Source organism: Streptomyces sp. NPDC034086 (assembly GCF_055575515.1).
This window is the reverse complement of record NZ_JBVISM010000006.1, coordinates 1-114,036: the sequence shown is the minus strand read 5'-3', so window position 1 is coordinate 114,036 and position 114,036 is coordinate 1. Positions and strand designations below refer to the sequence as shown.

General features: G+C 74.0%; 99 protein-coding genes, 1 pseudogene and 1 riboswitch (1 of these 101 only partly in view). Of the genes and pseudogenes, 66 read left to right on the top strand and 34 right to left on the bottom strand.

The window, feature by feature from the left end; all coding sequences use genetic code 11:
- The 24 genes from ACZ514_RS16960 to ACZ514_RS16845 all read left to right on the top strand — a co-directional run.
- On the top strand, window positions 1-310 hold the 3' portion of the coding sequence (locus ACZ514_RS16960; RefSeq protein WP_468168953.1) for a nuclear transport factor 2 family protein. The gene continues 122 nt to the left of window position 1, outside the view; 310 of the gene's 432 nt are visible here — the last part of the coding sequence; its start codon lies off the left edge, out of view; the stop codon is at window positions 308-310.
- A gap of 13 nt (window positions 311-323) precedes the next feature.
- On the top strand, window positions 324-779 hold the full coding sequence (locus ACZ514_RS16955) for a nuclear transport factor 2 family protein (RefSeq protein WP_469125054.1): 456 nt from the start codon (window positions 324-326) through the stop codon (window positions 777-779).
- 16 nt (window positions 780-795) lie between these two features.
- The gene (locus ACZ514_RS16950) at window positions 796-1,167 is read left to right on the top strand and encodes a nuclear transport factor 2 family protein (protein ID WP_468168947.1); all 372 of its coding nucleotides are present in this window, start codon (window positions 796-798) and stop codon (window positions 1,165-1,167) included.
- 13 nt (window positions 1,168-1,180) lie between these two features.
- Entirely contained in the window at window positions 1,181-2,800 is a 1,620-nt protein-coding gene (locus ACZ514_RS16945) for a GMC family oxidoreductase (RefSeq protein ID WP_469125053.1), read from the top strand.
- Window positions 2,793-3,404, top strand: a complete 612-nt coding sequence (locus tag ACZ514_RS16940; protein WP_468168941.1) for a DJ-1/PfpI family protein — start codon at window positions 2,793-2,795, stop codon at window positions 3,402-3,404. Before ACZ514_RS16945 ends, ACZ514_RS16940 begins: the two co-directional genes overlap by 8 nt.
- Entirely contained in the window at window positions 3,404-3,850 is a 447-nt protein-coding gene (locus ACZ514_RS16935; RefSeq protein ID WP_469125052.1) for a VOC family protein, read from the top strand. The genes ACZ514_RS16940 and ACZ514_RS16935 overlap by 1 nt, the downstream gene beginning before the upstream one ends.
- A 1-nt stretch (window position 3,851) precedes the next feature.
- A complete protein-coding gene (locus ACZ514_RS16930; protein WP_468169420.1) occupies window positions 3,852-5,675 on the top strand; it encodes an AGE family epimerase/isomerase in 1,824 nt (607 codons plus the stop codon).
- A 41-nt stretch (window positions 5,676-5,716) separates the two neighbouring features.
- Entirely contained in the window at window positions 5,717-6,055 is a 339-nt protein-coding gene (locus ACZ514_RS16925; RefSeq protein WP_467892684.1) for an STAS domain-containing protein, read from the top strand.
- Window positions 6,052-8,205 (top strand): glycogen debranching protein GlgX, encoded by a 2,154-nt coding sequence (gene glgX, locus ACZ514_RS16920; RefSeq protein WP_469125051.1) that lies wholly within the window; start codon window positions 6,052-6,054, stop codon window positions 8,203-8,205. Before ACZ514_RS16925 ends, glgX begins: the two co-directional genes overlap by 4 nt.
- A 16-nt stretch (window positions 8,206-8,221) precedes the next feature.
- Complete coding sequence (locus tag ACZ514_RS16915; protein WP_468168932.1) at window positions 8,222-8,533, top strand: STAS domain-containing protein; 312 nt, start codon at window positions 8,222-8,224, stop codon at window positions 8,531-8,533.
- A gap of 26 nt (window positions 8,534-8,559) precedes the next feature.
- Entirely contained in the window at window positions 8,560-9,018 is a 459-nt protein-coding gene (locus tag ACZ514_RS16910; RefSeq protein WP_468169417.1) for an ATP-binding protein, read from the top strand.
- Entirely contained in the window at window positions 9,000-10,259 is a 1,260-nt protein-coding gene (locus ACZ514_RS16905) for a PP2C family protein-serine/threonine phosphatase (RefSeq protein WP_468168929.1), read from the top strand. Before ACZ514_RS16910 ends, ACZ514_RS16905 begins: the two co-directional genes overlap by 19 nt.
- Window positions 10,259-11,005 (top strand): MinD/ParA family ATP-binding protein, encoded by a 747-nt coding sequence (locus ACZ514_RS16900; protein WP_468168926.1) that lies wholly within the window; start codon window positions 10,259-10,261, stop codon window positions 11,003-11,005. The genes ACZ514_RS16905 and ACZ514_RS16900 overlap by 1 nt, the downstream gene beginning before the upstream one ends.
- Window positions 11,006-11,074: 69 nt before the next feature.
- Window positions 11,075-11,815, top strand: coding sequence for a type 1 glutamine amidotransferase domain-containing protein (locus tag ACZ514_RS16895; protein ID WP_468168923.1), 741 nt, complete (start codon window positions 11,075-11,077; stop codon window positions 11,813-11,815).
- Between the two features lie 29 nt (window positions 11,816-11,844).
- Complete coding sequence (locus tag ACZ514_RS16890) at window positions 11,845-13,329, top strand: aldehyde dehydrogenase family protein (RefSeq protein ID WP_468168920.1); 1,485 nt, start codon at window positions 11,845-11,847, stop codon at window positions 13,327-13,329.
- A gap of 25 nt (window positions 13,330-13,354) precedes the next feature.
- On the top strand, window positions 13,355-13,975 hold the full coding sequence (locus ACZ514_RS16885; RefSeq protein ID WP_469125050.1) for an NADPH-dependent F420 reductase: 621 nt from the start codon (window positions 13,355-13,357) through the stop codon (window positions 13,973-13,975).
- Complete coding sequence (locus ACZ514_RS16880; RefSeq protein WP_468168914.1) at window positions 13,966-14,472, top strand: (2Fe-2S)-binding protein; 507 nt, start codon at window positions 13,966-13,968, stop codon at window positions 14,470-14,472. Before ACZ514_RS16885 ends, ACZ514_RS16880 begins: the two co-directional genes overlap by 10 nt.
- Window positions 14,473-14,477: 5 nt before the next feature.
- On the top strand, window positions 14,478-16,886 hold the full coding sequence (locus tag ACZ514_RS16875; protein WP_469125049.1) for a xanthine dehydrogenase family protein molybdopterin-binding subunit: 2,409 nt from the start codon (window positions 14,478-14,480) through the stop codon (window positions 16,884-16,886).
- On the top strand, window positions 16,883-17,704 hold the full coding sequence (locus tag ACZ514_RS16870) for an FAD binding domain-containing protein (protein ID WP_468168909.1): 822 nt from the start codon (window positions 16,883-16,885) through the stop codon (window positions 17,702-17,704). The genes ACZ514_RS16875 and ACZ514_RS16870 overlap by 4 nt, the downstream gene beginning before the upstream one ends.
- A gap of 40 nt (window positions 17,705-17,744) precedes the next feature.
- A complete protein-coding gene (locus ACZ514_RS16865; RefSeq protein ID WP_469125048.1) occupies window positions 17,745-18,998 on the top strand; it encodes an MFS transporter in 1,254 nt (417 codons plus the stop codon).
- A complete protein-coding gene (locus ACZ514_RS16860) occupies window positions 18,995-20,515 on the top strand; it encodes an ATP-binding protein (protein WP_468168907.1) in 1,521 nt (506 codons plus the stop codon). The genes ACZ514_RS16865 and ACZ514_RS16860 overlap by 4 nt, the downstream gene beginning before the upstream one ends.
- Window positions 20,516-20,528: 13 nt before the next feature.
- Window positions 20,529-20,870: a nuclear transport factor 2 family protein gene (locus ACZ514_RS16855; protein WP_266578305.1), complete on the top strand. Its 342-nt coding sequence runs from the start codon at window positions 20,529-20,531 to the stop codon at window positions 20,868-20,870.
- A gap of 83 nt (window positions 20,871-20,953) precedes the next feature.
- Entirely contained in the window at window positions 20,954-21,598 is a 645-nt protein-coding gene (locus tag ACZ514_RS16850) for a TMEM175 family protein (RefSeq protein WP_468168904.1), read from the top strand.
- Window positions 21,599-21,671: 73 nt separating this feature from the next.
- The gene (locus ACZ514_RS16845) at window positions 21,672-22,961 is read left to right on the top strand and encodes an IS701 family transposase (RefSeq protein ID WP_469125047.1); all 1,290 of its coding nucleotides are present in this window, start codon (window positions 21,672-21,674) and stop codon (window positions 22,959-22,961) included.
- 87 nt (window positions 22,962-23,048) lie between these two features.
- Here the strand turns inward: ACZ514_RS16845 and ACZ514_RS16840 are convergent, their stop codons facing one another.
- A complete protein-coding gene (locus tag ACZ514_RS16840) occupies window positions 23,049-23,414 on the bottom strand; it encodes a cupin domain-containing protein (RefSeq protein WP_469125046.1) in 366 nt (121 codons plus the stop codon).
- Between the two features lie 238 nt (window positions 23,415-23,652).
- On the opposite strand from ACZ514_RS16840, the gene ACZ514_RS16835 reads away from it, so the two are divergent.
- Window positions 23,653-25,095, top strand: coding sequence for a GuaB1 family IMP dehydrogenase-related protein (locus ACZ514_RS16835; RefSeq protein WP_468168895.1), 1,443 nt, complete (start codon window positions 23,653-23,655; stop codon window positions 25,093-25,095).
- 81 nt (window positions 25,096-25,176) lie between these two features.
- On the opposite strand, the gene ACZ514_RS16830 is transcribed toward ACZ514_RS16835, so the two are convergent.
- The 6 genes from ACZ514_RS16830 to ACZ514_RS16805 form a co-directional block, all read right to left on the bottom strand.
- Window positions 25,177-26,433: a sensor histidine kinase gene (locus ACZ514_RS16830; RefSeq protein ID WP_468699946.1), complete on the bottom strand. Its 1,257-nt coding sequence runs from the start codon at window positions 26,431-26,433 to the stop codon at window positions 25,177-25,179.
- Window positions 26,430-28,169, bottom strand: coding sequence for a sodium/solute symporter (locus ACZ514_RS16825; protein WP_469125045.1), 1,740 nt, complete (start codon window positions 28,167-28,169; stop codon window positions 26,430-26,432). The genes ACZ514_RS16830 and ACZ514_RS16825 overlap by 4 nt, the downstream gene beginning before the upstream one ends.
- A 117-nt stretch (window positions 28,170-28,286) precedes the next feature.
- The gene (locus ACZ514_RS16820) at window positions 28,287-28,562 is read right to left on the bottom strand and encodes a hypothetical protein (RefSeq protein ID WP_468168886.1); all 276 of its coding nucleotides are present in this window, start codon (window positions 28,560-28,562) and stop codon (window positions 28,287-28,289) included.
- A gap of 200 nt (window positions 28,563-28,762) precedes the next feature.
- Entirely contained in the window at window positions 28,763-29,572 is an 810-nt protein-coding gene (locus ACZ514_RS16815) for a LytR/AlgR family response regulator transcription factor (protein ID WP_469125044.1), read from the bottom strand.
- Between the two features lie 101 nt (window positions 29,573-29,673).
- Window positions 29,674-30,612 carry an SCO0930 family lipoprotein gene (locus tag ACZ514_RS16810; protein ID WP_469125117.1) on the bottom strand — a complete coding sequence of 313 codons (939 nt, stop codon included), beginning with the start codon at window positions 30,610-30,612 and terminating at the stop codon, window positions 29,674-29,676.
- Between the two features lie 144 nt (window positions 30,613-30,756).
- Window positions 30,757-31,773, bottom strand: coding sequence for a GDSL-type esterase/lipase family protein (locus tag ACZ514_RS16805; protein ID WP_469125043.1), 1,017 nt, complete (start codon window positions 31,771-31,773; stop codon window positions 30,757-30,759).
- Window positions 31,774-32,215: 442 nt separating this feature from the next.
- Here ACZ514_RS16805 and ACZ514_RS16800 point away from each other — a divergent pair, with 442 nt between their 5' ends.
- From ACZ514_RS16800 to ACZ514_RS16785, 4 genes are all read left to right on the top strand, one after another.
- Window positions 32,216-33,685, top strand: a complete 1,470-nt coding sequence (locus ACZ514_RS16800; protein WP_468168873.1) for an amino acid transporter — start codon at window positions 32,216-32,218, stop codon at window positions 33,683-33,685.
- A 10-nt stretch (window positions 33,686-33,695) separates the two neighbouring features.
- Window positions 33,696-34,151, top strand: coding sequence for an Lrp/AsnC family transcriptional regulator (locus ACZ514_RS16795; protein ID WP_007262967.1), 456 nt, complete (start codon window positions 33,696-33,698; stop codon window positions 34,149-34,151).
- 47 nt (window positions 34,152-34,198) lie between these two features.
- On the top strand, window positions 34,199-34,441 hold the full coding sequence (locus ACZ514_RS16790) for a hypothetical protein (protein WP_469125042.1): 243 nt from the start codon (window positions 34,199-34,201) through the stop codon (window positions 34,439-34,441).
- A 101-nt stretch (window positions 34,442-34,542) separates the two neighbouring features.
- Window positions 34,543-38,820 (top strand): hypothetical protein, encoded by a 4,278-nt coding sequence (locus ACZ514_RS16785; protein WP_469125041.1) that lies wholly within the window; start codon window positions 34,543-34,545, stop codon window positions 38,818-38,820.
- Here the strand turns inward: ACZ514_RS16785 and ACZ514_RS16780 are convergent.
- On the bottom strand, window positions 38,810-39,106 hold the full coding sequence (locus ACZ514_RS16780; RefSeq protein WP_468168867.1) for a WhiB family transcriptional regulator: 297 nt from the start codon (window positions 39,104-39,106) through the stop codon (window positions 38,810-38,812). The two genes, ACZ514_RS16785 and ACZ514_RS16780, sit on opposite strands and share 11 nt — an antisense overlap.
- A 717-nt stretch (window positions 39,107-39,823) precedes the next feature.
- Between ACZ514_RS16780 and ACZ514_RS16775 the strand changes: the two genes are divergently transcribed.
- Together ACZ514_RS16775 and ACZ514_RS16770 are read left to right on the top strand one after the other, a co-directional pair.
- Entirely contained in the window at window positions 39,824-40,624 is an 801-nt protein-coding gene (locus ACZ514_RS16775; RefSeq protein WP_468168864.1) for a carbon-nitrogen hydrolase family protein, read from the top strand.
- Window positions 40,625-40,684: 60 nt separating this feature from the next.
- The gene (locus tag ACZ514_RS16770; protein WP_468168861.1) at window positions 40,685-42,382 is read left to right on the top strand and encodes a flavin monoamine oxidase family protein; all 1,698 of its coding nucleotides are present in this window, start codon (window positions 40,685-40,687) and stop codon (window positions 42,380-42,382) included.
- 134 nt (window positions 42,383-42,516) lie between these two features.
- On the opposite strand, the pseudogene ACZ514_RS16765 reads toward ACZ514_RS16770, so the two are convergent.
- The 3 genes and pseudogenes from ACZ514_RS16765 to ACZ514_RS16755 all read right to left on the bottom strand — a co-directional run.
- Window positions 42,517-43,149, bottom strand: a pseudogene (locus ACZ514_RS16765) (DUF5995 family protein); the annotation flags it as partial.
- A 76-nt stretch (window positions 43,150-43,225) separates the two neighbouring features.
- Window positions 43,226-44,614, bottom strand: a complete 1,389-nt coding sequence (locus ACZ514_RS16760; protein WP_468168858.1) for a uracil-xanthine permease family protein — start codon at window positions 44,612-44,614, stop codon at window positions 43,226-43,228.
- 81 nt (window positions 44,615-44,695) lie between these two features.
- Window positions 44,696-45,910, bottom strand: coding sequence for an MFS transporter (locus ACZ514_RS16755; protein ID WP_469125040.1), 1,215 nt, complete (start codon window positions 45,908-45,910; stop codon window positions 44,696-44,698).
- Window positions 45,911-45,965: 55 nt separating this feature from the next.
- Between ACZ514_RS16755 and ACZ514_RS16750 the strand changes: the two genes are divergently transcribed.
- Complete coding sequence (locus tag ACZ514_RS16750) at window positions 45,966-47,135, top strand: ROK family transcriptional regulator (protein ID WP_469125039.1); 1,170 nt, start codon at window positions 45,966-45,968, stop codon at window positions 47,133-47,135.
- A 127-nt stretch (window positions 47,136-47,262) separates the two neighbouring features.
- On the opposite strand, the gene ACZ514_RS16745 is transcribed toward ACZ514_RS16750, so the two are convergent.
- The gene (locus ACZ514_RS16745; RefSeq protein ID WP_468168849.1) at window positions 47,263-49,614 is read right to left on the bottom strand and encodes a chitinase C-terminal domain-containing protein; all 2,352 of its coding nucleotides are present in this window, start codon (window positions 49,612-49,614) and stop codon (window positions 47,263-47,265) included.
- A 300-nt stretch (window positions 49,615-49,914) separates the two neighbouring features.
- A riboswitch (FMN riboswitch) is annotated at window positions 49,915-50,044 on the top strand.
- 216 nt (window positions 50,045-50,260) lie between these two features.
- On the opposite strand from ACZ514_RS16745, the gene ribD reads away from it, so the two are divergent.
- The 10 genes from ribD (at window position 50,261) to ACZ514_RS16695 (ending at window position 58,887) form a co-directional block, all read left to right on the top strand.
- The gene (gene ribD, locus ACZ514_RS16740) at window positions 50,261-51,325 is read left to right on the top strand and encodes a bifunctional diaminohydroxyphosphoribosylaminopyrimidine deaminase/5-amino-6-(5-phosphoribosylamino)uracil reductase RibD (protein WP_469125116.1); all 1,065 of its coding nucleotides are present in this window, start codon (window positions 50,261-50,263) and stop codon (window positions 51,323-51,325) included.
- Entirely contained in the window at window positions 51,326-51,949 is a 624-nt protein-coding gene (locus ACZ514_RS16735; protein WP_469125038.1) for a riboflavin synthase, read from the top strand.
- Window positions 51,946-52,599, top strand: coding sequence for a nicotinamide mononucleotide transporter family protein (locus ACZ514_RS16730; RefSeq protein WP_468168840.1), 654 nt, complete (start codon window positions 51,946-51,948; stop codon window positions 52,597-52,599). The genes ACZ514_RS16735 and ACZ514_RS16730 overlap by 4 nt, the downstream gene beginning before the upstream one ends.
- Window positions 52,596-53,894: a bifunctional 3,4-dihydroxy-2-butanone-4-phosphate synthase/GTP cyclohydrolase II gene (locus ACZ514_RS16725; protein WP_468168837.1), complete on the top strand. Its 1,299-nt coding sequence runs from the start codon at window positions 52,596-52,598 to the stop codon at window positions 53,892-53,894. The genes ACZ514_RS16730 and ACZ514_RS16725 overlap by 4 nt, the downstream gene beginning before the upstream one ends.
- A gap of 70 nt (window positions 53,895-53,964) precedes the next feature.
- The gene (ribH, locus tag ACZ514_RS16720; RefSeq protein WP_007262951.1) at window positions 53,965-54,450 is read left to right on the top strand and encodes a 6,7-dimethyl-8-ribityllumazine synthase; all 486 of its coding nucleotides are present in this window, start codon (window positions 53,965-53,967) and stop codon (window positions 54,448-54,450) included.
- 58 nt (window positions 54,451-54,508) lie between these two features.
- Entirely contained in the window at window positions 54,509-54,790 is a 282-nt protein-coding gene (locus ACZ514_RS16715) for a phosphoribosyl-ATP diphosphatase (RefSeq protein ID WP_388943709.1), read from the top strand.
- Window positions 54,791-54,858: 68 nt separating this feature from the next.
- Window positions 54,859-55,707, top strand: coding sequence for an ATP phosphoribosyltransferase (gene hisG / locus ACZ514_RS16710; protein WP_468168834.1), 849 nt, complete (start codon window positions 54,859-54,861; stop codon window positions 55,705-55,707).
- A gap of 111 nt (window positions 55,708-55,818) precedes the next feature.
- Window positions 55,819-56,283, top strand: coding sequence for a PH domain-containing protein (locus ACZ514_RS16705; protein WP_468168831.1), 465 nt, complete (start codon window positions 55,819-55,821; stop codon window positions 56,281-56,283).
- Window positions 56,284-56,482: 199 nt separating this feature from the next.
- On the top strand, window positions 56,483-57,850 hold the full coding sequence (locus ACZ514_RS16700; protein ID WP_468168828.1) for a hemolysin family protein: 1,368 nt from the start codon (window positions 56,483-56,485) through the stop codon (window positions 57,848-57,850).
- Window positions 57,847-58,887, top strand: a complete 1,041-nt coding sequence (locus ACZ514_RS16695; protein WP_468168825.1) for a hemolysin family protein — start codon at window positions 57,847-57,849, stop codon at window positions 58,885-58,887. Before ACZ514_RS16700 ends, ACZ514_RS16695 begins: the two co-directional genes overlap by 4 nt.
- 38 nt (window positions 58,888-58,925) lie before the next feature.
- Here the strand turns inward: ACZ514_RS16695 and ACZ514_RS16690 are convergent, their stop codons facing one another.
- The 3 genes from ACZ514_RS16690 to ACZ514_RS16680 all read right to left on the bottom strand — a co-directional run bounded on the left by ACZ514_RS16690 (window position 58,926) and on the right by ACZ514_RS16680 (window position 63,345).
- Window positions 58,926-60,299, bottom strand: a complete 1,374-nt coding sequence (locus tag ACZ514_RS16690; RefSeq protein WP_468168822.1) for an FAD-dependent oxidoreductase — start codon at window positions 60,297-60,299, stop codon at window positions 58,926-58,928.
- 130 nt (window positions 60,300-60,429) lie between these two features.
- A complete protein-coding gene (locus ACZ514_RS16685) occupies window positions 60,430-62,343 on the bottom strand; it encodes an AAA family ATPase (RefSeq protein WP_468699966.1) in 1,914 nt (637 codons plus the stop codon).
- 366 nt (window positions 62,344-62,709) lie between these two features.
- Window positions 62,710-63,345, bottom strand: coding sequence for a uridine kinase family protein (locus tag ACZ514_RS16680; RefSeq protein WP_468168815.1), 636 nt, complete (start codon window positions 63,343-63,345; stop codon window positions 62,710-62,712).
- Between the two features lie 111 nt (window positions 63,346-63,456).
- Between ACZ514_RS16680 and ACZ514_RS16675 the strand changes: the two genes are divergently transcribed.
- From ACZ514_RS16675 to ACZ514_RS16655, 5 genes are all read left to right on the top strand, one after another.
- Window positions 63,457-64,890, top strand: coding sequence for a peptidase C39 family protein (locus tag ACZ514_RS16675; protein WP_469125037.1), 1,434 nt, complete (start codon window positions 63,457-63,459; stop codon window positions 64,888-64,890).
- A 98-nt stretch (window positions 64,891-64,988) separates the two neighbouring features.
- A complete protein-coding gene (locus tag ACZ514_RS16670) occupies window positions 64,989-65,453 on the top strand; it encodes an SPW repeat protein (protein ID WP_468168809.1) in 465 nt (154 codons plus the stop codon).
- Between the two features lie 138 nt (window positions 65,454-65,591).
- Window positions 65,592-65,744 carry an SCO1431 family membrane protein gene (locus tag ACZ514_RS16665; RefSeq protein WP_468168806.1) on the top strand — a complete coding sequence of 51 codons (153 nt, stop codon included), beginning with the start codon at window positions 65,592-65,594 and terminating at the stop codon, window positions 65,742-65,744.
- 306 nt (window positions 65,745-66,050) lie between these two features.
- Window positions 66,051-67,223 (top strand): acyl-CoA dehydrogenase family protein, encoded by a 1,173-nt coding sequence (locus ACZ514_RS16660; RefSeq protein WP_468168803.1) that lies wholly within the window; start codon window positions 66,051-66,053, stop codon window positions 67,221-67,223.
- Window positions 67,224-67,322: 99 nt separating this feature from the next.
- Window positions 67,323-69,821, top strand: a complete 2,499-nt coding sequence (locus ACZ514_RS16655) for a DUF6185 family protein (protein ID WP_469125036.1) — start codon at window positions 67,323-67,325, stop codon at window positions 69,819-69,821.
- 20 nt (window positions 69,822-69,841) lie between these two features.
- Here the strand turns inward: ACZ514_RS16655 and ACZ514_RS16650 are convergent, their stop codons facing one another.
- On the bottom strand, window positions 69,842-70,105 hold the full coding sequence (locus ACZ514_RS16650; RefSeq protein WP_468168797.1) for a hypothetical protein: 264 nt from the start codon (window positions 70,103-70,105) through the stop codon (window positions 69,842-69,844).
- Window positions 70,106-70,338: 233 nt separating this feature from the next.
- Between ACZ514_RS16650 and ACZ514_RS16645 the strand changes: the two genes are divergently transcribed.
- Entirely contained in the window at window positions 70,339-71,472 is a 1,134-nt protein-coding gene (locus ACZ514_RS16645; protein WP_468168794.1) for an Rv3169 family protein, read from the top strand.
- 26 nt (window positions 71,473-71,498) lie between these two features.
- Window positions 71,499-72,590, top strand: a complete 1,092-nt coding sequence (locus ACZ514_RS16640; protein WP_469125035.1) for a phosphotransferase family protein — start codon at window positions 71,499-71,501, stop codon at window positions 72,588-72,590.
- A gap of 25 nt (window positions 72,591-72,615) precedes the next feature.
- On the opposite strand, the gene ACZ514_RS16635 is transcribed toward ACZ514_RS16640, so the two are convergent.
- Window positions 72,616-73,065 carry a hypothetical protein gene (locus ACZ514_RS16635; RefSeq protein ID WP_468168788.1) on the bottom strand — a complete coding sequence of 150 codons (450 nt, stop codon included), beginning with the start codon at window positions 73,063-73,065 and terminating at the stop codon, window positions 72,616-72,618.
- A gap of 217 nt (window positions 73,066-73,282) precedes the next feature.
- On the opposite strand from ACZ514_RS16635, the gene ACZ514_RS16630 reads away from it, so the two are divergent.
- The 4 genes from ACZ514_RS16630 (at window position 73,283) to fxsA (ending at window position 77,293) form a co-directional block, all read left to right on the top strand.
- A complete protein-coding gene (locus tag ACZ514_RS16630; protein WP_164721043.1) occupies window positions 73,283-73,723 on the top strand; it encodes an Lrp/AsnC family transcriptional regulator in 441 nt (146 codons plus the stop codon).
- Between the two features lie 136 nt (window positions 73,724-73,859).
- Window positions 73,860-75,503 (top strand): amidohydrolase, encoded by a 1,644-nt coding sequence (locus tag ACZ514_RS16625; RefSeq protein ID WP_468168785.1) that lies wholly within the window; start codon window positions 73,860-73,862, stop codon window positions 75,501-75,503.
- A 325-nt stretch (window positions 75,504-75,828) separates the two neighbouring features.
- On the top strand, window positions 75,829-76,596 hold the full coding sequence (locus tag ACZ514_RS16620) for a polyprenol monophosphomannose synthase (protein WP_469125034.1): 768 nt from the start codon (window positions 75,829-75,831) through the stop codon (window positions 76,594-76,596).
- A gap of 85 nt (window positions 76,597-76,681) precedes the next feature.
- Window positions 76,682-77,293, top strand: coding sequence for an FxsA family membrane protein (fxsA, locus tag ACZ514_RS16615; RefSeq protein ID WP_468699984.1), 612 nt, complete (start codon window positions 76,682-76,684; stop codon window positions 77,291-77,293).
- A 106-nt stretch (window positions 77,294-77,399) separates the two neighbouring features.
- Here the strand turns inward: fxsA and ACZ514_RS16610 are convergent, their stop codons facing one another.
- The 3 genes from ACZ514_RS16610 to ACZ514_RS16600 form a co-directional block, all read right to left on the bottom strand.
- A complete protein-coding gene (locus ACZ514_RS16610; protein WP_007262928.1) occupies window positions 77,400-77,774 on the bottom strand; it encodes an RNA polymerase-binding protein RbpA in 375 nt (124 codons plus the stop codon).
- Window positions 77,775-78,120: 346 nt separating this feature from the next.
- A complete protein-coding gene (locus tag ACZ514_RS16605) occupies window positions 78,121-79,506 on the bottom strand; it encodes an MFS transporter (RefSeq protein WP_468699986.1) in 1,386 nt (461 codons plus the stop codon).
- Between the two features lie 67 nt (window positions 79,507-79,573).
- Window positions 79,574-80,344 (bottom strand): glycerophosphodiester phosphodiesterase family protein, encoded by a 771-nt coding sequence (locus ACZ514_RS16600; protein ID WP_468168772.1) that lies wholly within the window; start codon window positions 80,342-80,344, stop codon window positions 79,574-79,576.
- A gap of 172 nt (window positions 80,345-80,516) precedes the next feature.
- On the opposite strand from ACZ514_RS16600, the gene ACZ514_RS16595 reads away from it, so the two are divergent.
- Window positions 80,517-82,019: an SCO1417 family PLP biosynthesis transcription factor gene (locus ACZ514_RS16595; protein WP_468168769.1), complete on the top strand. Its 1,503-nt coding sequence runs from the start codon at window positions 80,517-80,519 to the stop codon at window positions 82,017-82,019.
- Window positions 82,020-82,056: 37 nt separating this feature from the next.
- Here the strand turns inward: ACZ514_RS16595 and ACZ514_RS16590 are convergent, their stop codons facing one another.
- Window positions 82,057-83,682 carry a hypothetical protein gene (locus ACZ514_RS16590; RefSeq protein ID WP_469125033.1) on the bottom strand — a complete coding sequence of 542 codons (1,626 nt, stop codon included), beginning with the start codon at window positions 83,680-83,682 and terminating at the stop codon, window positions 82,057-82,059.
- Between the two features lie 203 nt (window positions 83,683-83,885).
- The gene (locus tag ACZ514_RS16585; RefSeq protein ID WP_125605336.1) at window positions 83,886-84,080 is read right to left on the bottom strand and encodes a hypothetical protein; all 195 of its coding nucleotides are present in this window, start codon (window positions 84,078-84,080) and stop codon (window positions 83,886-83,888) included.
- A 409-nt stretch (window positions 84,081-84,489) separates the two neighbouring features.
- Here ACZ514_RS16585 and ACZ514_RS16580 point away from each other — a divergent pair, with 409 nt between their 5' ends.
- Together ACZ514_RS16580 and ACZ514_RS16575 are read left to right on the top strand one after the other, a co-directional pair.
- Entirely contained in the window at window positions 84,490-84,891 is a 402-nt protein-coding gene (locus tag ACZ514_RS16580) for an ankyrin repeat domain-containing protein (protein ID WP_468168764.1), read from the top strand.
- Window positions 84,892-85,233: 342 nt separating this feature from the next.
- The gene (locus ACZ514_RS16575; RefSeq protein ID WP_468168761.1) at window positions 85,234-86,631 is read left to right on the top strand and encodes a HEAT repeat domain-containing protein; all 1,398 of its coding nucleotides are present in this window, start codon (window positions 85,234-85,236) and stop codon (window positions 86,629-86,631) included.
- Window positions 86,632-86,693: 62 nt separating this feature from the next.
- Here ACZ514_RS16575 and ACZ514_RS16570 read toward each other — a convergent pair whose 3' ends face one another.
- Genes ACZ514_RS16570 through ACZ514_RS16560 form a run of 3 tightly spaced genes read right to left on the bottom strand, consistent with a single transcriptional unit; the run spans window position 86,694 to window position 88,974 of the window.
- Window positions 86,694-87,593, bottom strand: a complete 900-nt coding sequence (locus ACZ514_RS16570) for a 5-oxoprolinase subunit C family protein (RefSeq protein WP_469125032.1) — start codon at window positions 87,591-87,593, stop codon at window positions 86,694-86,696.
- A complete protein-coding gene (locus ACZ514_RS16565; RefSeq protein ID WP_468699996.1) occupies window positions 87,590-88,219 on the bottom strand; it encodes a 5-oxoprolinase subunit B family protein in 630 nt (209 codons plus the stop codon). Before ACZ514_RS16565 ends, ACZ514_RS16570 begins: the two co-directional genes overlap by 4 nt.
- Window positions 88,216-88,974 carry a LamB/YcsF family protein gene (locus ACZ514_RS16560; protein ID WP_468169411.1) on the bottom strand — a complete coding sequence of 253 codons (759 nt, stop codon included), beginning with the start codon at window positions 88,972-88,974 and terminating at the stop codon, window positions 88,216-88,218. Before ACZ514_RS16560 ends, ACZ514_RS16565 begins: the two co-directional genes overlap by 4 nt.
- An 86-nt stretch (window positions 88,975-89,060) precedes the next feature.
- Here ACZ514_RS16560 and ACZ514_RS16555 point away from each other — a divergent pair, with 86 nt between their 5' ends.
- The 3 genes from ACZ514_RS16555 (at window position 89,061) to ACZ514_RS16545 (ending at window position 96,547) form a co-directional block, all read left to right on the top strand.
- Window positions 89,061-90,611, top strand: a complete 1,551-nt coding sequence (locus ACZ514_RS16555; RefSeq protein ID WP_468168752.1) for a hypothetical protein — start codon at window positions 89,061-89,063, stop codon at window positions 90,609-90,611.
- A gap of 211 nt (window positions 90,612-90,822) precedes the next feature.
- Window positions 90,823-91,728: a hypothetical protein gene (locus tag ACZ514_RS16550; protein ID WP_468168749.1), complete on the top strand. Its 906-nt coding sequence runs from the start codon at window positions 90,823-90,825 to the stop codon at window positions 91,726-91,728.
- 64 nt (window positions 91,729-91,792) lie between these two features.
- Window positions 91,793-96,547, top strand: a complete 4,755-nt coding sequence (locus tag ACZ514_RS16545) for a hypothetical protein (RefSeq protein ID WP_469125031.1) — start codon at window positions 91,793-91,795, stop codon at window positions 96,545-96,547.
- Window positions 96,548-96,565: 18 nt separating this feature from the next.
- Here the strand turns inward: ACZ514_RS16545 and ACZ514_RS16540 are convergent, their stop codons facing one another.
- Window positions 96,566-96,952, bottom strand: coding sequence for a hypothetical protein (locus ACZ514_RS16540; RefSeq protein WP_468168743.1), 387 nt, complete (start codon window positions 96,950-96,952; stop codon window positions 96,566-96,568).
- A gap of 377 nt (window positions 96,953-97,329) precedes the next feature.
- On the opposite strand from ACZ514_RS16540, the gene ACZ514_RS16535 reads away from it, so the two are divergent.
- The 4 genes from ACZ514_RS16535 to ACZ514_RS16520 are packed head-to-tail and all read left to right on the top strand — an operon-like array spanning window position 97,330 to window position 101,635.
- Entirely contained in the window at window positions 97,330-100,152 is a 2,823-nt protein-coding gene (locus tag ACZ514_RS16535) for a sensor histidine kinase (protein WP_469125030.1), read from the top strand.
- Window positions 100,149-100,586, top strand: a complete 438-nt coding sequence (locus tag ACZ514_RS16530) for a roadblock/LC7 domain-containing protein (protein WP_388943788.1) — start codon at window positions 100,149-100,151, stop codon at window positions 100,584-100,586. The genes ACZ514_RS16535 and ACZ514_RS16530 overlap by 4 nt, the downstream gene beginning before the upstream one ends.
- A 10-nt stretch (window positions 100,587-100,596) precedes the next feature.
- On the top strand, window positions 100,597-101,028 hold the full coding sequence (locus ACZ514_RS16525; RefSeq protein ID WP_468168737.1) for a DUF742 domain-containing protein: 432 nt from the start codon (window positions 100,597-100,599) through the stop codon (window positions 101,026-101,028).
- Window positions 101,009-101,635 (top strand): GTP-binding protein, encoded by a 627-nt coding sequence (locus tag ACZ514_RS16520; RefSeq protein WP_468168734.1) that lies wholly within the window; start codon window positions 101,009-101,011, stop codon window positions 101,633-101,635. The genes ACZ514_RS16525 and ACZ514_RS16520 overlap by 20 nt, the downstream gene beginning before the upstream one ends.
- Window positions 101,636-101,828: 193 nt before the next feature.
- Here ACZ514_RS16520 and ACZ514_RS16515 read toward each other — a convergent pair whose 3' ends face one another.
- Genes ACZ514_RS16515 through ACZ514_RS16505 form a run of 3 tightly spaced genes read right to left on the bottom strand, consistent with a single transcriptional unit; the run spans window position 101,829 to window position 104,218 of the window.
- Window positions 101,829-103,019, bottom strand: coding sequence for a lipid-transfer protein (locus ACZ514_RS16515; RefSeq protein WP_469125029.1), 1,191 nt, complete (start codon window positions 103,017-103,019; stop codon window positions 101,829-101,831).
- Window positions 103,016-103,450, bottom strand: a complete 435-nt coding sequence (locus ACZ514_RS16510; RefSeq protein WP_468169408.1) for a Zn-ribbon domain-containing OB-fold protein — start codon at window positions 103,448-103,450, stop codon at window positions 103,016-103,018. Before ACZ514_RS16510 ends, ACZ514_RS16515 begins: the two co-directional genes overlap by 4 nt.
- 54 nt (window positions 103,451-103,504) lie before the next feature.
- Window positions 103,505-104,218, bottom strand: coding sequence for a M15 family metallopeptidase (locus tag ACZ514_RS16505; RefSeq protein WP_469125028.1), 714 nt, complete (start codon window positions 104,216-104,218; stop codon window positions 103,505-103,507).
- Window positions 104,219-104,241: 23 nt separating this feature from the next.
- Between ACZ514_RS16505 and ACZ514_RS16500 the strand changes: the two genes are divergently transcribed.
- A complete protein-coding gene (locus ACZ514_RS16500; protein ID WP_469125027.1) occupies window positions 104,242-104,766 on the top strand; it encodes an NUDIX domain-containing protein in 525 nt (174 codons plus the stop codon).
- 178 nt (window positions 104,767-104,944) lie between these two features.
- Here ACZ514_RS16500 and ACZ514_RS16495 read toward each other — a convergent pair whose 3' ends face one another.
- Both ACZ514_RS16495 and ACZ514_RS16490 read right to left on the bottom strand, forming a co-directional pair.
- A complete protein-coding gene (locus ACZ514_RS16495) occupies window positions 104,945-105,523 on the bottom strand; it encodes a hypothetical protein (RefSeq protein WP_469125026.1) in 579 nt (192 codons plus the stop codon).
- Between the two features lie 106 nt (window positions 105,524-105,629).
- Window positions 105,630-108,005 (bottom strand): glycoside hydrolase family 31 protein, encoded by a 2,376-nt coding sequence (locus ACZ514_RS16490; protein ID WP_469125025.1) that lies wholly within the window; start codon window positions 108,003-108,005, stop codon window positions 105,630-105,632.
- Between the two features lie 211 nt (window positions 108,006-108,216).
- Here ACZ514_RS16490 and ACZ514_RS16485 point away from each other — a divergent pair, with 211 nt between their 5' ends.
- Window positions 108,217-110,193, top strand: coding sequence for an acetoacetate--CoA ligase (locus ACZ514_RS16485; RefSeq protein ID WP_468700010.1), 1,977 nt, complete (start codon window positions 108,217-108,219; stop codon window positions 110,191-110,193).
- A 58-nt stretch (window positions 110,194-110,251) separates the two neighbouring features.
- Complete coding sequence (locus ACZ514_RS16480; RefSeq protein WP_469125024.1) at window positions 110,252-111,178, top strand: hypothetical protein; 927 nt, start codon at window positions 110,252-110,254, stop codon at window positions 111,176-111,178.
- A gap of 82 nt (window positions 111,179-111,260) precedes the next feature.
- Here the strand turns inward: ACZ514_RS16480 and ptsP are convergent, their stop codons facing one another.
- The 3 genes from ptsP to ACZ514_RS16465 form a co-directional block, all read right to left on the bottom strand.
- Window positions 111,261-112,931, bottom strand: a complete 1,671-nt coding sequence (ptsP, locus tag ACZ514_RS16475; RefSeq protein ID WP_468700015.1) for a phosphoenolpyruvate--protein phosphotransferase — start codon at window positions 112,929-112,931, stop codon at window positions 111,261-111,263.
- Window positions 112,932-113,011: 80 nt separating this feature from the next.
- Window positions 113,012-113,461 (bottom strand): PTS sugar transporter subunit IIA, encoded by a 450-nt coding sequence (locus tag ACZ514_RS16470; protein ID WP_388943818.1) that lies wholly within the window; start codon window positions 113,459-113,461, stop codon window positions 113,012-113,014.
- 278 nt (window positions 113,462-113,739) lie between these two features.
- The coding region (locus ACZ514_RS16465; RefSeq protein WP_469125023.1) for a hypothetical protein at window positions 113,740-114,036 on the bottom strand (297 nt) is incomplete at its 5' end.

The window sequence follows — 114,036 nt, the reverse complement described above, 5'->3', positions numbered from 1 at the left end:
CAAGGTCCCCGAGGACACCTTCCTCGGGCACGAGGGCTTCGGCCGCTGGTACGACGCCGTCACCCACCGGTTCTTCGACGAGGTGCACACGGTGACCAAGGTGGAGCCGGTCATCGAGGGCGGCCGGGCCGTCGTCCGGGTCCTCGTCAACTGGCAGGCCAAGGTCTGGGACCCGCCGGCCGCCCGCAGCCGGTGGCTGGGCTTCGACGCCGACCAGACCTGGACGCTCGTCGCGGGCGGCGACGGACCGCTGATCAAGCAGTACACCGTCAACGAGCTCGCGCCGATGCCCGGTTCGGGCTCGCTCTGAGGAGGCGGCGGCGATGACCCACGTGACACGCGAACGCGTCGAGGCCGCCTACCGGGCCCTGGGCTCCGGCGACCGCGCGCGGATCCTCGAGTACTACGCGGAGGACCTGCGCTGGCTCGTGCCGGGCAACCACCCGCTCGCCGGCCGGTACGAGGGCCTCGACGCCTTCCTGGAGCTGATGGGCCGGACCCACAAGCTCACCGGAGGCACCTTCCGGATGGACCTGGAGGCGGTCCTCGTCGGGGAGGACTGCAGCGCCGACGTGTGCCGCAACTCCGCGCTCCGCGACGGCGCCGACCCGGCGAGCACCTCCCCGTACGAGCGGATGGACTACGAGGTCTTCCACTTCATGCGGTGGCACGACGGCCGGATCACCGAGGGCCGCGACGGCCTCTTCGGGGACGCGGCGGCCGCCTTCAGCCAGTTCTGGGCACCGTTCGCGCCGGACGGGACCCGCAGGGACCGATAGGGGGATGAGAGACGCGATGGACGCCCGAGAGATCCTGACCAAGTACTACCAGTACGCCAACGCCGGGGACTGGGACCGCTGGTGCGACCTGTTCGCCGACGACCAGGTCATGGACGAACAGCTCGCCGGACACATCGAGGGCCTGGAGACCCTGCGCTCGATGATGAAGGGCATGGGGACCCTGTACCGGGTCTTCCGCAACGAGCCCGTGCACTTCCTGGTCGACGGGACCAAGGCCGCGGCCGTCTCCCGGCTCAGCGCCGTCAGCGCGTCCGGCGAGGCCATCGAGGCCGACGTGATGAACTTCTTCGAGATCGTGGACGGACGGATCGCCTACATGGCGAACTACCACGACACCGTCCCCTTCCAGGTCCTGGACCAGGGCTGAGGGGACCGGACCCGTGGCCACAGAGCAGTACGACTACGTGATCGTCGGCTCCGGCACCGCCGGGAGCGTCCTCGCCCGCCGCCTCTCCGAGGACCCGGACGTCTCCGTCCTCGTCCTGGAGGCCGGCGGCCCCCGCGTCCCGCCCGAGGTGGACGACCCGTCCTCCTGGTACAAGCTGCTCGGCGGACCCGTCGACTGGGGCTACACCAGCGTGCCGCAGCCGGGCCTCGGCGGGCGCCGCACCTACGAACCGCGCGGCAAGGCCCCCGGCGGCAGCAGCAACCTCTACATCATGATGCACGTCCGCGGCCACGCCTCCGACTTCGACAACTGGGCCTACCAGGGCGCGGCCGGCTGGGCGTACGAGGACGTCCTGCCGTACTTCGCCCTGCTGGAGGACCAGGAGGACGTCACCGCCGCCACCACCGGCACGGCCGGACCGCAGCGGATCACCAACGCGGGCCTGCACGGCCCCAGCCCGGTCTCCCGCGCCTTCATCGACGCCGCCGTCGAGCTGGGCCACCAGGAGATCGCCGACTTCAACACCGACGGCCCCCGGCGCGGGCTCTTCGGCACCGGCTGGCACCACATCGACGTCGCCGACGGCCGCCGCCAGGGCGCGCTGGCGGCCTACCTGGAACCGGCCCTCGTCCGCCCCAACCTGACGCTGCGCACCAGCGCCCCGTCCACCCGGCTGCTCTTCGAAGGGGACACCTGCACGGGCGTCGAGTACGTCCAGCTCCGGCCCCCCGCCACGGCTCCGGGCGGGGACGCCCCCGGCCGCACCGTCCGGGACCGCCACAGCACCGCGGCGGCCCCCGGCACGCACACCGTACGGGCCCGGCGCGAGGTGATCGTGGCGGCCGGGGCCATCGAGTCCCCGAAGCTGCTGCTGCTCTCCGGCATCGGACACCCCGCACGGCTGCGCGAGCACGGCATCGAGGTCACCGCCGCCCTGCCCGGGGTCGGCGAGAACTTCCACAACCACGTGCTGACCGGGCTGATGGCCGAGGTCACCCAGGAACTCCCGCCGCCCGCGCAGAACCTGTCGGAGAGCGCCCTGTTCCTGTCCTCCCGGCCCGGACTGCCCGCCCCGGACCTCCAGATCGCCTTCGTCCACGTCCCGTTCGACGTGATCGTCGGCAAGGACCACCCGAACACCGTCTCCATCCTGCCCGGCGTCGTGCGCCCGGTCTCGCGCGGCTGGATCAGGCTCGCGAGCGCCGACCCGCTGGCCCACCCGCTGATCCACCCGAACTACCTGGGCGACCGCTGGGACCTGGAGCGGATGGTGCAGGGCGTCAGGCTCGCCCGGGAGCTCTTCGCGACCTCCGCCTTCTCGCCCTGGTACAAGCAGGAGCTCCAGCCCGGCCCGGGCACCGCCTCGGACGAGGAGCTGCGGACCTTCGTACGGCGGAAGTCGGAGAGCTACCACCACCAGGCCGGCTCCTGCCGCATGGGCATCGACGACCTCGCGGTCGTCGACCCCGAGCTGCGGGTCCACGGCGTACGGAACCTGCGCGTCGTCGACGCCAGCGTGATGCCCGCCGTCCCGTCGGGCAACTGCCACACCGCCGTCGCGATGATCGCCGAGCGCGCGGCGGACTTCCTGAGGGGGATCTCCCGTGCCTGACGTGGTCCTGCGCGAGGGGGCGCTGACCGGGACCAGGATCGCCGTCCTGGTCGAGAGCGACTTCTACGAACCCGAGATCTTCTACTACCAGCGGCGCTTCGCCGAGGAGGGCGCCGAGGTCGACTTCCTGACCCGGCTGTGGGGCAACGACTCCCTCACCTTCACCGGACACGAGTACCGGGCCCCCTTCACCGCCGCGAAGTCCGTGGAGGGCCTGGACGACGAGGAGCTGCGCCGCTACGCCGCCCTCGTCGTGCCCTCGGGCATGGTCGCCGACCGGCTGCGCTACACCGACGACGTGGACGTCCTCGCGCCGGCGACGGACCTGCTGCGGCGGGCCTTCGAGGAGCCGGCCGTGCTCAAGGGGATCATCTGCCACGGCATGTGGCTGGCCTCCTCGATCCCGGACAAGGTCCGCGGCCGCAAGGTGGTCTGCCACAACAACCTCGTCGGGGACGTCCGCAACATGGGCGCCCAGTACGTGGACGAGGACGTGGTGGTCGACGGGGACCTGGTCACCGGCCGCACCGGCGCCCACCACCACCTCTTCGCCCGGCGGATCATCGAACTGGTCGCGGCCGGGCGGGGCCGGGGGGCCGGCTGATGCCCGGCGGCGGGGACCGTCCCCTGGTCTGGTCGCACGTGGGCCTCAACTGCGCCGACCAGAAGAGCACCGAGGAGTTCTACACCCGGTACTTCGGCTTCACCCGGGCCCGGGTCGTCGACCTCGGGGAGTCGCGGATCGTGTTCCTGCGCAAGGGGGACGCGTACCTGGAGCTCTTCGCGGCCACGGCCGGCCCGGCCCGGCCCGCGCACGAGGACGGTCCGCCGGCCCCGGGCCGCGTACGGCACCTGGCCTTCCGGACCGACAGCGTCGACGCGTTCCTCGCGGACCTCGGCGACGCGGCCGACGTGACCCTGGGGCCGCTGGACTTCGACGACTTCATCTGCGGCTGGCGGACCGTCTGGCTGCGCGACCCCGACGGCGTGATCGTCGAGGTCAGCCAGGGATACGAGGACGACCGCTCATACGACAAGGACGGTGCATGACATGGCGGGCTCGCTGGGCTTCTCCTTCTCCGACACGATCGCGGGCCACGTCGTCCGCTTCGACTCCTCGTCCCGGCTGCTGCGGCTGAAGACCGTCGACGAACGCGAGTTCGAGCTGTCGCTCGCCTCCGGCCCCAGCGCCGAGCTGGTGCGCAACCTGGACGAGCCGTACGTCGACGCCTCCGGCCACATCGACGAGATGCTCTCCCCGGGCCGGTTCCTCTTCGCCTACGGGGTCCACTACCCCGAGGGGGGCGTGCGCTTCGACGCCAAGCGGCTGGTGTTCCTGGGCCGCGGCGCCGACGACTTCCGCTTCGAGGAGGCCGGCTGGTGGATCCGGCAGATCGAGTCGCTGGCCGACTTCTACAAGCGGGCCCAGTTCGGCGACGGGCCGGTGGACTTCACCGAGTACCGCACCGAGATCCGCCTCGGCGGCGACAAGACCGCCAGCCACGTCCAGGAGACCGACACCATCTCCCGGCTGGTCTACGGCATGGCCTCGGCCTACCTGCTCACCGGCAAGGACGAGTACCTGGAGATCGCCGAACGCGGCACCGAGTACCTGCGCAAGCACATGCGGGTCGTGGACGGCGAGGAGGACGTGGTCTTCTGGTACCACGGCATCAGCGTCGACGGCGACAGCGAGCGCAAGCTCTTCACCTCGGAGTTCTCCGACGACTACGACGCGATCCCGATGTACGAGCAGATCTACGCCCTGGCCGGCCCCGTCCAGACCTACCGCGTCACCGGCGACTCGCGGATCCGCGACGACGCCGACGCCACCATCCGCCTGTTCGACAAGTTCTTCAAGGATCCGGAGCAGGGCGGCTACTTCTCGCACATCGACCCGATCCTGTTCAGCGCCGACCACGAGTCGCTGGGCGAGAACGCCGAGCGCAAGAACTGGAACTCGGTCGGCGACCACGCGCCCGCCTACCTCATCAACCTGTACCTGGCGACCGGCGAGCAGAAGTACGCCGATTTCCTCGAGTACACCTTCGACACCATCGCGGAGCGGTTCCCCGACTACGAGAACAGCCCGTTCGTCCAGGAACGTTTCTTCCGGGACTGGTCGCACGACACCGCGCACAGCTGGCAGCAGAACCGCGCGGTCGTCGGCCACAACCTGAAGATCGCCTGGAACCTGATGCGGATGAACTCGCTCAAGCCCAAGCCCGCCTACCAGGAGCTGGCCCGGAAGATCGGCGAGATCATGCCGGCCGTCGGCAGCGACCGGCAGCGCGGCGGCTGGTACGACGTCGTGGAGCGGGTGAGGGAGGGGGACCAGGAGGCCTACCGGTTCGCCTGGCACGACCGCAAGGCCTGGTGGCAGCAGGAACAGGCGATCCTCGCCTACCTGATCCTGAACGGCACGGTCGGCGGGGAGGCGAACCGGCGCGAGGCCCGGTGGGCCCAGGCCTTCTACAACACCTTCTTCCTCGACCACGACGAGGGAGCGGTCTACTTCAACGTGCTCGCCAGCGGTACGCCGTACCTGCTCGGCACGGAGCGGCTCAAGGGCAGCCACTCGATGTCCATGTACCACTCGGCGGAGCTCTGCTACCTGGCCGCCGTCTACAACAACCTCCTCGTCAACGGGCGGGAGATGGACTTCCACTTCCAGCCCGACCCGGCCGACCTGCCCGGCCGGATCCTGCGCGTCTCGCCCGACCTGCTGCCCGCGGGATCCGTGCGGATCGCGTCCGTGGAGATCGACGAGAAGCCGTACGGGGAGTTCGACGCGGACGGGCTGACCGTCCGCCTCCCCGACGTCCAGGGGCGGGTGAAGGTCAAGGTCCGGCTCCGGCCGGTGAACGAGCAGTAGTGCCCAACGGGGGGCGCCCCAACAAGAGGGGAAAGCAGTCCATGAGTCTGACCGTGAAGGAACGCCGGAACAAGACGGCCACCGTGCTCGTCGCCACCGGCGAGATCAACAGCGAGACCTCCGGCACCCTGCTGGAGTCCCTGCTGCCGCTGGTCCGCGAGGGCCGGCCGCTGCGCATCGACCTGACCGCCGTCACCTACGTCTCCAGCGCCGGGCTGCGCACGCTGCTCGTCGTCTACCGCGAGGCGCAGCACGCCGGGGTGGCCGTCACCCTGTACGGGGTCAGCGAGGAAGTCCGGTTCGTCATGTCGGCCACCGGATTCCTCGACTTCTTCGAGACCGGCGAGGCCGCCGCCACCCGGGCCAGGGCCGCGCGATGAGCGACTCCCGCTCCGAGCAGGTGCTGCGCGTGGACGCCTATCCGACCCACGAGGTGGGCGGGTACCGCGTCCGCGCGGGCAAGCCGTTCCCCTTCGGGGCCAACGTGGTCCCCGGCGGGGTCAGCTTCTCCGTCTTCTCCGACCGGGCGACCTCCATGTCGCTGGTCATCTACAAGCGCGGAGAGCCCGAGCCGATGGCCGAGCTGCGGTTCCCCGAGGAGTTCCGCACCGGCAGCGTCTTCGCCATGACGGTCTTCGGCCTCGACCACGAGAACATCGAGTACGGCTACCGGGCGGACGGCCCCTACGATCCGGCCGTCGGCCACCGCTTCGACGCCCGCCAGGTCCTCTCCGACCCCTATGCCCGGCTGATCGCCGGCCGCGACGTGTGGGGCGTGGAGCCGGACCGCAGCCGCGGTTACCAGTACCGCTCACGGGTCTGTCTCCAGGACTTCGACTGGGGGGACGACAGCCCGCTGCGGATCCCCGCCGAGGACCTCGTCGTGTACGAGGCCCACGTGCGCGGCTTCACCCGGCACCCCTCCTCGCAGGTCACCGCCCCCGGCACCTTCGCGGGCCTGCGGGAGAAGATCCCGTACCTGAAGGAACTCGGGATCAACTGCGTCGAGCTGCTGCCCGTCTTCGAGTTCGACGAGAGCGACAACCCGCGCAGCAACCCCGAGACCGGCGAGAAGCTCTACGACTACTGGGGCTACAACACCGTCTCCTTCTTCGCCCCGAAGGCCGGCTACGCGGCCACCGGCCGCTACGGGATGCAGGGCGACGAGTTCCGCACCCTGATCAAGGACCTGCACGCCGCCGGCATCGAGGTCATCCTCGACGTCGTCTTCAACCACACCGCCGAGGGCAACGAGCAGGGCCCGACCATCTCCTTCAAGGGCCTCGACAACGCCACGTACTACATGCTCACGCCCGAGGGGTACTACTTCAACTTCAGCGGCACCGGCAACACGGTCAACTGCAACCACCCCGTGGTCCGCAACTACGTCCTGGACTGCCTGCGCCACTGGGTCGCCGACTACCACATCGACGGCTTCCGCTTCGACCTCGCGGCCATCCTCGGCCGGGACCTGGACGGCACCCCGCTGCCCAACCCGCCGCTGCTGGAGATGCTCGCCTTCGACCCGGTCCTGCGGCACACCAAGCTCATCGCCGAGGCCTGGGACGCGGGCGGCCTCTACGAGGTCGGCAACTTCCCGGCCTACGGGCGCTGGGCCGAGTGGAACGGGAAGTACCGCGACACCGTCCGCCGCTTCCTCAAGGGCGACCCCGGGGTCACGGGGGAACTGGCGACCCGGGTCGCCGGCTCGCCCGACCTCTACTCCGGCCGGGGGACCTCGGCCTCCGTCAACTTCCTGACGGCGCACGACGGTTTCACCCTCGCCGACCTCGTCTCGTACAACGACAAGCACAACGAGGCCAACGGCGAGGGCAACAACGACGGCGCCAACGACAACAACAGCTGGAACTGCGGGGCCGAGGGACCCACCGACGACCCCGGGGTCAACGCGCTGCGGCTGCGCCAGATGAAGAACGCCCTGGCGATCCTCCTCACCAGCCAGGGCATCCCGATGCTGCTGTCCGGGGACGAGGTCGCACGGACCCAGCAGGGCAACAACAACACGTACTGCCAGGACAACGAGCTGTCCTGGTTCGACTGGGACCAGGTCGACGAGAACGCCGAACTGCTGCGGTTCACCCGCCAGATGATCGCCTTCCGGGGACACCACCGCGAACTGCGGTCCACCGCCCACCCCACCGGACGGCTCCGGGAGGGCCTCGGCCTGCCCGACATCAGCTGGCACGGGGAGCGGGCCTGGCAGCCCGACTGGTCGGCGGAGAGCCGGCTGCTGGCGGTGGCCCGCTGCGGCGCCGGCGACCAGGACGTGGTGTACGTGGCCATGAACTCCCACTGGGAGGCGCACGACCTGGAACTGCCCGCCCTGCCCGGCGGCCGCAGCTGGCACCTGTTCGCCGACACCGGCGCCGAGGCACCGTACGACATCCGCACCCCGGGGGCGGAGCAGGCGCTCGACCACGCCGGCACGTACCTGATCGGCCCGCGCTCGGTCGTGATCCTGGTCGGCCGCGCCGACGCACCCGGCCCCGAGACGACCGACACGCCCTGACCGAAGGAGACCTGACATGCCGCTTTCCGTGTCCCTGAGCATCGAGGGCGACACCACCGTGATCGAACTGACGGGCGAGCTGGACGCGAAGACCGCGCCCGAGTTCCACCAGACGATCGAGAAGGCCGCCGGGCACGGCACCGGCACCGTCGAGATCCGGATGGCCGGAGTCGGCTACATGGCCAGCGCCGGCCTGCGCTCCCTGGTCTTCGCCCAGCAGAAGGTCGGGGGCGCGGTCACCATCAAGGTGACCGGCGCCATCGAGCCGGTCGCCCGGACCATCCGCACGGCCGGCCTCGACCGCAGCATCGTCCTCTCCGATGACTGAGCACGACGCCCGGAGCGGTGACTGAGATGGTGGAACTGGCGAGGAAGCCCGCCGTACTGGAGGTGCCCGCGACGGTGGGGGCACTGGGCGAGATCGCCGCCTTCGTCCTGCGGCTGGCCGGCCGGGCGGGCCTCGGCGCGGGGGCCGCGTACCGGATCCGGCTCGCCGTGGACGAGCTGGCCACCAACATCGTGATGCACGGGTACCGGGGCGGCGACGGACGGATCACCGTCCGCGGCCGCTCCGGTCCCGACGGGGTGCGGATCGTCATCGAGGACACCGCCCCCGCGTTCGACCCCGTCGCGGGCCGCCTGCCCCCCGCCCCCGGGGTCCCCCCGGAACGGCGCCGGGTCGGCGGCCTCGGCATCCACCTGGCCCTGACCAGCGTGGACTCGTACGCCTACGCCCGCAGGGACGGCCGGAACATCAGCACGCTGACCGTGAAGGCCGACGAGGGGACGGACGCATGCCCTCCACGACCGTGATCATCCTGGACGTGTACCCGCCGCCGCCCGCCGAACTGCTGGACGCGCTGCGGCGGATGGACGCCGAACTCGTCACCCGTACCCCGGGCGACCTGCTGCGCGGCCGTCTCGAGCTGCTGCCCGTCGCGGACGTGCTGCTCGCCCCCGTCGAAGCCGACGGGGAGACCGTACGCAGCGCCGTGCGCCGGCTGCGGCGCCGGGCCGGCGCACCCACCGTGGTCGTCTGGACGGCCCGGGAGTTCGCCGCCCTGGAAGGGCACGTCCGCCTCGGCCACGACTACCTCGTCCCGCCCTTCCTGCCGGCCCTGGTCGGGGCCCGGCTGCTCAGGTGCGCCGAACGCGCGGGCCTCGGCCGCACCCTGCGCGAGGCCGACGCCCGCGCCGAACTCATGGGCTACGAGAAGGAGCTGGAGATCGGCCGCGAGATCCAGGCCGGCTTCCTGCCCGAAGCGCTGCCCGTCCCCGAGGGCTGGGAGATCGACGTGCGCTTCCGGCCCGCCCGGCAGGTCGCGGGGGACTTCTACGACGTCTTCGAGATCTCCCGGGGCCGGCGCCTCGCGGTGGTCGTCGCCGACGTCTGCGACAAGGGGGTCGGCGCGGCCCTGTTCATGGCCCTCATCCGCTCCCTGCTGCGCCACACCGCCGAGAACAGCGGCCTCCAGCACCTGATGGCCGCCGGCCGCACCGGAGGCAGCCGGCGCACCCCGGTCGTCGGCGCCACCCCGCTGCTCAACGCGGTCACCGCCACCAACGGCTACCTCACCCGCAACCACCTGCGGCAGGGCTACTTCGCCACCCTGTTCTTCGGCGTCCTGGACCCCCTGACCGGCAGCCTCGTCTACATCAACGGCGGCCACAACCCGCCCCTGCTGCTCCCCGCCGACGGCTCCGCGCCCCGGGCCCTGGAGGTGACGGGACCGGCCGTCGGGGTACTGCCCGACTGCGTCTACACCCTCGGCTACGCCCAGCTGAACCCGGGCGACACCCTCTTCGTGTTCACCGACGGGGTGCCCGAGGCCCGCTGCCCCGACGGCAGCTTCCTCGGGGACGACAGGATGCTGGAGCTGCTCGCCGGCCCCCCGGCGAGCGGCCGGGACGCGGTCGACCTGATGGACCGGGCGGTGCGCGAGCACACCGGCACCGCCGAACAGCACGACGACGTCACCATGCTGGCCGTCCACCGTCCGCGTGCGGCGCGGGGGCCGCACGCGGACGGTCCCGGCTACCGGGAGGTGGCGTGATGACCCGGACCATCGTGGTGCACTCGCACCGCGGCGGCACCGGGAAGACCTCGGTGCTGGCGAACCTCGCGCTGCTGCTGGCGGCCGGGGGACGCCGGGTCGGGGTGGTCGACACCGACCTGCAGTCGCCCGCCCTGGACCTGCTCTTCCGTCTCGGGCCGGGTACCGGCTCGCTGGCCGACTACCTGCTCGGCCGCTGCGAGATCGAGGCCGCGGCCCGCGGCACCGCCGTGCCCGGGCTGTACGTCGTACCCGCCCGGACCGGCACGGCGGCCCTGCGGGAGCTGATGACCACCGGGTACGACGTGGGACTGCTCCCGGAGGGCTTCGACCGGCTGGCCCGCAGCCACGCGCTCGACGTCCTGCTGCTGGACACGCACGCCGGGCTCAACAACGAGTCCGTCACCGCCATGGGCAGTGCCGACGCCGTACTGATCATGGCGCGGGCCGACCGCGTCGACCTGTCCGGAGCGGAGGAGACCATCGCCCTGGCCGGGCGGCTGGCCTGCCGGCGGGCCCTGGTGCTGAGCATGGCACCCGAGGGCGTGGACCGGGAGGCGGTGGCCCGCAGGGCCGAGGAAGTCTACGGCGCACCCCTGGCCGGAATCCTCCCGTACGTTCCGGAAATGGCGGCCCTCTACGGAGAACGCATATTCGCGGAAGCCCTTCCCGGCCACCCCCTGGTCGGTGAATTCCGCGCGATCCTCACGGCGCTGGGCGCACGTGACGAAGTATCACGCGCCTGACGCCGCCCCCTTACGCCCCTCGCGAGCGGCCGTGTTGAATCGGCAGCGATCCAGACCAAGGAGAGAATCATGAGGATTCTCGTCGTCTTGACGGCGAAGGCCACCCTCCATCTGCTGGACGGGGAACAGCACCCTTCGGGATTCTGGGCCGAGGAATTCGTCGTTCCCTTCACCCTCTTCAAGGCGGCGGGCCACACCGTCGACGTGGCGACGATCGGGGGCCGCGCCCCCACGGTCGACCGGACCAGCGTCGACCCCGGTTTCCTGCGGTGGGTGCGTCCCGAGGGCTCCCCGGACGAGGACGCGGCCAACGCCGCCGAGTACGTCCGCGTGATCGAGGGGACCCCCCAGCTCAAGCAGCCCCTCGCCGTGGAATCCCTCGACGAGAAGGACGTCGCCGGGTACGACGGCATTTACATCAGCGGCGGCCACGGCGCCATCGGCGACCTGCCCAAGTCCGACGAGCTGGCGCAGGTGCTGCGCTGGGCCATCGCCCGGGACAAGCCGATCGCCACCGTCTGCCACGGCCACACCGCACTCCTGGCCCTGCGGGACGGCGAGGGCCGCTGGCCCTTCGAGGGCTACCGGATGACCGCGTTCTCGCACAGCGAGGAACTCGTCACCAACATGGCCGGCCGGCTCCCGCTGATCCTGGAGGCCGAGCTGACCCGGCTCGGCGCCCGCTACGAGAAGGCCGACGCGATCTGGGACTCGCACGTCGTCGTGGACCGCGGGCTCACCACGGGCCAGAACCCGTACTCCTCCAAGGCCCTCGCCGAGACCTTCCTGCGGCAGCTCGGCGACGGCTAGCCCCGAGACACCGGAAGGTGCATGCAGCCATGACCAAGCGCGTGCTCAGCGACCACCCCCTGGCCAACCCCGGGAAACTCTTCATCGGCGGCCAGTGGGTCCCCGCCCGGGACGGCCGTACCGAACCGGACATCAGCCCGATCGACGGCCAGGAGATCGTGCCGGTGGCCCAGGCCGCCGCGACCGACGCGGACGCCGCCGTGGCGGCCGCCCGCGCGGCGTACGAGGAAGGGCCGTGGAGCCGGCTGTCCGCCCAGGAACGGGCGCTGCGGCTGAACCGCGTCGGCGAACTGATCGAACGGGACCTGGAGGAGATCGCCCTGCTGGAAACGGTGGACATGGGCAAGCCGTTCGCCTTCTCGAGCACCGTCGACGCCCCCATGGCCGCCCAGCTGATGCACTACTACGCGGGCGCGGTCACCCGGGTCGACGGTTCCTCCCGGGCCCCGGCCGGCGGACAGCTCGCCTACACCCTGCGCGAGCCCCTGGGCGTCGTCTGCGCCATCACGCCCTTCAACTTCCCGCTCCTGCTCTCCATGACCAAGATCGCCCCGGCCCTCGCGGCCGGGAACACGGTCGTCCACAAACCCTCCCCGGCCACCCCGCTCACCGCCCTCAAGATCGCCGAGCTCTTCCAGGAGGCGGAGATCCCCGACGGGGTGCTCAACGTGGTCACCGGCCCCGGCGTGGAACTGGGGGAGACCCTCACCGGGCACCCCGACATCGACAAGATCGCCTTCACCGGCTCCACCGCCGTCGGCCAGTCGATCATCCGCAAGTCCGCCGGCACCCTGAAGAAGGTGACGATGGAACTCGGCGGGAAGTCCGCCAACATCGTCTTCGCCGACGCCGACCTCGACGCCGCCGAGGAACTCGCCTTCTTCGGCATCTACTACAACAAGGGCGAGATCTGCACCGCGGGCTCCCGGCTGCTGCTGCACCGCCCCGTCCACGACGAGATGGTCGAACGCCTCGTCCGCCGGGCCGCCGCCCTCAAGCCCGGAGACCCCCGCGACCCCGCCACCCTCTTCGGCCCGCTCGCCCACCGCGCCCAGTTCGACAAGGTCAGCTCCTACATCGAGGTCGGCGAGAAGGAAGGCGCCCTGCTGCGCACCGGAGGCACCGGCTGGACCCCCGAAGGAGCCTCCAGCCAGGGCCTGTACTTCCTGCCCACCGTCTTCACCGGCGTCGACAACGGCATGCGCATCGCCCAGGAGGAGATCTTCGGCCCCGTCCTGTCGGTCATTCCCTTCGACACGGAGGAGGAGGCCGTACGCATCGCGAACGACAGCGCGTACGGCCTCGCCGCCGGCGTCCACACCAAGGACCTGCGGCGGGCCCACCGGGTCGCCTCCCAGATCAAGGCCGGGACGGTCTGGGTCAACTGCTACAACCAGTACGACCCCTCCGTGCCCTACGGCGGCTACAAGGCCTCCGGCTACGGCCGCGAGTGCGGACCGGAATCCCTCGAGAGCTACACCCAGACCAAGTCGGTCTGGATCGGCATGGACTGACCCCACCACCATCGAGGAGCCCTTCATGCGGACAGGCGTCATCGGCACCGGGCGGATCGGCTCGGCCCTCGCGAGGATCCTGGTGGCGGCAGGCCATCCGGTCGTCCTCGCCAACGCCAGCGGACCCCGCTCGCTCGCCCCGCTCCTGGCCGAACTCGGACCCGACGCGCAGGCGGCGCGCCCCGTCGAGGCGGCGGCCGCGGCCGACCTGCTGGTGCTGATGGTGCCCTTCGCCGGCGTGCGGGGGCTGCTGCCCCCGCACGTGGTGCAGGACAAGGTGCTGGTGGACGCCACCAACGCGTTCGACGCGCCCGGCAGCCCCGCCGCACCGGGCGGGCGCGGCTCCAGCGAACTCGTCGCCGAGTGGTATCCCGGCGCCCGGATCGTGAAGTCCCTCAACACCATGCACTTCGAGACCCTCGCCGTCGCCGGTACCGCCTCCGGCCGGACGGCGTCCGAGCGTCTCGCCCATTACACGGCGGGCGACGACCCGAAAGCGAAGGAGATCGTCGCCGGGATCATCACCGACCTCGGATTCGCCGCCGTCGACACCGGCCCGCTGCACTCCGGAGGAATGCTCCAGCAGCCCGGGGGTCCCCTCTTCAACCGGCCGCTCACGGAAGCGCAGGCGCTCGCATGGACCTGACCCGCATCGAACTGACCCTGCACGTGAACGGAAGACCCGAGCGGTTCTCGGCACCGCCCGCCGAACTCCTCGTGGAACGGCTCCGCGACGGACTCGGGCTCACCGGCACCAAGGTGGGCTGCGACACCGGCCAGTGCGGGACCTGCGTGGTCCGCCTGGACGGCAGGTCCGTCAAGAGCTGCCTGGTCCTCACCGCCTCCGCCGCCGGCTCCGAGGTCACCACCATCGAGGGCGTCACCGCCCCCGGCGGGGAACTGACCCCGCTCCAGGAGGCGCTGCGCCAGGAACACGGCACCCAGTGCGGCTTCTGCACGCCCGGCATGGTGATGGCCCTCGGCGAGCTCGTCGAGACGGCCGCCGACCGGGACACCGGGGCCCCCACCGAAGCCGAGATCCGGGAATGGCTCACCGGCAACCTGTGCCGCTGCACCGGTTACCACAGCGTCGTCCGGGGCGTCCAGCGCGCCTGCGCGCCCGCCGAACCCGAGGGGCGGTGACCGGGATGACCACCGCACCGCGGGAGCCGGGCACCGCCGGCGGGGGCGGCGTCCTCGGCCGGCCGCTGGACAGCCGCGAGGACCCGGCGCTGCTGCGCGGCGAGGCCGTCTACGTCGCGGACATCGACCTGCCGGGCACCGCCCACATGGCCATCCTGGGCAGCCCGGTGGCCCACGCCAGGATCCTGTCCATCACGACCAAGGCCGCCGAGCAGCTGCCCGGCGTACTGAAGGTGGCCACGGCCGCCGACTTCCCCGACGTGATGCCGCTGCCCTGCGTCTGGATACCCGGCGGGGTCGAGAGCCACTTCCCGCCCCACCCCTACGGACTCCCCGGCGCCCGCCCGGTGCTCACCGGCGACACCGTCCGTCACGTCGGCGACCCGATCGCCGTCGTCGTCGCCGAGACCCCGCGCCAGGCCGCCGCCGCGCTCGCCGCGATCTCCGTCGCGTACGAGCCGCTGCCCGTGGTCACCCGCGCCGACCGGGCCCTCGCCGAGGGCGCGCCCCAGCTGCACGACGCCGTCCCCGGCAACCTGAACGCGTACTGGACCTGCGGGGACGAGGAGCGCACCGACGCGGCCATCGCCGCGGCGGAGGTCACCGTCGAACTGGACCTGGTGAACCAGCGCACCGTCAACAGCCCCATCGAACCGCGCGGGGCCGTCGGCGTGTACGACCCGGCGACCGGCGACTACACCCTCCACGCCTCCACCCAGGGCCCGCACAACCACCGCTTCCTGCTCTCCGCGCTGGTCCTCGGCATCCCCTTCAACAAGCTCCGGGTGATCGCCCCGACCGTCGGCGGCAGCTTCGGCACCAAGGGGTACCTGTACCCCGACATGGCGCTGGTCCTGCTGCTCGCCAAGGAACTCGGCCGCCCCGTGAAGTGGGTCGACACCCGGACCGGCCTGATGAACTCCACCGTCCAGGGCCGCGACCACCGCCAGCACGTCACCCTCGCCGGCACCCGCGACGGCCGCATCACCGCCGTGCGCTGCACCAGCTACGCCAACCTCGGCGCCTACCCCTCCACCATCGGCCCCGGAGTCGCCACGGCCCTGATGGGACGCTCCATCACCGGCATGTACGAGATCCCCGCCGCGTTCTGCGAGGTGTACGCCGCCTTCACCAACACCGTCCCGCTCGGCGCCCAGCGCGGCAGCGGCCGCGCCGAGGCCGCCTTCCTGATGGAACGGCTCGTCGACCGCTACGCCGCGGAGATCGGCATGGACCCGGCGGAGGTCCGGCGCCGCAACCTGGTGCCCAAGGAGAAGTTCCCGTACGACAACGGCCTCGGCTGGACCTACGACTCCGGCGACTACCGGACGAACTTCGACCGGGCGGTCGAACTGTCCGGGTACGCCGACGTGCCCGCCCGCAAGGCGGCGGCCCGCGCCCGCGGCAAGCGCCTCGGCGTCGGCATCGCCGCCTACGTGGCCGTCTGCGGCGTGGGGCCCTCCACGCGGATGTCCCAGGAGGGCATGCTCGGCGGCACCTGGGAGAGCGCCAACATCCGCGTCCACCCCACCGGCGAGGTCACCGTCACCGTCGGGTCCGCCTCCACCGGCCAGAGCCACGGCACCGTCTTCGCGCAGGTCGCCGCCGCCGAGCTGGGCATCGACCCCGGCCAGGTCCAGGTGTACGAGGGCGACACCCTCAAAGCGCCCTACGGGCAGGGCACCTACGGTTCCCGCTCGTACAGCATGGCCGCCCCCGCCATCGCGCTGACCGCCCGCAAGATCAAGGCCAAACTGGTCCGGGCCGGCGCCGTCTTCCTCGGCGTCCCCGAGGACCGGGTCGTCTACGAGAACGGCGGGGTGCACGAGGAGGGCAACCCGCGCAACGCCAAGACCTTCGCCGAGCTGGCCATGGCCATGTGGTACGGCTGGGGCCTGCCCCCGGAGATCGAACCGGGCCTGGACGAGACCACCCACTTCGACCCGCCCGACTTCAACTACCCCTTCGGTACGCACATCGCCGTCGTCGAGGTCGACGAACTCACCGGCGAGACCGAGGTCGTGGACTACACCGCGGTCGACGACGCGGGCCACATCGGCAACCCGAAGGTGGTCCTCGGCCAGATCGAGGGCAGCATCGTGCACGGCCTCGGCCAGGCCCTGATGGAGGCCGCCGAGTACGACGAGGACGGCATCCTCCTCAGCTCCGACCTGGAGCACTACGCCCTGCCCCGCGCCTCCGACGCGCCCTTCTTCACCCTCGGCAGCACCGTCACGCCCTCCCCGCACAACCCGCTCGGCGCCAAGGGCGCCGGGGAGATCGCCACCGTGCCGCCCGCCGCCGCCGTCGTCAACGCCGTCGTGGACGCCCTGTCCGACCTGGGCGTACGGCACATCGACATGCCGCTCACCCCCGAGAAGGTCTGGCGCCGCCTGAGAGGGGAAGCCCCGTGATCCTCACCGACTTCGACTACGCCCGCCCCGCCACCCTGGACGAGGCCCTCGCCCTGCTCGCCGCCCCCGGCGCCCGGGTGCTCGCGGGCGGGCAGAGCCTGCTGCCCGGCCTGCGCACCGGCGCGGAACGGGCCCGCCTGCTGGTCGACGTACGGCACCTGGAGGAGCTGCGGGGTGTCGGCCTCGACGGCGGCGCCCTGCGCGTGGGGGCCCTGACCACCCTCGCCGGACTCGCCGCGCACCCCCTCGTGCTCGCCGAGGCCCCGGAGCTGGCCGCCGCGGCCCGCGCCAACGGCGACCCCCAGGTCCGCAACCTCGGCACGGCCGCCGGGAACCTGGCCGCCGCCGGGCGGCCCACCGACCTGCCCGTGGCGGCGCTGGCCGCCGACGCCGTCGTGGAGCTCGCCGGACCCGGCGGGCGCTCCACGGTGAGCGCGGAACGCTTCACCGCCACGGGGGTGCCCGCCGGATCGGTGGTCACCGCCCTGCTCGTGCCCGCGGCCGGCCCGGCCGCCGCCTTCGAGAAGGCCGCCGACCGGGCCACCCGCTACCCGTTGTGCGCCGCCGCCGTACGCGTCACCCCCGACGGGCCGCGCATCGCGGTCACCGGAGCCACCCCCCGCCCCCTGCGCCTGCGCGGGGTCGAGGACCGGTTGCGCGGGGGCCCGTACACGACGGAGGCGGTGCTCGCGGCCTTCCGAGCCGAGCCCCGGGAACGGTTCGTCCCCGGGCGCGGCACCTCGGCCGAATACCTGGGCCACCTCGCGGGCGTGCTCACCGCCCGTGCGCTGGCCCGGGCGGCCCTGATCACCGCCTGACCGCCCGCAGGGGACGCCAGGGGGAGGGGAGTTGACCAGAGTGCCGGAACCGACCGAGACGAGGACCACCGGAGGGACCGGGCGGCGGGGTACCGCCCGCGCCGCGAGAGCGTCCGGCTTCCGGGTGGTGGGCGCGGTCCTCGTCCTGCTGATGCTGTCCTCCTCCGTGCCCTCCGCCCTGTACGTGCTCTACCAGCAGGAATGGGGGCTGTCCTCCGGCGTCGTCACGGTGGTCTTCGCCGTGTACGCCGTCACCGTGCTCGCCGGCCTGCTGCTGTTCGGGTCCCTGTCGGACACCGTGGGCCGCCGGCCCGTACTGGCCGCCGCCCTGGTCCTGGCGATCGTCTCCATGGGCCTGTTCGCCGGGGCCCGGGGGCTCGCCCTGCTGCTTGCGGCCCGCGCCGTGCAGGGGCTGGCGGTGGGTCTGGCCACCGGGGCGATGGGCGCCGCCCTGCTGGAACTGAGCCCGCGCTCGCGGCCCGCGCTGGGCGCCCAGGTCAACAGTGCCGGGCCGACCGTGGGCATCGGCCTGGGCGGGCTCGGCGCGGGACTGCTCGTCCAGTACGCGCCCGCGCCCACCGCGCTCAGCTACCTGCTGCTGGCCGGGGCCTTCGCCCTTGCGCTGGCCGGCGTGGCCCGGATGCCCGAGAGCGCCCCCGCGGCGGGCGGGCGGCTCAGGGTGGTGCCCCACCGGATCCGGGTGCCGGCCGCCGAGCGGCGCCGGTTCGCCGTGCTCGTACTGACCGTGGTCGCCGTCTGGACCGTCGGCGGCTTCTACCTCTCGCTCGGCCCGCACCTGGCCCTCGCCCTGTTCCACAGCACCAACTACCTGCTCGGCGGGGCCACGGTGGCCCTGCTCGCGGGCGCCGCCACCGCGGCACAGCTGCTGCTCGGCCGCGCCGAGGCCCTGCGCACCGCCCTCCTCGGCCTGTACGGGCTGCTCGCCGGGCTGGCGCTGGTGCTGCTCTCCCTGGGCACCGGCTCGGCGGGCGTGTTCCTCGCCGCCACCACCGTCCTCGGCGGCGGCTGGGGGGCCGCCTTCCTCGGCTCCTTCCGCGCCCTCAGCTCGCTCGCCGAGCCGGCGCACCGCGGTGAACTCACCGCCGCCGTCTACGTCTTCGCGTACCTCGCCATGAGCGTCCCGGCGGTCCTCGCCGGGATCCTGACCAACATCCACGGGCTCCAGCGCACCTCGGTCGGCTTCATGGCCGCCGTCGCCGGGCTGTGCGTACTGGCCCTGCTGACGACCCTGCGGCTGGCCGCGCGCACCAGGGCCGGGGGGAGCGACGGATGAACACCGCCGGACTGCGCGAGGGCCTGCGCGAGCTGGAGATCTTCGCGCGGATCACCGAGGACCAGCTGGACTGGCTGGTCTCGGTCTCCGATCCGCGCGTACTCGCCGACGGGGAGGTCCTCTTCCGGGACGGGGAGGAGGCCACCCGTTTCCACGTCCTGCTCTCCGGGGGACTGGTCGTCACCAAGGTCGTCGACGGCCGCGAGGAGGTCCTCACCCGGCACTCCACCGAGGACGGGAGCGCGGCCGCCGAGGAGCACGACGGAAAGCCCTCCGCGGCACACCGCTTCACCGGGGAGCTGCCCCTGCTGACGGACGGCTCCTACGTGGCCACCGCGGCCGCGAGCGGTCCCGCGACCACCGTCGTCGGCTATCCGAAGGCGGTGTTCTTCGACATGCTGACCCGCTGCGACGGCGTGGCGGCGGTCCTGATCCCGGTACTGGCCTGGCGGATCAAGTCCTCCGAGGTCCAGGCCCGCAAGCGGGCCACCGTCGAGGCCCTCGGCACCCTGGCCGCGGGCCTCGCCCACGAGCTGAACAACCCGGCCGCGGCCGTCGCCCGCGCCGCCCGGGAACTGGCGCCCGCCCTGGACCGTCTCGCCGCCACCGCCCGCGCCTGGGGCGCGGCCGCCACGGGCGCGGAGCGCCCCGTACTGGACCGTCTCGCCGGGGAACTGGACGCGCTCCCGCCGCCGGACACCACCGACCCGCTCGCCCAGGCGGACGCCGAGGAGGAGATCGCCGACTGGGCCGAGGAGGCGGGGGCCGCGCTCTCCGGCCTGCTCGGCTCCGGAGCGGCCGACCTGGGACTGGGGGCGGGCCGGCTGCGGCAGCGGCTGGAGGGGGTCGGCGCGGCCGCCCTGCCCGCCGCCCTCGACCACCTGGCCGCACTGCTGGAGGCCCGCTCGCTGGCCGCCGAGCTGCGCGCCGCCGGGCCCAGGATCTCCCAGCTGGTCTCGGCCACCCGGGACTACGCCAACCTCGACCGGGCCCCCGAGCAGCGGTTCTCCGTGCCGGACGGGCTGGAGAACACCCTCGTCGTCCTGCGCTCCAAGCTCCCGGGCATCACCGTCGTGCGGGAGTACCAGCCCGGGCTGCCCGAGCTGGACGGCTACCCGAGCGAGCTCAACCAGGTGTGGACCAACCTGGTCGACAACGCCGTCGAGGCCATGGAGGGCGCCGGCACCCTGACCCTGCGGGTGCGCGCCGAGGGCGCCTGCCTGGTCGTGGAGATCGCCGACACCGGGCGCGGGATCCCCGCGGAGTCCCTGCCGCGGATCTTCGAGCCCTTCTACACCACCAAGGACGTCGGCAAGGGGACGGGCCTGGGCCTGCACCTGAGCTACCGCATCGTGACCCAGCGTCACCGGGGGTCGATCACGGCCCGTTCCCGTCCGGGGGAGACCCGGATGACCGTCCGCCTGCCGCTCACCGGGGCGGCCGCCTGTGCCGAACCGCGGGCCGAAGCCGCGACCGCCGCGGAAACCGCCCGCCGGGACCACCTCCACACCCCCTGAAAGGGAGTCGAACATGGCCAAGTACGACATCGCCAAGCTGCACCCGGTCTTCGTCCGCCAGATGGAGGCGCTGGCCGCCCTGGACATCGAGGCGGTGATGAAGAACTACACCGACGACGCCGTACTGCTGCGCTTCGAGGGGGCGTCGGTGGGCATCGAGGCCGTTCGGGAGACGTTCACCGGCTATCTCACCGTGAAGCCGACCCTGGTCGAACTCCAGGAGTACATCGAGACCGAGGACACCATCTTCTACCGGGCGATCATGAACCTGAACGGCGAGCCGGAGCACGCGTTCGGGACGCTCGTCGTCCGCGATGGCCGGATCTGGCGCCAGACGGCCGGCTTCGGCGGCTGACCGTCCTTTCCTGGGTAGCGTCAGCGGGGAGGGCGGGGCACGCCCTCCCCGCTGACGTGAATGATTTTCACGAAGGGGAGGCCATGGAGCAGGAAACCAACCGGGTGGAGGCGTTCAGCGACGGCGTATTCGCCATCGTGATCACCATTCTGGTGCTGGAGTTAAAGGTTCCGGAAGAACGGGGGTCGGCGCTGTGGCACGGCCTCTGGGAGCAGTGGCCGCACTACGCCGCCTATCTGGTGAGTTTCCTCATCATCGGTGTCATGTGGGTGAACCACCACACGATCTTCAGTCACCTCAAGCGGGTCGACCGCCCGCTGTTGTTCCTGAATCTCCTGGTGCTGATGGTGGTGTCGGTCATTCCGTATACGACCAACGTGCTCGCGGAACACCTCACGGACGGGGAATCGGCCAACGTGGCCGCAATCCTCTACAGCTCGTGGACGGTCGTGTACGCCCTCGCGTTCCTGGCCTTCTGGTGGTACGTCACCCGGGTCGGGCACCTCTTCCACGAGGCGGTGGACAAGGAGGGCGCGCGGGCCACCCGCCTGCGGTTCGGGCTCGGCGCCGTCGCCTACCCCCTGACCGTCGTCCTGTCCTTCTTCTCGGCACCGCTCACTCTCGTCGCACACTTCCTGATCGCGCTCTACTACGCGGCGAACCAAATCCCGATCCCGCTCGTGGTAGAAGAAGAGCGGCTCGAGTCCGCCGGCGACCTCAGGAAGTAGCCGCCCGGGCCTACGGCCGTTCTTCACGGTCCAGTAGGGTCAAGGATCTAGTCTGGTCGCGGGGGAGGCCAAGATGGTTCGTGCAGTGCTGCCGGAGGATTCCGCCAGGGAAACCTCCGAATTGATCGACGTATTGATCTCGCTTTTCTTCGAGTCCTTACCCAGGCGGGACCAGCGAAACTGGGCCCGCGTTTATCTGAACGGGCTCGTCCGGACCACGGGAAAGAAAACGATCCGAAACATCGCCGGAACAGGGGCCAGTTCCGTCGAGCAGAGCCTCCAGCAGTTCATCAGCAAATCTCCCTGGGACTGGACCCCCGTACGCCGGTCCCTCGCCCAGCACCTCGAACGCACCGCGCAGCGCCCGCTGGCCTGGGTGGTGCAGCCCATGGTCATCGAGAAGGCCGGCGACCGCTCCGTGGGCGTCGGCAGGCAGTTCGTACCCCAGCTCGGCCGCACCGCCAACTGCCAGCAGGCGTCCGGGATCTGGCTCGCCTCCAGCGAGGCCAGCTTCCCCGTCGAATGGACCCTCACCCTCCCCGCCCCCTGGACCGGCGAACTCCCGCGCCGCCGGAGGGCCGGGATCCCCGACACCGCGCGGTCCCTCACCCCCGCGCAGGACGCCGTGCACGCCGTACAGCGCATGGCCGCGACCTGGCAGCTCCAGCGCCGCCCGGTCGTGATGGAGGTCTCCAACACCGACCTCCCGCAGACCATCGAGGCCTTCGCCCTCCAGGACGTCCCCTTCGTCCTCAAGGTCGACGGCTCCCTGCCCGTCTCCTTCGGCGGCACCGGCCGCCACAAACCGGGTCCGTGCACCGCACCCGCCCGGGAACTGATCGACTCCCTGCGCTCCCAGCGGCGGGCCGTCGAATGGACCCGCCACGGCCGCACCGAGGGAGCGGTGACCCTGCTCACCGCGGCCGCCATCCTCGCCACCCCCGGCGACGAACGCCCCGCGCCCGCCCCGGCCGCCCCGCTGCTCCTGATGGGCGCCTGGACCGAGACCTCCCTGATGCCGTCCGAGTTCTGGATCACCAACATCGGCGACCGGCCGCTCGCCCAGCTCTTCCTGCTGGCCAAACTCACCGACCGGGTCGCGCTGGACTTCACCGGGACCTGCGAACCGGTCGGCATCCGGGACTTCGAGGGCCGTTCCTTCCGCGGCTGGCACCACCACGCCACCCTCGCCAGCGTGGCCCACGCCGCCACACTCCTCGGCACCGGAGGGCGGACCCCCGACCCGGCGCCCTACGCCCTCCCGGCCCGCTACCAGGGCCCGGGCACCGCCCGCCCGCCGGCCGTGCTGCCGCCCCGGCCGCTGATCCCCGGGCAGTCGGCGCGCCGCGCCTCCCTGCGCTGAGGCCCGCCCGCGTCCCCTGACGCCCGCCGGCACCACCGGGGCGGGCCCGGCCCCGAGCGGCCCGGGCCCGCCCCGCCGGTTCCGCCGCTACCCCGCCCCGCCCTTCACGTGGTCGATGACCTCGCGGAACTCCGCCGTCGGGGAGAACTCCACGAACTCGGTGTCCTCCAGCGCCACCGGCACGTGCCCGGGCCCCCAGTAGTAGGCGTCCCCCGCCGCGTACTCCTCGTCCCCCCGCGGGGTGCGCATCCTCAGGCGGCCCTTGAGGACGTACCCCCAGTGCGGGCACTGGCACATGTCCTCGGGCATCCCCTTGAGGGGCTCGCTCATGTCCGTGCCCTCCGGAAGGCGGAAGAACCCCACGCTGAGGTCCCCGCCGATCTCCTTCAGCCGTACCTCCAGGCCGCCCCCCTCCAGCTCGAGGGGCGCGTCTTCCCGCGTCGTCTTCGCCATGGTTCCTCCCGCCAGACCGGTGGAATCGTCCTCCTCCCACTCTCCGCCCGGCGCTCCGCGCCCGCCCGGCGGGACGGAGGTCCCGTAGGAAACGACCAGGCGGCCCGGAATGTCCTGGACGATCGGCCCGGGCGGCATGAACGCCAGGTCGTGGGAGAATGAAGTACGTGCGTTTCCTCGGCTGGCTGCCCCGTCGAGGCCGTAGAAAGATCCTTCGATCGACTGGGATGTTCAGCACGTGCGTTTCCTCAATGACCTGAAGCCGCCGTACGACCTGACGTACGACGATGTGTTCATGGTGCCGAGCCGCTCCGCGGTCGGCTCCCGCCAGGGCGTGGACCTCTCTTCGCCCGACGGCACCGGCACCACCATTCCCCTCGTGGTGGCGAACATGACCGCCATCGCGGGCCGCCGGATGGCCGAGACCGTCGCCCGCCGGGGTGGAATCGTCGTCATCCCCCAGGACATCCCGATCGAGGTCGTCACCGACGTCATCTCCTGGGTCAAGACCCGCCACCTCGTGCTCGACACCCCGATCACGCTGGCGCCCACCCAGACCGTGGCCGACGCGCTGTCGCTGCTGCCCAAGCGCGCCCACGGCGCCGGCGTGGTCGTCGACGCCGACAACCGCCCGGTCGGCGTGGTCACCGACCACGACCTCACCGGCGTGGACCGCTTCACCCAGCTCTCCGAGGTCATGTCGAAGGAGCTGCTGCTCATCGACGCCGACATCGACCCCCGCGACGCCTTCAACCAGCTCGACGCGGGCCACCGCAAGCTGGCCCCGGCCGTCGACGGCGACGGCCGGCTGGTCGGCATCCTGACCCGCAAGGGTGCCCTGCGCGCGACCCTGTACACCCCGGCCACCGACGCGAACGGCAAGCTGCGCGTCGCGGCCGCCGTCGGCATCAACGGCGACTTCGTGGGCAAGGCCAAGCAGCTGCTCGACGCCGGCGTGGACACCCTGGTCATCGACACGGCCCACGGCCACCAGGAGTCGATGATCAACGCGATCAAGGCCGTCCGCGCCCTGGACCCGAAGGTCCCGATCGTGGCCGGCAACATCGTCGCCGCCGCCGGCGTCAAGGACCTCATCGAGGCCGGAGCCGACATCATCAAGGTCGGTGTGGGCCCCGGCGCCATGTGCACCACCCGCATGATGACCGGTGTGGGCCGCCCGCAGTTCTCCGCGGTGCTGGAGTGCGCGGCCGAGGCGAAGAAGTACGGCAAGCACGTCTGGGCCGACGGCGGCGTCCGCCACCCGCGCGACGTGGCGATGGCGCTGGCCGCCGGCGCCTCCAACGTCATGATCGGCTCCTGGTTCGCCGGTACGTACGAGTCCCCGGGCGACCTCCAGCAGTCCGCCGAGGGCCGCCTGTACAAGGAGTCCTTCGGTATGGCCTCGGCGCGCGCCGTGCGCAACCGCACCTCGGAGGAGTCGGCCTACGACCGCGCCCGCAAGGCGCTGTTCGAGGAGGGCATCTCCACCTCGCGGATGTTCCTCGACCCGGCCCGCCCGGGCGTCGAGGACCTGATCGACTCGATCATCGCGGGCGTCCGCTCCTCCTGCACCTACGCCGGTGCCGGCTCGCTGGCCGAGTTCGAGGAGAAGGCCGTCGTCGGCATCCAGTCCGCGGCCGGCTACGCCGAGGGCAAGCCGCTGCACGCCAGCTGGAGCTAGCGGAGCCGTCCCGTGGCCCCCTTCCCCGCCGTGCCGGCGGGGAAGGGGGCCACGGGCGTTCCCGGGGGAAGGAAGGACCCGTCAGTCCTGCCGGGGGCCCGGACGCCCGGGGGCCGGCGCCGAGCTGTGGACCCCCGCCCGGTACTTGGGGATCCGGACGGTGACCTTCATCCCTGCCCCGACAGCCGTCTCGACGACGAGCCCGTACGCGTCCCCGTACACCTGCCGCATCCGCTCGTCGACGTTCGGCAGCCCGATCCCCGACGCGGACCCCGCCCGGTCCCCGGCCAGGATCCGCCGCAGCCGCGCCGGATCCATCCCCACGCCGTTGTCCTCGATGGTCAGCACCGCCTCCGAGCCCGCGTCCCGCGCCGCGATGGTGATCCGGCACTCCTCCGTGGAGTCCTCCACCCCGTGCTTCACGGCGTTCTCCACCAGCGGCTGCAGGCACAGGAACGGCAGCGCCACCGGCAGTACTTCGGGCGCCACCTGCAAGGTCACCTTCAGCCGGTCCCCGAACCGGGCCCCGGCCAGCGAGAGGTACCGCTCGATCGACCGCAGCTCCTCGGCCAGCGTGGTGAACTCCCCGTGCCGGCGGAAGGAGTAGCGCGTGAAATCGGCGAACTCCAGCAGCAGCTCCCGCGCCCGCTCCGGATCCGTCCGCACGAACGAGGCGATCGCCGCCAGGGAGTTGAAGATGAAGTGCGGGGAGATCTGTGCCCGCAGCGCCTTGATCTCCGCCTCCATCAGCCGCGTCCGCGCCCGGTCCAGCTCCGACAGCTCCAGCTGTACGGACACCCAACGGGCCACCTCCGTCGCGGCCCGCACCAGCACCGCCGACTCCCGCGACCCGTACGCGACCAGCGCCCCCAGCACCCCGTCCTCACCGGTCAGCGGCGCGAACACCGCCCACTTCAGCGGGCAGCCCGGCCGGGCGCACTCCGTACGCAGGCTCTGGCTGCGCCCCGACTCCAGCATCACCGCCACCCGGGCCATCGCCCGCCGCTCGTGGTGGTCGGCACCCGGCCCGTCCCACGCCAGCACCGCCTCGCGGTCCGTCAGGCACAGCGCCTCCGTCCCGAGCAGCGACCGCAGCCGCCGCGCCGCCTTGCGCGCGGCGTCCTCCGTGAGGCCCGCCCGCAGCGGGGGAGCGGCCAGCGAAGCGGTGTGCAGCGTGTGGAAGGTGGCCCGCTCGACCGGCGTGCCCAGGTCCAGCCCCGCCGCCCGCTCCCCGCGCCGCGCCTGCCACCGGCCCCCGGCCCAGCCCGCCCCCAGCCCCAGCAGCAGCGCCGCCCCCGCCACCGCCGGCACCAGCTCCGCCGCCCCCGCGGCCGTCACCGGACACCCCCCGCCGCCCGCTCCCCGGCCACGCCCTCGGGCAGGTGCAGCCGCGCCAGCGCGGCCGCCGTCCCCGCCGGGACCCGGGACCGGGTCGCCAGCGACACCAGCACCATCGTCAGGAACCCCAGCGGCACCGACCACACCGCCGGCCAGGCCAGCAGCGCGTGCGCCCACCCCCTCGGCGCGGCCCCGCCCCGCGTCACCAGTACCGCGCCCAGCGCGGCCCCGCCGCCCGTGAGCAGCCCGGCGACCGCCCCCGCCGAGGTCAGACCTCGCCACCAGATCCCGAGCACCAGCAGCGGGCAGAACGAGGACGCCGACACCGCGAAGGCCAGCCCGACCGCGTCCGCCACCGGCACCCGGGTGCTCACCGCCGCGCCGGCCAGCGGCACCGCCATCGCCACCACCACCGCCAGGCGGAAACTCCCCACCCCGCGCCGGGGCAGCACGTCCTGGTGCAGCACCCCCGCCACCGCCATCGTCAGCCCCGAGGCCGTCGACAGGAACGCCGCGAAAGCACCGCCGGCCAGCAGCGCCCCCAGCAGCTCCCCGAGCAGCCCGCCCAGCACCCGCTGGGGCAGCACCAGCACCGCCGCGTCCGCGTCCCCGGTCAGCGCGAGCTCGGGCGCGTAGATCCGGCCCAGCGCCCCGTACACCTGGGGCAGCAGGTAGAAGACGCCCAGCAGCCCCAGCACCACCAGGGTGGTGCGCCGGGCGGCCCGCCCGTCCGGGCTCGTGTAGAAGCGCACCGCGACGTGCGGCAGGCCCATCGTGCCGAGGAAGGTCGCCAGGATCAGCCCGTACGTGGCGTACAGCCGGTGCTCGTCGCCGCCCCCCGACAGCGGCTGTGGCCGGCCCGGCCCGTCCGGTGCCGCGCCCGGCCGCGAGGCGGTGTCCGGAACCGCCGTCCCGGGCCGGAACTCCAGCCGCGTGCCCGCCTCCACCGCGTGGCGGCCGGGCGTCAGGGTCAGCGGGGCGCCCGCGTGGTCGCGCCCGTCCACCCGGCCCGTCACCGTCAGGGCGAGCGGCGCGTCCACCGACAGCCGGACGTCGTGCCCGAGGGTGACGGCGGTGTGCTCCCGGAAGACCGCCGGGGCGTCGAAGGAGGCGCGCGGCGCCCCGTCCCCGGCCCAGGCCGCCAGCAGGAAGAAGGCGGGCACCAGCAGGGCGCACAGCTTGAGCCAGTACTGGAAGGCCTGGACGAAGGTGATGCTGCGCATCCCGCCCGCCGCGACGGCCGCCGTGACCACGGACGCCACGACCACCCCGCCGGCCCAGTGCGGGGCCCCGGTCAGCACGGTGAGGGTCAGCCCCGCCCCCTGGAGCTGCGGCACCAGGTACAGCCAGCCCACCCCGAGCACGAACAGCACGGCGATCCGCCGCACGGCCCGCGACTGGAGCCGGTCCTCCGCGAAGTCCGGCAGCGTGTACGCGCCCGAGCGCCGCAGCGGAGCGGCAACCAGCACCAGCAGGACCAGGTACCCGGCCGTGTAGCCGACGGGGTACCAGAGCATCTGCGGCCCCTGGAGCAGTACCAGTCCGGCGACGCCGAGGAAGGAGGCGGCGGAGAGGTACTCCCCGCTGATGGCCGCCGCGTTCAGCCGGGGGCCGACGGTGCGCGAGGCCACGTAGAAGTCCGAGGTGGTCCGGGATATCCGCAGCCCCAGCGCGCCGACCAGCACCGTCACCACGACGACGGCGGTGACCGCGGTCAGCGCGTACGTCTGGTTCACCGGGCGGTCCTTCGACGGGGGAGGGGATCCCGGGGAGTCTACGCAGCGCCTCCGCGCGGCAACAGGCCCGTTCCGGCCCGCGCCCCTCGCCGTACGGCAGGGCGCGCGGGTGCGCCGTCACACGGCCGGATCCCGGTGCTCCGCACAGTCGCGCAGGGCGATCTCGAGCTCCACGTACGACTCCTCCGCGCGCCGGAACGCCAGGATCAGGGCCGCCTCCGCACGCGGCGGCAGCCGGTGACGGGTCCCCTCGTGGGCCTCGTACAGCACATCGGCCCAGCGGGCGGCCGCGCTGCGCAGCCCGGCGAGCAGCTCCTCGGCCTCGGCGGGCCCCGAGGGCGGGGTGCCGGGCAGTCCGCGCAGCGCGTCCAGCAGCGCCTCGATCTCGGACATATCGCTCCTCCCGGGCCGGATGGTCCACGATAGGCCCGCCCGGCTCCCGGGGTGGGCCACTCAGGGAACCCCTGCGGCCGACGGGCCCGGCGGATCGCCGTACGCCCCTCCCGGTGCGACGAACGGCGCGCCGGCACGCCGGGCGGTCACGGGGCGGGTCCGGGCCGGTCCGGGCGGTCACGGGGCCGGCGGCGGCCCGGCTAGCCGGTCGCCTGGCGCATCAGCAGGTCCCGGAGCTCGCGGGCGTGGCGGCGGCTGACCTGGAGTTCGGCCGGGCCCACGCGGACGCTGGTGGTGCCCGCGTCCAGCCGCAGCTCGTCGATCCGGCCCAGCGCCACCAGATGCCGGCGGTGGATCCGTACGAAGCCGTGGGACGCCCAGCGTTCCTCCAGGGTGGACAACGGGATCCGCACGAGGTGGCTGCCCGCGTCCGTATGCAGCCGGGCGTAGTCCCCCTGGGCCTCCACGTACGCGATGTCCGCGATGGCCACGAACCGGGTGACCCCGCCGAGTTCGACGGCGATCTGCTCCGTGGTCCGGTCCGGGACGGGCACCCCGGGAGCCGGCCGGCGCGGCTCCGGCACGGCCGCCCGGTCCGGCGCCTCCTCCCGGGCGGGGCCGGCGAGCAGCTCGCGGGCCCGCCGGACGGCCTCGGCCAGCCGCTCCGGCCGCACCGGCTTGAGCACGTAGTCCACGGCCTTGAGGTCGAAGGCCTGTACGGCGAAGCCCTCGTGCGCGGTGACGAACACGATCAGCGGCGGCCGGGCGAACCCGGCCAGCAGCCGGGCGATGTCCAGTCCGGTCAGCCCGGCCATCTGGATGTCCAGGAAGACCACGTCGATGGCGTCGGGCCCGTCCGGCCCGCTCTCCACCGCCCGGGTGATCCGGCGCAGTGCCCCGGTGGCGTCCGAGGCGCCTTCGGCGCTGCGCACCCGGGGGTCGGAGCGCAGCAGGTAGAGGAGTTCCTCCAGGAGCGGCTTCTCGTCGTCGACGGCCAGTACGCGCAGCATGGCCCGAGTCTAGGCACGGGCGGCGTGCGGGCGAACGGGTGCGCGGCCCCCGCCCGGGGGGAGGGAGGCGGGGACCGCGCGGTTCGGGGTGGGGGCGGGGGCTACGGGGCGGTGATGAGCCCCCCGTCGGGGGCGACGGCGTACCAGGTGCCGCCGACGCCCTGCCCGTTGGTGTCGCCGGGCTTCTTGTCGCCGGCGAAGGTGTAGAGCGGCCAGCAGTTGACCGTCTGCTGCTTCGTGCCGTCCGGGCGGTCCAGGACCAGGTAGTTCTTCTCGGTGATCCCCTTGGCGTCGGCCCGGTCCACCGGCGGTACCACCGGCCACTTGGCCAGGCAGTCCCCGGTGCACTTGGAGACCATGGGCCAGGCGGTGTCCGGCTTGAAGCGGTAGACGGTCATGCCGTCGCCGTCGACGACGTGGTCGCCCAGCACGGGGTCCTCGGCCACGGTCAGGGCGGCCGCGGCCCGCCCGGCCGCGGGGGGAGCGGCGGCCGCGGCCTTCGCGGCCTTCTTCCCGTCGGGGGCGAAGGCGAACCAGGTGCCGCCGACGCCCTGTCCGTTCAGGTCTCCGGCCTTGGTGTCCTTGGCGAAGCGGTACACGGGCCAGCCGGCCACCGTCAGCTGCTTGCCGCCGTCCTTGCGGACCACCTCGCCCAGCAGGGCCGGGTCCATGCCGGAGGCGGCGGTGACGTCGCCCGCCGCCACCACCGGCCAGGCCTTCGCGCAGTCCCCCTCGCAGGTGGAGGCGGGCGGCTGGGCGGTGTCCTTGTCGAAGCGGTACAGGGTGAGGCCGGCGCCGTCGGTGAGCACCGGCCCCAGCCGGTCCGTGGCGGTGACCGCCAGCCGGCCGGCCGGCTTGGCGTCGCCGGCCCCCTGGGCGGCCTCCTGCCCCCCGGAGTAGGGGTCGGCGGCGGGAGCCTGGACGGACGCGGCCCCGGCCGGCCCCGTCGCGCCGTCCTTCGCGTTCGCGCCGCAGGCGGTCGCCGCCAGGGTGACGACGACCGCGACGGCGGCCAGGGACGTTCCGCGCTTGATGCCCATGGTGTTCTCTCCCACATGTGTGTCCGCCGGGTCCGCGACCTGTCCGGTGGTCCGCGTCGTCGCGTCCTCGGACCGCGGCTGCTTGTGGGGGACACGGCGCCGCCGGGGCTCCCTGTTCGGCGGGAGCGCTATGGCGTGACTCACTCACCCGGCGTCGAACCCGGCCCGCCGCAGGGCCGTGACCACAGCGAGGCCGAGCACCTGGTGTCCGGCGTCGTTGGGGTGCAGTCCGTCCGCGAGGTGCTCGGGTCCGAGCACGTCCCGTCCCGGCAGCAGCGCCAGCCGGCCGTCCCCGGCGGCGATCCGGTCCCGGACGGCCCGTTCCATGGCGTCCCGGAGCACGCCCAGGGTGGCGCCGAGGCGGTTGGGGGCGCGCTCGGCGTCGGGACGCAGCACGGGGGACAGGAGCAGCAGCGGCGTGCGCGGGTGGCCCTGGCGGACCAGGTCGAGGAACACGCGCGTGGTCTCGTACAGCAGGGGGGCCGTGAAGGGCACCCGGGACCAGCAGTTGGTGCCGAAGGCGAGGGTGAGGACGTCGGCCGGGAGCGCGGCGAGCTGCTCGGCCGTGGCGAGCTCCCCGCGCGCGGCGCCCGCGTAGCCGAGGTTGACGGTGTCGAAGCCCAGTTCCCGGCCCGCGACGGCGGGCCAGCCGTGGGCGGGACGGGTGGACCACCAGCCCTCGGTGATGGAGTCCCCGTGCACCACCCAGCGCGGGGCCGCGGGGGCCGGGACGAGTGCGCCGCCGATCCCGCGCAGCCCGAGGACCAGCGGGGACTGCCCCTCGGGCGGGTACAGGGTGAAGGGGCCGCGCCGGTGGGGCAGCTCGAGGCGCACCACCGATTCCGCGGCGGGCTCGGTGAAGACCTCGGTGAGGAGCCCGTGCCGGTTCCACAGGGCGAAGCAGTGCGCGAGGTCGCGCAGCGCGTCGGTGGGCCCGGGCACGGCGGCCCGGTAGCGGACCTCCACCGCGTGCGCCGTCCGCGTCGTGAACTCCAGCCGCACCCCGATCGGGAGGGTGGCCCGCTCGCCGGTGTCCCAGGGCAGCCGCATGGTGTCGGCCGGGTCGGCGCGCACCGGGCGCCCCCCGTCGAGCCAGGCGACCCCGCGCAGGAAGGGTCCGGGGTCCTGCCACGGCCCGTCGGGGCCCAGTGGTGCTCTCACTCCGCGTCTCCGATCGTCGGTACGGGGCCGTCGCGCCGGCCCGCCGTCCATGACCGGCGTCTGCCCCGTCACGCCGGGGACAGCGGCGCGGCGGGGAGGCCCGGGTCCCGGGCCCGGGTCCCACGGGGGCACGCTGCGACAGATCTGACGAGGTGTCAACGTGGACCTCCCGAGGGGGCCCGTGCAGCGATCGATCATCCATGCGCAACAAAGGTCCATGCCGGACGGATCCGCGCAACGATCGTCCGCCAATGTGCAAGGATGGTGCATTACGGGCGGTATCACTCAGCTCGTAGGCTCACCCCCTGTACGTGGAGTGGCGCAGACCGCCTGCTCGGCGGTCCCCCCATGCCCAGACGGGCCCTGCCCGTCTGTCAACTGCTCCGGACCGCTGCGGTCGACGCCCGACCCGTCCCCATCCGCAGTGTCAAAGGAGTCCCCCGTGCTCGACCAGGGCCAGGCACCCCCGCTCTCCCCGGAGACGCGCAAGCCCGTGAACCCGCTGCTGCGCCGCAAGCCCGTCGAGCGACTCGTCGCCGAGGGCGGTCAGGGCGAGGGCGGCACGCTGCGCCGCTCGCTCACCATGTGGCAGCTCACGATGATCAGCATCGGCGCCACCCTGGGCACCGGCATCTTCGTCGTCCTCGGCACCGCCGCCCCCAAGGCCGGACCCGCCGTGACGATCTCCTTCGTGATCGCGGGCCTGACCGCCCTGTTCTCGGCCCTGTCCTACGCGGAGCTGGCCGGCTCCGTCCCGGTCTCCGGCTCCTCGTACTCCTACTCGTACGCCACCATGGGCGAGCTCGTCGCCTGGATCTGCGGCTGGTGCCTGGTCCTCGAGTACGCCGTCTCCGTCGCGGCCGTCGCCGTCGGCTGGGGCCAGTACCTCAACGAGTTCCTCGACGGCACCATAGGCGTCACCATCCCCGAATCGGTCTCGGCCCCGCTGGGCGAGGGCGGCCTCATCAACCTGCCGGCGCTGGTCGTCGTCCTGCTCTCCATGGTCTTCCTGATGCGCGGCGCCAAGGAGAGCGCCACCGTCAACTCGATCATGGTCGGGGTGAAGATCGTCACCCTGCTGCTCTTCATCGGCATCGGCGTCATGGGCATCAAGGCCGGCAACTACACCCCGCTCGCCCCGCTGGGCATGACCGGCATCGCCGCCGGCGCCTCCACCCTCTTCTTCTCCTACATCGGCTTCGACGCCGCCTCCACCGCCGGTGAGGAGGCCAAGGACCCGAAGAAGGACCTGCCGCGCGCGATCATGCTCTCGCTGGCCATCGTCACCGTCCTCTACGTCCTCGTCGCCTTCGTCGCCGTCGGCGCCATGCCCTGGCAGGACTTCGAAGGCACCGAGGCCGCGCTCGCGCAGATCATGACCGACGTCACCGGCACCAGCGTCTGGGGCGTCGTCCTCGCCGCCGGCGCCGTCGTCGCGATCTTCTCCGTCGTCTTCGCCGTGCTCTACGGCCAGACCCGCATCCTCTTCGCGATGTCCCGCGACGGCCTCGTCCCCAAGGTCTTCGCCAAGGTCGACGAGAAGACCGGCGCCCCCCGCGCCAACGTGGTGATCGTCTCCCTGTTCTGCGGCGTCCTCGCGGCCTTCATCCCGCTGGGCAAGCTCGCCGACGCCACCAGCATCGGCACCCTCTTCGCCTTCGGCCTCGTCAACGTGGCCGTCATCATCCTGCGCGTCAAGCGCCCGGACATGCCGCGCTCCTTCAAGGTGGCGCTCTTCCCCGTCACCCCCGTCCTGGGCTTCCTCGCCTGCGGCTTCATGATGTTCAGCCTCGATATGGCCACGTGGATGGTCTTCGGTGGCTGGATGGTCGCGGGCCTCGTGTTCTACTTCCTGTACGGCATCCGCCGCTCCCGACTGGCCATCGAAGAAGTGGCCACAGCAGAGAAGTGATCCGCCCGCAGTGCGACTGAACGATCTCGACGAACGCATCGTGCACGCCCTTGCCGAGGACGCCCGCCGCTCGTACGCGGACATCGGTTCCGAGGTCGGGCTCTCGGCCCCGGCCGTGAAACGGCGCGTGGACCGGCTGCGGGCCGAAGGCGCCATCACCGGCTTCACCGTCCGCGTGGACCCCGCCGCGATGGGCTGGGAGACCGAGGGCTTCATCGAGATCTACTGCCGCCACAACACCTCGCCGGACGACATCCGGCGAGGGCTGGAGCGGTACCCCGAGGTGGTGTCCGCGTCGACCGTCACCGGCGACGCGGACGCCCTCGTCCAGGTCTTCGCCTCCGACATGAGGCATTTCGAGCGCGTCCTGGAGCGCATCGCGGGCGAGCCCTTCGTGGAGCGCACGAAGTCCGTACTCGTCCTCTCCCCCCTGCTGCGCCGCTTCACCTCGGGCGCACCCGCCTGACCGGGCCGTCGGCGGGACCGTCACGGGCCCGTGCCAGGATCCGGCACATGAAGATCCAGATCCCGGCGCCGGCCGACCCGCGCACCTCGACCGTCTACGCCGACTGGGCCATGGCCCACGACCCGGGCGCCGGCCCGGCGGCCGCCGCGCTGCTCGACGAGGTCGGGCGGACGATCCACCGCGCCCACGAGAAGCCCGGACGGTTCGTCGACGGCCTCGAACGGCGGGTACGGGACCTGGAGCCGGCCCACCTCCCCTGGTTCTGGCGGACACCGTCGGGCACCGGCTGACCGTCTGGCACCCGCGCTCCGCCGCCCGCGCCTACGCCCTGGCCCGCACGGCCGAGGACACCCACCGCCTCCCCGTCGACCCCGACTGGCACCGCGCCAACGTGCTGCTGTTCGCCCGCGCCGGATCCCTGCCCGCCGCCGCGCTCGGCGCCCACCAGGCCTGGCTGGCCGGAGCCCTGGAACCGGGCCCCGCGCACGAGGAGTACGTACGGGTCCTGCGCGCCTGGGCCGCCTCGCCCGGGCAGCCCCCCGCCGACCTGGCCCGCCGCGTCCGGCTCTCGGCCCGCGCCGCCGGCCTGGACACCGCCGAGGCGGCCCGCGTCCTGGGCCTCGTGCTCGCCGCCGCCCGGGGCAAGGAGATCCCCGACCGGCTGCTGGACGCCGCCACGCCCCTGCTGACCGCCCACCCCCCGGCGCCGGACGCCGCCGCCCTGCTCCTCGACCTGTTCCCCGAGAGCCGCGGCGACGCCTCCTCCTGGCTGCGCCTGCTCCTCGGCTGCGGCGCCGCCGAGGCCGCCGCCGCCGGGCGGATCGTCCCCGAGGACGGCCTCACCGGCTGGTTCTCCCGGTACGCGGGCCGCTACGCCCACGGCCGCAGCGGCAGCGGGGTCATGCGCCAGCCCATGCCCGCCGAGCTGTTCGACCTGCTCGCCCTCTTCGCCCCCAGGCTGCGCGCCTCCGGGGTTCCGCTGCGGCTGCACGAGGACCGCTACCGCTACCGGGGGCTGGACGCCGACCTCCTCGACGCCTGCCTCGCCGAGGGCATCGCCGTCGAGGACCCCGGCGTCGCCGTCGAGCTGGTGTTCTGGGGCGGCCGTTCCCGGCGCGACCTCAAGACCCTCGCGGCCCACCCGGTCTTCGGGCCGCGCCTCGAGGGCACCGTCCACGCCGGGCTGCGCGGCTCCGGCACCGCCATCAGCCGCCTCCCGCACAACGCGGGCATCGCCGCCGAGGTGCACGGCCGGGTCGAGAACCTCCTCGGCGCCCTGCGCGGCGGCGGCCTCGCGGCCGCCGACGAAGCCGTCGACGAGCTGCGCACCCTCCTCGACCGGCCCACCGCCCGCGCCCTGGACGGCATCGACGAGGCCCTCGCCGCACTCGACCTGACCGGCCCGCTCGGCCGCGCCCTGCGCGCCGGACTCCCCGAGGAATACGGCTGGCCCGCCCTCGAGGAGGCCGTCGCCGGCCTCGGCGGCCCCGCCGCCGTCACCGGAGTGACCTGCACCTGGCCCCTCCTGACCGTCTACGGCCCCGACCGGGCCGTCACCGTCGACCACGCGGGACCGCGCGCCTCCTGCTCGTTCCGGACGCCCGGGGACGCGAGCGCGCTCACCGTGCACTACGTCGGCGGACGGTACCTCGTCGCCTGGACCGGCAAGCCCAAGGGCACCTTCGGCGAACTCGCCTTCTGGACCGACCGCCCCGACGACGTCTTCGAACCCGGGCAGAAGCTCGGCCTGCGCCGCTACGGCGGCATGATCCAGGGCGGCCTCGGCTACCACTTCGCGACCCCGGACGGCGGCGGACGCCACGAGGGCGGCACCGTCCTGCGCCCCGGCGGCCGGGAGGGCATCGGCTCCTACGACTTCCAGATGACCGACGGCCGCCACCACTGGAGCACCGGCGGCCTCGGCGGCCGCCGGGAGGCCTTCACCCGCGTCGACCCGCACACGGGCGAACCCGGACCGGACGCCGCGCTCCCGGACTTCCACGCCCGGGACGGGCTCCCGCCCGGCACGGAACGCTTCGAGCCCTCCTGCCAGACCCTCGCCGCCCTGCCCGCCGGCGCCCCCGCGTCCCCGCTCGGCCAGGACGGCCGCCTCACCGGCTTCCGGGTCCTCAACCGCACCCCCTACCCGGGTCCCTCGCCCACCGAGTTCCTGCTGGAGGGCGTCGACGGCCGCCGCGCCTCCTACCGCAGCCGGCGCCCGGGCCGCAAACCCTGGGCCGTCCTGCGCATGCCGCAGGGTGGCGAGGACGCCGTGCTCGTCGGCCAGGAGTCCATCCGCTGCCACGCCGCCGGGGACAACTCCCTGCTGTGGCAGGTGCACGGCTTCCCCGGCTCGGGCCGGCGCCGCACCCCCGGCTTCGGCGAAGCCGCCGGCCCCGTCCCGCCGCCCGCCTTCTGGCACTTCCTCACCCCGCGCTGCGAGGCCTCCTCCGCCGCCCTGCGCGCCCTGGACGACACCGCCGTACGGGCCCTGCTCGACGCCGCCGTCGCCGGGGACCCGGCCCCCGCCCTGCCCGGCGGGCTCGAACCGCGCGTCGCCGCCGGTGCGGGGCGGGCCGCCCTGCTCGCCGCCGACGTCCTGCGGCGCCTGCGCGAGCTGGCCCGGCGGGTCGCCGTGATGCGGGCCGATCCGGTCGTCTCCCCGTGTGCCGACGTGCCCGACTCCGTACTTGTCCCCGCCCTCCACCTCCTCGTCCCGCACCGCCCCCGCCGCTACGACGAACCCGGGCCCGCCCCCCGGCCCGCGCTGCTCACCGCCGTCGCCGCCGACGGGCGCCACCTGCGCGGTGAGATCGGCGACGAGGCCCGCGTCCTGGCCCGGCCCGCCGCCCCCGGGGTCTGGGAGCCGCTCGTCGGCGGGATCGGCGCCGTCGCCTGGCGGGCCGCCGTCGCGACCACCCCCGACGAGGAGCGGACGGCACTGGCCGCGCTGCTGGAGACCTGGAGCGGGCAGCCCTTCGCCGAGGCGGGCGGCACCTGGCGTACCGGCCGGGCCGGGGAGCCGGCGCTGGCGGCCCTCCGGGCCGCCGGGTACACCGTGGCCTCCGGAGCCGCACGCGACGGCCTGGCCCCGTTCCTCCAGCGGGCCGCGGACCCCGCCCCCGAGGACGCCCGGGACCCCGTGACCGCCACCGTCGGGCACGACGACTCCGTACGCCTGCCCCGCCTGCTGGACCTGCTCGCCGGGCGCGGCCCGCTGGCGGTGACGCCCGCCGCCCGGGAGGCCTTCGCGCGGCTGACCGGCGTCCGGGTCCCGGTGGCGGGCCTGGTCCTCGCCGGGTTCCCGGGCCGGGAGGACCACCGCGCGCACCTCGCGCTGCTGGCCTCCGCCCCGTTCAAGGCCGGCCGGACCCTCGCCGAGGAGTACGACGCCCTCTGCCGCCGCCTCGGCGACGCGGGCCGGCGCGCGGTCCTCGCCGCCGGCGTCCCCGCGGACCCGGCCGAGCTGTGGGAGCCGGACGGGACGCTCCGGGCCGCCCAGCGGATGGCCGGCGTCTGGACCGGGCTCCTGGGCGCCGAGGAGTACGTGGACGAGGAACTCGCCGCCTCCCTGGAGGCCGAGCTTGGCCTGCCCCCGGCCTGGGCCCGCGCCCTGCCCGCCGGACGGGCCCCCGCCGGGGCCTCCTTCGGCGAGGACGGCCTGGTGCTCGCCGGCACCCGGACCGGCGGGGTCCACCTGCACCACGCCGGGCCGGACGGTACCGCCGGGGAGTGGATCGACGCCGGGCGCCCCGCGCACCAGGAGGCCGCGTCCGTGATCGCCTGGGCCCTGACCGAGCGGCCCGTCGGGGACCCGGCCGCCCGGGGCGCCCTGGCCCTGTACGGGCGGCTGCGGGCCCAGCTTGAGCACCCCGGCGCCCTCGTCCCCCTCGGGGGCTTCTTCGGCGAGCTGGCCGGCATCGCCCTGACCGACCCGGAGTTCACCCCGTACGCGGGAACCGTGCTGCCCTGCCCGAGGCCGCCGGCGGAGGGGGCGGCCGGGCCCCGCGCCCTCCTGGACGACGGGGTGTTCGTGGTGGCCGTGCCCGGCGGCGACAGCTTCCTGCGGCCGGCCGCCCTCGCCGACCCGCGGCGGGCGGCCCGGGCCGAGCGGCTGGCCGCCACCGTGCGGGAGGGGCACCTGTTGACCGTCCTGCGACGGCACCGGGACCTCTTCGACGGCCTCGCCCGGCTGGCGGCCCGCGCCGCGGACACACCGGTCCCCGAGGGCCGCTACGAGGCCGATCCGGCCCTCAGCGCGCCCGAACTCGTCGCGGAGGCGGCCGGATCCCTCGGGGTCGGGCCCGACGCCGCCGCCCTCTGCCTCCAGCTGCTGGCGCTGGCCCGCCCCACGGACCGCGCCGTCCGCCGCTGGAACGGCTGGACGGCGGCACGGCACAAGGCCGCCCAGGCGGAGCTGGCGGCGTGCGGCGCCGTGGAGAGCGGGAAACGGCCCCGCGCGGGGCGCACCCTGTTCGTCCCGGACCGGTGGACGGAGCTCAAGGCCCCGCACCTCCCGGTGGAGCACACCAAGCTGGCCGCGCACCTGGCGTCGGCCTCGGGTACGACGCTCCACGCCCCGCTGCTGCGCCTGCTCGCGCCGCTGCCCCCGCACGAGCTGTTCGCACGGGCCTGGGCGGCGGCCGCCGGAGGGCGGCTCACACGGTGACGGGGCGCTGCGCGGCGGGGCCGGTCAGCGCGCGGCGCTCCTCCTCGGTCAGCCCGCCCCAGACGCCGAAGGGCTCGCGGGTGCGCAGCGCGTGCTCCAGGCAGGCGGCGCGGACCGGGCAGCGGGCGCAGACCTCCTTCGCCGCGCGGTCGCGGTCCTCGCGTTCCTCGCCGCGCTCACCGGCGGGGTGGTAGAACCGGCTGGGCCCCAGCGCCCGGCAGGCGGCCCGGGACTGCCACTGCCAGTGGTGGAGGGCGGCGCCGGGCAGACGTGAGAGGTCGGTCATGGTGGCTCCTTCCAATGGCCTCGCCCCGCGTCTGACCGCTCGGAGCCCACTGAAACCCGCGACCGCCGCACCGGCGGGAAGCGGGAGCGCGGCGGCGGTCCGGACGACCGCTGATCTGCTGCGTGTTCATCGCCACGGCCGTCCTCGCGCCGTCCGCGCTCCCGTCCCGCCGACGCTACGGGCACCTCGGGCGGGACTCAATGAACCCCGTGTTAAAGCGTGTTACGGATGATCGTCTCCTGCCCGGGGAGCCCGCGGCCGGCGAGGACGGGCCCGCCCGGGCCGGGGCGGGGCCCGCCGACGTCGGCCCGGCGGGGCCGGGCACCGCCTCCGCCCCGGGCCGCCTCCGCCCCGGGCCGCCTCCGCCCCGGGCCGCCTCCGCCCCGGCCACCCCCGCCCCGGGCCGCCTCCGCCCCGGGCCACCCGGCCGCCGGAGCCGCGCCCCACCCCCGGCCGCCGGCCGCTGCCACGGAGCGCCCGTCGCGGTCGCGCCCCGGGGCCCGTCCGCCCTCCCGCTCTCCCGGTGATCATGAGCTCCGCACCGCCCCGACCGGGCCTCCGGGCCCCCTCCCGCGCGCCCGCGCAACGAATCTCCGTACATCGGGCCGAAAGCGCAACGAATCGATGCGCCCAGCGCAACGCTCACGGCTTGTCCGGATCGAACGTGCGAACGTACCGTTTTACGACCCCCACCCCACCTGTCACAGAGGTACGCCCATGCCCCCGCTGCGCACCGCACTCCTCCAGAGCTCCGGACGGCTCGGCGACACCGCCGAGAACCTGAAGCGGCTCGACGAGGCCGCGGCGCGCGCCGCACAGGGCGGGGCCGGGCTCCTCGTGACCTCGGAGATGTTCCTGACCGGCTACGCGCTGGACGTCCAGGAGGTGCCGGGGTACGCCGAACCGGCCGACGGCGAGTCCGCCCACGCCATCGCGGGCATCGCCCGCCGCCACGGGATCGCCGTCCTGTACGGCTACCCGGAGCGGGACGGCGACGCCGTCTACAACTCGGCGCAGCTGATCGGCCCCGACGGCGTCCGGCTGGCGAACTACCGCAAGACCCACCTGTTCGGCTGCTTCGAGCAGGAGGCCTTCACCCCCGGCGACACCCCCGTCGTGCAGGCGGACCTGAACGGCCTCCGCGTCGGCGTCATGATCTGCTACGACGTGGAGTTCCCCGAGAACGTACGGGCGCACGCGCTCGCCGGGACCGACCTCCTCCTGGTCCCGACCGCGCAGATGCACCCCTTCCAGTTCGTCGCCGAGCAGCTGGTCCCCGTACGGGCCTTCGAGAACCAGATGTACATCGCGTACGTCAACCGGACCGGCCCCGAGGGCGAGTTCGAGTTCGTCGGCCTCAGCTGCCTGGCCGGCCCCGACGGGGTCACCCGCACCCGGGCGGGCCGCGGCGAGGAAACGGTGTTTGGGGAGGTCGACCCCGAGTTCCTGAAGGCCTCGCGCGAGACCAACCCGTACCTGCGCGACCGCCGCCCCGGGCTCTACGCCTCCCTCGCCTAGGCCCTCCCGCTCCCCCCGCCCTCCCGCCCCGCCCGCCCTGCCGCAAGGAGACGTGCCCCCATGACGTCCACGGTGCCCACCACCGCCGTTCCGCACAGCGACGGCCAGCCGCCGATCACCATGTTCGGGCCGGACTTCCCGTACGCCTACGACGACTTCCTCGCCCACCCGGCGGGCCTGGGCCAGGTACCGGCGACCGAGCACGGCACCGAGGTCGCCGTCATCGGCGGCGGTCTGTCCGGCATCATCTCCGCCTACGAGCTGATGAAGATGGGCCTCAAGCCCGTCGTGTACGAGGCCGACCAGATCGGCGGCCGCCTGCGGACCGTCGGCTTCGAGGGCGCCGGCACCGAGGGCCTGACCGCGGAGATGGGCGCCATGCGCTTCCCGCCGTCCTCCACCGCGCTCCAGCACTACATCGACCTCGTGGGCCTGCACACCCAGCCCTTCCCGAACCCGCTGGCCGAGGCCACCCCCTCCACGGTCGTGGACCTCAAGGGCGAGACCCACTACGCCGAGACCATCGCCGACCTCCCGCAGGTCTACCGCGACGTCGCCGCCGCGTGGAACGCCTGCCTCGACGAGGGCGCCGACTTCTCCGACATGAACACCGCGATGCGCGAGCGGGACGTCCCGCGCATCCGCGAGATCTGGGCGAAGCTGGTCGAGAAGCTCGACGACGAGACCTTCTACGGCTTCCTCTGCAAGTCCGAGGCCTTCCAGTCCTTCCGCAAGCGCGAGATCTTCGGCCAGGTCGGCTTCGGCACCGGCGGCTGGGACACCGACTTCCCGAACTCCATCCTCGAGATCCTGCGCGTCGTCTACACCGAGGCCGACGACCACCACCGCGGCATCGTCGGCGGCTCGCAGCAGCTGCCGCTGCGCCTGTGGGAGCGCGAGCCCGAGAAGATCCTGCACTGGGCCCAGGGCACCTCCCTGTCCTCCCTGCACGACGGCACCCCGCGCCCGGCGGTGACCCGCCTGCACCGCACGGCCGGCAACCGCATCACCGTCACCGACGCCTCCGGCGACATACGCACCTACCGCGCCGCGATCTTCACGGCCCAGTCGTGGATGCTGCTCTCGAAGATCGAGTGCGACGACACGCTCTTCCCGATCGACCACTGGACGGCGATCGAGCGCACCCACTACATGGAGAGCTCGAAGCTGTTCATCCCCGTCGACCGGCCGTTCTGGCTGGACAAGGACGAGGAGACCGGCCGCGACGTCATGTCGATGACGCTCACGGACCGCATGACCCGCGGCACCTACCTGCTGGACAACGGCCCGGACCAGCCGGCCGTGATCTGCCTGTCCTACACCTGGTGCGACGACAGCCTGAAGTGGCTGCCGCTGTCCGCGAACGAGCGGATGGAGGTCATGCTGAAGTCCCTCGGCGAGATCTACCCCAAGGTCGACATCCGCCGCCACATCATCGGCAACCCGGTGACCGTGTCCTGGGAGAACGAGCCCTACTTCATGGGCGCGTTCAAGGCGAACCTGCCCGGCCACTACCGCTACCAGCGGCGCCTGTTCACCCACTTCATGCAGGACCGCCTCCCCGAGGACAAGCGCGGCATCTTCCTCGCGGGCGACGACATCTCCTGGACGGCCGGCTGGGCCGAGGGCGCCGTCCAGACCGCCCTGAACGCGGTCTGGGGCGTCATGCACCACCTCGGCGGCTCCACGGACGCCGCCAACCCGGGCCCGGGCGACGTCTACGACGAGATCGCCCCGGTCGAGCTCCCCGAGGACTGACCGCCCCGGGACCCAAGGCCACGGGCCGCCCCCGCGTACACGGCACGCGGCGGCGGCCCGTCCTCATGCCCCGGCGCGCCGTACGGGTGCGGGACGCGCCGGGGCCCGGGCCGGCCCGGGGCCGGGCATCCCGTCGGGGTCAGCAGACAGCGGCCCACCAGCCCCACACCGGCGTCGAGGGACTCCTCGAACTCCTCCGCCAGATCGGGGGAGCGCCGCAGGGTCCACAGCAGACGGGCCGAGGCCCAGGCGCCCGCGCGGGCCCGCTCCAGGCTCCAGGAGCCCAGCAGGTGGGTGAGCGGGTCGGCGACCTCCAGCAGGTCCGGGCCGGGCATCAGGTCCTCCCGGATGCGTTCCTCCAGGGCGACCAGGGTGTCCCCGACCTGGTGGAAGTCGGCCTCGAGGGCCGAGGGCGGGCAGTCCAGCGCGCGGCACGTGGACACCACCGCCAGCGCCAGGTCGTGCCCGATGTGGGCGTTGATCCCGGCCAGCGCGTGCTGGAGGGGGCGCACCCCCGGGTGGCGGCGGTACTGGAGCAGCGGGCGCCAGCAGGCCGGGGCCCGGTCCGACTCCACCGCCGCCAGGTACCGCTCCGCGAACCGGACGGCCAGCGTCTCGGCCCGGCGGGGCGCCGGGAACTCCCCCTGCCCGATCCGCCGGTACAGGGTGTCCGTCACGGTCAGGTAGACGCGGTTGAAGACGGCCACACCGTCCTGCGCGGGGAGCCGCTCGTCCAGGGCGCGCATCCGCGCGAGTACCGCTTCCATGTCAGGCAGCGTCCCAGCCGGAACGGCCCGCGCGGGGAACTTGGCCGTGCGCTTCGCCGGTTCGGGCGAAGACCCGTCAACCCCGCTTGTCCGACCGGGCGTCGTAGTCGGAGGTCCCGGAGTCGAGCAGGGGCTCCTGCTCCTTGAGGTGCGCGGGGGCGAAGCAGCGCAGCGCGTGGTAGCCGGTGATGACCACGAGGGTGCCGAGCGCGATGCCGCCCAGTTCGAAGCTGTCGGTGAAGTGCAGCTCGACCCCGCCGACGCCGATGATGATGCCGGCCGCGGCCGGGACCAGGTTCAGCGGATTGCGCAGGTCCACCCGGCCGCTGTGCCAGATCTGCGCGCCGAGCAGGCCGATCATGCCGTACAGGATCACGGTGATGCCGCCCAGCACCCCGCCGGGGATCGCGGCCACCACGGCCCCGAACTTCGGGCACAGGCCGAAGAGCAGGGCGAAGCCGGCCGCCGCCCAGTAGGCCGCCGTGGAGTAGACGCGGGTGGCCGCCATGACCCCGATGTTCTCGGAGTACGTGGTGTTCGGCGGGCCGCCCACCGCCGTGGACAGCATGGACGCCGCGCCGTCGGCGGCGATGGCGGTGCCGAGCTTGTCGTCGAGCGGGTCGCCGGTCATCTCGCCGACGGCCTTGATGTGGCCGGCGTTCTCGGCGATCAGCGCGATCACCACGGGCAGTGCGATCAGGACGGCCGACCAGTCGAAGGCCGGGGCGTGGAAGGACGGCAGCCCGATCCAGTCGGCCCTGGCCACGCCGGAGAGGTCGAGCCGCCAGTGGTCCACGGCCTCGGGTCCGCCCACCGTGGAGTGGATCTTCCCGAAGGCGAGGTCGAAGAGCCAGGAGACGGCGTACCCGAAGACCAGGCCGAGGAAGATCGCGACCCGCGACCAGAACCCGCGCAGGCACACCACCGCGAGCCCGGTGAACAGCATGGTCAGCAGGGCCGTCCACTGGTCCTGGGGCCAGTACGTCGCAGCCGTGACCGGCGCCAGGTTGAAGCCGATGAGCATCACGACCGCGCCCGTCACCACCGGCGGCATCGCCGCGTGGATGACCCCGGCCCCGAACCGCTGGACGGCCAGACCCGCGAGGAACAGTGCCGCGCCGACGACGAAGACCGCGCCGGTGACCACGGCGCTGTCGCCGCCGCCCGCCCGGATCGCGGCGGCCACGCCCACGAAGGAGAGCGAGCAGCCCAGGTAGGAGGGGACCCGGCCGCGGGTCGCGAGCAGGAAGACCACCGTCGCGACGCCCGACATCATGATCGCCAGGTTCGGGTCCAGGCCCATGAGGACCGGAGCGACGAAGCTCGCGCCGAACATCGCGACGACGTGCTGGGCGCCGAGCCCGGCGGTGCGCGGCCACGACAGCCGCTCCTCCGGCCGCACCACCGCGCCGGGAGCGGGCGTCCGCCCGTCTCCGTGCAGGGTCCAGCCCACGCCGAAGCCCATGTCCCACCACTTCCGTTCCGTCGGCCGATCAAGGATCCTGGCCGCCTGCCGTACGGTCACCGCAGCGGGCCAGCGCATATATTACGGCCGGATAGGGGCTGGTTCGTCCCGATTGGCGGACCCGGCCGCTCCCGCCGCCCGCCGGCCGTCCAGGGCGCCCGCCCCCGCGGTCAGCGCGCACGCCAGCAGGGTCACCAGCCCGAACGAGACCACCAGCGAGCTCGCGTCCGCCACGGCGCCGATCGCCGACGGCGCGATCAGCCCCGAGGTGTAGGTGATCGTCGCCACCCCGGCGATGGCCTGCGCCGGGGCCGGGCCGCTGCGCGCCGCCGCGGCGAAGGCCAGCGGCACCACCACCGCGATGCCGAGCCCGATCAGCGCGAAGCCCGCCATCGCCGCCGCCGGATGCCGGACGCCGACCACGAGCAGCCCGCCCGCGACCGCCAGCGCCCCGCCCGCCCGCACCGTGCGCACCGCCCCGAAGCGGTCGACCACCCGGTCCCCGGCCAGCCGGGCCAGCGCCATGGTCAGCGCGAAGGCGGTGGTGGAGGCGGCGGCCGGACCCGCCGCCGCGCCCAGCACGTCCCGCAGGTACACGGCCGACCAGTCCAGGCTCGCGCCCTCGGCGAAGACCGCGCAGAAGCCCACCCCGCCGATCAGCAGGGCGGCCCTCGGCGGCAGGGCGAAGCGCGGCGGGGCCTCCTCCTCGTGCCCGGCGCGCAGGTCGAGCACGCCCCGTACGGCGAGCAGCCCGGTGGCGGTCAGGGCCAGCGCCGCCACCAGGTGGTGGGCCCGGGCGCCGGCCCCCGCGTGGGCGGCGGCCGTACCGGCGGCCGAACCCAGCAGCGCCCCCACGCTCCACATGCCGTGCAGCGAGGACATGACCGAGCGGCCGAGCCGGTTCTCCGTCTCCACGCCGAGGGCGTTCATCGCCACGTCCGACATGCCGGAGGCGGCCCCGTACACGAAGAGAGCGCCGCCCAGGGTCCACAGGTCCGGCGCCAGGGCCGGCAGGACCAGCGACAGGGTCCACAGGGCCAGCAGGACGCGCAGGGCGGGGCGGGCACCGAAGCGGTGGCTGATCCGCCCGGCCAGCGGCATCGCGAGCGCCGCGCCCAGGGCGGGGAAGGCGAGCGCCAGGCCCAGCGTTCCCGCGCTCAGCCCGGCGTGCTCCTGGATCCAGGGGACGCGGGTGGCGAAGGAGCCGGTCACGGCGCCGTGCACGCAGAAGACGGCGGCGATGGCGTGGCGGGCGCGGCGCAGCCGCGCGGGGCTGAGGTCGGGTTCCCCGGTCATGCCGCATAAACTATCAGGGAGCCTGCCTGATAGTGAGTGGGCCCGCATCCCTAGGATGGGCGCCGTGACCCCTGCCAAGGTGCTGACCCCCGACGCGACGGCCGTGCCGTCCCCCGCCTCCCCGCGCACGGCCCGGGCCATCAACGACCGCCTCGCCCTGGAGCTCCTCCAGGAGCGGGGTCCCCTGACGGCGGCCCAGCTCAAGCGGCTGACCGGCCTGTCCCGGCCCTCCGTCGCCGACCTGGTCGAACGGCTCGGCGCGGCCGGGCTGATCGAGGTCGTGGGGGAATCCGGCGCGCAGCGGCGCGGTCCCAACGCCCGCCTGTACGGGATCGTCGCGGGCCGGGCCCACCTGGCCGCCCTGGACGTACGGACCGACAGCGCGACCGCCGTGGTCACCGATCTCCTCGGGCACCCGCTGGCGCGGGCGGCGCTGCCGGTCGACGCGGTCGGCGAGGCCGTGGCCCGCCTGGAGGAGCTGGCCCGGGAGGCCGGGGCACGGCAGCTGCACACCGTGGTCGTCGGCGCCCCCGGACTGGTCGCCCCGGCGAGCGGCGTCCTGCGCGACACCGGGGGGCTGCCCGCCTGGCACCGGGACCTCGTCGCAGCCCTCCAGCGGAGCCTGCCGGCCCGGGTGGTGGTGGAGAACGAGACCAATCTGGCGGCCCTCGCCGAACAGCGCGTCGGCGCGGCCACCGGCCTGGACTCCTTCGTCCTGCTGTGGCTCGGCGCGGGCGTCGGCGCCGCCGTCGTCCTGGACGGGCGGCTGCGCCGGGGCGCCTCCGGCGGGGCCGGGGAGATCGGCTTCCTCCCGGTGCCCGGTACCGCCGGGCTGCCCTCCGCCACCGACTGCGGCGGCGGCTTCCACTCGCTGGCCGGAAGCGCGGCGGTGGCCGCCCTGGCGGCGGAGCACGGTTTCCCGGGGCCCGTGGAGGAGGCCGTCGCCGGCGCGGCCGGGGAGGCCTTCCTGGACGCCCTCGCCGAGCGGCTCTCCCTGGGGGCGGCGGCCGTCGCCGCGGTCCTGGACCCCGGCTGCGTGGTCCTCGGCGGGGAGCTCGGCCGGGCGGGCGGCCCCGGTCTCGCCGCCCGCGTCGAGCACCGCCTGGCCGCCCTGACCCCCGTCCCGACGGCGGTCCGCGCCACCGCCCTCGGCGGCCCGGCCGTCCTGGAGGGCGCCCGCCTCGCCGCGCGGGAGGCCGCGCAGGACGACCTGTTCGGAGGCTGAGCGACGCGCGGCCCGCGCCCGGCGAACGGCCCGCCGGAACGTGACGGGCCGCGCGGGAGCCGCCGTACGCGGGAGGACCCGGTGGCCGCCGGGCCACCGGGTCCTCGTGTTCACCGTGCCGGAAGGGTCAGCAGGCGCCCTGGTCCTTCCAGACGCCCCACTGGCCGGTGGTGCCGGGCTCCTCGTTCTGCGTCCACCACTGGGCCTTCCAGGTGTGGCCCTTGTGCGAGACCACGCTGCCGGAGTTGTAGACCGTGCCCGCGACGTACGCCGGGCTGGTGCAGGTCCCCGGGGTGGTCGGCGGGGTGGTGGGGGGAGTGGTGGGCGGGGTGGTCGGGGGAGTGGTCGGCGGCTGGGTGCCGCCGGGCTCCGCCGTCGTGGTGCCGCGCGCCAGGTCACCGGCGAGGGCGTAGGTGGTGCCGGAGATGTTCACCGTCCAGTTGGAGGGCGTGGACACCGGCAGGTAGTAGTTGAACGCGAGGTCGACCGAGGCGCCCGGGGCCAGCGTCTGCCAGGCCGGGAGCTTCAGGGAGACCCGCTGGAAGTCGCCCTTGAGGCCGCCGACGTTGTTGCCGCTGTGGCCGGTGGCGATCACCTTGGTGCCGAAGCCGGACTGGTCCGAGGCGTTGGCCGGGGCCGAGGTGCCGTAGTCGAACTGGAACTCGGTGCCGCCGGGCAGCGTCGTCCTCGTGTTGTTGGTGATCTTGAGCTTGGGGGTGATCGGGTAGTTGGAGTCGCCCAGCTTGAACTCGGTGAACTCCGCCTTGATGTCCACGGCCTGCGCGGGCAGCGCCGCGCCCGCCTTCCTCGCGCCGTACGGGGTGGCCGTGCGGAACTTGTCGTACATCAGGGAGGTGAGCGTGTCGCCCATCTCGTACTGGCCCTTGGCCGCGTTGTAGGCGTAGTCGCCGGCCAGCTCCCAGACCATCGTGCCGCCGATGCCCTTGTCGATCACGTAGTCGGCCTTGGCCGCCACCGACTGCTCGTCCTCCGTCGACAGGAAGACCTTCTTCTGGGCGTTCCACAGCCACGGCGCCACCAGGGTGGAGTCGTACTTGCGGACGTAGCTGCCGGTCAGGGTGGTGTTGGCGGGGAAGCCGTACGTGGTGACGTAGTCGCCGACGACGCCCTTCTCCAGGTTCTTGGCGTGCCACATCGGGTTGGAGCCCGCCGGGGACTCGGCCCCGTTGGTGTCCTTGTCGTGCCACAGGTTGTCGATGCCGACCGCGCCGTCACCGCACTTGGTCAGGCCGGCGCCCGCCGGGCAGCTGGTGGCCGGGGCCTTGCCCCACAGGCCGTCCGTGCCGCCCTGCACGTTCTTGAAGCCGCGCGTGTAGTACGGCAGGCCGATGTTGATCCGGCCCGACGGCATCGAACCGCGGAAGTAGTGGTAGGCCCAGTCGGTGTTGAGGTAGCCGACGCCGCCGTACTGGGAGGTGGAGTAGACGCCCGCGGCGGCCAGTTCGGCGTCCTTGCCGTCGTCGAAGAGGGAGGCGTTGGGGCCGACGTACTCGTTCCACGCGCCGTGCAGGTCGTAGGACATGATGTTGACGTAGTCCAGGTACTTCTGCATCTGGAACGTCTCCATGCCCCGCAGCAGGTAGCCGGAGGAGGGGGCGGCGACGGACAGCAGGTAGTGCTTGCCGTCGGCGGCGCCCGCGCGGTCGAGCTTCTCGCGCAGGGTCCTCATGAGGACGTCGTAGCCCTTGACCAGGCCGGCGCGGCGGGCGTTGGACAGCTGCCAGTCCAGCGGGTTGCCCGCGTCCTTCATCGTGGTCGGGTACTCGTAGTCGATGTCGACGCCGTTGAACCCGTACTTCCGGATGAACTCGACGGAGGAGTCGGCGAAGGTCTCGATGCCGGCCGTGTTGACGGAGCCGTCGGCGTGGGTGGCCATCGAGTAGAACCCGCCGGAGGCGACCCGGTTCCCGTCGTCGCCGAAGTAGCCGCCGGTCTCGGCCCAGCCGCCGACCGAGACGAGGGTCTTGACGTTCGGGTACTGCTTCTTGAACTTGTTCAGCAGGTTGAAGTGGCCCTTGTAGGGGAGGGCCGGGTCCATCTCGGCGCCCGCGACGCCCGGCCAGGTCATCCCGGTGGCGGCGTTGTTCGCGTTGTCGGCGCCGACCGAGAGCCTGTTGTCGGCGCCCACGTGGGCGAAGGCGTAGTTCAGGTGGGTGACCTTGGACCACGGGACGTTGTTGACGAGGTAGGCGGGGCTGCCGTCCTTGCCGGTGCGCCAGCCGGTGAAGTAACCGATGACGCGGCGCTGGTGGTCGGCGCCCATCTTCTCGCGGCCTTCGGAGTCGTAGACCGAGCAGTACGGAACGTCGACGCCGGTGGTCTTGTACAGCCCGTCCGGGCGGCAGCTCTCGTTGTCGGCGGCGTGGGAGACGCCGGCCGAGAGCCCGCCGGCCAGCAGACCGGCGATCACCGCGCCGGATGCCAGCAGCATCGCTCTCGTACGTGTGGGGGACAGCATGGTGCCTCCTGGGGAGGGGAGGGTGGCGGGGCCAACGTGCGGCAACAGGCAGGAAGGTGGCGCTGGTTGGCCCGTGACGTGCGCACGTCGACAGGCCGGCTCCCGGGGAAGATGAAGGGAACGTTAAGAGGACTAGACCAACCCGTCAATAGGTCTGGACCAAAGCGCCGAGGGGCGGGATCCGGACACCGCCGGTACCGGAACGCCGCGCTCGAGGACGGCTCGCTTGTGAGTCAGGCCACAGCGCCTCGCCCGCATGGCCGCCGAGCGCCCGTGGCACACTGGCCCTAGTACCAGTAGCAGCGCACTCCGGGGTCGGTGTAATTCCGAACCGGCGGTATAGTCCGCGACCCGTCCGCATCCAGCGGCCGGTTGACCAGGTGAAATTCCTGGACCGACGGTTAAAGTCCGGATGGGAGGCAGTGCGCGGCGGGCCAGTCACCGGTACGCCGCCGTCGGCGGTCCATCGGCGTATCCCCAGCGGATACCTGCCGGACGGACCGATTCCCCGGCCCCGGCGTCCCCGCGTGCCACCCGCTTCATCTGTCGTATCCCGACAGGCCCCGGAGTCCGTGCCCGATGAGGCAGGAGGACCCCGGTGGCGACACACGCCGCGCAGGCAGCACCCGACCCGAGCGTCACCGCGATGCGCCGGGCCATCGAGCTGGCCTCCCGCGGACTCGGTTCCACCAGCCCGAACCCCGTCGTCGGCTGCGTCATCACCGACCCCGCCGGCTCCGTGGTCGGCGAAGGCTGGCACGAGCGGGCCGGCGGCCCCCACGCCGAGGTCCACGCCCTGCGCGCGGCGGGACCGGCCGCCCGCGGCGGCACCGCCTACGTCACCCTCGAGCCCTGCAACCACACCGGCCGGACCGGCCCCTGCGCCCAGGCCCTCATCGAGGCCGGCGTCGCCCGCGTGGTCTACGCCGTCCCCGACCCGAACCCGCAGGCCAGCGGGGGCGGAGCCGCCCTGCGCGCCGCCGGGATCACCACCGAGGCCGGGTTCCTCGCCGACGAGGCCGAGCGGGGCAACGCCGCCTGGCTCACCGCCGTACGGCTGGGCCGCCCGCACGTCACCTGGAAATACGCCGCCACCCTCGACGGCCGCAGCGCCGCCGAGGACGGCAGCAGCCGCTGGATCACCTCCCCCGAGTCCCGCGCCGACGTCCACCGGCTGCGCGCCGAGGCCGACGCCGTCCTCGTCGGCGGCGGCACCCTGCGCGCCGACGACCCGCACCTGGCCGTACGCGGCATCGAGGGGGCCGTCCAGCCGCTGCGCGTCGCCGTGGACACCCGCGCCGGCCTCCCGCCGACCGCCCGCGTCCTCGACGACGCCGGCCCCACCCTGATCGTCACCGGCGAGGACGCCGACACCTCGCACCTGCCCGGCGCCGACGTGCTCCGGCTGCCCCTGCACGACGGCCGCGTCGCCGTCCCCGAACTCCTGGAGCGGCTGTACGGGCGCGGAGTGCGCTCCGTCCTCCTCGAAGGCGGCCCCGCCCTCGCCGGAGCCTTCCTCGAGGCCGGGGCCGTGGACCGCGTCGTCGGCTACATCGCCCCCGCCCTCCTCGGCGCCGGCCCCGCCGCCCTCGCCGGCACCGGCATCACGAACATCGCCCACGCGGTCCGCCTCGAGATCACCGAGGCCGTCCGCACCGGCACCGATCTGCGCATCACCGCCGTTCCCGCCAACGCCCCCAAGGAGCACTGAGTGTTCACCGGAATCGTCGAAGAACTGGGCGAGGTCACCGCCGTCGAGCAGCTCGCCGAGGCCTCCCGCTTCCGCCTGCGCGGCCCCGTCGTGACCGAAGGCGCCAAGCACGGCGACTCGATCGCCGTCAACGGCGTCTGCCTGACCGTGGTGGACACCGCGGACGGGGAGTTCACCGCCGACGTCATGCAGGAGACCCTCAACCGGTCCAGCCTCGGTGCCCTGACCGCCGGCTCCCGGGTCAACCTGGAGCGCCCCATGGCCCTCGGCGGGCGGCTCGGCGGCCACCTCGTGCAGGGGCACGTCGACGGCACCGGCCGGATCGTCTCCCGCACGCCCTCCGAGCACTGGGAGATCGTCAAGGTCGCGCTGCCGGAGAACCTCGCAAGGTACGTCGTAGAGAAGGGCTCTATCACTGTGGACGGCGTCAGCCTCACCGTGGTCGAGGCCGCCACCGACTACTTCACCATCAGCCTCATCCCCACCACCCTCGCGCTGACCACCCTCGGCATCAAGCAGAGCGGCGACCCGGTCAACCTCGAGGTCGACGTCCTCGCCAAGTACGTCGAGCGCCTGCTGTCCGCCGGCGTGAACCCCCTCCACGCGAAGGAGACGGAGCAGTGACCGCCCTGTCCTGGCTCAACGCCCAGGCCTTCGAGGTCTTCGGCCAGAAGGTCATCTGGTCCGACATGATCGGCAACCTGATGGGCCTGGCCGCGCTCGCCCTCGGCTGGCGCCGCTCCCTGTGGACCTGGCCCGCCCAGCTCCTCTCCGGTCTGATCCTGGTCGCCGCCTACGCCTCCGCCCACCTCGCCGGCGGGGTCGGCAAGCAGCTCCTGGTGATCACCGTCGCCGTCTGGGGCTGGCGCGCCTGGCAGCTCGGCCGGCAGAAGGCTCAGGACGGTTCCATCGCCGTGCGCACCGCCACCTGGCGGGAACGCGGACTGCTCCTCGCCGGAGCGGCCGCCGGCACCCTCGCCGTGGGCGGCCTGTTCACCCTCTACCCGAACCTGTCGTGGAGCCCGTGGGCCGACGCCTACATCTTCGTCGGCACGATCGTGGCGATGGTGGCCCAAGCCCGCGGCCTCGTCGAGTTCTGGTTCGCCTGGCTCCTCGTCGACCTCGTCGGCGTCCCCCTCGCCTTCAACAGCGGCCTGGCCTTCTCCGGCCTCGTCTACGTCGTCTACTTCGCGCTCGTCCTGTGGGGCGCCCACGACTGGTACCAGCGCTCGCGCACCACCCCCGCCACGGCCCTCGAAGGAGCAACGGCATGACCACCATCCTCAAGTCCGTGCCGGACCCGGCCTCCCCGGAGGAGACCTTCCTCCTCGACCCCGTCGAGCAGGCCATCCGCGACATCGCCGCCGGCCGCCCCGTGGTCGTCGTCGACGACGAGGACCGCGAGAACGAGGGCGACCTCGTGATCGCCGCCGAGAAGGCCACGCCCGAGATCGTCGCGTTCATGATGAGCGAGTGCCGCGGCCTGATCTGCGCGCCGATGGAGGGCGACGAGCTGGAGCGCCTGGAGCTCCCGCAGATGGTCCAGAACAACACCGAGTCGATGAAGACCGCCTTCACCGTCTCCGTCGACGCCGGCGCCGAGCACGGCGTCACCACCGGGATCTCCGCCGCCGACCGCGCCACCACCCTGCGCCTGCTGGCCAACGGCACCTCGCAGCCGGGCGACTTCGTCCGTCCCGGCCACGTCTTCCCACTGCGGGCCAAGGCCGGCGGGGTACTGGTCCGCAACGGCCACACCGAGGCCGCCGTCGACCTCGCCCGCCTCGCGGGCCTGCGCCCCGCCGGCGCCATCGTGGAGATCGCCGGCGAGGACGGCGTCATGCTGCGGCTGCCCGAGCTGATCCCCTTCGCCCGCAAGCACGGCCTGACGATCATCTCCATCGAGGACCTGATCGCCTACCGCCGCTCCGCCGAGCCGACCGTGCGCCGCGAGGCCGAGGTCAGCCTGCCGACCGCCGCCGGCGAGTTCACGGCGTACGGCTACCGCTCCACCGCCGACGGCGTCGAGCACGTCGCCCTCGTCCACGGCGAGGTCGGCGACGGCGAGGGCGTCCTCGTCCGGATGCACTCCGAATGCCTGACCGGGGACATCTTCCAGTCCCAGCGCTGCGACTGCGGCCCCCAGCTCCAGGCCGCCATGGCCCGCATCCAGGCGGAGGGCCGCGGCGTGGTCGTCTACCTCCGCGGCCACGAGGGCCGCGGCATCGGACTGCTGTCCAAGCTGCGCGCCTACGAGCTCCAGGAGCTCGGCCGCGACACCCTGGACGCCAACCTGGAACTGGGCCTGCCCGCCGACGCCCGCGACTACGGCGCCGGCGCCCAGATCCTCGCCGACCTCGGCGTCCGCAGCGTCCGGCTCATGACCAACAACCCCGACAAGTCGGCCGCCCTCGTCCGCCACGGCATCGCCGTCTCCGGCCGGGAGTCCATGCCCATCGAGGCCGGCGAGCACAACCTGCGGTACCTGCGCACCAAGCGGGACCGGATGGGCCACGACCTGCCCTGGCTGGAGGGTGCCGTGCACACCTCCGCCTGCGGCAACCAGTAGCCACCCAGACAGCACCACCCAGACACACCACTCGTACACCCAGCGGAACGAAACACCGAGGAGCAGAGCTGTGAGCGGCAAGGGCGCACCCGAACTGAGCGTGAAGAACTGCGGAGACCTCCGGGTGGCCGTGATCGCGGCCCAGTGGCACGAGAAGGTCATGGACGGTCTGGTCGACGGCGCCCTTCGGGCCCTGCACGAGCTGGGCATCGACGAACCCACCCTGCTGCGCGTCCCCGGCAGCTTCGAGCTCCCGGTCGTGGCGAAGGTGCTGGCCGGCCGCGGATACGATGCCATCGTCGCCCTCGGCGTGGTCATCCGCGGCGGCACCCCGCACTTCGACTACGTCTGCCAGGGCGTCACCCAGGGCCTGGTGCAGGTGTCGATCGACACCGGGGTCCCCGTCGGCTTCGGTGTCCTGACCTGCGACAACGACGAGCAGGCGCTGGACCGCGCCGGCCTCGAGGGGTCGAACGAGGACAAGGGGCACGAAGCGGTCACCGCCGCCGTCTCCACCGCCATGACCCTGCGCACCGTCAGCGAACCCTGGCGGTAGTCCACGGAGTGAACCCCGGCACCGGGGGCCCCGGGTGAACCCGTACCCTGAAGGCATCATGGCGAACACACCCACCAAGAGCTTCGAAGAGCTCTTCAGTGAACTCCAGCTCAAGGCCGCCAACGGCGACCCCAGCACCTCCCGCACCGCCGAACTCGTCGGCAAGGGCGTCCATGCCATCGGCAAGAAGGTCGTCGAGGAGGCCGCCGAGGTCTGGATGGCCGCCGAATACGAGAGCAAGGAAGCCGCCGCGGAGGAGATCTCCCAGCTGCTCTACCACGTCCAGGTGATGATGGTGGCGCGCGGGATCTCCCTCGACGACGTCTACGCGCACCTTTAGGCCGGAGCCCTTCGCACCGGGACCCCCGCCCCGCCCACACTTTCGCACCTACGCACCAAAGGAAGCCCATGCTGCGCATCGCCGTCCCCAACAAGGGTTCACTCTCCGGACCGGCGTCGGCGATGCTCCATGAGGCCGGCTACCGCCAGCGCAAGGAGTCCAAGGAACTCGTCACGGTCGACCCCGACAACGAGGTCGAGTTCTTCTACCTCCGCCCGAAGGACATCGCGATCTACGTCGCCTCGGGCAAGCTGGACATCGGCATCACCGGCCGCGACCTGCTGCTGGACTCCGGCGCCAACGCCGAGGAGATCCTGCCGCTGAACTTCGGCCGCTCCACCTTCCGGTACGCCACCAAGCCCGGCACCGCCAAGGGCCCCGAGGACTTCGGCGGGATGACGATCGCCACCTCGTACGAGGGGATCGTCGCCAAGCACCTCGCCGACCAGGGCATCGACGCCTCCGTCGTCCACCTGGACGGCGCCGTCGAGACCGCCATCGAGCTCGGCGTCGCGCAGGTCATCGCCGACGTCGTCGAAACCGGCACCAGCCTGCGCAACGCCGGCCTCGAGGTCATCGGCGAACCCATCCTCAAGTCCGAGGCGACCGTCATCCGCCGCACCGGCGCCACCGCCGACGACCCCAAGGTCGCCCAGTTCCTGCGCCGCCTCCAGGGCGTCCTGGTGGCCCGCAGCTACGTGATGATGGACTACGACTGCCGCGCCGAACACCTCGAGCGCGCGGTCGCCCTCACCCCGGGCCTGGAATCCCCGACGGTCTCCCCGCTCCACAACGAGGGCTGGGTCGCGGTCCGCGCCATGGTCCCCGCCAAGGACGCCCAGCGGATCATGGACGACCTGTACGAACTCGGCGCGCGGGCGATCCTCACCACCTCGATCCACGCCTGCCGCCTCTAGCGGACCGCCCGGCCGGGTCCGTCAGCGGACCCGGCCCGGCGCGCCGCACGGCGCACCACCCCCCGCGCCCTCCCTCCCGCACCACGCCCCGTCCAGAAGGCCCAGCGCACCATGAGCGAGTCCGCCGCCCAGCCCGCACCCCCCGCCCTGCCGGTCACCTTCCGGCCGAACCGCACCCGGGCGGTGCTGCTGGGCGTCGGTGCGGCGATGTTCGCCACGATCACGGCGATCGCCCTGCTCCTGGAGAACCTCGGCCCGGGCGAGCGGATGAGCTTCGTCCTCACCGCCGTCCTGCTGAGCTCCGTCCTCGTCCTGCTCAGCCGTCCCAAGGTGGTCGCGGACGAGAGCGGCGTCACCGTGGTGAACCTCACCACCACCCGCCGCCTGGCGTGGGCGCAGATCCTGCGGGTCAACCTCCGCCCCGGCGACCCCTGGGTCTTCCTCGACCTCAGCGACGGCACCAGCCTGCCCGTCCTCGGCATCCAGCCCGGCATCGCCAGGGCCCGCGCCATCGCCGACGCCCGCGCCCTGCGCGCCCTCGCCGAAACCCGCGGAACCGGCACGAACGGCCACTGACGCCGCCGTGCCGCGCCGCTGCGTCCCATTGCGGCGGCGATCTCAATGACTACCCTGGTGGCGGGGCGCACCCGTGCGCCCTCCCACCGCCCCGGGACCCCGTGGCCCGTGGGCCCCTGCGACCAGAGGAGTGACTCCCTCCAGCAATGGACGGACCGTCCGGTAGTACCCGCGCCGCCCTCCCCACGGAGGCGGCGGCATGACCATCCCGCTACTGCTGCTCGTGGCGGCTTTCGCACTGATCCTCGCCAACGGTTTCTTCGTGGCGGCCGAGTTCGGCCTCGTCACCGTCGAGAAGCCCGAGGCCGAGCGCGCCGCAGCCGAGGGCGACCGCCGTGCCCGCACGGTCGTCGCAGCCCTGCGGGAGCTGTCCTTCCAGCTCTCCGGCACCCAGCTCGGCATCACCATCACCTCCCTCGTCGTCGGCATGCTCGCCGAACCGGCCCTCGCCGCCCTGCTGTCGGGGCCGCTCACCGCCACCGGCCTGCCCGCGGGCGCCGTCTCCGGCGTCGCCGTCTTCATCGGCATGCTGCTCGCCTCCGCCGTCCAGATGGTCGTCGGCGAGCTCGTCCCGAAGAACTGGGCGGTCTCCCGGCCGCTCCAGGTCGCCCGGTTCGTGGCCGGCCCGCAGCTGGTCTTCTCCCGGGCGTTCCGGCCCGTCATCGCCGGCCTCAACTCCGTCGCCAACCGCCTCGTGCGGGCCCTGGGCGTCGAGCCGGCCGAGGAGATGGCCTCCGCCCGCACCCCCGGCGAACTCGTCTCCCTGGTCCGTCATTCGGCCCAGGCGGGCGCGCTCGAACAGGACACCGCCGACCTCTTCGTACGGACCCTCTCGCTGGGCGAACTCACCGCCCAGCACGTCATGACCCCCCGCGTGAAGGTCAGCGCCCTCCAGCACACGGCCACCGCGGCCGACGTGCTGAACCTGACCCGCGCCACGGGCCTGTCCCGCTTCCCGGTCTACCGCGAGCGCATCGACGAGGTCACCGGCGTCGTCCACCTCAAGGACGCCCTCGCCGTGCCCGAGTCCGAACGCGCCCGTACCTCCGTCGGCCGGATCTGCGTCGCCCCGCTGCTGGTTCCCGGCTCCCTGCCGGTGCAGCCGCTGCTGGAGCGGCTGCGCAGCGAACAGCCGATGGCCGTGGTCGTCGACGAGTACGGTGGCACCGCCGGCGTGGTCACCCTGGAGGACATCGTGGAGGAACTCGTCGGAGAGGTCCGCGACGAGCACGACCTGGCCGAGGACGACAGCCCCGAGCTGGCCGCCGTACCCGCCGACGACGGCCGGCCCTCCTGGGAGGCCGACGGCAGCTGCCGCGTGCACACCCTGCGCCGGATAGGCCTCGACGTGCCCGAGGGGCCGTACGAGACCGTCGCCGGGCTCGTCGCCGACCTCCTCGGCCGCATCCCCGCCCCGGGCGACCGCGCTGAGCTGCCCGGCTGGAGGCTGTCCGTACGCCAGGTCCGGCGCAACCGCGCGGAGCGGGTGCGGCTGGTCCGCCTCACGGCGGTCCCGGCCCCCGCGAGCGCCCAGCCGGCCGCCCAGCTCGAAGGTGCCGCCCGGTGAACGCGCTCCAGCTGCTCTTCGCCCTGCTCCTCGTCCTGGCCAACGGCTTCTTCGTCGGTGCCGAGTTCGCGCTCGTCTCCGTACGCCGCAGCCAGATCGAGCCCCTGGCCGGCGAGTCCAAGCGGGCCCGCCAGGTGCTCTACGGCCTGGAGAACCTGCCGCGCATGATGGCCGCCGCCCAGTTCGGCATCACCCTGTGCTCGATCACCCTCGGGGCGGTCGCCGAGCCCACGGTCGCCCGGCTGCTGGAGCCGGTCTTCCACGCCGCGCACGTGCCCGAGGGGCTGATCCATCCCCTCGGTTACGCGGTCGCCCTGTCGGCGGTGGTCTTCCTGCACCTGGTCATCGGCGAGATGGTCCCGAAGAACCTCGCCATGGCCGCCCCCGAGAAGGCCTCCCTGTGGTTCAGCCCCGGACTGGTCGCCTTCGCGCGCCTGTGCGGCCCCGTCACCACGGCCCTCGGTGCGTGCGCGGCGCTCGTCCTGCGGCTGTTCAAGGTCGAACCGAAGGACGAGGTGGAGGCCGTCTACACCAGCGCGCAGCTGGGCCGGCTCCTCAAGGACTCCCGCCGGGCCGGGCTCCTCGAACCGGTCGAGCAGGAGCGCCTGGAAGACGCCCTGGAGCTGGGCAGCCGCACGGTCACCGACGTCCTGCTCAGACGCGACCGCCTCGTCACGGTCGACCCGGCCGTCACCCCCCGCCAGATCGAGCAGCTGACGGTGCGCACCGGCTACTCGCGCTTCCCGGTCCGCTCCGAGACCGGGGCCTTCATGGGGTACCTCCACGTCAAGGACGTCCTCGACCTGGAGGACCGCGAGCGGGCGGTGCCGCAGCGGGTGTGGCGCCGGATGACCACGCTGTGCTCCACCCTCCCGCTGGACGACGCCCTCAGCGTGATGCGACGCGACGCCACCCACCTGGCCCAGGTGGCCGACCCGTCGGGCCGGATCCTGGGCCTGGTGGCCCTGGAGGACGTCCTGGAGATGCTGGTGGGCGAGGTCCGCGACCCGGCCCACCGCCCGCACGCCCGCGTCTGACCGCCCCGGCGCGGGCCGAACGCGGGCCGCGCCGGGCCTCAGGCCGGGATGAGCGCCTCCCACTCGTCCCGGCCCGGGCCGTCGTACGCCGGGGAGAACTCCGGGCGGGCGGCCAGCCAGGCCGTGACGTGCCGGTCCACCTCCTCGGTGGCGTAGGCCTCGGCGGCGGGCCGCAGGAGGTGGCGCACCTGGGCCCGGGCCCGCATGACCACGGGGTCGTCGAAGGCGCAGGCGCCCACGGCCGCGGCCCGCCGGTCCGTGAGCGGCGCACTCTCGGCGAGGCGCCGCTCGTTGCCCCGGTCGGCCGTGACCTGGGCGTCGAACCACGGGCGCAGGGCCTCCGCCGTCCAGGCGTGGTAGCCGGCCGGGTCCGCGGCGATCCCGTCCGCGTGGGCGGCGAGGTGCCGGGCGGCGCGCAGACCGAGGGCGGCGCCGTGCCCGAGGGTCGGGTTGGTGTGGATCAGGCTGTCCCCGGCGTTGACCAGCCCGGCGACCACGGGTCCGGCGTCATCGGCCAGGGAGGTCCAGCGGTTGTCCAGGCCGGCCATCGCCAGGACGGGAGACCGTGGCTCGGGGTCCAGGCCGAGCCAGGCCGCCGCCGCGGGGAAGCGGCGGGCGGCGGCCTCGAACACGGCGGGGTCGGTGAGCGCGCCACGGGTGGGATCACCCGTCGAGACGACGAGGTGCACCGCGAAGGTGTCGTTGTCGGAGGGAAAGACACCGGCCAGCGCGAACGGTGAGGCGGAGCCGGTCCTCACCCTGCCGGGGTGGCGGGGTCCGTCGGCCCGCAGCTCGTACCAGCGGCACAGATAGGCCAGCCCGGTGCGGTGGCTGTCGACCACCGGCGGGCGGCACCCGGCCGCGACGAGCCACGCCGGAACCGGCGAGCGCCGGCCCGAGGCGTCGACCACGAGGTCCGCCGGGTGCGTCCGGTCGCCCACCCGCACGCCGGTGACCCGCGGAGGACGGCCCTCGTCGAAGACGAGGCCGCTCACCCGGGCGCCCCGCCGCACGTCGACCGCGCACTCCCGGCGCACGGCGGCGGCCAGGGCGGCCTCCAGCACGATGCGGCGGGTGCGCAGGGTCACCAGCTCCTCGTCGCCGGCCCGGTGCGGCGGATGCTCGCCGAACCAGTCGAACTCGTGGTACTCCCGGGCGCCGCGTGCCAGCAGGTCCGCGTACACGTCGGGTGTCTCCGTGCGCAGGACGGTGCGCACGGGGGCGAGGAACGAGTGCGGCTGGACGGCTTGCGGGACCCGGGGCCTGCGCCAGTGGAAGAAGTCCCGGTCGAGGTCCTCTCCGGCCTCCCGGGAGTCCTGTTCGAACAAGGTGACCGGGTGGCCCCGCCGCCCGAGCATGAGCGCCGTTCCCAGCCCGCTGATACCGCCGCCGATCACTGCAACCCGCGCCATCGAGGCTCTCCTTCGCGCCGTGTTGCGGGTCGAGCCTACCCTCTCGATGATCTTCGACGGGACCGGGTTCCCCTCCCCGGCCGCACCGGTCCGGCCGGAGCGGGGCCGGGGTGCCGCGCGGTCCGGCGCGTCAGGACGGGCTCGGGCCCCGGCCCGAGAGGACCTCGCCGTAGGCCTGCATCAGGTCCGGCAGGCGCAGCGTCGCCAGGTCCTCGCGCGACGGCTCCCCGGCGAAACCGGCCAGCCGCAGGTCCCGGTACGCGCAGCTCTTCTCGTACAGGGTCCGCAGGAACCGGCCGTTGCCGAGCTCGTCGATCCAGCCCTGCTCCACCACGTGTCCGCTGATGCTGCGCAGCTCCTCCCGCGCCTCCTCGTCCCAGCAGTCGCCGTTCGCCTCCGCGAGCACCCCGCCGATCGCGGTCAGTTCCGCCGGCCGGTAGCTCGGGAAGTCCACGCGGGTCGTGAACCGCGAGGACAGGCCCGGATTGGCGGCCAGCAGCCGGTCCATCCCCGCCGGGTAGCCCGCCAGGATCACCACCAGGTGGTCCCGGTTGTCCTCGGCCCGCTTCAGCAGCACCTGGAGGGCCTCGTCGCCGTACGCGTCACCCTTGCTGTAACCCGAGTTGGACAGGCTGTACGCCTCGTCCACGAACAGCACCCCGCCGATCGCGGAGTCGATCAGCTCGTTCGCCTTGACGGCGGTCTGCCCGAGGAACTCCCCGACCAGGTCGGCCCGTTGCGCCTCCACCAGGTGGTCCCCGCCCAGCAGCCCGAGCGCGTAGAAGACCCGCCCCAGGATCCTGGCCACCGTGGTCTTGCCGGTGCCCGAGGGCCCCGAGAAGACGAAGTGCCGCTTCGGCGGCTGCACCGGAAGTCCCTGGGCGGCCCGCAGCCCGGCCATGTGCAGCTGCGCCGAGAGCGCCTTCACCTGCCGCTTCACCGGCTCCAGGCCCACCATCCGCTCCAGTTCCGCCAGGGCCTCGGCGAGCAGGGCCGGATCGGCGGGTCCGGCGGGGACGCCGGGCGGGGCGCCCTGCGGGGGCACCGGCAGCCGGTGCCGTACGCCCTCCGGCCGGCCCGTCCCCGGCGGCTCCCCGGGCGTCGGGGGACCGGCCTCCGCCTGCCCGTCCGGCGCGATGTCCTGGACCGGCCCCCCACCGCCGCCGCCCCCGCCGCCCAGCGCGACCGCCGCGTAGTGCCCGGCCGAGCCCTCGCTCAGATGGCCGCCGTAGCCGCCGTACCCGAAGGCGTCGGCCATTCCCGCCATGTCGTCGGGGTCGGTGCTGTCCTCGATGGCCGTCAGCCGCGCCGCGGTGTCCATGAACGCCGGGTCCACCCGGTGCACCGCCCGGTACAGCGGCAGCGCCGCCGCGCTGCGCCCGGTGCCCTCGCGGGCCCTCGCCAGCCAGTACCGCAGCTCCTTGCGCTGGGGCTGCTCGCTGCGGCACCGCATCAGCGCGGCCGACAGCAGGGGCTCCGCCTGCCCGTACATCTCGAGCCGGACCCGGGCCATCCCGCCGAAGAGCCCCGCCTCGATCCCGAGGAGCGGGTCGAGCACCAGCGGCTCGGTGTGCCGTACGAGCTGCTCCCAGTCCTTGACCAGGTAGGCGCGGCAGGCGTGCAGGAACCGTACCTGGGGGTCGGTGTCCACCGGCGGCAGTGCGGCGAGGGCCTGGTCCAGCTCGGGCACGTGGCGGCCGTCCAGCCAGTGCGAGGCGTGGGCCAGCAGCAGGTCCCGCCGGCTCTCCAGCACCGGCTGCACCCACCAGCCCAGCCAGTACCAGGAGTTGAGGGTCCGCCGGTGCCGGGTGCGCTGCTCGCCGAAGCGGTCCCGGTGGGCGTACATCCGCAATAAGGCGTTGGTGGTGTCCACCCGCAGCGCGTGCAGTCCCAGCCAGGCGTCGGCCATGGTGGGATCCAGCCCGACGGCCGTGCGGAACTCCTCCTCGGCCTGCGGGTAGGCGCCCATCGTGCAGGCGTCGACCCCGCGCAGCCAGGCGAGTTCGGCCGGAGCGTGTGCGCTGCCCGGCATGCCGAAGTCCATCACATCCCCCACAAGCATGCCCCGTGGTGCGCGCCGAACTCCGCGCCGCGCACGCGAGTTGCCGACCCCGCCGATGAAATCAGGGCTGCATCGTACCTGCGGTGACGCACCTTACCCAGGGTGCGGTGGGCACCGGTCGTGGACGTGCCCGGGAGGCGCGGGGTGACTCAGGGTGAGGAGTGGTGGGCGGAGCGGCGCGTGCGGCACCGGTCCGGGACAGGGCGAAGCCCCCGATCACGGGGGAACAACCGGGGGCTTCGCGTCCGCAGCGGCCTTCGCAGACCGCGCATTCAGAACGTACGGCGGTTGCCGGGCCCGGGTCAAGCGGGTCGGGCAAGCCCCGCGCGGCCGTCGGACCGGGCCCGCTCAGCCCTGGGGGAGTCCGTGACGCTCGGTGACCGAACGGGCGGTTCCCGGGGTCGCAGAAGCCCCGGAAGTCCACTCGTATCCCGTACCGCTCTGGCGTACCAAGGTGTCGGCGAAGGGGCGTGAAGGGTCGTCCGAGAAGTGCGCGAGTTCCGCGCGCTCCCATCCGTCCCAGAAGCCGGACAGTTCGCGCCCGTCCCGGTTCCGTCCGCGGCCCCAGGACTCTGCGCGCGGGGTCTCCATCCACAGCAGCCGCGCCAGACGGGGCCGCAGCGCCCGCCGGCCCGCCCCGACGCCCTCGACGAGCAGCACGGGCGCCGGCCGCAGCACCCGCTCCGGCCCGAAGCGGCGCTCCACCCAGTCGTACGCCGCCCAGTGCGCGGCCCGTCCGGCGGCGAGCGGCTCCAGCACCTGCGCCCGCAGCCGTTCCGTCCAGCCGAACGGCTCCTCGTGGGTGGCCACGTCGTCCAGGTGCAGCACCGGCGCGCCTCCCAGGGCCGTCGCGAGCCGCTCGGCGAAGGTGCTCTTGCCCGAGCCGGCGTGCCCGTCGATGCCGACCAGCCGGACGGGACCGAGGGAGGGCGGCAGGGCGGCGATCTCCCGCGCGAGTGACTCGAGTGACTGCTGAGGCTCCACCCGGCCAGGGTAAGGGGGGCGACACGGGGCCCGGGCTTCGCGGTCGTGCGGCCGGGAACTGGAAGGGTGGAGCAGCCGCACCACCAGCCGACCCCCTGGGGGAACACGCCGATGACCGCATCCACGCCACGCAGGGCCCTGCTGGCCGTCGCCCTCGCCGCCGCCACCGCGGCCACCGTCCCCGCGGGCCGCGCCTCGGCGGCCTCCGCCCCGACGGGCACCTCGCAGCCGACGGGCGCTCCCGATCCGACGGACGCCTCCGGTCCGACGGACGCCTCCGGTCCGACCGGCACGGCGGCCGCGGCCCGTACGGTCGACAACCGGTTCTGGTACGCCCACGCCCACTGGCGGGCCGGCACGCACCGCGGCACCACCGCCGTCGCCGGTGCCCGTCCGGGCCTGGAGATCGCGGCCCGGGCCGGCCGCACCGAGTACACCGACCCGCACACGGGCCGCACGTCCACCTGGGAGTACGCCACCTGGACCTCGCCCGTGCACCGCTCCACCGTCCCGGCCACCGAGGCCGTCGCCTCCTGGAACGCCCGCACCCCGGCCGGCACCTGGGTCCAGACCGAGCTGCGCCCCTCCTACGGCGACGGCACCCGGGGCCCCTGGTACGTGATGGGCCGCTGGGCCGCCGGGGACGGCGACATCCGGCGCACCTCCGTCGACGGCCAGACCGACGGCCGGACCACCGTCTGGACCGACACCCTGGCCGTGGACGCCCCGGCCGCGGCCGCCGGCCTGCGCATCACCGGCTGGCAGCTGCGCCTCACCCTCCACCGCAAGCCCGGCGCCGCCCGGGGCCCGAGGGTCTGGCTGGCCGGGGCGATGGCCTCCGCCGTCCCGGACCGGTTCACCGTCCCGGCCACCGCCCCCTCGGGGCGGGCGCACGAGCTGAAGGTGCCGCGCTACTCGCAGGAGGTCCACGCCGGCCAGTACCCCGAGTACGACAACGGCGGCGAGGCCTGGTGCAGCCCCACCTCCTCCCAGATGGTCATCGAGTACTGGGGCCGCAAGCCGAGCGCGGCCGCCCTGGGCTGGGTGCGCCCCGGGTACGCCGACCCCCAGGTCTGCCACGCGGCCCGCTCGACGTACGACGCCGCGTACAAGGGCTGCGGGAACTGGCCCTTCAACGCCGCCTACGCGGCCACCTACCGCGACATGGCCGGCGTGGTGACCCGGCTGGCCTCCCTGGCCGAGCTGGAGACCCTGGTCCGGGCCGGGATCCCGGTCATCACCTCCCAGTCCTTCCTCGCGCACGAGCTCACCGGGGCCGGCTACGGCACGGCGGGGCACCTGATGGCGGTGATCGGCTTCACCGCGGCCGGGGACGTCATCGCCAACGACCCGAACTCGGCGGACAACGCGTCGGTGCGCCGGGTCTACGAGCGCCGGGAGTGGGAGAACGTGTGGCTGCGCACCAAGCGCCGCAACGCCGCGGGGAAGACCGTCTCGGGCAGCGGCGGCGTCTGCTACCTCTACGCCCCGGCCCGGCCGGGCGCGGACCAGGTCAGGGCCCTGCGGGAGGTCGGGGTGCTGTGAGGGGGCGGGCTCCGGGAAAGCCCCGTTGGTTCGGATGGCTGAATGGGCGAAATGCGGGCATAAAGGTCATGTAAGGCTTCTCTAGGAGGCAGCCCACCATGACCACCCATTCGAGCATCGAACACCACCCGGACCTTGCCGAGATGCGGACTCGGTTCGAGCGGGTGACCAGCACTCCCGCCGCGCAGGCCGTGGAGGCACTGGCCCTGATCACGGGCCTGTACCTGGCGGCTTCGCCATGGATCGCCGGGTTCAGCGTGCTGGGCCCGCTGGCCATCAACAACCTGATCGCCGGTCTGGCCTTCTGCCTGTGCATGGGCGGGCTGGGGACGGCGTACGAGCGCACCCACGCGATGGCCTGGACGGCGGTCGCGATCGGCGCCTGGACCATCGTGGCCCCCTGGGTCATGGCCGGTGAGATGGACACGACCCGCAGTGTCGTCAGCAACGTCATCACCGGCGCGGTCGCCCTGTGCCTCGGCCTGGCCATGGTCGCCATGGGCGGTCGCCAGCGCACGGGGAACGCGGCGCACACGGCCCGTACCACCCGTACGACGCCCTAGCGGGAACAGCGTCCCGCCGCCGGGCCCCGGCAGCGCCTCCGCACTCCGGAGGCCGCCGGGGCCCGGCGGCGTGACCGGTGCCACCAGTGACCGTCGTCATATACCGCGAAAGCCGTGAAGGCTGGCACATTGGACGGCATGACCGCACACACCGCAGCCCTCACCGCTCACGCCCGCCGCCTCGTCGGCACCGGCGGCCCCAAGGAAGACTCCGCCTGGCTGGAGCACGTGCTCGGCTGGACCCTGGTCGTGGTCCTGGCCATGTTCGTGACGCAGCTCGGCCTGCTGTAACCGCCGCGCCCCCGCCACCGCGCCGGCCCCGCCGAGGCGGCACGGGGCGCGATCGGGGGGTTCGTCCCCGCCTGTCCCACTCCTCCAGCCCCTCCCGAGGAACCCCCGAGCGCACCGGGTGATCATGACGATTCCGCACCGGTGACGTAAAGCGCCTGATCGGGCATACTCAAGCCGCCGCAGCCGCTGTTCGAGCCCTTCCGCGATCCGGGAGGGCAGCATCGGCTGTGAGAGCACCGAGACCCGGCGGCGCGTCCCACACCTCACGCGTCGCCGCCGTGCCCGACGAGGGAGGAGAGCGCCGCCATGACAGACCGCGCCCCGCAGCCGGTGGACCGTCAGCTGCCCACCGAGGAGTCCCGGGACCTCCTCGCGCTCGTACGAGAGATCGCCCAGCGGGAGATCCGCCCGCACGCCGCCGACGAGGAGGAGACCGGTCGGTTCCCCCGCGAGGTCTTCACCCTGCTGTCCGAGTCCGGTCTGCTCGGACTCCCGTACGGCGGCGAGTTCGGCGGCGGTGACCAGCCCTACGAGGTCTACCTCCAGGTGCTGGAGGAACTGGCGGCCGCCCGCCTGACCGTCGGCCTCGGCGTCAGCGTGCACTCCCTGGCCTGCCACGGCCTCGCCGGATACGGCACCAAGGAGCAGAAGGCCGCCCACCTGCCCGACATGCTCGGCGGCGGGCTGCTCGGGGCGTACTGCCTCTCCGAGCCGGCCGCCGGCTCGGACGCCGCCTCGCTCACCACCAAGGCGGTCCGCGACGGCGACGACTGGGTGATCACCGGCACCAAGGCCTGGATCACCCACGGCGGTGTCGCCGACTTCTACACCGTCCTCGCGCGCACCGGGGCCCCCGGCGCCAAGGGCATCACGGCCTTCCTCGTGCCCGGCGACGCCCCCGGCCTCACGGCGGCCGTCCCCGAGAAGAAGATGGGCATGAAGGGTTCGCCCACCGCCCAGCTGCACTTCGACGGGGTCCGCGTGCCCGACGCCCGGAGGATCGGCGAGGAGGGCCAGGGCTTCACCATCGCCCTCGCCGCCCTGGACGCCGGCCGGCTCGGGATCGCCGCCTGCGCCATCGGCGTGGCCCAGGCCGCGCTGGACGAGGCCCTCGCCTACGCGCTCGGCCGCAGGCAGTTCGGCCACCCCATCGCGGACTTCCAGGGGCTGCGGTTCATGCTGGCCGACATGGCCACGAAGATCGAGGCGGGCCGGGCGCTGTACCTCGCGGCGGCGCGGCTGCGGGACGCGGGCAAGCCCTTCTCCCGGCAGGCGGCGATGGCCAAGCTCTTCTGCACGGACGCGGCCATGGCCGTCACCACGGACGCGGTGCAGATCCTCGGCGGCTACGGCTACACCGCGGACTTCCCGGTGGAGCGGCTGATGCGCGAGGCGAAGGTGCTCCAGATCGTGGAGGGCACCAACCAGATCCAGCGCATGGTCATCGCCCGCCACCTGGCCGGCCCGGAGACCCGCTGACGCCGGACGCGTGACGGCTCTCGGCCGCCCGGGTGAACCCGCTCGGGTTCTGCCGTGTCGCCGGGAGCCGCCCGGGCCGGGCGGAGAAGATCATGGGCGGTGATCCGTCCCACGCGCTCCGGACCGTCCCTGCCGTACATGCTGCTCCTCGCCCTCCTCGCCCTCCTCGCGGTGCAGGGCGGAGCAGGGCGGGCCCGGGCCGCCGGGGCGGTGGACTTCTGCCGGGCGGACCAACTGCGCGGGGCCGAGGTCACCGCGTCGGCGGAGTTCGCCCACCGCGGCCGTGACGACACCCTTCTCACCAGCGTGATGGAGATCCGGGTTCCGACGGGCTGGGAGCACGCCCCCGACCTGCTCCTGGACGCCCGTTCACCGCGTTACCGCTCCGCCCTGCGCTGCCTGCTGGGCAAGGTCACGCAGAAGAGCACCTACGACGTCACCGAGTGGCGGCTCAAACCGCTGACCGTGACGGCCGACGGCACCTGGACCACCGTCCACTACGAGGCCGTCGCCTGGGTTCAGCAGCTCGGCCCCTACCCCGTGGGGCCCTGGCAGCTCGACGCCCGAAGGAACGAGTGGACCATCGCCCTGCGGCCGCCGCCGGCTCTGGCCGGGGCCACCTGGGAGGAGGTGCGGGTCCGGCTCGGCGGCCCCGGTGCCATGTCGGTCACCCCGGCGCCGGCCTTCGGGGAGAAGGGCACCGAACTGAAGTGGCGGAACCTGGAAGGCGAGCGGACCTTGCAGGTGGCGTTCCGTCCGCCCCCGGCACAGCAGTGGCTGGCCATCACCTGGACCGAGGGCGAGTTCTGGGAGACCTTCGGCCTCGACAGCGCTTCGGGTGCCTTCTGGCCCCTGGAGGCGAGTGCGCTGCTGCTGCTCTGTGCCAGGAGGCTCCGGCGCGGTCTGGGCGACGCCCTGGCGCCGAAGGAGGAGCAGTCGCTCCGGCTGATGAAGACCTGGGCGCTCCTGCAGGCGCTGTGCGGCCTCGTGGTCTACCTGGGTGACAACGCCTTCCGCTTCATCAGCGGGCAGATGGGCTGGGCGCGGTATTACGAGTCGGGTGTCTGGCTCTTCACCCTGCTGGCGCTCGGGCTCGCCCTCTGCTTCCTCGGCAGGGTGGGGAAAGCCTTCCTCACCGGGGCGTGCGCCTTCACCGCCTGTCTGGCGGCAGCTCACGTCTATGTCGAACGGTCCGAGTCCACCCTGTTGACCAGCAGCGACACCGCGATCCAGCCGCCCGGCTCCTGGATCGTGCCGCTGGTCCTGCTGGCGGTCGTCTTCGTGTGCGTGCTCGGGCTGCTCTCGTCGGGACAGAGGCTCCTGCTCATCGGCGAGGGAGGGCTGCCGCGCCGGCTCATGGCTTCGGTCTCCTTCGTGGTGGCGGTCTCGGCCGTCCTGTGGGCCTTCGTCGCCTTCGAGCGGGCCTGGGAACACCGCACCTGGCTCGCCGACCCCGGCTGGCAGACGTACGGACAGCAATGGGACACCGCCTACGACGAGTGGTGGTGGTGGTTCCCCAACGAGGCCCTCTCCTCTCTGACGCAGCTGGCTTCCTATCTGACACCGCTGGTCCTGGTGGGGGCGCTCCGGGTCTGCCGTTCCGAACACCGCGAGGAAGACTCGTTCACGCCCGACCGGGCCGAGAAATTCCTGCTGGTGGTCCTGTTCGTGCTCACCGCGGTACCCAGCTACGCCTGGTACTACGGTTTCTCGGGCGACATCGTCGTCCTGGTCATCAGCCTCGCCGCGGTCTGGGGGCTGCTCGCTCTGGGACAGGCCAGGTCCGTGCTGGAGCAGCCCTCGGCGGACAACATCCCGCTCGGGAGGACCGTATCGAGGACCGACCGCTCCGACCTGCTGCGCCTGGCGCGACGCTTCCGGCAGCTCCAGGCGCGGCTGCAGCGCGCGGGCGCCGGCCAGTCCGCCGAACGCACCCCGACGCAGGAGTCGATCGAGCACGAGATCGACGCGTTGGACCGGTGTCTGCCGGAAGGGGTGCGGCCGGTGGACCTGCCCTTCGCCTGCGGGCCCATGCCCACGTGGTGGGGCAACGCCTGCCGGGGCGCACTCGTCGCGTGCTGGGTCGGCCTGCCCGCCACCGCCCTGATGTACTGGACGGAGATGATCCGCAACGAATCGTGGCTCGTGATCACTCAGTCCGGCAGCGGCTTCTTCCACATCATCGCGGAGGTCCTGTTCTGGCAGTCCACCTGGGTGGCCGGAGGGTTCTTCCTCGGGGCCCTGTGGCGCGACCTCCCCGGACGGCACGGGCCGAGCAAGGCGTTCGGTGTCGCCGCGGCCTTCGCCGTTCCGGTCGCGGCCCACCAGGTGATCGCCCAGACCATCGGTCAGAGCATGCAGGGGACGACCCCGGCCATGGCCTCCTTCGCCTCGGTCATGACGTTCACCGGCCTGGTCATGGACGTGCAGACCTTCCAGAGCGAGCGGCGCTACTGGCCCACCAGCGCCGGCCTCGTCGCGTACGTCTACCAGATGCGCTTCGCCTCGCTGGCGTTCTGCCTGGCACAGCTCGTGGCGGTCGTCACGATCTGGAAGACCCTGCGCGAAGGGGGACCGCTGTCACCCCCCTCCCGGTGAGCCGGCCGGCACGCGTCCGCTCAGGATTCGTACAGCGGGCCGCTCGGCCAGATCGGGGAGGTGGCGATCCGGGACCACTCCGGGTCGCGCCGGCCCGGCAGCGTGCGGCCGTCGGCGGCCCAGCGGGCCAGCAGGTCGCCGTAGATCGGCGGGTCCGGCTGGCGCGGCCGGCCGTGCTGGCGGCCCGGCTCCGGAACCGCCTGCTGAACCGATTCTTCGTACCCCGGCGGGGTGGGGCGCCGCCTGCGCCCCACCCTCGCCGACGGCGTTTCGAGGGTGGTCATGCACCGCCAACGCCGGATCCGACGCACGGGTAACCCCTCCCCGCCCGCGCCCATCCGTTCGAGCCGTCCCACGCGCGCGGGGGCGTGCGCCCCGTGCCGCCGCCCCGCCCGGCGCCGTGGCCGGGAGTGCCGGGCCGTCCGGGCGTGCCGCGGCACTGGTCGGCAGCGGGCGATCTGACGTACCGTCATATCCGCTCAGCGGCCCTGCCCGCCCGCGCTCCAGGAGGTTTGCCGTGCCCGCGGACCGTCCCGTCGCCCTGGACGAATACCCCGTCCACCAGGCCCCGTTGTCGATGAAGCACCACGTCAGCGGGGACCGCAACGCCTACGACCGCTGCATCTTCCACGTCTTCGACCACGCCGGCCGCGCCGTCCTCGTCCTCGGCCTCGGCGTGTATCCCAACGCCGGGGTCATCGACGCCTACGCCACCCTGCGCCTGGGCGGTGAACTCCTCGCCGTCCGCGCCTCCGACGCCCTCACCGACGACCGGATGAACCTCTCGGTGGGACCCCTGTCGATCACCGTCGACGTACCGCTCAAGCGGCTCACCCTGCGTTGCGACCCCGACCCGGCGGACCCGCACGGGCTGTCCTGCGACGTCACCTGGACCGCGGAGTTCCCCGCCGTCTGGGAGCCCCACCACGTCCAGCGCCGCGGCGACCGGCTCATGCTCGAAGGCCGCCGCTTCGTCCAGGCGGGCGGCGTCACCGGCACCGTCCGGGCCCGGGGCGAGGAGTTCACCGTCACGCCGGGGGAGTGGACCGGCACCCGCGACCGCAGCTGGGGCGTACGTCCGATACCCGGCGAGGACGGCGGCCGCGCCGCGGAGGAACACCGTCCCGAGGGCTTCCACTGGCTCTGGATCCCCGTCCGCTTCGAGGACCGCTTCCTGATGGTCATCGCGCAGGAGGACGCCGACGGCCACCGCACCCTCAACGAGGCCGTCCAGGTCTTCCCCGAGGACAGCGGCCGCCACGACGTCCAGCTCGGCTGGCCGCAGACCGAGATCCGCTACCGGCCCGGCAGCCGCCACCCCGAGAGCGCCGTCGTCCACCTCACCGAGCCGTCCCGCAAACCCCTCGAGCTCGGCGTGCGGATCCTCAACTCCTCCCCGCTCGCCATCGGCGCCGGCTACCCGCCCGCCACCGACTGGCAGCACGGCACCTGGCAGGGCCGGGGCTGGACCGACCGCCGCGCGTACGACCTCTCCGACATGGCCGCGCACCCCATGGCCGCCTTCGGCGTCACCGACCACTCGGCCCGCTTCACCCTGGACGGCCGGACCGGCTTCGGCATCTTCGAACACGGCAGCTTCGGACGGCACGACCCCAGCGGCTTCGCCGACCACTCCTCCGTCGCGCCCTGACCACCTCCAGAGAGGAAGCGCCGCCCATGGCCACGGCACCCCGCCCGCGCACCTCCACCCGCGAGCCCGAGGAACTCGGCCGCCGCCTCGCGGCCTGGCTCGACGGCCGCCTCCCGGGCGCGAAGGTCGTCAACACCTCGGTCCCCGCCTCCAACGGCATGTCCAGCGAGACCCTGCTCTTCGACATCGAACACCCCGACGCCCCCGTACGCGCCTGCGCCCTGCGGCTGGCCGCCGACCCGGCCGCCTACACCGTCTTCCCCGCCTACGACATGCCGCGCCAGCACCGGGTGATGAGCCTGGTCGCCGAGCACACCGACCTGCCCGTCCCGCGCGTGCTGTGGCTGGAGGAGGACCCGGTGCCGCTGGGGGCGCCCTTCTTCGTGATGGCCCGCGCCGAGGGCCGCGTACCGCCCGACGTCATGCCCTACACCTACGAGGGCAACTGGCTGCACTCCGCCACCGACGCCGAGCGCGCCGGACTCCAGGAGGCGACCGTCTCCCTCCTCGCCCGGCTGCACGACCGGTTCCCCGCCGAGGAGGCCGCGTTCCTGCTCCCGGCGGGCGAGGGCAGCCCGCTGCGCCGTCACGTCGACGCGCAGCGCGCCTACTACGAGTGGGTGGTGTCCGGCCTGGCGCGCTCACCGCTGCTGGAGCGGGCCTTCGACCGGCTGGAGGAGCTCTGGCCGGCCGACGAGGGCGAACCGGTCCTCAACTGGGGGGACGCCCGCATCGGCAACATCGTCTACGACGGGTTCCGGCCGGTGGCCGTCCTCGACTGGGAGATGGCCGCCTACGCCCCGCGCGAGGTCGACCTCGGCTGGACCGTCTACCTGCACCGCTTCTTCCAGGACCTGACCGAGGGCTTCGGCCAGCCCGGCCTGCCGGACTTCCTGCGCCGCGAGGACCTGGAACGCCGCTACGCGCAACTCACCGGCCACACCCCCGCGCACATGGAGTTCCACACCCTGTACGCGGCCCTGCGGCACGGGATCGTCATGCTCCGCATCGCCTACCGGCAGGCGCACTTCGGCGAGGTGGAGGTCCCCGCCGACCCCGACGGCCTGATCCTGCACCACGCCGGCCTGGCCGACATGGTGCAGGGCACCTACTGGTAGGCGCGACGGCGGGCGCTGAGCCCGCTCAGGCGGCCTGCGCGTGCTGGCTCTTGCTGGGCAGCGGGGCCGCCTCCGGCCGCACGGGACGCGAGCCCGGCCCGCCGACGTGCGAGAACGGCTGCGTGCGCCAGTCCAGCCCCTGCGGCAGGTCGAGGTGCACGACGGCCTCCAGCTCCTGCTGCTCCGGCAGGAGCGCCCCCAGCGTCGGCAGCGCGTCCGCGACCGGGCGGCCGGTGCCGGCGCACACCGTGAGACCGAACGGGTTCCACGGGGTCAGGCACAGCGCGTGCTGCGGAAGGTGCTCCTCGTCGGCGACGAGGGCGATCGACTGCCCGCAGTCGGGGCAGACCGCGTGGTGGACGTCGAAGTCCTCGGCGTCGCCGGGTTCGAGGTACTCCCCGTCGTCCGCGTAACCGGTTCCGACGGATTCCAGGGGCTCCGGTTCGGTACGGCCGGCGCGCTTGGTGTTCTGCATGGATGTATTCCCCCTTGGGTGGGCCGGGCGGGCAGGTACTTCGGCCACGGCCACACCAAGCACTTCCCGTCGCGCGGCACGAGTAACCACCAGAGCGGGATGTACGCCCGTACATGCCTGTGGCTTTGGTCACATGCCCGCCGCAGGTGCCACTTCTGCGTGGACACCGCTGTGCCTGGAGCGGCTCGGGGCAATAGGTTGTGCGGCTATGAGCGCAATGGAGGAGCTGGACCGCCAGATCGTGGATCTGCTCGTGCGGGACGGGCGGATGAGCTACACGGACCTGGGCAAGGCCACGGGCCTGTCCACGTCGGCGGTCCACCAGCGAGTACGCAGGCTGGAGCAGCGCGGCGTCATCCGCGGGTACGCGGCCGTCGTGGACCCCGAGGCGGTCGGGCTGCCCCTGACGGCCTTCATCTCGGTCAAGCCCTTCGACCCGAGCGCCCCCGACGACATCGCCGACCGGCTGGCGGGCGTACCCGAGATCGAGGCCTGCCACAGCGTGGCGGGCGACGAGAACTACATCCTCAAGGTGCGCGTGGCCAGCCCCCTCGAACTGGAGGACCTCCTCGGCCGGCTGCGGGCGCTGGCCCACGTCTCCACCCGCACCACAGTGGTCCTCTCCACCCCCTACGAGGCCCGTCCGCCCCGCGTCTAGGAGGCCTCCGGCGGATCTCGGGGCGCGCCGCCCCGGCGCGCGGGGTCGCCGTCCCGCCCGGGGCCCCGGCACGGCCGCGGCCGCCCGCCCCCACCCGGGGAAATCCGCGGCGGGCGGAGGGGCGAGACTGGTCCCCATGACCGACCGCACCTCCTCCGCCGACGCCGCCGGAGCCCACGCCCCCACCGCCGCGACCACCCGCACCGTCCTCCTGCGCGGAGGCGAGGTGCACAGCCCCGCCGACCCCTTCGCCACCGCGATGGTCGTCGAACGCGGCCGCGTCGCCTGGGTCGGTTCCGAGGGCGCCGCCGACGCCTTCGCGCAGGGCGTGGACGAGGTCGTCGACCTCGGCGGGGCGCTCGTCACCCCCGCGTTCACCGACGCCCACGTCCACACCACCTCCACCGGCCTCGCCCTCACCGGCCTCGACCTCACCGGGGCCCGCTCCCTCCCCGAGGCCCTCGGCCTCGTACGGGCGTACGCCGAACGGCGGCCCGCCGACAGGGTGCTCCTCGGCCACGGCTGGGACGCCGCCCGATGGCCCGAACGCCGCGCGCCGCGCCGCGCCGAGCTCGACGAGGCCGCCGGGGGCCGGCCCCTGTACCTGAGCCGGATCGACGTGCACTCGGCCGTGGTGACCACCGCCCTGCTGGACCTCGTCCCCCAGGTGCACCCGCACGGCGACGAGCCGCTGACCAAGGACGACCACCACGCCGTGCGCCGGGCCGCGCTCGGCGCGCTCGGTCCCGCCCAGCGCGCCGAGGCGCAGCGCGCGGCCCTGGACCGGGCGGCCTCCCTCGGCATCGGCTCCGTGCACGAGTGCGGCGGGCCGGACATCTCCTCCGCCGAGGACTTCACCGGGCTGCTGGAGCTGGCCGCCGGGCACCCCGGCCCGCGCGTCCACGGCTACTGGGCCGACCGCGACCTCGCCCTGGCGAAGGAACTCGGCGCGGTCGGCGCCGCCGGCGACCTCTTCGTGGACGGCGCCCTCGGCTCGCACACCGCCTGCCTGCACGCGCCGTACGCCGACGCCCCGCACACCGGCACGGGCTACCTCGACGCCGCCGAGGTCGCCGAGCACGTGGCGGCCTGCACGGTGGCGGGGCTCCAGGCCGGGTTCCACGCCATCGGGGACGCCGCCGTGGCCGCCGTGGTCGAGGGCGTGCGCGCGGCCGCCGAGAAGGTCGGCCTGGCCCGGATCCGGGCCGCCCGCCACCGCGTCGAGCACGCCGAGATGATGACCCCGGACACCATCGCCGCCTTCGCCGAGCTCGGTCTCACCGCCTCCGTGCAGCCCGCCTTCGACGCGGCGTGGGGCGGGGAGGACGGCATGTACGCCGACCGGCTCGGCGCCGACCGCGCGCGCACCCTCAACCCCTTCGCCGCCCTGCTCAAGGCCGGTGTCCCGCTGGCCTTCGGCTCGGACGCGCCCGTGACCCCGCTCGACCCCTGGGGCACGGTCCGCGCCGCCGCCTTCCACCGCACACCCCAGCACCGGATCTCCGTACGGGCCGCCTTCGCCGCCCACACCCGGGGCGGCTGGCGGGCGCTGGGCCGCGACGACGCCGGCACCCTCGTGCCCGGCGCCCCGGCCGACTACGCCGTCTGGCAGACCGGTGAGCTGGTGGTCCAGGCCCCCGACGACCGGGTCGCCCGCTGGTCCACCGACCCCCGCTCCGGCACGCCCGGCCTGCCCGACCTGAGCCCGGGCGGCGCCCTTCCGGTGTGCCTGTCGACGGTGGTCGGCGGCCGGGAGGTATTCGTACGGCCACAGGGGTGATCCACCCCGCCTCGGTGCGGTACCGGCGGCCCGGCCCGGATAGGTTCGGCCCGGTCCACCACAGGACGTCCCCGCCGGACCGCTCCGTCCGCCCCGCGCGCCCGCGCCCGGTGGGCGAGGGAAGGTTTCACCGGCGGGGGCGCCCCCGGCGACAGCCGGGGGAGGGTGGCCCCGGACCGGGCCCGGCGGCCCAGTAGACAACGGTCACGGCGGCCCGCGGCCAGCGGGAGCCGGGCCGGCCCGAAGGGCCGCCGGTCCCGGTCGCCGGCTGTTCTAAAATCGTCCTGCTGTGACGGGATGTACGAAGAACACACAAGGGGACCCAGTGAGCGACGGCGGACAGCGGACCTACGGGCCCCTCGGCACCACTCTGGTGATCATTCCGACGTACAACGAGGCCGAGAACATCGGCCTGATCACCGGCCGCGTCCGCGCCGCCGTCCCCGAGGCCCACATCCTGGTCGCGGACGACAACAGCCCCGACGGCACCGGCAAGCTCGCCGACGAGCTGGCGGCCGCCGACGACCACGTCCACGTCCTGCACCGCAAGGGCAAGGAAGGCCTCGGCGCCGCCTACCTGGCGGGCTTCGCCTGGGGCCTGGAGCGGGGGTACGGCGTGCTCGTGGAGATGGACGCCGACGGCTCCCACCAGCCGGAGGAGCTGCCCCGGCTGCTCACCGCGCTCGGCGGCGCCGACCTCGTGCTCGGATCCCGCTGGGTGCCCGGCGGCCGGGTCGTCAACTGGCCCAAGAGCCGCGAGGTCCTCTCCCGCGGCGGGTCCACGTACTCCCGGCTGATGCTGGACGTCCCGATCCGTGACGTCACCGGCGGCTACCGCGCCTTCCGCCGCGAGACCTTGGAAGGGCTCGGCCTGGACGAGGTCGCCTCCGCGGGCTACTGCTTCCAGGTGGACCTGGCCCGCCGGGCCGTCCGCAAGGGCTTCCGGGTCGTGGAGGTGCCCATCACCTTCGTCGAGCGCGAACTCGGCGACAGCAAGATGAGCAAGGACATCGTCGTCGAGGCCCTGCTCCGGGTCACCCAGTGGGGCCTGAAGGAGCGCGCCGCCAAGCTGGGCGGCAGGCGCCGCGCCTGACCCGGCCCCCCGGGCCGACCCCTAGGGGAGGCCCGGTACCTCCGGCTGAGACCGCTTTTACGCCGCTCCGGGCACACTGGAGGGTATGACGACCGGCACTGGTTCACTGAGGACCGGCACTTCGACGGCCCCCCGGCGGCGCTCGCCCGCCCGTACCCTCATCCCCCTGGCGGTCGCCGCCTGGCTCATCCTGGAGATCTGGCTGCTCGGCCTCGTCGCCCGGGAGGCCGGCGGTCTCGCCGTCGCCGCGGTGCTCGCGGGCGGCCTCGTGCTGGGCGTGGTGGTCATCAAGCGGGCCGGCCGCCGCGCCTTCAAGAACCTGACCCGCAGCTTCCAGCAGGCCCAGGAGCAGGCGATGGCGGGCGGGACGCCCTCCGCCCCGCCGCCCCGGAAGGGCTCGGGCAACGCGATGACGATGCTGGCCGGGCTGCTGCTGATCATGCCCGGCCTGCTCTCCGACGCGGCCGGCCTGCTCCTGCTGCTGCCGCCGGTACGGGCCTTCGCCGGGCGCCGTGCCGAGCGCACGCTGGAGCGGAGGATGGCCGCGGCCGCCGCGGGCGGCTTCGGTGAGGCCTTCACCCGGGCCCGGATCCACCGCCCCGACGGCAAGGTCGTCCAGGGCGAGGTCGTCCGGGAGGACCCGCCCGGCCGGCAGCCGGGCCCGGACCCGGACTACCGGCCGCCGCTGGCGCCGTAGCCACGCGGCGCCGGGAAGGAACCGGACGAGAACCGGACGAGGACGACGCCGAGGGGCCCCGCCACTGATGTGGCGGGGCCCCTCGGCTGTCGTGCTGCGTCCGCTCTCAGGCGGACTTGCGGCTGTCGCGCGGATGCACGGCAATGTTCATGGCGCCGGAGCGCAGGACGGCCAGCCTCTCGGCCAGCACCTCCTCCAGCTCCTCGCGGGTGCGCCGCTCCATGAGCATGTCCCAGTGCGTTCGCGCGGGCTTGCCCTTCTTCTCTTCGGGCCCGTCCCCGTCCACCAGGAGTGCCATGGCGCCGCACGCCTTGCACTCCCACTCCGGCGGAATCTCTGCCTCAACCGAGAACGGCATCTCAAATCGATGTCCGTTCTGGCATGCGTACTCCACCGCCTGGCGCGGGGCCAGATCGATGCCGCGGTCCGTCTCGTAGCTGGTAACCACGAGCCGCGTACCGCGGAGAGCTCGCTCACTCATGAATCGTGCCTCCCGGGCTTGTCGCCCACAGGACAGGTGTCGCTGTCGTCGTCATCCGGTCAACGTCCGGTCGGCGGTATAGATTCCCGCTCCGGGTCACGCGTCGCCCGTCGTGCCGCCCCTTGTTGTACCCACCAGTGCCCGTTTTGTCACATCTGGCAGCAGATGTCACCCAACGTCTACACTTCTTATGCGCGCAGTAACGCTCCGCCTGGCAGGCCAAAGGCGTACACTACCGGCCCTTTGCCGCAACGTCGAAATTCGTTCGGAATTCGTTCGTGAGTCCGGGTCTCCGGCGGGCGGCGGACGGGCCGGACCGGGGCCCGTCCGGGCCCCGGCCCTCGCTTCAGAGGCGTACGGGAACAGGATTCCCCGCCGCCTCCACCGCGCGCCGCACCGGCACCCGCGCCAGCAGCACGAAACCCAGTGCGAAGAAGACCACCAACGAGATGATCGCGTCCCGGTAGCTGCCCGTGAGCTGGTACGTCAGACCGAAGACCAGCGGCCCGACCCAGCTCAGCCCCCGGTCGCTCATCTCGTACGCCGAGAAGTACTCGGCCTCCTTGCCCGCCGGCACCAGGTGGGAGAAGAGCGAGCGCGACAGCGCCTGGCTGCCGCCCAGCACCAGCCCGATCATCGCGGCGAGCGCGTAGAACCACATCGGCGTCCTGGCCGGCAGGAAGTACCCGGCCGCCAGCGTCAGCGCCCACGCGGCCAGCGAGCCGAGGATCGTCCGCTTCGCCCCGTACACCCGCGCCAGCCGGCCCATCGCGAGCGCGCCCGCCACCGCCAGCACCTGCACCAGCAGCACCGCGCCGATCAGCGTGGACTGCTCCAGCTCCAGCTCCTCGGAGCCGTAGACGGACGCCTGGGAGATCACCGTCTGCACGCCGTCGTTGTAGATCAGGTACGCGAGCAGGAACGACAGGGTGAGCGGGTAGCGCCGCATGTCCTTGAACGTGGCCACCAGCTGCTTCCAGCCGCTCACGGCCGGGACCCGGTCCGTCCCCTCCCGGACCACCGCCCGGTCCCGCAGCCGCCGCAGCGGGATCAGAGCGAAGGCCCCCCACCACAGGCCCGCCGAGGCCAGGCAGATCCGTACGGCCTCGCCCTCGGAGAGGCCGAAGGAATCGTGGCCCAGGTAGAGGACGAGGTCCACCACCAGCATCAGCGAGCCCGCCGTGTAGCCGAAGGCCCAGCCCCGCGAGGAGACGGCGTCCCGCTCGTCCGGGGTGGAGATCTGCGGCAGGTAGGCGTTGTACAGCACCATCGACACCGACAGCGAGGCGTTCGCGACGATCAGCAGCACCCCGCCCAGCAGGTAGCGCTCACCGCCGAGGAAGAACATGGCCGCCGTCGCCGCGGCCCCGGTGTACGCGGCCACGGCCAGCAGCGGCTTCTTGCGTCCGGTCCGGTCGGCGACCGCCCCCGCCAGCGGCATGAGCAGCACGGCGAGGATCACCGAGGCCGAGACCGAGTAGGCGAAGAAGGAGCCGGCGCGCACCGGGACGCCCAGCGGGTACACGTACCCCCCGGCGTCCGCGGCGGCCTTGGCCACCGAGGTCAGGTACGGGCCCAGGAACACCGTGAGCACGCTCGCCGAGTACACGGATACCGCGAAGTCGTAGAAGTACCAGCCGCGCTGTTCTCGCTTGCGCGCGGCGGCCGCCGCGGCGGACGGTCTGCCGTCCTCGGCCCCGGGCTGCGCCCCGTCCGTCGTCTGCGCGCTCATCCGAGAGCCCCCCTCGCTGGTCCCCGTACCGCACGGTCCCGGCACCGCGCGCGGCGGCCGGGGGGTGTCAGGCCCAGGCCCCGCGCCGGTCCAGCACCGTGCGCAAGATGTCGATCCGGTCGGTCATGATGCCATCGACACCCAGGTCGAGGAGAGCCTCCATGCGTTCCGGTTCGTTCACGGTCCACACGTGCACCTGGAGGCCCCGCTCGTGGGCGGTCCGTACGAAGCGCCGGTCCACCACCCGGACGCCCCCCTGGGTCTCCGGCACCTGAGCCGCCACCGCGCCCGCGCGCAGGGCCGCCGGGATCGCGAAGGAGCGCAGCCGCAGCCCTACCACCCCGCGCACGCCGTACGAGGTCGCCAGCCGGGGCCCGGCGATCCGCTGGGCCCGGGCCACCCGGCTCTCCGAGAAGGAGCCCACGCACACCCGGTCCCAGACGCGGGCCCGGGCGATCAGGTTCACCAGCGGGTACAGGGCCGACTCGTCCTTGACATCCACGTTCCAGCGGGCCTCCGGGAACTCCTCCAGGAGGTCCTCGAAGAGGGCCAGCGGCTCGCTGCCCGCCACCCGGGCCTCGCGCACCCGGCTCCAGGTCAGCTCCCGGATCCGGCCCCGCGAGCCGGTGACGCGGTCCAGGGTGGAGTCGTGGAACGCCACCAGCTTCCCGTCCGCCGTGGCGTGCACATCGGTCTCGAAGTACCGGTAGCCCGCGCCGGCGGCCCTGCGGAAGGCGGCGGCGGTGTTCTCCAGCCCGTCCGCGGCCCCGCCCCGGTGGGCGAAGGGGATGGGAGCCGGGTGGTCCAGGTAGGGGTGCCGGAGGCGTACGTGAGTCACGGCGGCAGTATGCCCGCCGCGTGGGGCGCCGCCCGGTGCCGCCCCCGCGCGGGGTGCCACCCGTCTGGCCGGAGCGGACCGCCCCATGACACTCTGGAGCCCCACGACCAATCCAATAGGGGCCCCGGAAGCGCTGTCCCGGGGCCAATGCGACGAAGGTGGACCGGACACCATGGCCCAGTGGACCTCAGCGGTCGGTGCCGCGCAGCTCGCCCGGCTCATCGCCTCCCAGCAGGAACGGCCCGCGCTCCCCGGAGCCCGCAAACCGCCCGCGTACCGCACCCTGGCCGACGGCATCCGGCTGCTCGTCCTCGAAGGCCGCGTCCCCGTCGCCGCCCGGCTCCCCGCGGAACGCGAGTTGGCCGTGGCCCTCTCGCTCAGCCGCACCACCGTCGCCGCCGCGTACGAGGCGCTGCGCGGCGAGGGCTTCCTGGAATCGCGCCGGGGCGCGGGCAGCTGGACCGCCGTACCGGCCGGGAACCCGCTGCCGGCCCGCGGCCTGGAACCGCTGCCCCCCGAGTCCCTCGGCTCGATGATCGACCTCGGCTGCGCCGCCCTCCCGGCCCCCGAGCCCTGGCTGACCAAGGCGGTCCAGGGCGCCCTGGAGGAACTCCCGCCCTACGCCCACACCCACGGGGACTACCCGGCGGGCCTGCCCGCGCTGCGCCGGATGCTCGCCGACCGCTACACCGAGCGGGGCATCCCCACCATGCCCGAGCAGATCATGGTGACGACCGGGGCGATGGGCGCCATCGACGCCATCTGCAGCCTCTTCGCGGGCCGGGGCGAGCGGATCGCCGTGGAATCCCCCTCCTACGCCAACATCCTCCAGCTCATGCGCGCCGCCGAGGCCCGCCTGGTCCCCGTGGCCATGGGAGCGCGCCTCGGCGGCTGGGACATGGACGTCTGGCGGCAGGTGCTGCGCGATTCGGCGCCCCGCCTGGCCTACGTCGTCGCCGACTTCCACAACCCGACCGGGGCCCTGGCGTCGGAGGACAAGCGCCGGGCCATGGTCGAGGCGGCGCGCTCCGCCGGGACCGTGCTGATCGCCGACGAGACCATGGCCGAACTCCAGCTGGACGCGGACCTCGTCATGCCCCGCCCGGTCTGCTCCTTCGATCCGGCGGGCTCCACGGTGATCACCGTGGGCTCCGCCAGCAAGGCCTTCTGGGCGGGGATGCGGATCGGCTGGGTCCGGGCGGCTCCCGACATCATCCGCAGCCTGGTCGCGGCGCGGGCGTACGCGGACCTCGGCACGCCGGTCCTGGAGCAGCTCGCGGTGAACTGGCTGATGCGCACCGGCGGCTGGGCGGAGGCCGTCGGGATGCGCCGCGACCAGGCCCGGGAGAACCGGGACGCGCTCGTCGCGGCGGTGCGCCGGGAACTGCCCGACTGGGAGTTCGAGGTGCCGAGCGGCGGACTCACGCTGTGGGCCCGGGCCGGCGGGCTGTCCGGGTCGCGGCTGGCGGAGGTGGGGGAGCGGGTCGGCGTCCGCGTTCCCTCGGGCCCCCGGTTCGGCGTGGACGGGGCCTTCGAGGGGTACGTCCGGCTGCCGTTCACGGTCGGCGGGCCGCTGGCCGAGGAGGCCGCCGCCCGCCTGGCGGCGGCGGCCCGTCTGGTCGGCACGGGGGCTGGCGGCAGCGGGGCGGAACCCCCGCGCACCTTCGTCGCGTAGGCCCCGTCCGTCGTCGGGGCCGCGCCCGGCCCGCTCCCTACGGCGCCTCCGCCGGGACCTCGGGGGCCTCCGAGGCGTCGGCCGAGGACGGCTGCGGCCGGACCGCCCGGAGCGGCCGGGCGGGGACCGCCGGACCCTCGCCGCCCTGGGCCGTCGCCTGCCGCTCCGGCAGCAGCTCCAGCACCGCCTGGCGGTGGGCGGGGTGCGAGGCGTCGTCGTAGGGGTCCGGCGTCGCCGGCACCTGGAGGCGGTGCACGGGCCCCGTACCGAGCCGCGCGTACCCCCGCCCCGGCGGCAGCTGCGGGGGCGGCGTGGTGTGCGGGGGGAGCCCGAGGACGTCGGCGACCTGCTGGACGGGGGCCGCTCCGAGCACGACCCGGGCGCGGGTGTGCTGCCAGACGGCGTCGTTGAGCAGCTCCAGGTGGTCGAAGTGCTCGGCGACGACCACCGTGACGTGCGCGGCACGCCCGTGCCGCAACGGCACCTGGAGCTGGGCGAGGGGATCGGGGCGCCCTTCGGCGGCCGCCAGGTGCGCGAGCACGCTGGGCCGGTCCAGCAGGATCCACAGCGGGCGCCGCGCGTCCTCGGGCGCGGGGCGGCCCGCCTCGCGGGCCCGGTGCGTGACGATCAGCCGCCGTTCCGTCTCGTGCGCCGCCCACTCGACGGATGCCTCCGCCCCCGCCGGGCCGCACTCGACGGCGAGGACGCCGGAGCGGCCGGCCAGGCAGGCGTACTCCCCGCTGCCGCCCCCCTCGACGATCATCACGTCGCCGCCCTGGCGCAGGGCCTGGAGGGCGATCGACCGCAGCAGGGTGGAGGTGCCGCTCCCGGGCTGGCCCACGGCCAGCAGGTGCGGCTCGGCGGAGCGGGGGCCGGTCCGCCAGATGACGGGCGGCACGTCGGCAGGCTCCTCCCCCTCCAGGACCGGCACGGTGCGCTGGACGCCCCCGGGGTCGGTGAAGCCGAGGACGGTCTCGCCGGGCGCGGTCACGAACGGCTGGGCGGCGATGCCGGTGGGCAGGGCCGCCAGCACCCGCAGCTCGAGCTGGTTGCCCTCCTCGTCCCAGTCGAAGCGGTACTCCCGGCCGCGCCCGGACTTGGCGTGCAGCAGGGCCTCGATACGGGCCCGTGAGGCGGGTTCGCCGTCGGTGAAGTAGGCCGGGTAGCGGATGGCGAGCCGGGTGACCCGGCCCGACGCGTCGAACTCGTAGTCGCTGAAGGCCTCCTCCCAGGCCCCGCCGTGGGCGAAGAGCGGGCTGGGGTCCTCCGGCGCGGCGAAGTACGGCACGAGCGCCTCGTACAGCGAGCGCAGCCGCTCGGCCTCGGCGTCACCCGGCCCGGACGCGGCCGGGGCGCGGTCGCGTCCGTGCCAGGCCGCGACGGCCATGACGGTGATCAGGGCGCCGAGGGGACCGTAGGGGACGATCGCCACCACGAGCACGCAGGCGGCCCCGAGGAAGAGCCCCGGACCGCGCTTGTCCTTGGGGGTCGAGGCCCATCTGCGCCGCCCGGCGGAGGCCAGGACCCGCAGGCCGCGTCCGATGACGATCAGCGGGTGGAACACGTCCGTGGCGCTCTCGGCAGCCGTGCGGGCGAGGTCGCGGCCCCGGGTGAGCGACGCGCTGCCGCTGCTGAGGATGCGGGGGAGTGGGCGCCGGGCCACGGTCGTCTCCTGGAGTCGTGGTGGTGCGGGACTGGGGTGTCGGGGCCCGGTCCGGGCGCTGCCGGACCGGGCGCGACCGGGGGCAGGGGCCCCCGGGGCCTGGTCGTGGAGGGAGCCCCGGGCGGGGCCGGAGCCCGGGCGGAGCCGGAGCCGGGCGGGGCCGGAACCCCGGCGGGGCCCGGCCGCGATCCGCCGGACGGCCCCTACAGCTTGATCCCGCCGAGCAGGCTCGCGAGGCTGGCCGTACTGGCCGTGATGCTCGGTGCGATGGCGGAGCCGGCGAGGAAGAAGCCGAAGAGCCCGCAGACGAACGCGTGCGTCAGCTTCATCCCGTCCTTCTTGAAGAACAGGAAGCAGATGATGCCGAGCAGGACGACACCTGAGATGGACAGGACCATGGGACGTTCTCCTGACGAGTCGGGGGCTCCTGGTGGGTGGGTACGGTCACCATCAGTTGTTCCAGGCTCACAGGAAGTATCAATGCGATAAAAGCTGCATACGGGTGAATCCCGGCTTTTTTCACTTGACCGGACGCGCCTGACTGGCGCGGCCGGCTCCCCCGGTGTCGCGGCGCCGCCGTCCGCATCCATGCCTCGGACCGGCCCCGCCATGCCCCCGCGTGGGCGCTACTCTGGCGATTCACCCGTACGGACGCAGTGCCGTGCGCCGTCCTGCCCTCCCGGCCTGGGGAAACTCCTCCCGGGAGCGGCATGCCCCCGACGGCCGCACGGCCCGAGGGCCCCGACGGCCCGGACGGTGCGACACGGGTGGCGCCGACCCACCAGAGACCGAAAGGCGGTACGACCGATGAGCGAGCACCAGGACGCCCCCGACGAGGACGTCATCGAACTGGCCGGCAAGATCTTCGACCTCGCCCGTCAGGGCGAGGCCGCGATGCTGGCCGCCTACCTGGACGCCGGAGTTCCGGCCAACCTCACCAACGACCGCGGCGACACCCTCGTCATGCTCGCCGCCTACCACGGCCACGCCGAGGCCGTCACGGTCCTGCTGGAGCACGGCGCCGAGGCGGACCGTGCCAACGACCGCGGCCAGACCCCCCTCGCCGGCGCCGTCTTCAAGGGCGAGGAGGCCGTCATCCGCGCGCTGCTGGCCGGCGGCGCCGACCCGGCCGCCGGTACCCCCTCCGCCGTCGACACGGCCCGCATGTTCAACAAGGCCGACCTGCTGGAACTGTTCGGAGCCAAGTAGTCCGCTTTTTCCCGGACGCCGCCCCGTCCCGACGGCCCCGCCACCTCACGGCTTGGTCACGGCGCCCTTAAATGTGGTCGCGGCGCACAAACCGCCTGGGTCATCATGGCGTCGGATTCGATTCGCGGACATGACGGACGGGCAGGAGCGGGCTGGACACGACACGGGTGTCCACACCGGACCTGCCGCACCGGCCGCCGTGGTCACGAAGCACCGACGAGAGTGAGAAGGCAATGGTCTACATCGAGCGGAACCAGACGGCGGACGTCCTCACATGCTGTTACGCGGCTCTGTGAATCCCGATTCCCGGTCGCGTCCCCAGCTTGATTTGAGGCCATTCCCATGTTCGAACCAGTCATAGCGCCGAGCGGTACCCTGCTCGGCCTCCTCCAGCGAGGCCGTGGCGACGGCACCCTGCACGCGCTCGCCGCGCCCAGGCCGGAGGCCCTCGCGGCACTGAACCAGTGCGTGCTGCGCGACCCGCGCCAGGACTGGCAGGTGGAGAACCGCTCCCTGTACTACGCACGCCTTTACCTGGACCTCGACGGCCCCCTCGGCGAGATCGAGGCCCATCTCTTCGGCGCCGACGACCTCGTCGACGACGAGGAACACCGGACCGGCCTCGCCCTGTCCGTGCTCGGACACCTCGCCTCGTACGGCCGCGACGACGCCCTCATGCTGCTGCGCCGCTACGCCGCCTCCGGAGCCAACTGGGCCTGGGCCCTCGACGAGCTCGCCCTGCGCGACGACGACGGCGGACTGCGGTCCCTCGCCGCCCCCGTCCTCGCCCGCTTCCCCGCCACCGCCGAGGGCGAGGCGCGGCTGGCCGCCGCCGTCCGCGACGCCTACGAGCCCCGGCCCTGGGCCCTGTGGGAGGAGCTGCCCGGCTACGCGGAGCGCCTGCGCGCCGCCCGCCAGCAGGGCTCCTTCGACCGCTGGCAGCGCCAGATGACCCCCGGCGGCCCCCGCCCCGGCTGGGGCGTCCAGGCCGTCTTCGACTGGGCCGCCGACGGGCTGCGCCGGGGCACCCCCCTGCACGTGCCCGCCGCGCGCTGCCTGGCGGCCGTCGCCGCCCCCGAGGACCGCTCCGCCATCCTCGCGGCCGCCGCCGGAGCCTGCGGCGAGGCCGCCCGGGCAACCGCCCTGCACCACCTGGTCCTCGCCGAGCCGGAGAACCCGGCCGTCCTGGACCTCATCGAAGCCGCCGGGGACGAGCCCGCGGTGGCCGCCTACGAGCGCATGTGCGGCCCGGCGGCCCTCGAACGGGCCCGCCGCTGGGTCCACCGCCCCGACGCCCTGGGAGCGGCCGCCGCCGCCCTCCTGGCCGCGGGCGGCGGCGCCGACGACGCCGCACTGGTCCTCGGGGCCCTCCGCAGCACCGTCCGCGCCGCCGGCCCGGACTCCGTCCGCCTCTTCGCCCTCGTCGACGGAGCGGGACGGCTCTCCATCGGCTGCGCCGCCCCCGTCCTGCGCCACGTCTACCGCGAGACGGCCTCCTCCCACCTGCGCGGCCGCACGGCGCGCGCCCTGGCCGCCACCGACCCCACCTTCGCGGCGGGCTTCGCCGTCGAATGCCTGTGGGACTGCGAGGAGAGCACCCGCGAGGTCGCGGCCCGCCACGCCGAGACCGCCGACGCCCGCGTGGCCCCGCGCCTGCGCCGCCTGGCGGCGGACCCGGCCGAGGAGGAGGACGTCCAGTCGGCGGTCCGCAGCCGCATCGCCCCCGAGTCGGCGGTGTAGCCCCGGGCGCGTCCGCAGCCGCCGGACCCCGCCACCGGCGGGGCGGCCCGGCCCGGGCCCCGTCAGCGAACCGGCGCCCGGCGGGCCCGCCGCCGCGTCGCGGGGACGAAGCGGACCCGCAGGCCCGGCCGCGCCTGCGCCGCCGCGTCCAGGGCCGGCCCCGGGGGGACCACGCCGACCACCGGGTAGCCGCCCGTCACCGGATGGTCGGCCAGGAACACCACCGGGAACCCGTCCGGCGGCACCTGCACCGCGCCCAGCACCATCCCCTCGCTCGGCAGCTCCCCGGCCCGCGCCCGGGCCAGCGCCGGCCCCGCCTCCGTCCGCAGCCCGATCCGGTTGGAGGCCGGGGACACCCGGTACGCCGAGGACAGCAGCGCCGCCAGCGAAGCCGCCGTGAACCAGTCGGCCCGGGGGCCCGGGAGCAGCGGCAGCACCAGTTCCCCGGCCGGCGGTCCCGCCGGGGCCACCACCTCGGCCACCGGCAGCGGATCCGGGCCGGCCGGGCCCACCGCCAGCACCGAGCCCGCCGCCGGCAGCGGCGGCCCGAGTCCCGACAGCAGGTCCGTCGATCGGCTGCCCAGCACCGGCGGCGCGGCGAAACCTCCCCGCACCGCGACGTACCCGCGCAGCCCGTGCTCCGCCCGGCCCACGTCCAGCTCCGCCCCCGCGCGCAGCCGCACCGGCGCACCCCAGGCCGCCGGGCGCCCGCAGACGCGTACCGCGCAGGGCGCGCCCGTCACCGCCACCGTCACCGGCCCCAGTGCGCGCAGCCGTACCCCGTCCAGGGTGGTCTCCAGCGAGGCGGCGCCCGGAGGGTTGCCCAGCAGCCGGTTGCCCAGGGCGTACGCGGCCGTGTCCAGCGCCCCCGACCGGGGCACGCCCAGGTGCGCGTATCCCGGCCGGCCCATGTCCTGCACGGTGGTCAGCGCGCCCGCCCGCAGCACCAGCAGCCCGCTCACGCGCCCGCCTCCGCGACGAACCGCACCCGCACCCCGGGCGCGAACAGCGCCGCCGGCTCCCGCGCGGGGTCCCACAGCACCGCGTCGGTCGACCCGATCAGCTGCCAGCCGCCGGGGGACGAGCGCGGGTAGACCCCCGCGTACTCGCCGGCCAGCGCCAGCGAGCCCGCCGGGACCGCCGTACGGGGCGTCGCCCGCCGGGGCAGCCACAGGTGCTCCGGGAGCCCGGTGAGGTAGCCGAATCCGGGTGCGAACCCGCAGAAGGCCACCCGGAAGACGATCCCCCCGACCAGCTCGGCGACCTCCCCCTCGGCGACGCCCCACGCGCCGGCCACCTCCGCCAGGTCCGGGCCGTCGTAGCGCACCGGGACGGTCACCAGCGGCCCCCGCGTCCCCGCGAGCGGAGGCACCTCCCAGTGCGCGATCCGCGCCGCGAGCGCGGCCGGGTCCGGCACGCCGTCCAGCAGCACGGTCCGCGCGGCCGGCACGACCTCCCGTACGCCGCCCAGCTCGCCCGCGTCCCGCCGGCGCAGCAGCTCGGCGTGGAGCGCGGCCACCTCCGCGGCCGAGTCCACCTCCACCAGCAGCGCCTCCGAGCCCACCACCCGCGTCCGGCGGCCGCTCACGCGAAGGCCTCCACCCGCACCCCGGCCCCCTCCAGCGCCTCCCGTACGCGCCGGGCCAGCCCCGCCGCCCCCGGGGTGTCCCCGTGCAGGCACAGCGAGCGGGCCGGCACCGCCACCGCGGAGCCGTCGGAGGCGATCACCGTCCCTTCGGCGGCCATCCGCACCGCCCGCCCGGCCACCGCGTCCGGATCGTCCAGCACCGCCCCCGGCCCGCCGCGCGGGACCAGCGTCCCCAGCGGGGTGTACGCCCGGTCGGCGAACGCCTCCGGCACGGCCTCCAGCCCGGCGTCCGCGGCGGCAGCCAGCAGCAGCGAACCCGGCAGGCCCAGCACCGGCAGCCCGGCGTCCCCGGCGGCCAGCCGGACCCCGGCGACCACCGCGGCCGCCTGGCCGGCGTCGTGGACCGTGCGGTTGTACAGCGCGCCGTGCGGCTTCACGTACGACACCCGCGATCCGGCCGCCCGGGCGAACACCTCCAGCGCCCCGATCTGGTAGGCCACCTCCGCGGCCAGCTCCCCGGGGGGCACGTCCATCGACCGCCGCCCGAAGCCGGCCAGGTCCCGGTAGGAGACCTGCGCGCCGATCCGCACGCCCCGGGCGGCGGCCAGCTCGCAGACCCGGCGCATGATCGACGGATCGCCCGCGTGGAAGCCGCAGGCCACGTTGGCGCTCGTGACCACCGACAGCAGGGCGTCGTCGTCGGTCAGCGTCCAGCGTCCGAAGCCCTCGCCCAGGTCGGCGTTCAGGTCGATCAGAGGTGTGATCATGGAAGCCATGCGGTGAGCGTAGAACAGCGGCCGCGCCGTGCCGCCCGCCGCCGGGACCCGATCCGGCCGAAACCATGCCGTTTGGGATGTTGTCCGTGACACCGCCTACTCTTTCCGTCGTGACTCTCCCAGCCCCGGCGAACCCCCTTCCGTCCCCGGCGCCGGGCCCCGCCGCCGACGAGGGCCTCGCCCGGCGGCTGCGCGCCCTCGCCTGCACCGCCCCGCTGCACGACCTCGACGTACGCAAGGCCAATCTGGCCGGCGAGTACGGGGTCTACGCGATGGCGGAGGTCGCGCTGGCCGCGATCGACCTGGTCACGCTCAACATGGACTTCGACACCGGAGCCGACCACGAGCAGATAGTGGCCCGGCTGCTGCCGCGCGTCGCCGCCCAGGCCCCCCGGCGGCCCGCCGCCGAACACGAACGGGTCGCCCGCTGGGTCCTGGAGAACCTGATCAACGTCGGCAGCGTGGACCGGGGCTTCCGCGCGATCTACGGCACCTTCGGCCCCGACGGGGTGTACGTCCGCCGCGACTACGACTTCAAGCTGATCGAGGAGGTGCCCGGCCACGGCGGCGCGGTGTACCTGCGGACCACCGACGAGGCGGTCAACGTCCTCGTCGGCGCCCTCGACACGGACGTCACCAGCGCCCAGATCGCCGCCGAGGTCAAGCTGGAGGTGCTGATCAGCCGGGGCCGGCTGGCCGACGCCCAGCTCGCCGCCGAGCAGGCCCGCTACCGGACCGTCCAGTACGCCGAGACCCTGCGCCGCACCCTCGACGCGACGCGGCGCAACGTCCGCGCGGTCGACTGGCTCCAGGCCGTCCCGGACATGATCGCCGAAGCGCTGGAGCACGTCGCCGACCGCTACCGGCACGAGAACGCCATCCTGACGAACATCCGCAAGGCCCGCGACGAGGCCGAGGACCCCGAGAACAAGCGGCGCGCCGCCGAACTCGTCGACATCGTCAAGGACTGCATCCGCCGGCACACCCAGCTCCAGTCCCGGCTGCTGGACGCGGGCCCGCTCTTCCGCGCCGAGCAGGACCGCCAGGCCTTCGCCGCGCCCGCCCGCCGCGCCGGCATCGACCTCTACGGCCAGCTCGTCGCGCCCCTGCTGCCGCTGCCCGTGGAGCACGCCGCCCGGGTCACCGACGCCTTCTTCGCCGCCGGCGCCGGTCTGCGCACCCCCGTCTCGGTGCGGGTCGCCGACCTGGTGGAGATACTCCTCACCCCGCCCGTGGAACGGGAACACCTCGGCGCGGAGATGCCCGAGCCGGACCTCATCGCCACCCCCGACGACAGCCGCTTCAGCGAGGAGCAGCTCGCCGCCGCGACCCGGCTCCTGGACCTGCCGCACGACGCCCCGCGCAGGCTCTCCGGGCTGCTCGCCGAAGCCCGCCGCGCCGACCCCGAGCTGCCCTACCTGGTGGCCCTGCTCGCCGTCCACGCGGCGAGCCCGGCCGTGGGCACGGCGTACCGCCAGGGCGAGGAGCGGCTGCTGTTCGCGGTGGACGACGGCACGCAGCTCGACGACCCGGAGTTCGGCGGCGCCGACCTGATCGTCGGCACGGCCCTGCTGGACGCCGCGGGCATGGCGGCGGCCCGTTCGGAGGCCGTATGACCCCGCCGCCGGTTCCGGCGTCCGGCCCCGCCGCCCGCCCGGCGTGCGTTCCGCGTCCGCCGGCGTCCGGTCCGCGCCCACCGGCGGCAGGCCCCGCCGCCCGCCCGGCGTGCGTTCCGCCCCCCGGCGGGACGCCGCGGGGCCGCGGGCCCGGGCCGGCCGCACCCGTACCACCGTTCGAGCACCACCGCACCGCCGAGGAGACCCACCCGTGAGCGACCACCACGCCGAGCACCCCGCGTGGAGCGAGCCCGACGGCCCGTCGGCCCCCGCCGCGCCCGCCCAGGCCGCCGCCGCCCTCACGCCGGCCGACGCCGCCGACGCGGCCCGGCTCGTCGGGTTCGGGCTCCAGCCCAAGCTGCTCCCCGCCCGGGACGCCGAGTACGCCGAGCTGCTGCGGCGCTACCGCGAGGACCCCGCCTTCGGGCGGCTCGCCGACGCCGTCGCCACCGGCCTCGGCCTCGTCGTCCTGGAAGTCTCCCCGCGCGCCGGCATGGCCGTCGCCGCCGGCGAGGACTCCGTCTTCGCCGTCCGCATGGGCGACTACGCCCGCCGCACCTCCGCCGACGGCGGCGACCGCTTCCTGCACGGCCTCGCCCACCTCGCCGTCGCCGCCCTGGCCTTCCCCCGCCCCGAGGACCTCGCCGACGACGGCTACATCGGCCGCGTCACCGTCAACGGCGTCGACGCCTTCGTCCGGCAGACCTGCCGCCGCCTGGAGGAGCGCGCCGAGGAACTCGGCGAGAACACCGACCCCGTCTCCGACACCCCGGGGCTGGAGGCCGCCTGGCGGGTGTACGCCCGCCGCAGCGCGACCGGCGCCACCAAGGACGCCCGCCGGCTGGCCGGCTCCACCACCGGCATCGTCGGCAAGGCGGCCGCCTTCCTCACCGAATCCGGCTTCCTCCAGCGCACCGGTGACGACGCCGGCGGCACCTACCGCACCACCCCCCGCTACCAGCTGCAGGTCCGCGACATGGCGGGCACGGCGGCCATGGCCGAACTGCTGGAACTCGGCGTGGTCCCCGTCAGCGACGGCTCCGCCACCCTCCTGCCGCCGCCCGAGGGCGACGACCTGGAGCTCGCGGCCGACGCCGGCCTGCCGTTCCACGCCTGATCCACCCGCCGTTCCGTACCGAGAACGCACCGCGAACACCGAGAAGCAACGAGAGTCCGCCGCCATGTACGAGCTGTCCCGGATCCGCCTCTACTCCATCGGGCCCGCCGGCGCACGCTACGCCGACACCGTGCTCGACCTGCGCGGAGTCGGCGAACCGGTGCCCCACCCGGCGCCCGCCCAGGCGGAGTTCTTCGAGGACGAGCCCACCGGCCCGCCCCGGCGGCCCGCGCCCGCCGGCGTGCTCTTCCTGGAGAACGGCGGCGGCAAGTCCGTCCTGCTCAAGCTGATCTTCTCGGTGATGCTCCCCGGCCACCGCAACACCCTCGGCGGTGCGAGCTCCGGCGTCCTGCGCAAGTTCCTGCTCGCCGACGACTGCGGTCACGTGGCCCTGGAATGGCAGCACACCCAGACCGGCGCGTGCGTGGTCGTCGGCAAGGTCAGCGAATGGCGCGGCCGCCAGGTCTCCAACGACCCGCGCAAGTTCGCCGAGGCCTGGTACTCCTTCCGCCCCGGGCCCGGGCTGAGCCTGGACAACCTCCCGGTCGCCGAGGCCACCTCCGTCCGACCGCCCGTCGAAGGCGCCTCCGGCGCCCAGGGCCGCCGCCGCACCATGAAGGGCTTCCGCGACGCCCTCACCGAGGCGGGCAAGGCGTACCCGCACCTGGAGGTGTACTGGGAGGAGATCCACGACCGCTGGAACGAGCACCTCACCGAACTCGGCCTCGACCCCGAACTCTTCCGCTACCAGCGCGAGATGAACGCCGACGAGGGCGAGGCAGCGGGACTCTTCGCGGTCAAGAAGGACTCCGACTTCACCGACCTGCTGCTGCGCGCCGTCACCGACACCCGCGACACCGACGGCCTCGCCGACCTGGTCCACGGCTTCGGCAACAAACTGGGCCGCCGCGCGGAGCTGATGGCCGAACGCGACTTCACCGCCGGCTCGGTGGACCTCCTGAACCGCATCGTGGAGGCCGCCGAGACCCGCTCCCGGCTGCGCGACGTCCACGCCGGAGCCGAGCGCCGCACCCGCACCCTCGCCCGGCGGCTGTCCGCCCGCGCCGCGGAGGAACGCGGCCGCGCCGCCGAACTCGCCCAGCGGGTCACCGACGCCGCCCACGCGGTCACCGACGCCGAGTCCCAGCGCGCCCGCAGCGCCGCCGTCTCCGCCGAACTCGCCTACCGGCACGCCTCCCTGGCCCTGACCGTCGCCGACAAGGCCGCCGCGGCCCAGCGCCGCGAACTCCTCGAAGCCCGCACCCTGCACTCGGCCTGGCAGGCCGCCGAGACCGTACTGCGCCACCGGGCCGCCGCCGACCGCTCCGCCCGCGTCGCCGCCGCGATCCTCGAGGCCGAACGCGACGCCGCCCCCGCGCTGGCCGCCCGCGCCACCGCAGCCGCCGAGCTGGTACGCGCCCTGCACACCGCGGCCGAGCAGGGCGAACGGGCCGCCAACGAGGAGGAGGAGCGCTCCGCCGAACTGCAGGCCGTCGGCGAGACCGCCCACCGCGACGCCACCGCGGCGGCCACCGCCGCCCAGCGCGCCCGCAGCGAGGCCGAGCACCTGCGCGCCCGCCTCGCCGAGGTCGAGCAGGAGACCGCCGACGCCGTCCGCGCCGGCTGGCTCGACGACACCGCGCCCGACGCCGACCCGGCCCGCGCCGCGCTCGCGGCCAGCGACGCCGAGAAGGCCGCCGTGGCCGCCTGGGACGAGGCCCGCGAGGCCGCCCGCGGCGCCGCCGAGGCCGCCCGCGAGGCCGCCTCCGCCGAGTCCCGCGCCGAACTCACCGCCGCCCGCGCCGCCGACGCCGCCGACGCCGCCGAGGCGGCCCACGCGGCGGAGCACCGAGCCGCCGGCTCCCTGGCCGCGTCACCGCGCCTGGCGGAGCTCCTGGGCCTCCCGACGGTCCCCGAGACCTTCCTGCCGCACCCGCGCGCGGGTGCGGCCGCCGACTCCGCCGCACCCGTCCCGGCCGCGAGCGGCGGCAGCCCCGGCCGGGCGGGCGCCACCGCCACCGCGACCGCCGGCGACCCGGGCCGCCCCGAGGCCGCCGGACCCACCGCCGGACCCGCGACCGCCGGAGCACTCACCGCCGAGGACCTCGACCGCAACGCCGACACCCTGCGCGAACTGCTGGCCGACACCGTCGGCTCCGCCGAACGCCAGCTGTTCGAGCTGCGCACCGCCGCCGCCGACGACGCCCGCATCCTCGGCGCGCTCGGCGACGGCGGCCTGCTGCCGCCCGGCCCCGACGTCCTCGCCACCGTCGAGTACCTCGGCGAGCACGGCATCCCCGCCCTGCCCGGCTGGCGCTACCTCGCCCAGTCCGTGGACCCCGCCGACCACGCCGCCGTCCTCGCCGCCCGCCCCGAACTCGTCGACGGCGTCGTCATCACCGACCCCGACACGCACTCCCGCGCCCGCGAGGTCCTGTCCGGCGCCGCCCTGCTGCCCCGCTCCACCGTCGCCGTCGGCACGGCCGCCGCCCTGCTGGCGCCGGTCCCGCCGGCCGCCGGCCCCGACGACGCGGTCTTCCTCGTACCGCCGAACCCGGCCATGCACGACGAGCACGCCGCCGACGAGGAACGCCAGGCGCTGCGGGCCCGCGTCACCGCCCGCGACACCGAGATCCGGGAGCTGGCCGCCCGCCTCGCCGGCGACCGGGAGCTCGCCGCCCGGCTCGCCTCCTGGCGCACCGGCTGCCCGCCCGGCCGTCTCGCCGAGCTGGCGCGGCACGCCGCCGCGGCCCGGGCGTTCGCCGAGGAGGCCGACGCCGAGCTCGCGGAGGCCCGCACCGTACGCGCCGAGGCGGACGAGGCCGCCGCGGACGCCGCCCGCGTCCGCGACGAGCGCCAGGACACCGCCCAGCGCGCCCGCCGCGCCGCCGACGCCCTCGCCGGCCTCGCCCACCGCCTGCGCGAACGCTCGGGCTGGCAAGCCCGCGTCCGTGAACTCGCCGAGGAGGCCGCCGAGTCCGAGGCCCGGGCGGAGGCCTGCCTCGACCGCGCCCGCGCCGCCGACGAGGACCGCCGCGCCGCCCAGCGCGCCGCCGACGACGCCCGCCGCACCGCCCGCGCCCTGCGCGCCGAACGCGCCGAGATCGCCGGAGCCCCCGAGCCCCTCCCCGAGGACGACGGCGGCTCCGACGGACACCGGCCGCCGCTGCCCGACCTCCGCGAGGCCTACCGCGCCGCCTCCCGGCTGTACGAGAAGGTGGGCGTCGGCGCCGACCTGCGCGCCGAGCAGGCCCGCGCCGAGAGCGACGAGAGCGCCGCCCTCGCCGAACTCGACCGGCTCACCAACAAGGTCCGCACCCGGGCGGCCCAGCTCCTCGAGGGCACCGACGGGGCCGACGGCCCCTCCCGGCAGGCCGCCGCCGCCCGCGCCGAGGCCCTCGTCCAGATGCTGGAATCCCGCGCCTCCGCCGCGAGCGAGCAGCTCGGCCGGCTGCGCGGCGAGGCCGAACGGCACGCCCCCACCGAGGGCGACGCGCACACCGAGCTGCCGGAGGAGCTGGTCCCGGCCGACGTCGAGCAGGCCCAGGGCCTGCTGCGCACCGCCACCGCCCGGCTCGCCGCGCACTCCGCGGCCGTCGAGGCCGCCCGGGCCGCCCACGCCGACCTGCTGCGCGCCCACCGCGCCGCCGAGGACGGCGCCGGGGGCTTCGACGAGACGGCCGCCCTCCTGCGGGACCTGCTGCGCGACCAGAACCACCCGGAGGACGAGCAGGAGCCCTCGCCCCACCCCGGCACCCTGGAAGAGGCCCGGCAGTCCGCCGCCGAGGCGCGCCGCTCCCTGCGCGCCTGCGCCGCCGACCTGTCCGCCGCCGAATCCGCGGTGCGCGAGGCGAGCGACGTCCTGGTCCGGCACGCCAACGCCAACCGCTACGAGCAGGTACGCACCCCCGCGCGCCAGCAGATCCGCGAGCTGCCCGCCTCCGCCCTGCCGGAGCACGCCGCCGCCTGGGCGGCCGCGTTCGCCCCGCGCCTGCGCGTGCTCACCGACGAACTGGCGCAGCTGGAGCGCAACCGCGACAGCATCGTCGACCGGCTGCGCGGCCTCGTGGAATCCGCCCTGGCCACCCTGCGCTCCGCCCAGCGCCTCTCCCAGCTGCCCGAGGGCCTCGGCGAGTGGTCGGGCCAGGAGTTCCTGCGGATCCGCTTCGAGGAGCCCGACCAGGCCACGCTCACCGAGCGGCTCGGCGAGGTCATCGACGAGGCGACCCGCACGGCGGTGAAGAAGAACGCCGCCTTCGGTGAGGGCCGCCGCGACGGCATGTCCCTGCTCCTGCGGGGGGTCCAGGCCGCCCTCGAACCCAAGGGCATCTCCGTCGAGATCCTCAAGCCGGACGCCGTGCTGCGCGCCGAGCGCGTCCCCGTCGGCCAGATGGGCGACGTCTTCTCCGGCGGCCAGCTGCTCACCGCGGCCATCGCCCTCTACTGCACGATGGCCGCGCTGCGCAGCAACGACCGGGGCCGCGACAAGCACCGTCACGCGGGCACGCTGTTCCTCGACAACCCCATCGGGCGCGCGAACGCCACGTACCTGCTGGAGCTCCAGCGGGCCGTCTCGGACGCCCTCGGGGTCCAGCTGCTCTACACGACGGGCCTCTTCGACACCACGGCCCTCGCCGAGTTCCCGCTGGTCATCCGGCTGCGCAACGACGCCGACCTGCGCGCGGGCCTGAAGTACATCAGCGTCGAGGAACACCTGCGCCCGGGCCTGCCGCAGCCGTCCCCGGAAGGCGAGACGATCCACGGCGAGATCACCGCCACCCGCATGTTCCGCCGCGCGGGCGCGGCCCCTTCCGCTTGACGCCCTCCCGGGCCGGAACTACCCCCGGCCCGGGGCCGTCAGGCGGCCGTCGTGGCCCGGTACGCGGCCCCGGCGGGGCTCGCGCGCCGCGCTGCTCGGCTCCGACAGGACGCCGTGGCGCTGGTTCCACATCTGCCGGGTGATCCACACGTCCAGCACCGCCCAGGTGGCCACGACGGTGCCCGCCGTCCCGATGAGGACCATCGGGAAGGCCAGCCAGGATCCGGTCAGCGCGAGGAAGAAGGTGATCGTGGCCTCCGTCAGGGTCACGGCCACGACCAGCAGGGCCCGCACCGCCGACGAGCGCACCGGGTCCGGCATGCGGCGCCGCCGGGCCGGCTCCTCCACCCACAGGCCCCGCCCCGCGGCCTCGGCCGCCGTGCCGTCCTCTTCGTACATCCTCATGGTCCGCTCACTTCCCGGCCGCCGGTCCGCCATGCCGCGCCACGCGCCCGCCCGCCCGTCCCGCACCGCCATTCCCCGCCTTGTCCGTCAGACGACGGGAAGCACCCGGAAAGTTCCGTATACCGGACCCGGAACGAAGAATTCCAGCCATCCGTTCGAACAAGGGACCTGACACCCCACCACGTGTCATCTGCCACATATCGGCGCGGACTTGACCGGAACTATCGGACAACTGGTGATCTTCGTCCGGCGGGCAGGCCGAAAACGTCCGGACACTCCTGCGAAGCCGCCGCGTGGCAGTAGTAGGCTCACGCCGTTTAAATGACGGAACACCGACCTCTGACAACGGGGTTGAGCTGGGGGAGGCTGGGGAGGCCATGCGCTTTCGCGGGAAGTCCATCCGCCGGAAGATCGTGGCGTTGCTCCTGGTGCCGCTCGTCTCCCTGACCGCGCTCTGGGGCTTCTCCACGGTCATCACCGGCCGGGAGGCAGTACAGCTGCTCGACGTCGCGTACGTCATCAAGAAGGTCGGATACCCGATGGAGGACGTCGTACGCGTCGTCCAGAAGGAACGCAGGCAGACCCTGGTCGTCCTCGGCGACCCGCGCGCCGCCGCCGCCACCGCCGAACTCACCAAGAGCCGCACGGCGACCGACACGATGGTCCGCTCCATCACCGCGAACGCCCTCGACCCCGAAGTCACCGACGAACTCGGCCCGCAGGCCCGCCAGCGCCTGCGGTCGATCACCGAAGCACTCCGGGGCATCACCGCGCTGCGCCGCTCCGTCGACCAGGGGTCGCTCAGCCCCGCCCAGGCCCTGGACCTCTACAGCCGGCTCGTCGACCCCTGCTACGAGTTCCTGATGAACCTCCACGCCCTGGAGAACGTCGAGATGGACCAGCAGGGCCGTGCGCTCGTCGGCATCACCCGAGCCCGCGAGACCCTCTCCCGCGAGGACGCGGTCGTCGCCTCCGCGCTCGCCGCCGGCAACGTCGCCGCCGGCGACCTCCGCCGCGTCTCCGACTTCGCGGCCAACCGCGGCCTGCTGTACGAGTTCAACCTCGCGATCCTGCCGGCCGACGACCGCAAGCTCTTCGAGCAGTACTGGAACGGCGCCCAGACCAAGGCGCTGCGCGACGCGGAGGAACGGTTCATCACCGGCGGCGCCGGCAAGAACCCCCGCATCACCGCCGCCCAGTGGGACGAGGCCGCCACCAAGGTCCTGGGCGACCTCGCCACCATGGGCACCGCCGCCGGCGACCGCTACCAGAAGCGCGTCGAGCCGATCGCCCTCGGCGTCCTCGTCCAGGCCGCGCTCGCGGGCGTCCTCGGCTTCCTCGCCCTCGCCTTCTCCCTCGTGATGTCCGTGCGCATCGGCCGCGACCTCATCCGGGACCTCTCCCGCCTCCGCAAGGAGGCCCACGAGGCCTCCGGCGTCCGGCTGCCCAGCGTCATGCGCCGCCTCGCCGCCGGGGAGACCGTCGACGTCGAGACCGAGGCGCCCCGCCTGGAGTTCGAGAAGGACGAGGTCGGCCAGGTCGGCCTCGCCCTCAACAGCCTCCAGCGCGCCGCCGTCGAGGCCGCCGTCAAACAGGCCGAGCTGCGCCGCGGCGTGTCCGAGGTCTTCGTCAACCTCGCCCGCCGCAACCAGGTGCTGCTGCACCGCCAGCTGACCCTGCTCGACACCATGGAACGGCGCACCGAGGACACCGAGGAACTCGCCGACCTGTTCCGCCTCGACCACATGACCACCCGCATGCGCCGCCACGCCGAAGGCCTGGTGATCCTCTCCGGCGCCGCACCCTCCCGCCAGTGGCGCAAGCCCGTCCAGCTCATGGACGTCGTACGGGCCGCCGTCGCCGAGGTCGAGGACTACGAGCGGATCGAGGTGCGGCGCCTGCCCCGCATCGGCATCGAGGGCCCGGCCGTCGCCGACGTCACGCACCTGGTCGCCGAACTCCTCGAGAACGCCACGGTGTTCTCGCCCCCGCACACCGCCGTCCAGGTCCACGGCGAACGCGTCGCCAACGGCTTCACCCTCGAGATCCACGACCGCGGCCTCGGCATGAACCCGGAGGCGCTGCTCGACGCCAACCTCCGGCTCGCCGAGACCCCCGAGTTCGAGCTCTCCGACACCGACCGCCTGGGCCTGTTCGTGGTCAGCCGCCTCGCGCGCCGCCACAACGTCAAGGTCGTCCTGCAGCCCAGCCCGTACGGCGGCACCACCGCGGTGGTCTTCCTCCCCGCCGACCTCCTCACCGAGGCCCCCGACACCAACGGCAGCGGCATCCGCCTCGACGTGGTGAAGGGGGTCCGGGGCGTCAGGACGGGTCCGGGGGCGAAGAGTTCGGCGCGGCCCGGACGGACCGCCGTCGACCGGGCCCAGTCGGCCCGCCGGCTGCCCGCCGGCGTGCTGAACGGCCCCGTCGAGCTCGAGGACCCGCTCGTCTCCCTCGGCCTCCTCGGCCCCGACGGTCTCGACGACCCCGCCGGACTCGACGAGACCGCCACCGGATTCACCGGCATCGCCGGCCTCACCGGTGTCGGCGGCCGCCCGCCCATGGCCACCCTCGACGACGAGACCCCGCCCGGCGGGATCCCGCGCAGCGCCCTGCTCGGCACCGGCTCCGCGGACCGGCCCCTGCGCGGCCACCCGCACGGCGCGGGGCGCGCCGAACGCGGCCCCTGGAAGGCCGACCGCGACCGCGAGCGGGAGCCGCTGCCCCCCACCGGCCCGGTCCGCCTGGAGAGCTCGCGCCCCGAGCCGGCCCACCCGGACGGCCCCCGGGCCGGCGGAACCGTCCCGCTGCCCCGGCGCCGCCCCGCGCCCACCCTGGTCGCCGAGCACGGCCGCCGGGTGGAGCCCCGCCCGGCCGCCGTGAAGGGCCCGGCGCAGCCGCGTACCGCCCCCGAGGAGCCCGCCGCGGCGGGCGGCCCCGCACCCGGCCCCGGAGGCCTGCCGCGCCGGGTCCGCCAGGCGAACCTCGCACCCCAGCTCAAGAACGCCACGGCTCCCGCCGCGGCGCAGCCCTCCGACGACCGGGTGACCGACCGGGACGCGGAGGACGTACGCACCCGCATGTCCGCCCTCCAGCGGGGCTGGACGGCGGGCCGCGACCAGCACGCACAGCAGCAGTCCGAGACCGAGGGCCGCTCCGGCGCCGGTCCCGCGCACGAGAACGAGGGGGACGGTCGATGACCGCACCGCAGACCGTGAACGACACCAGGGGCCGCGGCTCCGGCCCGCTCAACTGGCTCCTCGACGAGCTCGTCGACAAGGTCGGCAGCATCCGCAAGGCGGTGGTCCTCTCCGGCGACGGCCTGCCGACGGGCAGCTCCAAGGACCTGACCCGCGAGGACAGCGAGCACCTGGCCGCCGTGGCCTCCGGCTTCCACAGCCTGGCCAAGGGCGTCGGCCGCCACTTCGACTCCGGGCGGGTCCGCCAGACGGTGGTCGAACTCGACGAGGCCTTCCTCTTCGTCATGGCCGCGGGCGACGGCAGCTGCCTGGCCGTGCTCTCCGACTCCGACTCCGACGTGGGCCAGGTCGCGTACGAGATGACGCTCATGGTCAAGCGCGTAGGCGACCACCTGGCGACCGCCCCGCGCTCCGGACTGCCAGCCGGAGGGTGAGACGGACGGCATGAGCGATCCAGGCCAGGACCACCCCACGACCGACCGTCCGACGCCCGAGACCGGCCACCCCCACTGGTTCGACGACGACGCGGGTCCCGTCGTACGCCCGTACGCCATGACCCGGGGCCGGACCAGCCACGCCGCCCAGCACCGCCTCGACCTGATCGCCCTCGTCGTCGCCGAAGCGGCGGCCGAGGATCCGGTCTGGGACATGACCCTCGCCCCGGAACACGCCCACATCCTCGGGCTGTGCCGGGAACGGCCCCAGTCGGTCGCGGAACTCGCCGCGGAACTCGACCTCGCCATCGGCGTCGTCCGGGTCCTGATCGGCGACCTCGTCGACGAGGAGCTGGTCCACGTGACCCGGCCGGTGCCGCCGGCCGAACTGCCCGACGAATCCATTCTGCGAGAGGTGATCGATGGCCTTCGGGCGCTCTAGCCGCACCGGCGCGATGCATGCCGTGTCGCCGGTCGAGCCGCTGACCCTGAAGATCCTGGTCGCGGGCGGTTTCGGGGTGGGCAAGACCACCCTGGTCAGCGCGGTCAGCGAGATCCGTCCGCTGCGGACCGAGGAGCGGCTCTCCGAGCCGGGTGCCGCCGTCGACGACACCGGGGGAGTGGAGGGCAAGAGCACCACGACCGTGGCCATGGACTTCGGCCGCATCACCCTCCGCGAGGACCTGGTGCTCTACCTCTTCGGCACGCCGGGACAGGACCGCTTCTGGTTCCTGTGGGACGAGCTGGCACAGGGCGCCCTGGGCGCCGTCGTGCTGGCGGACACCCGCCGGCTCGCCGACTGCTTCGCCGCCATCGACTACTTCGAGCGGCGCGGCATCCCCTTCCTCGTCGCGGTCAACTGCTTCGACGGGGCCGACCGCCACCCGGTGGTGACCGTACGGGAGGCGCTCGACCTCGACCCCGAGGTGCCGGTGCTGCTCTGCGACGCCCGTGACCGGGAGTCCGTCAAGGACGTCCTGGTGGGAGTCGTGGAGCACGCCATGTCCCTCGCCCGGGCCCGCCGCCGGACCATGAGCGCCTCGTCCTAGGCGGCACTGCGAAGGCACCGCCCGGCACCGCCGGGTCTCCCCGTGGAGGCGGCCCGTACCCCCGCCGACTGGGGTACGGGCCGCAGCTCTCATGGGGGGTCAGGGGGGTCCCGCTCGTGCGGGCCGTGGAGCGAGTGTGAACCCGCCGACCGGGGTCGTCAAGCATCCTGACGGCGGCATTTCCCCGTGGCGCTCACCGCACGGCCACCACCGCCGAACCGTGCCCGAACAGACCCTGGTTGGCGGTGATCCCGGCCCGTGCCCCCGGCACTTGACGGGCGCCGGCCGTACCCCGCAGCTGCCAGGTCAGCTCGCACACCTGGGCGATGGCCTGCGCGGGCACCGCCTCCCCGAAGGAGGCCAGCCCGCCGCTCGCGTTGACCGGCACCCGTCCCCCGAGCGCCGTCGCCCCCTCCCGCACGAGCTTGGCCCCCTCGCCCTCGCCGCACAGCCCGATGTCCTCGTACCACTCCAGCTCCAGCGCGGTGGACAGGTCGTACACCTCGGCCAGCGCGAGGTCCCGCGGCCCCAGGCCCGCCTCCTCGTACGCGGCACGGGCGATCGAGGCCCGGAAGGAATCGGCCGCGGGCGCCACGGCGGCCGCCGAGTCGGTCGCGATGTCGGGCAGGTCCAGCACCGTACGCGGATACGTGGGCGTCACCGTCGACACCGCCCGGATCCGCACCGGGGCGGCCACCCCGCGCGCCCGCGCGAAGTCCATGCTGCTCAGCACCAGCGCCGCGCCCCCGTCCGAGGTGGCGCAGATGTCCAGCAGTCGCAGCGGATCGGCCACCACCGCCGAGGCCGCCACCTCCTCGGCGGTGACCGCCCTGCGGTAACGGGCGTTCGGGTTGTGCGCCCCCGCCGCCGAGTTCTTCACCTTGACCAGCGCGAAGTCCTCGGCCGTGTCCCCGTGCAGGGCCATCCGGCGGCGGGCGTACAGCGCGAAGTAGGCGGGGTTGGTGGCCCCCAGGATCCGGAACCGCAGCCAGTCGGGATCGTCCGGCCGGTCGCCCCCGGCGGGGGCGAAGAACCCCTTCGGTGCGGCGTCGGCCCCCACCACCAGCACCACGTCCGCCAGTCCGGCGAGGATCTGCGCCCGGGCCGCCCCGATGGCCTGGGCCCCCGAGGCGCAGGCCGCGTACACACTGGTGACCCGGGCTCCCTGCCAGCCGAGCGCCCGCGCGAAGGTGGCCCCGGCGACGTAGCCCGGGTAGCCGCCGCGCACGGTGTCGGCGCCGACGACCGACCGCACGTCGGTCCACTCCAGCCCGGCGTCGGCGAGCGCGGCCCGGGCGGCGGCCCGCCCGTACTCCACGAAGCCGCGGCCCCATTTGCCCCACGGGTGCATGCCGGCCCCGAGGACGGCCACGTCCTCGCTCACCGCGCCCCCTCCACCGGCTTGAAGCACCAGGTCAGCCAGGTGGTCGTGGCGTCCTCGCCGAGCACCCCGGCGACCACCTCGACCTCCATCCCGACCGTCAGGTCGGCGACCGTCACCCCGGGCGCCGCCTGCCCGAGCACGACCATCCGCTCGGCCTCCAGCTCCACCGCGACCAGGGTGTACGGCTCCCAGGGCGCGTCGGGGTCGCAGACGTAGGGGGCGGGCGGGCGGTACCGCCCGTCGGTGTAGGACCAGACCCGGCCGCGCGGCGACAGCGGTACCTCGGCGAGTTCGCCGCCGCCGGGACAGTGCGGATTGCGGCAGTACGCGTCCTCGCGCGGGAAGAACACCGAGGTGCAGGCGGAGCACCGGGTGCCGAGCAGGCGGAAGCCGCCCGCGGCGTCCGTACCGGTGAACCACCCGCTCACCACGGGTGTGCGTGTGCGTTCCAAGTCCCCTCCCGGCCAGCCTTGTCTGACGATGCGTCAGAAGTCTGCCACGGGCCGTCCCGCCGCGACAGAGACCGGGAAGTCGAAGACCGTCTCAGGGAACGCCTCCGGCCGCAGGGTGAAGTGCCACCACTCCTGGGGCAGGTTCACGAAACCCTGCCCCTCCAGGACACGCCGCAGCAGCAGCCGGTTCTCCCGCGCCGCGCCCGTCACCCGCGGATCGTCCGTGTTCGACAGCGTCCCGAAGAAGTCGAAGGCCGTCCCCATGTCCAGCTCCCGGCGCGCCGGCAGCGCCACCAGCGTCACGTCGACCGTGCTCCCGCGGCTGTGCGAGGACCTCGCCGCGATGTACCCCTCCGGAATCAGCCGCTCCTTGTCCAGGTCCGGGTAGTACTCGGCCTTCGTCGACTGGTCGGCCGGATCACCGGCCCAGCGCACGAACCGGTCCACTGCGCGCTGCGGCCGGTAGCAGTCGTACACCTTCAGCGCGTACCCGGACCGCAGCAGCTCCCGCTGCGCCCGCCGCAGGGCCGCGGCCGCCGGACGGGCCAGCAGGCACACCGGCTCCTCGTACCCGTCCACGGCCGCACCCGTGAAGTTCCGCGGGCCCGCGTACCGCATGTCCTCCACGACGCTCGGGTCCACGTCCCGCAACGCCACGAACCCCGGCACTCCCGCCGAGGCCCCCGGGAGCACCTCCTGGGCGGCCGGGAGCACCGCCAGCACCGCCACAACCGCCAGCGTCCTCATGCCCCTTGGCTTACCATCGCCGCATGCCGGCACAGCTGAGGGACTCGCACTGCTCCACCTGCGGAGCTCTGTTCGACACGGACTCCTGGCCCCGTACGTGCCCCGCGTGCGGCTCGGTGACCTACCGCAATCCGCTCCCGGTGGCCGTGGCCCTGCTCCCCGCCGAGGACGCCGCCGGCACCGGCCTGGTGGTCGTCACCCGCACCATCGAACCGGCCCTGGGCGGCATCGCGCTGCCCGGCGGGTTCATGGACTTCGGCGAGGACTGGCGGACGGCCGTGGTCCGCGAACTCCGCGAGGAGACGGGCATCGAGGCCCCCGCCTCCGACGTGGCCCTCGCCGACGTCCTCAGCTCACCGGGAGGCCACCTCCTCGTCTTCGGCCTCCTGCCGACGCGCCCGGCCTCGGCCCTCCCCGCGCCGGCCGCCACGGACGAGACGACGGGCTGGCACCTCCTGCGCTCCCCGGCGGAACTGGCCTTCCCCCTCCACACCCGCGCGGCGGCCTCCTGGTTCGCGGGCCACTACGCCGGGCAGCGACACCGCTGAGGACGGCGGATCCGCCGAGGGGGAGGGGCGTGACGCGGCGTCCCGCACGCGCCCCGACGGCGGACGGCCCGGCGACCGGCGCCACGGCCCGCACGCGGCCCGGATGGGCCGCGCGGCCCGCCCCGCACGGGCGCACCCGCGCAGGCCCGCCCCGCACGGGCGCACCCCCGAGCCCCTGCTACACGGGCAGGCCCCTCAGCAGCGACGCCAGCCCCACCGCCCCCACCACCGTCCCGGCGACCACCGCCCCCCGCGCCCACAGCGCCCCCGCGGGTAAGGGCCGCGCCCGCCCCCGCAGCACCGCCCCGACCGCCAGCGGCAGCAGCGCACCCCCCGCGCACCCGGCCCACACCACCGCGAAGCCCGGGACGGGAAGGGCCTGCGCGCCCAGCCACCACCGCACCAGCGCGGCCGCCGGCGCCGACACCGGGGCCACCAGCACCCCCACGGCGACCGGCCGCGGCCACGCGCTCGCCCGGGCGGTCCAGCGGCTCAGCACGGCGAGGGCCTTGACCAGTAGCAGCCCGTGCAGGAAGCCCGCCGCGCCCAGCAGGGCAGCGGCCGTCCCGAGCTCGGACGGCGAGCCGGCCGGAACCGCCCCGGTCACCAGCAGCAGGGCCCACACCGTGAGCGGCTGCCACGCCCCCACCACCTCGGAACCCGGCACCCGGTCCCATCGCCGCACGGTGGCCAGCACCCGCCGGCCCAGCGCCGGCCGGTCCGGCGCGTACGCCCGCGCCGGGCTCGTCAAGACCATCACACACTCCCTGCTCACCGGACCGGCGGCGGCGGACCCGCCGCCGCCCCGCAGGATCCCCGGCCCCCCTCCACCGGACCTATACACCCCATGGGCCCGGTTCGCCCTACAGCCCCCGCACCTCCACCCCGCTCACCGCACCCCCCGCCTCGTCCTCCACCACCACCGCCCCACCGGCCCACCGCACGGTGTACCGCTCCACCTCGCCCGCCTCGAACCCCGGCCCCGGATCCCGGACCACCAGCCCGCCCCCGGTCCGCCCCCGGGCCGGGGCCCACGCCTCCAGGCCCACCTCCCCGGTCCCCCGCCGCACCGGCAGCACCGACCCCGCCCGCGCCAGCACCGGCATCCGCCCCGGCGGGGCGTCCAGCAGCACCTGCCCGGGCCCCTCGTACGCCGCCCCCGTGGCCGTGTCGTACCAGCGCCCCCGCGGCAGCAGGACCGCCCGCCGGTCCGCGCCGCACTCCAGCACCGGCGCCACCAACAGCGCGTCCCCCAGCAGGAACGCGTCCTCGCAGTCCCGCAGCCGCCGGTCCTCCGGCGCGCCCCACCACACCGGCCGCACGTAAGGAGCCCCCGTCCGCCGCGCCAGATGGGCCAGCGTCACGAAGTACGGCCGCAGCCGCTCCCGCTCCGCCAGCACCGCCCCGGCCCGCTCCGCGACCTCCGGCCCGAACTCCCACGGCTCCCGCCGGCCCGCCCACAGCGCCGAATGCGTCCGGAACAAGGGCAGGTAGGCCCCCAGCTGCAACCACCGCAGGTACAGCTCCGGCGACGGGGACCCCCCGAAGCCCCCCACGTCCGGACCCGAGTACGGCACCCCGCACAGCCCGAGCCCCAGCACCAGCGCCAGGGACGCCCGCAGCCCCTCCCAGCTGCTCTCCACGTCACCGGACCACGTGCCCCCGTACCGCTGCATGCCCGCCCACCCCGACCGGGAGAACAGGAACGGCCGCTCGGCCGGCCGCAGCCGCACCAGGCCCTCCCAGCCGGCCCGAGCCATCAGCAGCCCGTACACGTTGTGCGCCGCCCGGTGGTCCCCGCCCGCCCCCTCCAGCGCGTGCCGTGCCGACCGGGGCAGCGTCGCGTCCCCCCACGGCGCGAACGACACCGGCTCGTTCATGTCGTGCCAGAACCCCGCGAAGCCCTGCGCCAGCCGCTCCTCGTACAGCCCGCCCCACCACTCCCGCGCCGCCGGGTCCGTGAAGTCCGGGTACGCGCACTCGCCCGGCCACACCTCGCCCCGCACCTCACGCCCCCGCGCGTCCCGTACGAACGCCCCCCGCGCCCCCACCGCCCGGCCCGCGTCGTGCACCGCGTCCCCCGCCTTCACCGCCGGGTCGATGATCGACACCAGCCGCACCCCGCGCGCCCCCACCTCCCGCGCCAGCCCCGGCAGATCGGGGAACGCCTCCCGGTCCACGGTGAACACCCGGTGCCCGTCGTAGTGGTCGATGTCCAGGTGCACGGCCGACAGCGCCAGCCCCCGCTCCTCGTACCCGGCCACCACCCGCCGCACCTCGGCCCCGCTGCCGAACCCCCACCGCGCGTGCTGGTACCCCAGCGCCCACTCCGGCGGCACCGCGGCCGCCCCCGTCAGCCCCGCCCACCCCTGCATCACCCGCGCCGGCGTCCCCACCAGCACCCAGCACCTCGGCGGCCCGCCCTCCAGCCGCAGCTCGCTCAGCCCCGGCCGGTCCGGCCCCGAACCGGCCCCCTCCTCACCCCCGCGCAGCACGACCAGCCCCTCCCAGGGGTTGTCGTAGAACGCCAGGTGCGTCCCCGCGTCGGCCACCACGAGCTGCACCGGCATCGTGATGTACAGCGGATCCGTGTCCGGCCCGAACCCGCCCTTCGGATCCGTGTTCCACAGCCGGTACTCGCCGTCCCGCAGCCGCGGCCCCCGCGCCCTGCCGCCCAGTCCGAAGAACCGCGCGTCCGCCGCCACCTCCGCCCGCTGGAGCCACCGCGAACCGCCCTCCGCCGGCCCGCGCGCGCCCTCCGCGCCGTCGGAGCCCTCCGCCGGGTCCCACCAGCGCGGCGGCAGCTCCCGCCGCAGCACCGCCCCGCCCGGGGTCCGCACCTCCACCGCGCCGTGCCGGGACACCGCCACCGTCACCCGCTCCGACACCACCCGCCAGCCGCCGCCGGTGTCCGGCTCCAGCACCGCCCGCGCGTCCGGCTCGGGGCCGGCGCCCACCACCGCGTACGACGGCACCGGCTCCGCCCCGTCCCAGCCCCAGAACACCGCACCGCCCACGGTCACCCGTACCAGCAGCTCACTGCGCGCGAACCGCAGCACGCCCCCGCCCGGGAGGGCCCGCGTACCCGCCAGCAGGCCCGGCACCCGCGCCCGCTCCGCACCCCGGCGCGGCAGCCCCTCGGCGTCCGCCCGCCGGTGGCGCCACGCCGAGCGCCAGGCCCGCCGCCCGCGCGCCGTACCGAGTTCCCTCACCGCACGCACCAGATCACGACCGTCCATGCCGGTCACCCTGCCACCGGGCCCCGGCCGCGGGGGCGGCGTTCAACTTCCGTTCACCCGGAAAACGATCAGCCCGTACGGTCCGGGACGGCTCTGGTGCGGATGTCGATCACGTGGCATGGTCCCTGTGAGCCGCCGCGCGCACACCGACGCCGCGACGGCGCCGTACGCACACGAAGCGCGAGCGCCAGACTTGACCGGGAGCCGACCCATGACCTCTGCCACCCAGCCGGAACCCCTCTGGTCCCCGGGCCCCGACAGGATCGCCGGAGCCCAGGTCACCCGCTTCCAGGACTGGGCGGCCGAACGCTTCGGCGCCCCCGCCGACGGCGGCTACCCGGCCCTGCAGCGCTGGTCCGTCGACGAGCTCGACACCTTCTGGCAGGCCGTCGCCGAGTGGTTCCAGGTCCGCTTCCACACCCCCTACCAGGAAGTCCTCGCCGACCGCTCCATGCCGGGCGCGCGCTGGTTCACCGGCTCCACCCTCAACTACGCCGAGCACGCCCTGCGCGCCGCCGAGGACCCCGCCCGCGCCGACGACCCCGCCCTGCTCCACGTCGACGAGACCCACGAACCCACCCCCGTCACCTGGGCGGAACTCCGCCGCCAGGTCGGCTCCCTCGCCGCCGAGCTGCGCGCCCTCGGCGTGCGGCCGGGCGACCGGGTCAGCGGCTACCTCCCCAACATCCCCGAAGCGGCCGTGGCCCTCCTCGCCACCGCCGCCGTCGGCGGAGTGTGGACCTCCTGCGCACCCGACTTCGGGGCCCGCAGCGTCCTCGACCGCTTCGAGCAGGTCGAGCCCGTCGTCCTGTTCACCGTCGACGGCTACCGCTACGGCGGCAAGGAGCACGACCGCCGCGAGACCGTCGCCGAACTCCGCGAAGGGCTCCCCTCGCTGCGCGCCGTCGTCCACGTCCCGCTCCTGGGCACCCCCGCCCCCGACGGCACCCGCGCCTGGTCGGAGCTGACCTCCTCCTCCGCCGAGCCCGTCTTCGAGCCGGTCCCCTTCGACCACCCGCTGTGGATCCTCTACTCCTCCGGCACCACCGGGGCCCCCAAGGCCATCGTCCAGTCGCAGGGCGGCATCCTCCTCGAACACCTCAAGCAGCTCGGCCTGCACTGCGACCTCGGGCCCGGGGACCGGTTCTTCTGGTACACCTCCACCGGCTGGATGATGTGGAACTTCCTCGTCTCCGGCCTGCTGACCGGCACCACCGTCGTCCTCTACGACGGCAGCCCCGGCCACCCCGACACCGGAGCCCAGTGGCGGATCGCCGAGCGCACGGGAGCCACCCTGTACGGCACCTCCGCCGCCTACGTGATGGCCTGCAAGAAGGCCGGGGTCCACCCGTCCCGCGACTTCGACCTCTCCGCCGTCAAGTGCGTCGCCACCACCGGCTCCCCGCTGCCCCCCGACGGCTTCCGCTGGCTCCACGAGGAGGTCGCCGAAGACCTCTGGATCGCGTCCGTCAGCGGCGGCACCGACGTGTGCAGCTGCTTCGCCGGCGCCGTCCCCACCCTCCCCGTCCACATCGGCGAGCTCCAGGCCGCCTGCCTCGGTACGGACCTCCAGTCCTGGGACCCCGCCGGCAAGCCCCTCACCGGGGAGGTCGGCGAACTCGTCGTCACGGCCCCCATGCCCTCCATGCCGATCCGCTTCTGGAACGACCCGGACGGCAGCCGCTACCGCGACAGCTACTTCGAGATGTTCCCCGGCGTCTGGCGCCACGGGGACTGGATCACGATCACCGACCACGGCTCCGTCGTCATCCACGGCCGCTCCGACTCCACCCTCAACCGGCAGGGCGTCCGGATGGGCTCCGCCGACATCTACGAGGTCGTCGAACGCCTCCCCGAGATCAGGGAATCCCTGGTCATCGGCCTGGAGGAGCCGAACGGCGGCTACTGGATGCCCCTCTTCGTCCACCTCGCCCCCGGCGCCACCCTCGACGAGGCCCTGCGCAAGAAGATCGCCGCCACCATCCGCGAGCAGCTGTCGCCCCGCCACGTCCCCGACGAGGTCATCGAGATCCCGGCCGTTCCGCACACCCTGACGGGCAAGCGCATCGAGGTCCCCGTCAAGCGCCTGCTCCAGGGCACCCCGATGGCCAAGGCCGTCAACCCCGGCTCCGTCGACCACCCCGAGCTGCTCGCCTTCTACGAGGAGCTGGGCCGCACCCGGAGGTGACTGTCAGTGGCGATGGTTACCGTGAGTGAGCAAGTGATCGCACGCTCAGGGGGACACCATGAACGCCACACCCGACACACCGCACACCATCAACAGCAGGACCACCACCTCCCGCCGCCGTGAACTGCGCCGCGAGGTCCCCAGCACCGTCGGCCTCCTCACCGACCCCGGGGACTTCGCGGCCATGCGGGACTACCGCACCTTCGGCTTCGACCCGCACGAGGAATACGCCGACTACCTCCACCACGTCGACGCCCTGCTGCGCTCCCTCGCCGCCGAGGGCATCCACACCACCGTCGCCCTCTTCGACCCCGAGGAGTACGCCGACTACTGCGCGGAACACGGCCTCGACCCGGACAGCCCCCGCGCCCGCACCCGCTACACCGCCGAACTCGCCGGCGGCCCGACCCTGCCCTACGCCGGCCAGCCCGTCGAGGAACTCGTACCGCTCCTCGTCGACGAGGCCGTCCGGCAGTCCACCTGGGAGTACGCCACCGAACTCCTCGCCGGCGTCGGAGCCTGCGCGGACTGCGGCGAGGACATCGGCCAGGCCTCCTTCGAACGGGCCGCCGACATGCTCGAACGCCTCGTCGCCGGAGCCGGACCCGGACACCACCACCTGGTGTGCAGCGTCCCCGCCGAGGAGCAGCAGCTCATCGCCGTCCTGCACGCCGAAGCGCCCGGGCAGCCCGGAGGCCGCCCCCGCGTCCAGGGCCGCGAAGGCCTGGACTTCGTGACCGTCCTCGCCGCGGGCCTCGCCCTCGGCGGCGCCGGGGGACTGGTCCTGCGGAGCACCACCGACGGCTTCCGCGACCGGGTCCACGGCTGGCGCCTGGACCGCGGCCGCCTGGTGGCCCTCACCGCCGCGGCCGTGTTCGACGCCTACTGCACGGACGCCGACACCGGCGACCCCGTGGCCCCCGAGCCCGGAGTCGAATACTGCCCCGGCTACGAGGTGGACGTCCCCGGCCCGCACCGCGAGTAGCCCGCCCGGAACCGCACCGGGACACGCCCGAGGGGCCCCCGCCACCGGCGAAGGCCCCTCGGACGACCACGCGTACCGCCCGCTACTCCCCGGACAGCACCGCCTGCGCGGCCACCCGCGCCTCCTCCGCGCTGTCGGCGGCGCGGGCGGCGGCGGCCGCCCGCTCGCACTGCGCGAGGGTGTACTTGGCGAGCGTCGCCCGCACGTACGGAATCGAAGCGGCGCCCATCGACAGGGAGGTGACCCCCAGACCCGTCAGGACACAGGCCAGCAGCGGATCCGAAGCGGCCTCACCACACACACCGCAGCTCTTGCCCTCCGCGGCGGCGGCCTCGGCCGACATCGCGATCAGGTCGAGCAGCGCCGGCTGCCAGGGGTCCTGCAACCGCGACACCGCACCCACCTGCCGGTCGGCGGCGAAGGCGTACTGCGCGAGGTCGTTCGTACCCAGCGACAGGAACTCCACCTCCTGGAGGATCGAGCGCGCCCGCAGCGCGGCGGAGGGGATCTCCACCATCGCCCCGAACTTCGCCACCAGGCCGGCCTCCCGGCAGGCGTCCGCGAACGCCTTGGCGTCCTGGCGGTCGGCCACCATCGGAGCCATGACCTCGAGGTAGACCGGCAGCCCCTCCGCGGCCTTCGCCAGCGCGGACAGCTGCGTGCGCAGCACCTCGGGGTGGTCCAGCAGCGTACGCAGACCGCGCACGCCCAGCGCCGGGTTCGGCTCGTCCGCCGGCGTCAGGAAGTCCAGCGGCTTGTCGGCGCCCGCGTCCAGCACCCGTACGACGACACGCCCCTCGGGGAACGCCTCCAGCACCTTGCGGTACGACTCGATCTGCTTCTCCTCGGACGGCGCCTTCTCGCTGTCGTCCAGGAACAGGAACTCCGTGCGGAACAGGCCGACGCCCTCGGCCCCGGCCTCCACCGCGGCCGGCACGTCCGCCGGCCCGCCCACGTTGGCCAGCAGCGGCACCTTGTGCCCGTCGGACGTCGCACCCGGCCCGGAAGAGGCGGCCAGCGCCGCCTTCCGCTCCGCCGCCGCTGCGGCCAGCCCGGCCCGCTTCTCCGCCGTGGGCTCCACGTACAGATCACCGGTGCTGCCGTCGACGGCGATGACCGTACCCTCGGCGATCTCACACGCACCCGGCAGCGCCACGATCGCCGGCACACCCAGCGCCCGCGCCAGGATCGCGCTGTGACTGGTCGGCCCGCCCTCCTCGGTCACGAACCCGAGCACGAGCGTGGGATCCAGCAGCGCCGTGTCGGCCGGGGCCAGGTCCCGCGCGATCAGCACGTACGGCTCGTCACTGTCCGGCACGCCCGGCATCGGCACGCCCAGCAGCCGCGCCACGATCCGGTTCCGTACGTCGTCCAGGTCGGCCACCCGCCCGGCCATGTACTCGCCGGCCCCCGCGAGCAGGTCGCGGTAGGACGCGAACGCGTCGTAGACGGCGCGCTCGGCCGTGCTGCCGACCACGATCCGACGCTCGACGTCCGACATCAGCTCGGGGTCCGTGGCGATCATCGCCTGGGCCTCGAGCACGTGCTGGGCCTCCCCGCCGGCCAGCTGACCGCGTGCGATCAGGTCGGCCGAAACAGCCTCCACGGCCTGACGGGCGCGCCCCTGCTCGCGCTCCGCCTCGTCCGCGGCGATCTGCTTCGCCGGCGGTTCGAGCACAGCCGTCCCCATGTGCCGAACCTCGCCGATCGCCACACCGTGGCTCACGCCGACGCCTCGCAGCGTTGTCTCCATTTCACCCGTCTCCGATTGAGCGGCGGATCCAGCCGCCGCGATGGATATCCGACTCCGGCCCGCCCGTGCGGGCGGACGCGTCACTGCCAGCTGAAGAGCTGGTCCCCGGCCTTGACGTCGTCGTCCTCCATGACGCTGCCGAGGGAGTCGGCCGTCGCCTCGAGCGCCACCACGGGGCAGATCGGCGACTTGCCCGCGGCCTCGACCGCGGCGGGGTTCCAGCGGATGACGGCCTGACCACGGGTGACGGTGTCGCCCTTGTTGACGAGCAGCTCGAAGCCCTCGCCGTTGAGCTGGACGGTGTCGATGCCGAGGTGGGTGAGGACACCGTGGCCCTCGCTGTCGACGACCACGTACGCGTGCGGGTGCAGGGAGACGACCACACCGTCGACGGGGGACACCGCCTCCGACGCCTCGCGCACGGGGTCAATGGCGGTGCCCGGTCCCACCATCGCGCCGGAGAACACCGGATCGGGCACTGCCGCGAGTCCGATGGCGCGCCCGGCGAGTGGGGACGTCACGATGGTCATGGGGGCCTCCCAGGGGGTGGGGCTTCTTGGTGCCGCCGTCACTACGTGTTGCGAACGGCGTACTCGTCAGAAGGATATGTCACGGGTTGTGCGGGTTCGCCCGATGTTGTTCCCGATCCGGGCCGGACCCTTCCGCACGGAGACTAGTGGACTAGACCGGTGGACTAGACCATACGCGTGATTCGATTTGCCTGCGTCCCCCAGGAGATGTACTGTCGTGAGTCCCGCCAGGACGGACCGCGTGAACACCTCGCGAACAGTCGGGACGGGACTCCTCCTCAACCAGTGATCATTTCAGTCTCCACTCGATCCTTTCCGTGTGCCCTCGGGACGAAACGGCAAGTGGTCGGAGAGGCGGAAATCCACTGATAGAGTCGGAGCCGCTGGAAAGGGAAAGCGCGAAAGCGCATGACCTCGAAAGCGCCGAGGAAATCGGACACGAGAGAGTCTGGTAGAGTCGGAAACGCAAGAACGAAGAATGAAGAACGAAAGCCCGGAGGAAAGCCCGCGAGGGTGAGTACGAAGGAAGCGTCCGTTCCTTGAGAACTCAACAGCGTGCCAAAAATCAACGCCAG

Bases quoted from the DNA above. Each gene is read 5' to 3' on its own strand.
- ACZ514_RS16815 (WP_469125044.1), bottom strand. From the start codon at position 29,572: ATGCTGCGCGTACTGGCCGTCGACGACGAGAAGCCGCTCCTGGAGGAA.
- ACZ514_RS16495 (WP_469125026.1), bottom strand. From the start codon at position 105,523: ATGGTCTTGACGAGCCCGGCGCGGGCGTACGCGCCGGACCGGCCGGCG.
- ACZ514_RS16875 (WP_469125049.1), top strand. From the start codon at position 14,478: ATGACCACCGCACCGCGGGAGCCGGGCACCGCCGGCGGGGGCGGCGTC.
- ACZ514_RS16665 (WP_468168806.1), top strand. From the start codon at position 65,592: ATGACCGCACACACCGCAGCCCTCACCGCTCACGCCCGCCGCCTCGTC.
- ACZ514_RS16790 (WP_469125042.1), top strand. From the start codon at position 34,199: ATGAAGATCCAGATCCCGGCGCCGGCCGACCCGCGCACCTCGACCGTC.
- ACZ514_RS16745 (WP_468168849.1), bottom strand. From the start codon at position 49,614: ATGCTGTCCCCCACACGTACGAGAGCGATGCTGCTGGCATCCGGCGCG.
- ACZ514_RS16580 (WP_468168764.1), top strand. From the start codon at position 84,490: ATGAGCGAGCACCAGGACGCCCCCGACGAGGACGTCATCGAACTGGCC.
- ACZ514_RS16935 (WP_469125052.1), top strand. From the start codon at position 3,404: ATGCCCGGCGGCGGGGACCGTCCCCTGGTCTGGTCGCACGTGGGCCTC.
- ACZ514_RS16885 (WP_469125050.1), top strand. From the start codon at position 13,355: ATGCGGACAGGCGTCATCGGCACCGGGCGGATCGGCTCGGCCCTCGCG.
- ACZ514_RS16820 (WP_468168886.1), bottom strand. From the start codon at position 28,562: ATGTCCGAGATCGAGGCGCTGCTGGACGCGCTGCGCGGACTGCCCGGC.
- ACZ514_RS16775 (WP_468168864.1), top strand. From the start codon at position 39,824: ATGCCCCCGCTGCGCACCGCACTCCTCCAGAGCTCCGGACGGCTCGGC.
- ACZ514_RS16705 (WP_468168831.1), top strand. From the start codon at position 55,819: ATGAGCGAGTCCGCCGCCCAGCCCGCACCCCCCGCCCTGCCGGTCACC.
- ACZ514_RS16700 (WP_468168828.1), top strand. From the start codon at position 56,483: ATGACCATCCCGCTACTGCTGCTCGTGGCGGCTTTCGCACTGATCCTC.
- hisG (WP_468168834.1), top strand. From the start codon at position 54,859: ATGCTGCGCATCGCCGTCCCCAACAAGGGTTCACTCTCCGGACCGGCG.
- ACZ514_RS16685 (WP_468699966.1), bottom strand. From the start codon at position 62,343: ATGGACTTCGGCATGCCGGGCAGCGCACACGCTCCGGCCGAACTCGCC.
- ACZ514_RS16900 (WP_468168926.1), top strand. From the start codon at position 10,259: ATGACCCGGACCATCGTGGTGCACTCGCACCGCGGCGGCACCGGGAAG.
- ACZ514_RS16670 (WP_468168809.1), top strand. From the start codon at position 64,989: ATGACCACCCATTCGAGCATCGAACACCACCCGGACCTTGCCGAGATG.
- ACZ514_RS16880 (WP_468168914.1), top strand. From the start codon at position 13,966: ATGGACCTGACCCGCATCGAACTGACCCTGCACGTGAACGGAAGACCC.
- ribD (WP_469125116.1), top strand. From the start codon at position 50,261: ATGCGCCGGGCCATCGAGCTGGCCTCCCGCGGACTCGGTTCCACCAGC.
- ACZ514_RS16850 (WP_468168904.1), top strand. From the start codon at position 20,954: ATGGAGCAGGAAACCAACCGGGTGGAGGCGTTCAGCGACGGCGTATTC.
- ACZ514_RS16860 (WP_468168907.1), top strand. From the start codon at position 18,995: ATGAACACCGCCGGACTGCGCGAGGGCCTGCGCGAGCTGGAGATCTTC.
- ACZ514_RS16840 (WP_469125046.1), bottom strand. From the start codon at position 23,414: ATGGCGAAGACGACGCGGGAAGACGCGCCCCTCGAGCTGGAGGGGGGC.
- ACZ514_RS16715 (WP_388943709.1), top strand. From the start codon at position 54,509: ATGGCGAACACACCCACCAAGAGCTTCGAAGAGCTCTTCAGTGAACTC.
- ACZ514_RS16555 (WP_468168752.1), top strand. From the start codon at position 89,061: ATGCCGTTTGGGATGTTGTCCGTGACACCGCCTACTCTTTCCGTCGTG.
- ACZ514_RS16760 (WP_468168858.1), bottom strand. From the start codon at position 44,614: ATGGGCTTCGGCGTGGGCTGGACCCTGCACGGAGACGGGCGGACGCCC.
- glgX (WP_469125051.1), top strand. From the start codon at position 6,052: ATGAGCGACTCCCGCTCCGAGCAGGTGCTGCGCGTGGACGCCTATCCG.
- ACZ514_RS16895 (WP_468168923.1), top strand. From the start codon at position 11,075: ATGAGGATTCTCGTCGTCTTGACGGCGAAGGCCACCCTCCATCTGCTG.
- ACZ514_RS16650 (WP_468168797.1), bottom strand. From the start codon at position 70,105: ATGACCACCCTCGAAACGCCGTCGGCGAGGGTGGGGCGCAGGCGGCGC.
- ACZ514_RS16480 (WP_469125024.1), top strand. From the start codon at position 110,252: ATGAACGCCACACCCGACACACCGCACACCATCAACAGCAGGACCACC.
- ACZ514_RS16635 (WP_468168788.1), bottom strand. From the start codon at position 73,065: ATGCAGAACACCAAGCGCGCCGGCCGTACCGAACCGGAGCCCCTGGAA.
- fxsA (WP_468699984.1), top strand. From the start codon at position 76,682: ATGACGACCGGCACTGGTTCACTGAGGACCGGCACTTCGACGGCCCCC.
- ACZ514_RS16490 (WP_469125025.1), bottom strand. From the start codon at position 108,005: ATGGACGGTCGTGATCTGGTGCGTGCGGTGAGGGAACTCGGTACGGCG.
- ACZ514_RS16575 (WP_468168761.1), top strand. From the start codon at position 85,234: ATGTTCGAACCAGTCATAGCGCCGAGCGGTACCCTGCTCGGCCTCCTC.
- ptsP (WP_468700015.1), bottom strand. From the start codon at position 112,931: ATGGAGACAACGCTGCGAGGCGTCGGCGTGAGCCACGGTGTGGCGATC.
- ACZ514_RS16660 (WP_468168803.1), top strand. From the start codon at position 66,051: ATGACAGACCGCGCCCCGCAGCCGGTGGACCGTCAGCTGCCCACCGAG.
- ACZ514_RS16915 (WP_468168932.1), top strand. From the start codon at position 8,222: ATGCCGCTTTCCGTGTCCCTGAGCATCGAGGGCGACACCACCGTGATC.
- ACZ514_RS16675 (WP_469125037.1), top strand. From the start codon at position 63,457: ATGACCGCATCCACGCCACGCAGGGCCCTGCTGGCCGTCGCCCTCGCC.
- ACZ514_RS16525 (WP_468168737.1), top strand. From the start codon at position 100,597: ATGAGCGATCCAGGCCAGGACCACCCCACGACCGACCGTCCGACGCCC.
- ACZ514_RS16530 (WP_388943788.1), top strand. From the start codon at position 100,149: ATGACCGCACCGCAGACCGTGAACGACACCAGGGGCCGCGGCTCCGGC.
- ACZ514_RS16910 (WP_468169417.1), top strand. From the start codon at position 8,560: ATGGTGGAACTGGCGAGGAAGCCCGCCGTACTGGAGGTGCCCGCGACG.
- ACZ514_RS16930 (WP_468169420.1), top strand. From the start codon at position 3,852: ATGGCGGGCTCGCTGGGCTTCTCCTTCTCCGACACGATCGCGGGCCAC.
- ACZ514_RS16625 (WP_468168785.1), top strand. From the start codon at position 73,860: ATGACCGACCGCACCTCCTCCGCCGACGCCGCCGGAGCCCACGCCCCC.
- ACZ514_RS16605 (WP_468699986.1), bottom strand. From the start codon at position 79,506: ATGAGCGCGCAGACGACGGACGGGGCGCAGCCCGGGGCCGAGGACGGC.
- ACZ514_RS16855 (WP_266578305.1), top strand. From the start codon at position 20,529: ATGGCCAAGTACGACATCGCCAAGCTGCACCCGGTCTTCGTCCGCCAG.
- ACZ514_RS16905 (WP_468168929.1), top strand. From the start codon at position 9,000: ATGCCCTCCACGACCGTGATCATCCTGGACGTGTACCCGCCGCCGCCC.
- ACZ514_RS16505 (WP_469125028.1), bottom strand. From the start codon at position 104,218: ATGAGGACGCTGGCGGTTGTGGCGGTGCTGGCGGTGCTCCCGGCCGCC.
- ACZ514_RS16925 (WP_467892684.1), top strand. From the start codon at position 5,717: ATGAGTCTGACCGTGAAGGAACGCCGGAACAAGACGGCCACCGTGCTC.
- ACZ514_RS16770 (WP_468168861.1), top strand. From the start codon at position 40,685: ATGACGTCCACGGTGCCCACCACCGCCGTTCCGCACAGCGACGGCCAG.
- ACZ514_RS16755 (WP_469125040.1), bottom strand. From the start codon at position 45,910: ATGACCGGGGAACCCGACCTCAGCCCCGCGCGGCTGCGCCGCGCCCGC.
- ACZ514_RS16545 (WP_469125031.1), top strand. From the start codon at position 91,793: ATGTACGAGCTGTCCCGGATCCGCCTCTACTCCATCGGGCCCGCCGGC.
- ACZ514_RS16725 (WP_468168837.1), top strand. From the start codon at position 52,596: ATGACCACCATCCTCAAGTCCGTGCCGGACCCGGCCTCCCCGGAGGAG.
- ACZ514_RS16640 (WP_469125035.1), top strand. From the start codon at position 71,499: ATGGCCACGGCACCCCGCCCGCGCACCTCCACCCGCGAGCCCGAGGAA.
- ACZ514_RS16540 (WP_468168743.1), bottom strand. From the start codon at position 96,952: ATGAGGATGTACGAAGAGGACGGCACGGCGGCCGAGGCCGCGGGGCGG.
- ACZ514_RS16630 (WP_164721043.1), top strand. From the start codon at position 73,283: ATGGAGGAGCTGGACCGCCAGATCGTGGATCTGCTCGTGCGGGACGGG.
- ACZ514_RS16485 (WP_468700010.1), top strand. From the start codon at position 108,217: ATGACCTCTGCCACCCAGCCGGAACCCCTCTGGTCCCCGGGCCCCGAC.
- ACZ514_RS16845 (WP_469125047.1), top strand. From the start codon at position 21,672: ATGGTTCGTGCAGTGCTGCCGGAGGATTCCGCCAGGGAAACCTCCGAA.
- ACZ514_RS16950 (WP_468168947.1), top strand. From the start codon at position 796: ATGGACGCCCGAGAGATCCTGACCAAGTACTACCAGTACGCCAACGCC.
- ACZ514_RS16955 (WP_469125054.1), top strand. From the start codon at position 324: ATGACCCACGTGACACGCGAACGCGTCGAGGCCGCCTACCGGGCCCTG.
- ACZ514_RS16810 (WP_469125117.1), bottom strand. From the start codon at position 30,612: ATGGGCATCAAGCGCGGAACGTCCCTGGCCGCCGTCGCGGTCGTCGTC.
- ACZ514_RS16750 (WP_469125039.1), top strand. From the start codon at position 45,966: ATGGGCGCCGTGACCCCTGCCAAGGTGCTGACCCCCGACGCGACGGCC.
- ACZ514_RS16470 (WP_388943818.1), bottom strand. From the start codon at position 113,461: ATGACCATCGTGACGTCCCCACTCGCCGGGCGCGCCATCGGACTCGCG.
- ACZ514_RS16780 (WP_468168867.1), bottom strand. From the start codon at position 39,106: ATGACCGACCTCTCACGTCTGCCCGGCGCCGCCCTCCACCACTGGCAG.
- ACZ514_RS16585 (WP_125605336.1), bottom strand. From the start codon at position 84,080: ATGGTCCTGTCCATCTCAGGTGTCGTCCTGCTCGGCATCATCTGCTTC.
- ACZ514_RS16890 (WP_468168920.1), top strand. From the start codon at position 11,845: ATGACCAAGCGCGTGCTCAGCGACCACCCCCTGGCCAACCCCGGGAAA.
- ACZ514_RS16500 (WP_469125027.1), top strand. From the start codon at position 104,242: ATGCCGGCACAGCTGAGGGACTCGCACTGCTCCACCTGCGGAGCTCTG.
- ACZ514_RS16610 (WP_007262928.1), bottom strand. From the start codon at position 77,774: ATGAGTGAGCGAGCTCTCCGCGGTACGCGGCTCGTGGTTACCAGCTAC.
- ACZ514_RS16690 (WP_468168822.1), bottom strand. From the start codon at position 60,299: ATGGCGCGGGTTGCAGTGATCGGCGGCGGTATCAGCGGGCTGGGAACG.
- ACZ514_RS16535 (WP_469125030.1), top strand. From the start codon at position 97,330: ATGCGCTTTCGCGGGAAGTCCATCCGCCGGAAGATCGTGGCGTTGCTC.
- ACZ514_RS16595 (WP_468168769.1), top strand. From the start codon at position 80,517: ATGGCCCAGTGGACCTCAGCGGTCGGTGCCGCGCAGCTCGCCCGGCTC.
- ACZ514_RS16520 (WP_468168734.1), top strand. From the start codon at position 101,009: ATGGCCTTCGGGCGCTCTAGCCGCACCGGCGCGATGCATGCCGTGTCG.